Origin of the sequence: Microbacterium oryzae, assembly GCF_030406385.1 — a bacterium.
Lineage (GTDB): Bacteria > Actinomycetota > Actinomycetes > Actinomycetales > Microbacteriaceae > Microbacterium > Microbacterium oryzae_A.
The window spans coordinates 167,784-279,550 of the sequence record NZ_JAUEPM010000003.1; the positions used below are offsets into that span (position 1 = coordinate 167,784).

General features: G+C 71.0%; 114 protein-coding genes and 2 tRNA genes (2 of these 116 cut by a window edge). 36 read left to right on the top strand and 80 right to left on the bottom strand.

All coding sequences use genetic code 11. The features are described from left to right. The 3 genes from QWJ90_RS06805 to QWJ90_RS06815 all read right to left on the bottom strand — a co-directional run. Positions 1-58 carry the start of a DUF4393 domain-containing protein gene (locus QWJ90_RS06805; protein WP_290106939.1) on the bottom strand. The gene continues 827 nt to the left of window position 1, outside the view, so the window shows 58 of its 885 coding nt (coding positions 1-58); the start codon lies at positions 56-58; its stop codon lies off the left edge, out of view. Between the two features lie 50 nt (positions 59-108). After that, on the bottom strand, positions 109-315 hold the full coding sequence (locus QWJ90_RS06810) for a three-helix bundle dimerization domain-containing protein (RefSeq protein WP_290106940.1): 207 nt from the start codon (positions 313-315) through the stop codon (positions 109-111). A gap of 246 nt (positions 316-561) precedes the next feature. After that, positions 562-840, bottom strand: a complete 279-nt coding sequence (locus tag QWJ90_RS06815; RefSeq protein WP_290106941.1) for a hypothetical protein — start codon at positions 838-840, stop codon at positions 562-564. Between the two features lie 379 nt (positions 841-1,219). Between QWJ90_RS06815 and QWJ90_RS06820 the strand changes: the two genes are divergently transcribed. Then, positions 1,220-1,522, top strand: a complete 303-nt coding sequence (locus tag QWJ90_RS06820; protein WP_290106942.1) for a DUF7882 family protein — start codon at positions 1,220-1,222, stop codon at positions 1,520-1,522. Positions 1,523-1,593: 71 nt separating this feature from the next. On the opposite strand, the gene QWJ90_RS06825 is transcribed toward QWJ90_RS06820, so the two are convergent. The 3 genes from QWJ90_RS06825 to QWJ90_RS06835 form a co-directional block, all read right to left on the bottom strand. Beyond that, positions 1,594-2,010, bottom strand: a complete 417-nt coding sequence (locus tag QWJ90_RS06825; RefSeq protein WP_290106943.1) for a hypothetical protein — start codon at positions 2,008-2,010, stop codon at positions 1,594-1,596. Then, complete coding sequence (locus QWJ90_RS06830) at positions 2,007-2,288, bottom strand: hypothetical protein (RefSeq protein ID WP_290106944.1); 282 nt, start codon at positions 2,286-2,288, stop codon at positions 2,007-2,009. Before QWJ90_RS06830 ends, QWJ90_RS06825 begins: the two co-directional genes overlap by 4 nt. Positions 2,289-2,404: 116 nt before the next feature. Next, a complete protein-coding gene (locus QWJ90_RS06835) occupies positions 2,405-3,118 on the bottom strand; it encodes a hypothetical protein (protein WP_290106945.1) in 714 nt (237 codons plus the stop codon). Positions 3,119-3,490: 372 nt separating this feature from the next. Here QWJ90_RS06835 and QWJ90_RS06840 point away from each other — a divergent pair, with 372 nt between their 5' ends. Beyond that, complete coding sequence (locus tag QWJ90_RS06840; protein ID WP_290106946.1) at positions 3,491-3,976, top strand: ImmA/IrrE family metallo-endopeptidase; 486 nt, start codon at positions 3,491-3,493, stop codon at positions 3,974-3,976. Continuing rightward, positions 3,976-5,136 (top strand): tyrosine-type recombinase/integrase, encoded by a 1,161-nt coding sequence (locus QWJ90_RS06845; protein ID WP_290106947.1) that lies wholly within the window; start codon positions 3,976-3,978, stop codon positions 5,134-5,136. The genes QWJ90_RS06840 and QWJ90_RS06845 overlap by 1 nt, the downstream gene beginning before the upstream one ends. Positions 5,137-5,192: 56 nt before the next feature. Here the strand turns inward: QWJ90_RS06845 and QWJ90_RS06850 are convergent. The 7 genes from QWJ90_RS06850 to QWJ90_RS06880 all read right to left on the bottom strand — a co-directional run bounded on the left by QWJ90_RS06850 (position 5,193) and on the right by QWJ90_RS06880 (position 12,794). Next, positions 5,193-5,264 (bottom strand) — tRNA-Gln (locus QWJ90_RS06850). Between the two features lie 203 nt (positions 5,265-5,467). Beyond that, entirely contained in the window at positions 5,468-6,976 is a 1,509-nt protein-coding gene (gene gltX, locus QWJ90_RS06855; RefSeq protein WP_290106949.1) for a glutamate--tRNA ligase, read from the bottom strand. 22 nt (positions 6,977-6,998) lie between these two features. Further along, positions 6,999-8,240 carry an MFS transporter gene (locus QWJ90_RS06860; protein ID WP_290106950.1) on the bottom strand — a complete coding sequence of 414 codons (1,242 nt, stop codon included), beginning with the start codon at positions 8,238-8,240 and terminating at the stop codon, positions 6,999-7,001. A 7-nt stretch (positions 8,241-8,247) separates the two neighbouring features. Further along, on the bottom strand, positions 8,248-9,012 hold the full coding sequence (locus tag QWJ90_RS06865; RefSeq protein ID WP_290106951.1) for a fumarylacetoacetate hydrolase family protein: 765 nt from the start codon (positions 9,010-9,012) through the stop codon (positions 8,248-8,250). 37 nt (positions 9,013-9,049) lie between these two features. Next, on the bottom strand, positions 9,050-10,138 hold the full coding sequence (locus tag QWJ90_RS06870) for a branched-chain amino acid aminotransferase (protein ID WP_290106952.1): 1,089 nt from the start codon (positions 10,136-10,138) through the stop codon (positions 9,050-9,052). Positions 10,139-10,175: 37 nt separating this feature from the next. Continuing rightward, the gene (locus QWJ90_RS06875; protein WP_290106953.1) at positions 10,176-11,228 is read right to left on the bottom strand and encodes a 3-isopropylmalate dehydrogenase; all 1,053 of its coding nucleotides are present in this window, start codon (positions 11,226-11,228) and stop codon (positions 10,176-10,178) included. Positions 11,229-11,267: 39 nt separating this feature from the next. Beyond that, positions 11,268-12,794 (bottom strand): MFS transporter, encoded by a 1,527-nt coding sequence (locus QWJ90_RS06880; protein ID WP_290106954.1) that lies wholly within the window; start codon positions 12,792-12,794, stop codon positions 11,268-11,270. A gap of 101 nt (positions 12,795-12,895) precedes the next feature. Between QWJ90_RS06880 and QWJ90_RS06885 the strand changes: the two genes are divergently transcribed. Beyond that, positions 12,896-13,438: a TetR/AcrR family transcriptional regulator gene (locus QWJ90_RS06885; protein WP_290106955.1), complete on the top strand. Its 543-nt coding sequence runs from the start codon at positions 12,896-12,898 to the stop codon at positions 13,436-13,438. A gap of 306 nt (positions 13,439-13,744) precedes the next feature. Here the strand turns inward: QWJ90_RS06885 and serA are convergent, their stop codons facing one another. From serA to prfB, 4 genes are all read right to left on the bottom strand, one after another. Further along, positions 13,745-15,337, bottom strand: coding sequence for a phosphoglycerate dehydrogenase (gene serA, locus QWJ90_RS06890; RefSeq protein ID WP_290106956.1), 1,593 nt, complete (start codon positions 15,335-15,337; stop codon positions 13,745-13,747). Between the two features lie 146 nt (positions 15,338-15,483). Then, positions 15,484-15,828 carry a hypothetical protein gene (locus QWJ90_RS06895; RefSeq protein WP_290106957.1) on the bottom strand — a complete coding sequence of 115 codons (345 nt, stop codon included), beginning with the start codon at positions 15,826-15,828 and terminating at the stop codon, positions 15,484-15,486. After that, positions 15,825-16,340, bottom strand: coding sequence for a DNA polymerase III subunit gamma/tau (locus QWJ90_RS06900; protein ID WP_290106958.1), 516 nt, complete (start codon positions 16,338-16,340; stop codon positions 15,825-15,827). The genes QWJ90_RS06895 and QWJ90_RS06900 overlap by 4 nt, the downstream gene beginning before the upstream one ends. 27 nt (positions 16,341-16,367) lie before the next feature. Further along, positions 16,368-17,477, bottom strand: a complete 1,110-nt coding sequence (gene prfB, locus QWJ90_RS06905) for a peptide chain release factor 2 (protein ID WP_156241540.1) — start codon at positions 17,475-17,477, stop codon at positions 16,368-16,370. Between the two features lie 40 nt (positions 17,478-17,517). Here prfB and QWJ90_RS06910 point away from each other — a divergent pair, with 40 nt between their 5' ends. Continuing rightward, the gene (locus QWJ90_RS06910) at positions 17,518-18,807 is read left to right on the top strand and encodes an MFS transporter (RefSeq protein WP_436836695.1); all 1,290 of its coding nucleotides are present in this window, start codon (positions 17,518-17,520) and stop codon (positions 18,805-18,807) included. A gap of 15 nt (positions 18,808-18,822) precedes the next feature. Here QWJ90_RS06910 and QWJ90_RS06915 read toward each other — a convergent pair whose 3' ends face one another. The 11 genes from QWJ90_RS06915 to QWJ90_RS06965 all read right to left on the bottom strand — a co-directional run bounded on the left by QWJ90_RS06915 (position 18,823) and on the right by QWJ90_RS06965 (position 27,511). Then, complete coding sequence (locus QWJ90_RS06915; RefSeq protein ID WP_354670422.1) at positions 18,823-19,236, bottom strand: pilus assembly protein TadG-related protein; 414 nt, start codon at positions 19,234-19,236, stop codon at positions 18,823-18,825. Continuing rightward, a complete protein-coding gene (locus QWJ90_RS06920) occupies positions 19,233-19,703 on the bottom strand; it encodes a TadE family protein (RefSeq protein WP_290106960.1) in 471 nt (156 codons plus the stop codon). Before QWJ90_RS06920 ends, QWJ90_RS06915 begins: the two co-directional genes overlap by 4 nt. Beyond that, positions 19,678-20,061 (bottom strand): TadE/TadG family type IV pilus assembly protein, encoded by a 384-nt coding sequence (locus QWJ90_RS06925; RefSeq protein ID WP_290106961.1) that lies wholly within the window; start codon positions 20,059-20,061, stop codon positions 19,678-19,680. Before QWJ90_RS06925 ends, QWJ90_RS06920 begins: the two co-directional genes overlap by 26 nt. A gap of 1 nt (position 20,062) precedes the next feature. Further along, positions 20,063-20,278, bottom strand: a complete 216-nt coding sequence (locus tag QWJ90_RS06930; RefSeq protein WP_290106962.1) for a hypothetical protein — start codon at positions 20,276-20,278, stop codon at positions 20,063-20,065. A gap of 21 nt (positions 20,279-20,299) precedes the next feature. Further along, positions 20,300-21,244 (bottom strand): type II secretion system F family protein, encoded by a 945-nt coding sequence (locus QWJ90_RS06935; protein WP_290106963.1) that lies wholly within the window; start codon positions 21,242-21,244, stop codon positions 20,300-20,302. Continuing rightward, complete coding sequence (locus tag QWJ90_RS06940; protein WP_354670423.1) at positions 21,241-22,101, bottom strand: type II secretion system F family protein; 861 nt, start codon at positions 22,099-22,101, stop codon at positions 21,241-21,243. The genes QWJ90_RS06935 and QWJ90_RS06940 overlap by 4 nt, the downstream gene beginning before the upstream one ends. Further along, positions 22,092-23,237 (bottom strand): CpaF family protein, encoded by a 1,146-nt coding sequence (locus QWJ90_RS06945; RefSeq protein ID WP_436836690.1) that lies wholly within the window; start codon positions 23,235-23,237, stop codon positions 22,092-22,094. Before QWJ90_RS06945 ends, QWJ90_RS06940 begins: the two co-directional genes overlap by 10 nt. A 62-nt stretch (positions 23,238-23,299) precedes the next feature. Next, positions 23,300-24,544 (bottom strand): DUF6716 putative glycosyltransferase, encoded by a 1,245-nt coding sequence (locus tag QWJ90_RS06950; protein ID WP_290106964.1) that lies wholly within the window; start codon positions 24,542-24,544, stop codon positions 23,300-23,302. Continuing rightward, on the bottom strand, positions 24,541-25,413 hold the full coding sequence (locus tag QWJ90_RS06955) for an N-acetylneuraminate synthase family protein (RefSeq protein ID WP_290106965.1): 873 nt from the start codon (positions 25,411-25,413) through the stop codon (positions 24,541-24,543). Before QWJ90_RS06955 ends, QWJ90_RS06950 begins: the two co-directional genes overlap by 4 nt. Further along, a complete protein-coding gene (locus tag QWJ90_RS06960) occupies positions 25,410-26,603 on the bottom strand; it encodes an acylneuraminate cytidylyltransferase (protein ID WP_290106966.1) in 1,194 nt (397 codons plus the stop codon). Before QWJ90_RS06960 ends, QWJ90_RS06955 begins: the two co-directional genes overlap by 4 nt. Then, positions 26,600-27,511: a hypothetical protein gene (locus QWJ90_RS06965; protein ID WP_290106967.1), complete on the bottom strand. Its 912-nt coding sequence runs from the start codon at positions 27,509-27,511 to the stop codon at positions 26,600-26,602. The genes QWJ90_RS06960 and QWJ90_RS06965 overlap by 4 nt, the downstream gene beginning before the upstream one ends. A 207-nt stretch (positions 27,512-27,718) precedes the next feature. On the opposite strand from QWJ90_RS06965, the gene QWJ90_RS06970 reads away from it, so the two are divergent. Then, on the top strand, positions 27,719-28,711 hold the full coding sequence (locus QWJ90_RS06970; protein WP_290106968.1) for a hypothetical protein: 993 nt from the start codon (positions 27,719-27,721) through the stop codon (positions 28,709-28,711). Between the two features lie 63 nt (positions 28,712-28,774). On the opposite strand, the gene QWJ90_RS06975 is transcribed toward QWJ90_RS06970, so the two are convergent. Beyond that, complete coding sequence (locus tag QWJ90_RS06975; protein WP_290106969.1) at positions 28,775-30,439, bottom strand: catalase; 1,665 nt, start codon at positions 30,437-30,439, stop codon at positions 28,775-28,777. Positions 30,440-30,592: 153 nt separating this feature from the next. On the opposite strand from QWJ90_RS06975, the gene QWJ90_RS06980 reads away from it, so the two are divergent. The 3 genes from QWJ90_RS06980 to QWJ90_RS06990 all read left to right on the top strand — a co-directional run bounded on the left by QWJ90_RS06980 (position 30,593) and on the right by QWJ90_RS06990 (position 31,901). Continuing rightward, entirely contained in the window at positions 30,593-30,970 is a 378-nt protein-coding gene (locus QWJ90_RS06980; protein WP_290106970.1) for a PPOX class F420-dependent oxidoreductase, read from the top strand. Positions 30,971-31,014: 44 nt separating this feature from the next. Then, positions 31,015-31,096: transfer RNA gene (locus QWJ90_RS06985), tRNA-Leu, on the top strand. 46 nt (positions 31,097-31,142) lie between these two features. Continuing rightward, on the top strand, positions 31,143-31,901 hold the full coding sequence (locus QWJ90_RS06990) for a DedA family protein (RefSeq protein WP_290106971.1): 759 nt from the start codon (positions 31,143-31,145) through the stop codon (positions 31,899-31,901). Between the two features lie 118 nt (positions 31,902-32,019). Here QWJ90_RS06990 and QWJ90_RS06995 read toward each other — a convergent pair whose 3' ends face one another. Beyond that, the gene (locus QWJ90_RS06995; RefSeq protein WP_290106972.1) at positions 32,020-32,895 is read right to left on the bottom strand and encodes a Ku protein; all 876 of its coding nucleotides are present in this window, start codon (positions 32,893-32,895) and stop codon (positions 32,020-32,022) included. Positions 32,896-32,970: 75 nt separating this feature from the next. Between QWJ90_RS06995 and QWJ90_RS07000 the strand changes: the two genes are divergently transcribed. The 3 genes from QWJ90_RS07000 to QWJ90_RS07010 all read left to right on the top strand — a co-directional run bounded on the left by QWJ90_RS07000 (position 32,971) and on the right by QWJ90_RS07010 (position 37,875). Beyond that, the gene (locus QWJ90_RS07000) at positions 32,971-35,361 is read left to right on the top strand and encodes an ATP-dependent DNA ligase (protein ID WP_290106973.1); all 2,391 of its coding nucleotides are present in this window, start codon (positions 32,971-32,973) and stop codon (positions 35,359-35,361) included. A gap of 62 nt (positions 35,362-35,423) precedes the next feature. Continuing rightward, positions 35,424-36,770: an NADP-specific glutamate dehydrogenase gene (gene gdhA, locus QWJ90_RS07005; protein WP_290106974.1), complete on the top strand. Its 1,347-nt coding sequence runs from the start codon at positions 35,424-35,426 to the stop codon at positions 36,768-36,770. A gap of 79 nt (positions 36,771-36,849) precedes the next feature. Further along, a complete protein-coding gene (locus tag QWJ90_RS07010) occupies positions 36,850-37,875 on the top strand; it encodes an NAD(P)H-dependent flavin oxidoreductase (RefSeq protein WP_290107085.1) in 1,026 nt (341 codons plus the stop codon). A 2-nt stretch (positions 37,876-37,877) separates the two neighbouring features. Here the strand turns inward: QWJ90_RS07010 and QWJ90_RS07015 are convergent, their stop codons facing one another. Genes QWJ90_RS07015 through murI form a run of 4 tightly spaced genes read right to left on the bottom strand, consistent with a single transcriptional unit; the run spans position 37,878 to position 40,982 of the window. Next, positions 37,878-38,792, bottom strand: a complete 915-nt coding sequence (locus QWJ90_RS07015; protein WP_290106975.1) for a cation diffusion facilitator family transporter — start codon at positions 38,790-38,792, stop codon at positions 37,878-37,880. Positions 38,793-38,818: 26 nt separating this feature from the next. Continuing rightward, positions 38,819-39,415, bottom strand: a complete 597-nt coding sequence (rdgB, locus tag QWJ90_RS07020) for an RdgB/HAM1 family non-canonical purine NTP pyrophosphatase (RefSeq protein ID WP_290106976.1) — start codon at positions 39,413-39,415, stop codon at positions 38,819-38,821. Next, positions 39,415-40,149 carry a ribonuclease PH gene (rph, locus tag QWJ90_RS07025; protein WP_290106977.1) on the bottom strand — a complete coding sequence of 245 codons (735 nt, stop codon included), beginning with the start codon at positions 40,147-40,149 and terminating at the stop codon, positions 39,415-39,417. Before rph ends, rdgB begins: the two co-directional genes overlap by 1 nt. A gap of 14 nt (positions 40,150-40,163) precedes the next feature. Then, positions 40,164-40,982 carry a glutamate racemase gene (murI, locus tag QWJ90_RS07030; RefSeq protein ID WP_290106978.1) on the bottom strand — a complete coding sequence of 273 codons (819 nt, stop codon included), beginning with the start codon at positions 40,980-40,982 and terminating at the stop codon, positions 40,164-40,166. A gap of 58 nt (positions 40,983-41,040) precedes the next feature. Between murI and QWJ90_RS07035 the strand changes: the two genes are divergently transcribed. Continuing rightward, positions 41,041-42,372: a nicotinate phosphoribosyltransferase gene (locus QWJ90_RS07035; protein ID WP_290106980.1), complete on the top strand. Its 1,332-nt coding sequence runs from the start codon at positions 41,041-41,043 to the stop codon at positions 42,370-42,372. Between the two features lie 39 nt (positions 42,373-42,411). Here the strand turns inward: QWJ90_RS07035 and QWJ90_RS07040 are convergent, their stop codons facing one another. From QWJ90_RS07040 to QWJ90_RS07050, 3 genes are read right to left on the bottom strand one after another with little or no spacing between them, the layout of a single operon-like run. Beyond that, positions 42,412-42,678: a DUF3039 domain-containing protein gene (locus QWJ90_RS07040; RefSeq protein WP_156241562.1), complete on the bottom strand. Its 267-nt coding sequence runs from the start codon at positions 42,676-42,678 to the stop codon at positions 42,412-42,414. 47 nt (positions 42,679-42,725) lie between these two features. Beyond that, positions 42,726-44,276 (bottom strand): hypothetical protein, encoded by a 1,551-nt coding sequence (locus tag QWJ90_RS07045; RefSeq protein ID WP_290106981.1) that lies wholly within the window; start codon positions 44,274-44,276, stop codon positions 42,726-42,728. Then, positions 44,252-45,046 carry an ABC transporter ATP-binding protein gene (locus QWJ90_RS07050; protein ID WP_290106982.1) on the bottom strand — a complete coding sequence of 265 codons (795 nt, stop codon included), beginning with the start codon at positions 45,044-45,046 and terminating at the stop codon, positions 44,252-44,254. The genes QWJ90_RS07045 and QWJ90_RS07050 overlap by 25 nt, the downstream gene beginning before the upstream one ends. A 184-nt stretch (positions 45,047-45,230) precedes the next feature. Between QWJ90_RS07050 and QWJ90_RS07055 the strand changes: the two genes are divergently transcribed. From QWJ90_RS07055 to QWJ90_RS07065, 3 genes are all read left to right on the top strand, one after another. After that, positions 45,231-45,926 (top strand): phosphocholine cytidylyltransferase family protein, encoded by a 696-nt coding sequence (locus QWJ90_RS07055; protein ID WP_290106983.1) that lies wholly within the window; start codon positions 45,231-45,233, stop codon positions 45,924-45,926. A gap of 50 nt (positions 45,927-45,976) precedes the next feature. Beyond that, positions 45,977-46,915 (top strand): hypothetical protein, encoded by a 939-nt coding sequence (locus QWJ90_RS07060; RefSeq protein WP_290106984.1) that lies wholly within the window; start codon positions 45,977-45,979, stop codon positions 46,913-46,915. 109 nt (positions 46,916-47,024) lie between these two features. After that, the gene (locus tag QWJ90_RS07065; RefSeq protein ID WP_290106985.1) at positions 47,025-47,324 is read left to right on the top strand and encodes a hypothetical protein; all 300 of its coding nucleotides are present in this window, start codon (positions 47,025-47,027) and stop codon (positions 47,322-47,324) included. 6 nt (positions 47,325-47,330) lie between these two features. Here the strand turns inward: QWJ90_RS07065 and QWJ90_RS07070 are convergent, their stop codons facing one another. Beyond that, positions 47,331-47,639, bottom strand: a complete 309-nt coding sequence (locus tag QWJ90_RS07070; protein ID WP_156241568.1) for a helix-turn-helix domain-containing protein — start codon at positions 47,637-47,639, stop codon at positions 47,331-47,333. 95 nt (positions 47,640-47,734) lie between these two features. Between QWJ90_RS07070 and QWJ90_RS07075 the strand changes: the two genes are divergently transcribed. Continuing rightward, positions 47,735-47,950, top strand: a complete 216-nt coding sequence (locus tag QWJ90_RS07075) for an SCO4848 family membrane protein (protein ID WP_290106986.1) — start codon at positions 47,735-47,737, stop codon at positions 47,948-47,950. Positions 47,951-47,965: 15 nt separating this feature from the next. On the opposite strand, the gene QWJ90_RS07080 is transcribed toward QWJ90_RS07075, so the two are convergent. From QWJ90_RS07080 to QWJ90_RS07090, 3 genes are all read right to left on the bottom strand, one after another. Continuing rightward, on the bottom strand, positions 47,966-48,808 hold the full coding sequence (locus QWJ90_RS07080) for a class I SAM-dependent methyltransferase (protein WP_290106987.1): 843 nt from the start codon (positions 48,806-48,808) through the stop codon (positions 47,966-47,968). A 65-nt stretch (positions 48,809-48,873) separates the two neighbouring features. Continuing rightward, positions 48,874-49,128: a type B 50S ribosomal protein L31 gene (locus tag QWJ90_RS07085; protein ID WP_156241571.1), complete on the bottom strand. Its 255-nt coding sequence runs from the start codon at positions 49,126-49,128 to the stop codon at positions 48,874-48,876. A 72-nt stretch (positions 49,129-49,200) separates the two neighbouring features. Then, positions 49,201-49,998 (bottom strand): ABC transporter ATP-binding protein, encoded by a 798-nt coding sequence (locus tag QWJ90_RS07090; RefSeq protein ID WP_290106988.1) that lies wholly within the window; start codon positions 49,996-49,998, stop codon positions 49,201-49,203. A gap of 64 nt (positions 49,999-50,062) precedes the next feature. Between QWJ90_RS07090 and serB the strand changes: the two genes are divergently transcribed. Continuing rightward, positions 50,063-50,692 carry a phosphoserine phosphatase SerB gene (gene serB, locus QWJ90_RS07095; RefSeq protein ID WP_290106989.1) on the top strand — a complete coding sequence of 210 codons (630 nt, stop codon included), beginning with the start codon at positions 50,063-50,065 and terminating at the stop codon, positions 50,690-50,692. Between the two features lie 3 nt (positions 50,693-50,695). Here the strand turns inward: serB and fabG are convergent, their stop codons facing one another. Both fabG and QWJ90_RS07105 read right to left on the bottom strand, forming a co-directional pair. After that, positions 50,696-51,406, bottom strand: coding sequence for a 3-oxoacyl-ACP reductase FabG (gene fabG, locus QWJ90_RS07100; RefSeq protein WP_290106990.1), 711 nt, complete (start codon positions 51,404-51,406; stop codon positions 50,696-50,698). A 39-nt stretch (positions 51,407-51,445) separates the two neighbouring features. After that, positions 51,446-52,582 carry a carboxylate-amine ligase gene (locus QWJ90_RS07105; protein ID WP_290106991.1) on the bottom strand — a complete coding sequence of 379 codons (1,137 nt, stop codon included), beginning with the start codon at positions 52,580-52,582 and terminating at the stop codon, positions 51,446-51,448. 133 nt (positions 52,583-52,715) lie between these two features. Here QWJ90_RS07105 and QWJ90_RS07110 point away from each other — a divergent pair, with 133 nt between their 5' ends. Beyond that, positions 52,716-54,560 (top strand): N-acetylglutaminylglutamine amidotransferase, encoded by a 1,845-nt coding sequence (locus QWJ90_RS07110; protein WP_290106992.1) that lies wholly within the window; start codon positions 52,716-52,718, stop codon positions 54,558-54,560. Positions 54,561-54,568: 8 nt separating this feature from the next. Here the strand turns inward: QWJ90_RS07110 and QWJ90_RS07115 are convergent, their stop codons facing one another. Together QWJ90_RS07115 and QWJ90_RS07120 are read right to left on the bottom strand one after the other, a co-directional pair. Continuing rightward, positions 54,569-55,270: an aspartate/glutamate racemase family protein gene (locus QWJ90_RS07115; RefSeq protein WP_290106993.1), complete on the bottom strand. Its 702-nt coding sequence runs from the start codon at positions 55,268-55,270 to the stop codon at positions 54,569-54,571. A 10-nt stretch (positions 55,271-55,280) separates the two neighbouring features. Beyond that, positions 55,281-56,546, bottom strand: coding sequence for an MFS transporter (locus QWJ90_RS07120; RefSeq protein ID WP_290106994.1), 1,266 nt, complete (start codon positions 56,544-56,546; stop codon positions 55,281-55,283). Positions 56,547-56,643: 97 nt separating this feature from the next. On the opposite strand from QWJ90_RS07120, the gene QWJ90_RS07125 reads away from it, so the two are divergent. From QWJ90_RS07125 to QWJ90_RS07150, 6 genes are all read left to right on the top strand, one after another. After that, positions 56,644-57,330, top strand: a complete 687-nt coding sequence (locus QWJ90_RS07125; RefSeq protein WP_290106995.1) for a response regulator transcription factor — start codon at positions 56,644-56,646, stop codon at positions 57,328-57,330. Continuing rightward, a complete protein-coding gene (locus QWJ90_RS07130; protein ID WP_290106996.1) occupies positions 57,327-58,331 on the top strand; it encodes a sensor histidine kinase in 1,005 nt (334 codons plus the stop codon). Before QWJ90_RS07125 ends, QWJ90_RS07130 begins: the two co-directional genes overlap by 4 nt. 470 nt (positions 58,332-58,801) lie before the next feature. Continuing rightward, positions 58,802-60,112 carry a ferredoxin reductase family protein gene (locus QWJ90_RS07135; protein WP_290106997.1) on the top strand — a complete coding sequence of 437 codons (1,311 nt, stop codon included), beginning with the start codon at positions 58,802-58,804 and terminating at the stop codon, positions 60,110-60,112. A gap of 169 nt (positions 60,113-60,281) precedes the next feature. After that, complete coding sequence (locus QWJ90_RS07140; protein ID WP_290106998.1) at positions 60,282-60,659, top strand: DUF3099 domain-containing protein; 378 nt, start codon at positions 60,282-60,284, stop codon at positions 60,657-60,659. Next, the gene (locus QWJ90_RS07145) at positions 60,656-60,886 is read left to right on the top strand and encodes a hypothetical protein (protein WP_290106999.1); all 231 of its coding nucleotides are present in this window, start codon (positions 60,656-60,658) and stop codon (positions 60,884-60,886) included. Before QWJ90_RS07140 ends, QWJ90_RS07145 begins: the two co-directional genes overlap by 4 nt. After that, the gene (locus QWJ90_RS07150) at positions 60,883-61,713 is read left to right on the top strand and encodes an SURF1 family cytochrome oxidase biogenesis protein (RefSeq protein WP_436836691.1); all 831 of its coding nucleotides are present in this window, start codon (positions 60,883-60,885) and stop codon (positions 61,711-61,713) included. Before QWJ90_RS07145 ends, QWJ90_RS07150 begins: the two co-directional genes overlap by 4 nt. A 3-nt stretch (positions 61,714-61,716) precedes the next feature. Here QWJ90_RS07150 and QWJ90_RS07155 read toward each other — a convergent pair whose 3' ends face one another. From QWJ90_RS07155 to QWJ90_RS07175, 5 genes are all read right to left on the bottom strand, one after another. Beyond that, positions 61,717-62,253, bottom strand: a complete 537-nt coding sequence (locus tag QWJ90_RS07155) for a type 1 glutamine amidotransferase domain-containing protein (RefSeq protein WP_290107000.1) — start codon at positions 62,251-62,253, stop codon at positions 61,717-61,719. Positions 62,254-62,354: 101 nt separating this feature from the next. Beyond that, a complete protein-coding gene (locus tag QWJ90_RS07160; protein WP_156241580.1) occupies positions 62,355-63,953 on the bottom strand; it encodes an ABC-F family ATP-binding cassette domain-containing protein in 1,599 nt (532 codons plus the stop codon). Positions 63,954-64,089: 136 nt separating this feature from the next. Further along, positions 64,090-64,683, bottom strand: coding sequence for an energy-coupling factor transporter transmembrane component T family protein (locus tag QWJ90_RS07165; RefSeq protein WP_290107002.1), 594 nt, complete (start codon positions 64,681-64,683; stop codon positions 64,090-64,092). After that, positions 64,680-65,372 (bottom strand): energy-coupling factor ABC transporter ATP-binding protein, encoded by a 693-nt coding sequence (locus QWJ90_RS07170; RefSeq protein WP_436836692.1) that lies wholly within the window; start codon positions 65,370-65,372, stop codon positions 64,680-64,682. The genes QWJ90_RS07165 and QWJ90_RS07170 overlap by 4 nt, the downstream gene beginning before the upstream one ends. Before the next feature lies 1 nt (position 65,373). Then, positions 65,374-65,955 carry a biotin transporter BioY gene (locus QWJ90_RS07175; RefSeq protein ID WP_290107003.1) on the bottom strand — a complete coding sequence of 194 codons (582 nt, stop codon included), beginning with the start codon at positions 65,953-65,955 and terminating at the stop codon, positions 65,374-65,376. 56 nt (positions 65,956-66,011) lie between these two features. On the opposite strand from QWJ90_RS07175, the gene QWJ90_RS07180 reads away from it, so the two are divergent. Further along, positions 66,012-66,575: a TetR/AcrR family transcriptional regulator gene (locus tag QWJ90_RS07180; RefSeq protein ID WP_290107004.1), complete on the top strand. Its 564-nt coding sequence runs from the start codon at positions 66,012-66,014 to the stop codon at positions 66,573-66,575. A 9-nt stretch (positions 66,576-66,584) separates the two neighbouring features. Here the strand turns inward: QWJ90_RS07180 and QWJ90_RS07185 are convergent, their stop codons facing one another. The 7 genes from QWJ90_RS07185 to sufB are packed head-to-tail and all read right to left on the bottom strand — an operon-like array spanning position 66,585 to position 73,261. Then, positions 66,585-67,991 (bottom strand): MFS transporter, encoded by a 1,407-nt coding sequence (locus tag QWJ90_RS07185; RefSeq protein WP_290107005.1) that lies wholly within the window; start codon positions 67,989-67,991, stop codon positions 66,585-66,587. Then, entirely contained in the window at positions 67,988-69,136 is a 1,149-nt protein-coding gene (locus QWJ90_RS07190; protein WP_290107088.1) for a MalY/PatB family protein, read from the bottom strand. The genes QWJ90_RS07185 and QWJ90_RS07190 overlap by 4 nt, the downstream gene beginning before the upstream one ends. Positions 69,137-69,196: 60 nt before the next feature. After that, entirely contained in the window at positions 69,197-69,526 is a 330-nt protein-coding gene (locus QWJ90_RS07195; RefSeq protein ID WP_290107006.1) for a metal-sulfur cluster assembly factor, read from the bottom strand. Between the two features lie 9 nt (positions 69,527-69,535). Then, positions 69,536-70,306, bottom strand: coding sequence for a Fe-S cluster assembly ATPase SufC (gene sufC, locus QWJ90_RS07200; protein WP_290107007.1), 771 nt, complete (start codon positions 70,304-70,306; stop codon positions 69,536-69,538). 1 nt (position 70,307) lies between these two features. Then, complete coding sequence (locus QWJ90_RS07205) at positions 70,308-70,634, bottom strand: non-heme iron oxygenase ferredoxin subunit (RefSeq protein WP_290107008.1); 327 nt, start codon at positions 70,632-70,634, stop codon at positions 70,308-70,310. Continuing rightward, positions 70,631-71,842 carry a Fe-S cluster assembly protein SufD gene (sufD, locus tag QWJ90_RS07210; RefSeq protein ID WP_290107009.1) on the bottom strand — a complete coding sequence of 404 codons (1,212 nt, stop codon included), beginning with the start codon at positions 71,840-71,842 and terminating at the stop codon, positions 70,631-70,633. Before sufD ends, QWJ90_RS07205 begins: the two co-directional genes overlap by 4 nt. Further along, positions 71,843-73,261 carry a Fe-S cluster assembly protein SufB gene (sufB, locus tag QWJ90_RS07215; protein ID WP_156241589.1) on the bottom strand — a complete coding sequence of 473 codons (1,419 nt, stop codon included), beginning with the start codon at positions 73,259-73,261 and terminating at the stop codon, positions 71,843-71,845. It lies immediately after the preceding gene. A gap of 233 nt (positions 73,262-73,494) precedes the next feature. Between sufB and QWJ90_RS07220 the strand changes: the two genes are divergently transcribed. Further along, the gene (locus QWJ90_RS07220; RefSeq protein WP_290107010.1) at positions 73,495-74,436 is read left to right on the top strand and encodes a COX15/CtaA family protein; all 942 of its coding nucleotides are present in this window, start codon (positions 73,495-73,497) and stop codon (positions 74,434-74,436) included. Between the two features lie 15 nt (positions 74,437-74,451). Here the strand turns inward: QWJ90_RS07220 and QWJ90_RS07225 are convergent, their stop codons facing one another. Beyond that, positions 74,452-74,970 carry a YbhB/YbcL family Raf kinase inhibitor-like protein gene (locus QWJ90_RS07225; protein ID WP_290107011.1) on the bottom strand — a complete coding sequence of 173 codons (519 nt, stop codon included), beginning with the start codon at positions 74,968-74,970 and terminating at the stop codon, positions 74,452-74,454. Between the two features lie 353 nt (positions 74,971-75,323). Between QWJ90_RS07225 and QWJ90_RS07230 the strand changes: the two genes are divergently transcribed. Continuing rightward, positions 75,324-75,743, top strand: a complete 420-nt coding sequence (locus QWJ90_RS07230) for a hypothetical protein (protein ID WP_290107012.1) — start codon at positions 75,324-75,326, stop codon at positions 75,741-75,743. 21 nt (positions 75,744-75,764) lie between these two features. Here QWJ90_RS07230 and QWJ90_RS07235 read toward each other — a convergent pair whose 3' ends face one another. Both QWJ90_RS07235 and QWJ90_RS07240 read right to left on the bottom strand, forming a co-directional pair. Further along, on the bottom strand, positions 75,765-77,255 hold the full coding sequence (locus QWJ90_RS07235; RefSeq protein ID WP_290107013.1) for an MFS transporter: 1,491 nt from the start codon (positions 77,253-77,255) through the stop codon (positions 75,765-75,767). Positions 77,256-77,295: 40 nt separating this feature from the next. Then, positions 77,296-78,228 carry a heme o synthase gene (locus tag QWJ90_RS07240; protein ID WP_290107014.1) on the bottom strand — a complete coding sequence of 311 codons (933 nt, stop codon included), beginning with the start codon at positions 78,226-78,228 and terminating at the stop codon, positions 77,296-77,298. Between the two features lie 221 nt (positions 78,229-78,449). Here QWJ90_RS07240 and tkt point away from each other — a divergent pair, with 221 nt between their 5' ends. The 6 genes from tkt to pgl are packed head-to-tail and all read left to right on the top strand — an operon-like array spanning position 78,450 to position 86,517. Continuing rightward, entirely contained in the window at positions 78,450-80,546 is a 2,097-nt protein-coding gene (gene tkt, locus QWJ90_RS07245) for a transketolase (RefSeq protein WP_290107015.1), read from the top strand. Then, the gene (gene tal, locus QWJ90_RS07250; RefSeq protein WP_290107016.1) at positions 80,543-81,649 is read left to right on the top strand and encodes a transaldolase; all 1,107 of its coding nucleotides are present in this window, start codon (positions 80,543-80,545) and stop codon (positions 81,647-81,649) included. Before tkt ends, tal begins: the two co-directional genes overlap by 4 nt. Continuing rightward, positions 81,646-83,244: a glucose-6-phosphate isomerase gene (locus QWJ90_RS07255; protein ID WP_290107017.1), complete on the top strand. Its 1,599-nt coding sequence runs from the start codon at positions 81,646-81,648 to the stop codon at positions 83,242-83,244. Before tal ends, QWJ90_RS07255 begins: the two co-directional genes overlap by 4 nt. A 23-nt stretch (positions 83,245-83,267) precedes the next feature. Further along, positions 83,268-84,815, top strand: coding sequence for a glucose-6-phosphate dehydrogenase (gene zwf / locus QWJ90_RS07260; protein ID WP_290107018.1), 1,548 nt, complete (start codon positions 83,268-83,270; stop codon positions 84,813-84,815). Then, on the top strand, positions 84,812-85,750 hold the full coding sequence (locus tag QWJ90_RS07265) for a glucose-6-phosphate dehydrogenase assembly protein OpcA (protein WP_290107019.1): 939 nt from the start codon (positions 84,812-84,814) through the stop codon (positions 85,748-85,750). The genes zwf and QWJ90_RS07265 overlap by 4 nt, the downstream gene beginning before the upstream one ends. Further along, positions 85,750-86,517 (top strand): 6-phosphogluconolactonase, encoded by a 768-nt coding sequence (gene pgl, locus QWJ90_RS07270; protein ID WP_290107020.1) that lies wholly within the window; start codon positions 85,750-85,752, stop codon positions 86,515-86,517. The genes QWJ90_RS07265 and pgl overlap by 1 nt, the downstream gene beginning before the upstream one ends. Positions 86,518-86,578: 61 nt before the next feature. Here the strand turns inward: pgl and QWJ90_RS07275 are convergent, their stop codons facing one another. The 20 genes from QWJ90_RS07275 to QWJ90_RS07370 all read right to left on the bottom strand — a co-directional run bounded on the left by QWJ90_RS07275 (position 86,579) and on the right by QWJ90_RS07370 (position 109,331). After that, positions 86,579-86,932 (bottom strand): RNA polymerase-binding protein RbpA, encoded by a 354-nt coding sequence (locus QWJ90_RS07275; protein WP_156241600.1) that lies wholly within the window; start codon positions 86,930-86,932, stop codon positions 86,579-86,581. Beyond that, a complete protein-coding gene (gene secG / locus QWJ90_RS07280) occupies positions 86,932-87,180 on the bottom strand; it encodes a preprotein translocase subunit SecG (RefSeq protein ID WP_156241601.1) in 249 nt (82 codons plus the stop codon). Before secG ends, QWJ90_RS07275 begins: the two co-directional genes overlap by 1 nt. Positions 87,181-87,278: 98 nt before the next feature. Then, entirely contained in the window at positions 87,279-88,070 is a 792-nt protein-coding gene (tpiA, locus tag QWJ90_RS07285) for a triose-phosphate isomerase (protein ID WP_290107021.1), read from the bottom strand. After that, on the bottom strand, positions 88,061-89,275 hold the full coding sequence (locus tag QWJ90_RS07290) for a phosphoglycerate kinase (protein ID WP_290107022.1): 1,215 nt from the start codon (positions 89,273-89,275) through the stop codon (positions 88,061-88,063). Before QWJ90_RS07290 ends, tpiA begins: the two co-directional genes overlap by 10 nt. Positions 89,276-89,357: 82 nt before the next feature. After that, positions 89,358-90,362 (bottom strand): type I glyceraldehyde-3-phosphate dehydrogenase, encoded by a 1,005-nt coding sequence (gene gap / locus QWJ90_RS07295; protein ID WP_290107023.1) that lies wholly within the window; start codon positions 90,360-90,362, stop codon positions 89,358-89,360. A 99-nt stretch (positions 90,363-90,461) separates the two neighbouring features. Continuing rightward, complete coding sequence (locus QWJ90_RS07300) at positions 90,462-91,088, bottom strand: superoxide dismutase (RefSeq protein ID WP_156241605.1); 627 nt, start codon at positions 91,086-91,088, stop codon at positions 90,462-90,464. A gap of 144 nt (positions 91,089-91,232) precedes the next feature. Next, positions 91,233-92,207: a DNA-binding protein WhiA gene (whiA, locus tag QWJ90_RS07305; protein WP_156241606.1), complete on the bottom strand. Its 975-nt coding sequence runs from the start codon at positions 92,205-92,207 to the stop codon at positions 91,233-91,235. Positions 92,208-92,335: 128 nt separating this feature from the next. Further along, a complete protein-coding gene (gene rapZ / locus QWJ90_RS07310) occupies positions 92,336-93,205 on the bottom strand; it encodes an RNase adapter RapZ (RefSeq protein WP_156241607.1) in 870 nt (289 codons plus the stop codon). Between the two features lie 10 nt (positions 93,206-93,215). Then, the gene (gene uvrC / locus QWJ90_RS07315) at positions 93,216-95,168 is read right to left on the bottom strand and encodes an excinuclease ABC subunit UvrC (RefSeq protein ID WP_290107025.1); all 1,953 of its coding nucleotides are present in this window, start codon (positions 95,166-95,168) and stop codon (positions 93,216-93,218) included. Between the two features lies 1 nt (position 95,169). Beyond that, entirely contained in the window at positions 95,170-98,058 is a 2,889-nt protein-coding gene (gene uvrA, locus QWJ90_RS07320; protein WP_290107026.1) for an excinuclease ABC subunit UvrA, read from the bottom strand. 370 nt (positions 98,059-98,428) lie between these two features. After that, on the bottom strand, positions 98,429-100,516 hold the full coding sequence (gene uvrB, locus QWJ90_RS07325) for an excinuclease ABC subunit UvrB (protein WP_290107027.1): 2,088 nt from the start codon (positions 100,514-100,516) through the stop codon (positions 98,429-98,431). A gap of 9 nt (positions 100,517-100,525) precedes the next feature. Further along, entirely contained in the window at positions 100,526-102,139 is a 1,614-nt protein-coding gene (locus QWJ90_RS07330; protein WP_290107028.1) for an urea amidolyase family protein, read from the bottom strand. Next, positions 102,136-102,891 carry a LamB/YcsF family protein gene (locus QWJ90_RS07335; RefSeq protein WP_290107029.1) on the bottom strand — a complete coding sequence of 252 codons (756 nt, stop codon included), beginning with the start codon at positions 102,889-102,891 and terminating at the stop codon, positions 102,136-102,138. Before QWJ90_RS07335 ends, QWJ90_RS07330 begins: the two co-directional genes overlap by 4 nt. Then, positions 102,888-103,490, bottom strand: a complete 603-nt coding sequence (gene coaE, locus QWJ90_RS07340) for a dephospho-CoA kinase (RefSeq protein WP_290107030.1) — start codon at positions 103,488-103,490, stop codon at positions 102,888-102,890. The genes QWJ90_RS07335 and coaE overlap by 4 nt, the downstream gene beginning before the upstream one ends. Positions 103,491-103,499: 9 nt before the next feature. Continuing rightward, positions 103,500-104,096 (bottom strand): HutD/Ves family protein, encoded by a 597-nt coding sequence (locus tag QWJ90_RS07345; protein ID WP_290107031.1) that lies wholly within the window; start codon positions 104,094-104,096, stop codon positions 103,500-103,502. Positions 104,097-104,105: 9 nt separating this feature from the next. Further along, complete coding sequence (locus tag QWJ90_RS07350; RefSeq protein ID WP_290107033.1) at positions 104,106-104,447, bottom strand: P-II family nitrogen regulator; 342 nt, start codon at positions 104,445-104,447, stop codon at positions 104,106-104,108. A 22-nt stretch (positions 104,448-104,469) separates the two neighbouring features. Continuing rightward, positions 104,470-105,741, bottom strand: a complete 1,272-nt coding sequence (locus QWJ90_RS07355) for an ammonium transporter (protein WP_290107034.1) — start codon at positions 105,739-105,741, stop codon at positions 104,470-104,472. Positions 105,742-105,767: 26 nt separating this feature from the next. Further along, positions 105,768-107,000, bottom strand: coding sequence for an allantoate amidohydrolase (locus tag QWJ90_RS07360; protein ID WP_290107035.1), 1,233 nt, complete (start codon positions 106,998-107,000; stop codon positions 105,768-105,770). Position 107,001: 1 nt separating this feature from the next. Continuing rightward, a complete protein-coding gene (locus tag QWJ90_RS07365) occupies positions 107,002-108,177 on the bottom strand; it encodes an FAD-dependent oxidoreductase (RefSeq protein WP_290107036.1) in 1,176 nt (391 codons plus the stop codon). Next, on the bottom strand, positions 108,177-109,331 hold the full coding sequence (locus tag QWJ90_RS07370) for a tyramine oxidase subunit B (protein WP_290107037.1): 1,155 nt from the start codon (positions 109,329-109,331) through the stop codon (positions 108,177-108,179). The genes QWJ90_RS07365 and QWJ90_RS07370 overlap by 1 nt, the downstream gene beginning before the upstream one ends. Before the next feature lie 150 nt (positions 109,332-109,481). Here QWJ90_RS07370 and QWJ90_RS07375 point away from each other — a divergent pair, with 150 nt between their 5' ends. Both QWJ90_RS07375 and QWJ90_RS07380 read left to right on the top strand, forming a co-directional pair. Continuing rightward, complete coding sequence (locus tag QWJ90_RS07375) at positions 109,482-110,402, top strand: LysR family transcriptional regulator (RefSeq protein ID WP_290107038.1); 921 nt, start codon at positions 109,482-109,484, stop codon at positions 110,400-110,402. Between the two features lie 39 nt (positions 110,403-110,441). Continuing rightward, positions 110,442-111,767: the 5' portion of an FAD/NAD(P)-binding protein gene (locus QWJ90_RS07380; protein ID WP_290107039.1), read on the top strand. Its footprint extends 666 nt past the window's final position; 1,326 of the gene's 1,992 nt are visible here — the first part of the coding sequence; it begins with the start codon at positions 110,442-110,444; its stop codon lies beyond the right edge, outside the window.

A 111,767-nucleotide genomic window follows, 5' to 3' on the forward strand; every position in this document is an offset into this window, starting at 1 on the left:
CGGTCAAGGCGCTGACGCTGTCACGTCCGGGCATCGGTGCTAGCGGATCTTCCGTCACGGCGCTCAGCCTACTGGAGGCATGAGAAGGTGCACTTGCTTGCGTTACCGCTACACGGGGCGCTCGAGACGCGCGGGGGCTTCGCGTTCGACGAGGACGGGCACGAAGTCGCGTACTCGTGCGCGGGCGAAGCTGTCGCGCGCCTGCTGCACAGCGGCCGCGATGGTGTCGCCGGGGATGGCGGGGAACCGCTCACCGAGGCGTTCCCTGATCTCCGCGGCCGCGCGTTCCTGGTCGAGCGTCGTGTTTCCCGTCATGAGCTCATGGTGCGACCGGACAGCGGGCCCTGCAAGGGGATGCGCTGGTGGGAACTGAACGCCCCTTCCGGGAGCCTCGCTCGCTGAGGAGGGCTCACCACCGGGAGGGGCGACCAAAGCGACATCAGGCCCTGCATCCCCAGATCCTGCTGCGCTCACGTTCATCGTTGCCTCTATCGAGCGCCAGCGCTAGAGGATCAGTGCTGCGGCGAGCACTGAGAATCGTCGGACGCATTGCGAGGGTGGCTAGTAGTCCAGAAGCCCGTCGTATGGGTCTTCTTCGTCGCCCGTGTCACGAGGGTCGTACTCCACCGTCTCCAGCGAGACCGTCACCCGGGTGGTCGGCCCCACCAGGACGCTCACCGCGCGGTTCCCTACAACGGTGAACTCGACGAATCGACCACCCTCGTGCACAGCTGACTCGATGCGGTGCTTCAGGTCTTGGATGTCCTGGTTCTGCGCGAGCAGAAAGGTGGCGGCGTCGAAGGTGATATCCGACTGGACCATCGTCTGCAGTGCGCTCATTCACCCACCGTACGGTGCGATCTCGCGCGGCTCGTGGGGTTGCGTTCGGCCCCGAGCAGTGCGTGGCACGTCGCCCGCGCAGACAGGCGCCTCTCCCGGGGAGTCGACACCCAAAAGAGACGCCTGCAGGTGAAGCACTCGCCGCGAACAGGTTGGCCTCTCGGTTGTCCTCCGGTGAGCGCTTCCCCACCACCTTGGCATCAGCGGTGGAACCGATATCCAGGGCTTGCCGCTGCAGCGGAGATCTTGTTGAATACGCGCCTTGTGTTCGCGGCCGGATAAGCCAGATACCCCTTCGAGAAGCTCGCCGGAAGGGGGTTGCCAGGGAAGCTGTCGGCGTGTTTAATGCACCGCTCGCGCGCAGGAGTACCGTTCACGTATGGGCGTTCTCTACTACGACACCACCCTCGGCGCTCTGAGGGTCGACGACCGCACATTGCAGCACCTCAAGACGGTGATCATCACCAAACTGCGCCGCGGGGAGAAGTTCGCCCTGTCCTGGGACGCCCAAGAAGACGGCGGACGGCCGACCACAATCTGGATCGACCCAGCCATCCAGCTCCGCTTCGAGTTCGACAGTCCCGAGCCGGCCGAACTCAATCAGCAGTGGCTTCGCCGCATGACAGACAGCGTCACGCTCCACGGAGGCATCCACCTCGTAAGCGAGCACCCGACGGAGTAGTTCAACGACGAAACCGCCCCCTCTTGGCCGAAGCCGAGAGGGGGCGGTTTTGTGCCATCGAACTCTGATCGTCATGCCGCGAGAAGCTCGCGGACGTCATGCAACTCATCCATGTATGCGGCGACGCTGTCAACAGTCTCGGCGGCCGCGTCCTTCATAACGTGCGCACCCCAGAATCCGCCGATCGCGAAGACGACCCCGGCAACCAGCGCAGCGACAAGCGCAGGCCACACCCAAGCGAACTCCATTTGTTGAGCGTCGGTTAGCGCTCGGTAAGCGGGGGCCCACGAAACCATGCTGAAAATCGCAGAGACGCCGACGCCCACGAACGCCCATGCAGCTGCCGAGAACTCACGTCGTTGCTTCTTCAGCCGCTCAACCCGCGCGCGGAGGCGCACCCAGTCAGACTGTCGCATAACGAAGGTCTCCTCCTGCTTGACCTGAACAGTGAATGTCTGCTCGAACGAGAGTGATCTGCCCGCGCTCACCGCTCTGCCCTCGGTTCGGATTTCTCCACGAGTCCGGCTGCGATGGCGTTGAACAGGTGCATGTACCCGCAGTTCTTGCACATCACCAGATATGCCGGGTAGATGCCCTGCTGCCCGCCAACAATGAGGTCACCGCCCGAAAACTCCCGCAACTCCGCTATACCGTTCTGGACGCTCCACGTGCGCGCGTTGCAGATCGGACACACCCGGTCCGCAACCCACTTCTCCTCGAGCCAGGCAAGCGCCTTCTGTTGCATCTCCGGGGACATGTCAGCCACCGCGCCAGCCTAGCCCGCAGCTTCGGGCCACCAAGTGTCCTGACCGAAACACCGCCCCTCCCCGACCGAAGTCACGGGAGGGGCGGTGTTGTGCTGTCTGTGCGGATAGGTGAGGGTCAGACGATGCCGTGTTCCCAGTTGTCGACGCGCTGGGCGTTGTCGCCTGCCTGGGAGTTGTTGCGCCGCATGCCAAGCGCGACGCCGGTAGCGGTGAGCGGGGCAGCGGGCGCGTGTGAGACCTTCTCCGTCCCGTTGACGAGGAGCCGCACCGTCCCGCCGTCTGCTTCCATCCGGAGCGTGTACGGCAGAGCGGGTGCCGTCTCGACGAAGGATGCGAGGACCGCGCCCCCGGCGAGGTCGAAGATCTCCCACGCCCCCGTTGTCGGGTTGTAGCGCCCGAGGTACCCGCTGAGCTCGCCGTTGTACCGCACCACGACGACCGGGTGATAGGTGCCGGCCGCTCCGATCGCGGTGACGTCCATCTCGGCGTAATGGTCCGCCCACGCGGGCTGGGTGGGCGGCTGCACCAGGTGGAGCGCCACCGATGAGGTGTTCAGCCCGAGCTGGTTGCTTGCGATCACGAACGAGTTCGTCACCGGCGCGCCCGTCCGATAGGTCCACCCGGTCGGGAGCGTCGTCCCGTCTGCCATGTCGAAGGACTGGGTGTACAGCACGCCCGGCTCCGGGGCCGGGTCCGTCGGCTCATACACCGCCGTGCTCGTTCCCGCTTCGATCAGGGGCGCGTCGGTCAGGTGCACCTCCCACACCTCGGACAGCGACGGGTCCAGGATGCTGTACGGCTGGACGCGGATGAGCCCTTCCCGCCGCAAAGACTCCGCGTCGATGTCGGCCCCGCCGAAGCCTGCACCGCCGGTGCCGTCGTACAGGGTGTGACGGTTCCACCGGAGCCCATCCGTGGTGGTGAACAGGTAGAGCGGTCTTCGTCGGCGTCGGGTTCATCACCGAAGAGGAAGCCGACCACCTGGGCCGCGCGCACAGCCTCGACGAGTACACCGACCTTGAACTCGCGCGTGAGATCGTCCGCCGTATCGAGCAGGGCGAGGCGACGACGGCCCTTACCGGCGACTTGCCGACAGATGTCGGTGACCCCGGGCAGGATGACGACGACGCGCACACGGGGAACCAGGGCGACTACGCGCGCGCCGCACGCAAGCGCTCGAAGGACCGCGGAGAGGGAGACATTGACCACGCGTAACAACGTCCGTGCCCGGCTGCTCGACTACGCCGACGCCCTCGGAGTTCGCGTCATCTACGCCGACCTCACCGCGCTCGACCGTGACGGCGAGTACGACCACAGGACCCGCACCATCCGGCTGCAGCACGGCATGGCGCCGCGGCTCTGGGCGTCCGTGATGGCGCACGAGCTCGCGCACGCCGTGTTCGAGGACGTGCCCAGCAAGTTCGGGCCCGTGAACGCGAAGCAGGAACGCCGCGCAGACGAGTGGGCGGCGCTCCGCCTCATCTCGTTCTGCGCCTACAAGGAAGCCGAGCTGCACTACGGCGGCAACACCCGCGGCATCGCGGTCGCGCTCGGCGTCATCGAAGACATCGTCCTCGCGTTCCAGCGGATCCTGCTCCGCCTCGGCGACACCGTCTACGTGAAGCCCCGCATGGGAGCCGGCCAGTGGGACGTCAGGATCGACCTCGAGGAAGCGGGCGTCGCCTGATGGCCCGTGCAGCGAAGGGCGAAGGGTCGGCGTTCAAGACCGCAGAGGGCCTCTACCGCGGGTACGTGACCGTCAACGGCAAGCGGAAGTACTTCTCCGCCAAGACGAAAGCGGAGGCGGCGCAGAAGAAGCGGCAGCTGCTTCAGCAGCGGGATACGACCGGCATCGCCACAGGGAAGGGCTACTCCGTCGGGGAATGGGTGCAGCACTGGCTTGACATCAGCAAGAGCAGCCACAAGCCGAAGACGCACTCGGGCTACCAGTACACGCTCGACCACTACATGTCCGAGCCGTTCAAAGCGACACCCCTCGCGAAGCTCAACGTCGAGCGGATCGAGGAGGAGTACAAGCGCCTCACGGACGCAGGGCTCTCCGGCTCCACGCGCGCGCAGGTGCACTCGGTGCTGCACAGCGCGCTCAAGGTCGCGCAGCAGCGCGGGCACGTGGGCATCAACCTCGCGGCTCTCGTCGTCGACAAGCCGAAAGCCGCGAAAGCGAAGGTGCGCCCGCTCTCCGAAGCGGACGTGTTCGCGATCGAGAAGGTGATCGCCGGCACCCGGCTCGAAGCGCGCTGGCACCTCGCGCTCGCGCTCGGACTCCGGCCGTCCGAAGCGCTCGGACTCGAGTGGCAGGACGTCGACTTCGGTCGGAGCACCGTTCACGTGCATCAGCAGCTGCAAGCCGTGGACAAGGAGATGATCCTCGTCCCGACCGCGAAGACCGACGCCGGTAATCGGGTCATCCCTCTCCCCGACTACGTGGCCGCGTCCCTGCTCGAGCGTCGCCGAGCCCAGATGGTCGAGATGCTCGCGGAGAAGTGGGAGCCCTGGTCACCGGACGCCGAGCCGCACGCATGGGTGTTCACTTCGGCGCGGCGTCCAGGAAGGCCCGTCACAGACGACGGCGACTCATCACAGTGGCGGAAGATCCTCCAGTCCGCGGGAGTGCCGCACACGCGCCGCTACACATCCCGCCACACCGCCGCATCAGTCCTCATCGCGCACGGCGTCGACCCGGCTTCAGTGGCGGCGATCCTCGGCCACAACGACCCAGGCTTCACGATGCGCACCTACGTGCACGGCATCGACGAAAGGGTGCAGTCCGCGGTGGCGATTCTCAATAGGGTGCAGAACAAGGTGCAGCAGCCTCAAGAGGTCTGACGGACAGTTCCCTAGAAACGCGAAAAACCCCCGGCTATGCCGGGGGTTTTAGCTTGCTGGGGTACCTGGACTCGAACCAAGAACAACTGAACCAGAATCAGCCGTGTTGCCAATTACACCATACCCCAAGAGGCTTTCGGCCTAAGCCGTGCCGAGGGACAACATTACCCGAACCGCGACGGACGGCCAAACCGGCCGAGGACGCCTGGCGTGTCGCTTCAAGACCGCACCGACGCTCCTGCCCTGTACCTTCGCTCCGAGACCGCGTGCGCTGCACGCGGTCTCGGAGCGAGGGCGCAGTCCGGGCGCGAGGGCGCCGTCCGCGCGCGCGTCAGCCGAGCTTTTCGACCAGCGCAGAGAGCCGGCGCAGCGACTCGGGCTTGCCGAGCAGCTCCATCGACTCGAACAGCGGCGGCGAGACGCGGCGGCCGGTGATGGCCACGCGCGGCGGGCCGTAGGCGACGCGGGGCTTGAGGCCCAGCTCGTCCACCAGCTTCGCGCTGAGCGCGCCCTGGATGGCCGCGGCTGCGAACGCGTCATCGGGCACGTCTTCGAGGGCCGCGATGCACGCCGTGAGCACCTCCGCCGCATTGGCGGGGAGACCGGAGAGTGCGTCCTCCGCGTACTCGATCTCGTTCGAGAACAGGAAGCCGAGGAGGCCCGCGGCGTCGCCGAGGAGCGGGAGGCGCTCCTGGATGAGCGGCGCGGCCTCCGTGAGCAGCGCGCGCTGGCCATCCGTCGGCATCTCGTCGACGAGGCCGGCCTCGGCGAGGTACGGCACGATCCGCTCGGCGAAGTCCTCGGGGGCGAGCATGCGGATGTGGTCGCCGTTGATCGACTCGGCCTTCTTCTGGTCGAAGCGGGCCGGGTTCGGGTTGACCGCCTCGATGTCGAAGGCGGCGACGAACTCCTCGAGCGAGAACACGTCGCGGTCGGGGCCGATCGACCAGCCGAGCAGCGCGAGGTAGTTGAGCAGCCCCTCGGGGATCATGCCCTTCTCGCGCTGCAGGAAGAGGTCGGCCCGGGGGTCGCGCTTCGACAGCTTCTTCGTCCCGTCGCCGAGCACCAGCGGCATGTGACCGAAGCGCGGGATGAACGTCGTGACGCCGGCGTCGATGAGCGCACGGTAGAGCGAGAGCTGGCGTGCGGTCGACGGCATGAGGTCCTCACCGCGGAGCACGTGCGTGATCCCCATCAGGGCGTCGTCGACGGGGTTCACGAACGTGTACAGCGGAATGCCGTTGGGCCGCACGATGACGAAGTCCGGGAAGGATCCGGCGGGGAACGTCACCTCGCCGCGGATGAGATCGACGTAGGTGAGGTCCTCGTCCGGAACCCGCAGACGGAGCGCGGGCTGTCGGCCCTCCGCGCGGAAGGCGGCCTTCTGCTCGTCGGTGAGGTCGCGGTCGTAGTTGTCGTAGCCGAGCTGCTTGGCGCGCCCGGCGGCCTCGTTGCGGGCGTCGATCTCCTCCGCGGTCGAGAAGCTCTCGTACACGAGCCCCGCCGCCAGCAGCTTGTCGAGCACCTCGCGGTAGATGTCGTGGCGCAGCGACTGGCGGTAGGGAGCGTGCGGGCCGCCGACCTCGACGCCCTCGTCCCAGTCGATGCGCAGCCAGCGCAGCGCGTCGAGGAGCTGCCGGTAGCTCTCCTCGCTGTCGCGGGCGGCGTCGGTGTCCTCGATGCGGAAGACGAGCTTGCCGCCGTTGTGGCGGGCGTAGGCCCAGTTGAACAGGGCCGTGCGGACGAGGCCGACGTGAGGCAGGCCGGTGGGCGACGGGCAGAAGCGCACGCGCACGTCAGCGCCGGTGGCGGTCGTGGTGCGGGGATCGGGAGCAGACATCCCGTCCATTCTAGGTGGCGCGTCAGCGGCGGCCGAGGGGCGACAGCAGCGTCGTGAGCGCGACGAGGGCGAGGCCGGTCAGCGCGAGGACGCCATAGCCCCACTGCCCGAGCACGAGCCCCGCCAGCACCGCGCCGACCGCGGCCGCCGCGGTCATCAGGGTGTCGCTCATCCCCTGCCGTCGCGGTCGTCGCGCGAGCGGCGTGCTCTCCGTCAGCAGGGCGGCGCCCGAGACGGTCGACGCGCTCCAGCCCAGGCCGAGGAGGAAGAGCGCCGCGACCACGGCCATCCGCTCGCCCGGCCAGGTGCTCGCGATCAGCAGTGAGATCGCGAGCACCGCCTGGCCGAGGAGCACCAAGCGCACCCGGCCCCAGCGATCGGCCAGCCATCCGAACACCGGCGACAGCCCGTACATGCCCAGCACGTGCAGCGCGATGGTGATGCCGACGAGCAGGGTCACCGCCTCGGTCGCACCGCCGTGCCCGCCATCCCCCGCGTGCGCGAGGTGCTGCAGGTGGACGGGGGTCATCGCCATCACCGACGCCATGACGACGTGCGACGCCGCGACCGCGAGCATGGCGTATCGAGCGGCGATGGGTCGATCGACGTCGGCGTCGGGCAGAGCGACACGGGCGTCGTCGCGCGCGAGGCGCTGTGCGAGGAGCAGCGGATCCGGCCGCAGGGCGACGAGGTACAGCGCGAGCGCCGCCGTCTGCGCCACGATCGAGAAGAGGTAGGCACCGGTGAGAGGCGGCATGCCGACCGTCCGGCCCAGCACCTCGCCCGGAGTCAGCAGCAGCGGCCCGAGGACGCCGCCGACCGTGGTCGCCCAGACAACGACACCGAGGTCGCGGCCGCGGTGCGCGCTGTCGGCGAGGTCGGTCGCCGCGAACCGCGACTGCAGGTTGCCGGCGTTCCCCGCCCCGATGAGGATGACCCCGACCAGCAGCAGCGGGAACACCCGCATCGCCGCCGCGGCGACGACGATCGCGATGCCCACGAGGGCGAAGAGGTTGCCGAGGGTCAGCGCGGTGCGGCGTCCGCGCACGGCCGCGAGACGAGCGAGGGGGATGGCGCAGAGCGCGGCCCCGAGGGTGACGGACGCGGTCGCGAATCCGGACAGGGCCTCCTGGCCGGAGATGTCCGCGGCCAGCAGCGCCCCGAGCGACACCGTCGCGCCGAATGCCACGCCGCCCAGCACCTGACCGAGCGCGAGCACGCGCACGGTCCGATGCTGGACCTGCGCGCGCTCGAGCGCGGTCACGGTCACCTCAGGCGTCGCGCGCGGTGTTGCGGAGGATGCCGAGGCCGGGGATCTCGACCTCGATGGCGTCGCCGGCCACGAAGGGACCGACGCCCGCGGGCGTCCCGGTGAGGATGACGTCACCCGGCAGCAGCGTGAACGCCTCCGACACGTGCGCGATGATGGTCGGCACGTCGAAGATCATGTCGCTGAGCGGCGCCTCCTGCTTCACATCGCCGTTGAGCCGCGTGATGAGCGTGCCGTTGGCGAGATCGAAGTCGGTCTCGATCGCCGGCCCGAGCGGGCAGAACGTGTCGAAGCCCTTCGCCCGCGACCACTGGCCATCCGTGCGCTGCAGGTCACGCGCGGTGACGTCGTTGGCGATCGTGTAGCCGAAGACGACGCTCAGCGCGTCTTCGACGGCGACGTTCTTCGCGATGCGGCCGATCACGATGGCCAGCTCGCCCTCGAACTGGGTGTCGTCGCTGAGCGCCGGGCGCACGATGGCGTCACCGGGGCCGATCACCGACGTGTTCGGCTTGAGGAAGAGCAGCGGCTCGGCGGGCACGTCGTTCCCGAGCTCGGCCGCGTGGTCGCGGTAGTTTCGACCTACCGCGACGACCTTCGACCGCGGGATGACCGGGGCGAGCAGCGTCACCTCCGAGACGGGGACACGCGCTCCCGTCGTCTCGAATCCGGCGAAGAGCGGATCGCCCGCGAGGACGACCAGCTCGGACCCGTCGAGGATGCCGTACGTGATGGCTTGGTTGTGGCTGAACCGGGCGATCTTCACGCGGCCAGCCTATCCGTCGACGGGCCCGAGCTCGCGATCAGGCGTCGAGCCGGCGCAGCCAGCCCTTCGTGTCCTCACGGCGCCCGTACTGGATGTCCGTGAGCTCCTCGCGCAGCGACAGGGCCAGCTCGCCGAGCGGCTGGGCGTCTTCGAAGCCCTCGCCCTTCAGCGTGCCGATCGGCGTCACCACGGCGGCTGTTCCGCACGCGAACACCTCGACGATGTCACCGGAGGCCACACCCTCGCGCCACTCGGTCAGCGAGAGGCCGCGCCGCTCGACCGCGTGTCCGCGATCAGCGGCGAGCTCGAGCAGCGAGTTGCGGGTGATGCCGTCGAGGATGCTCTCGGAGGCCGGCGTCACGAGCGTGCCGTCCTTCTTCACGAAGACGATGTTCATCCCGCCGAGCTCCTCGACGTTGCCGTCGGAGTCGAGGAAGACGACCTGGTCGCAACCCTTCTCGTACGCCTCCGACTGGGGCAGCAGACTCGACGCGTAGTTCCCGCCGGTCTTCGCTGCCCCGGTGCCGCCCTTCGCCGCACGCGCGTAGCTCTCGCTCAGCCAGATCGACACCGGCTTCACGCCGCCCGTGAAGTACGAGCCGGCGGGGCTCGCGATGAGGTAGTACGCGTACTTCTGCGCCGGGCGCACGCCGAGGAAGGCCTCCTTGGCGAACATGAACGGGCGAAGGTACAGCGTCTGCCCCTCCTTCTCGGGCACCCACGCGCCGTCGACGGCGATGAGCTCCTCGAGCGACTGCAGGAAGTGATCCACCGGCAGCTCGGGCATCGCGAGACGCCGCGCGCTGCGCTGCAGGCGCTTGCCGTTCTCCTCGGGACGGAACGTGTAGATCCCGCCGTCGGCGTGGCGGTATGCCTTCAGCCCCTCGAAGACCTCCTGCGCGTAGTGCAGCACGGCCGCGGCCGGCGACAGACTGATCGGGCCGTAGGGCTGCACGCGCGGGCGGTGCCATCCGCCCTTCTGAGACCAGCAGATGTCGACCATGTGATCGGTGAAGATCGTGCCGAACCCTGGATCCTCGAGCAGCTCGGCTCGCTGGGCGGGCGAGACGGCGGCGAGGTTCTTGGTGACGGCGAAGTCGAGGGGCGGAAGCGGGGCGTCGGTCATGGGTGTTTCCTGTCTGCGCCGGAGGCGTCGGTCGGGTTCAGGCCTGCAGTCGGGCGGTGATCGCATCGCCGATCTCGGCGGTGGTGCGACTCGACCCGGTGCGGGAGGCGATGTCGTCCTCGATCGCGCGCGACACGCGAGCGGCCTCGTCCTGCAACCCGAGGTGGTCGAGCAGGAGGGCGACGGATCCGATCGCCGCGGTGGGGTCGGCCTGCTGGGTGCCCGCGATGTCGGGAGCTGAGCCGTGGACGGGCTCGAACATCGAGGGGAAGTCGCCGTCGGGGTTGATGTTGCCCGAGGCTGCGAGTCCGATGCCACCGGTGACGGCGCCGGCCAGGTCTGTGAGGATGTCGCCGAAGAGGTTGTCGGTGACGATGACGTCGAAGCGACCCGGGTTCGTGACCAGGAAGATCGTCGCGGCGTCGACGTGCAGATAGTCTACGGCCACCTCCGGATGCTCCTGCGCGACCGCGTCGACGATGCGCTGCCACAGCGAGCCGGCGTTCACGAGCACGTTGGTCTTGTGCACGAGGGTCAGCTTGCCGCGGCGGCGCTCGGCCAGGTCGAATGCGTACCGGACGACGCGCTCGACGCCGTACGCGGTGTTCACGCTGACCTCGTTCGCGATCTCCTGCGGCGTGCCCCGACGGATGGCGCCGCCGTTGCCGACGTACGGACCCTCGGTGCCCTCGCGGACGACGACGAAGTCGACGTCTCCGGGCTCGGCGAGCGGACCGGACTGGCCCGGGTACAGGCGGGACGGGCGCAGGTTCACGTAGTGATCGAGAGCGAAACGCAGCTTCAGCAGCAGACCGCGCTCGATGTTGGCGTCCTTGAGACGCGGGTCTCCGGGCTTGCCGCCGACGGCGCCGAGGAGGATCGCGTCGTGCTCGGCGATGGCCGCGAGGTCGTCGTCGGTGAGCGTGTCACCGGTTCCGAGGAAGCGACCGGCGCCGAGGGAGAAGCGCGTCTTGTCGAAGGTCACATCGCTGCCTGCGGTGACGGCGTCGAGCACCTTCTCGGCCTCGGCGACGACCTCGGGCCCGATGCCATCACCCGGGATGACGGCCAGTTTCACGACGCGCGACATTGCTCTCCTTCGGATCTCGATTCGCGCCGAGACCCGACGTCAGTGCGTCGCGCTCTCCCGGCGTCCTCCCAGGGTAATCGCCGCGACGACCATCGCGATCACGACGAGGCCCGCGCCGATGAGGGAGGTGGCGGTCACTCCCCCGTCGAACGCCGCGGCGGCCGCGTCGCGGAGCGCCTGCCCGGTCGGACCGCCCAACGCGTCCGCCGCGTTCATCGCGCCCGCGAGCGTCTCCTCCGCATGCCCGGCGAGCTCCGCGGGCACGCCTTCCGGGACGACGAGGTGCGTGCGGTACCACCAGGTGAGGATCCCGCCGAGGACAGACGTGCCGAGCACGGCGCCGAGCTCGTACGCGGTCTCGGAGACCGCGCTCGCAGCACCCGCCTTCGCCACGGGGGCGTTCGCGAGGATGAGCTCTCCCGAGACGGTCTCCGCCGCGCCGACGCCGGCGCCGAGCAGGGCGAAGCCGAGGACGAGCATCCCGACGTCGTGTGCGCCGACCAGCGCGACGATGAGGTAGGCCGCCACCGAGAGCACGAGAGCACACGGGATGACGACGGATGCCCGCACGCGGCGCGCGATGGGGGTCACGATGAACCCGCCCGCGATGGAGGTGAGCGCCCCCGGCAGCAGTGCCAGTCCCGCGACCATCGGGCTCAGTCCCACGATCATCTGCAGGTGCTGCGAGACGAAGTACAGGAAGCCCACGATCGCGATGACACTGAGGAGATTCACCCCGAGCGACCCGCTGAACGCCGCGCGACGGAAGAGCGACATGTCGAGCATGGGATGGGCCATCCTCAGCTGACGACGCACGAACAGCCATCCGAAGATCGCGCCGACGACCACCGGCAGCCCGCCGGCGACGCCGTGGACGGCCACCTCCTTGATCCCGTAGGCGACGGGGCCGAGCGCGAGCATCGACAGGATGATGCTCCAGCCGTCGATCGCGCCGGGGTGCGGGTCGCGGCTCTCGGTCACGAAGACCGGCGCCAGCGCGAGCATGAGGACGAGCATCGGGACGGCGAGGAGGAAGACGCTCTGCCACGGGAAGTGCTCCATCAGGAACCCGCCGACGATGGGGCCGAGCGCGCCGCCGGCCGAGAACATCCCTGCCCAGACCGCGACCGCGATGCGCCGCTGGTTGCGCTCGGGGAAGATCGAGCGCAGCAGCGACATCGTCGACGGCATCAGCGTGGCGCCGAACAGGCCCATGGCCGCGCGTGCGGCGATGAGCCAGCCCGCGGTGGGCGCGAAGACCGCGAGCACCGAGACCACGGTGAACCCGATCGCGCCGGTGAGGAGCAGGCGGCGCCGTCCGAACCGGTCGCCGAAGGAGCCCATCGTCACGAGGAGCCCCGCGAGCACGAGCGAGTAGGCGTCGATGATCCAGAGCTGCTCCGCGCTCGTGGGCTCGAGGTCCTGCGCGATGGCGGGCAGCGCGAAGTTCAGGATGGTGTTGTCGATCGACACGAGGAGCACCGGGAGCATGAGCACCGCCAGCGCCGCCCAGGCGCGCCATCCTGCTCGCTGCGTCGATGAGGTCTCGATCGTCCCCGTGGTCATCTCGTCCGTCCTGCCATCCGATTTCTATACCGTCCAGATGGTACAGTAATGGCCATGGCTGGGCATACACCGGGCGGACGCGCCGAAGCGGGAGCGGCGACGTGAGCCGGCCCCCGCGGGCACGGGAGAAGGTGCTGGACGCCTTCGAGGACGTGCTCATCGAGGACGGCGCGCGGGCGGCGACGCTGGAGAACGTGGCCCGCCGTGCGGGCGTCTCCAAGGGCGGTCTGCTCTACCACTTCCGCACGCGGGACGCGCTGGATGTGGGACTGGTGGAGCGCATGCAGCAGCTCGCCGCGGCCGATCTCGAGACCATGGCCGCCGCGCCCGAGGGTCCCGTGCACTACTTCCTCGCGACGTCGGGGCACGTCGGCAGCCCGTTCGATCGGGCGATCCTCGCCGTCAGCCGACTCGCCCACGGCGGCAACACACCCGCCCGTTCCGCGCTGACGGAGCTGCGCACGATGTGGGCCGAGGCCATCCGCCCGCACGTCCGCGACGACGCGGCCCTCGACCTCGTGCTGCTCGTCAGCGACGGGCTCTACATCAACACGGCGTCGCTGAACGATGTGCCGGGGCCGGTGCCGACGGGCGCGGCCCTCGAGTCGCTGATCCAGCTCGTGGAGGGCGCGACGCGCACCTGACGCACGGACCCGCGCCGGGATCTCGCGGGCTCGGCGGTGCGGAACTCGTGGAATAGGGGCTCATAACGCCAGAACGGCACCACGGGTTTTCCCCGCGCTGCGTTCGGTGGTGTCGAACTCGCGGAATCCGGGCTCATAACGCGAGAACGGCACCACGGAACTCACGGACGCCAGATTCGGTGGTGCGGAACTGCGGCCATCCGAGCCCTTGCCGCGAGAACGGCACCACCGAAGCGAACGGCAGCGCCGAACCACCCCGAGCATGATGAAGCCCCCGCCGAGGCGGGGGCTTCATCGGATCGAGGCTCAGGCCTCGAGGATCTCGATCTGCCGGATGACGGACGCCTCGATGGCGGCGCCGACCTCGGCGAGCAGCTCCTCTGGCACGCGGGAGTCGACCGTGAGCACCGACAGCGCCTGGCCTCCGGCCTCGCGGCGCGCGATCTGCATGCCGGCGATGTTGATGCCGGCCTCGCCGAACTTCTGGCCGTAGACGGCGACGATGCCCGGGCGGTCGGTGTACAGCATGACGATGTGGTGCTGGTCGATCGGCACCTCGATCTCGTGCCCGTTGATGCCGACGATCTTCTGGATCATGCGTGTGCCGGCGAGCGTGCCGGCCACGGTGAGCACAGTGCCGTCGGAGAGGGCGCCGCGGAGCGTCGTGAGGTTGCGGTACTCCGGGCTGTCCTTCTCGACGATGAGGCGCGTCTCGATGCCGCGCTGCTCGGCGAACAGCGGCGCGTTCACGTAGGAGACGTTCTCGCTGACGACGTTCGACAGGATGCCCTTCAGCGCCGCGAGGCGGTAGACGCTCACGTCGTAGTCGGCGAGCTCGCCGCGCACCTCGATGTCGAGGCTCGTGACCGCGGAGGTCGCCAGGCCGCTGAAGACCTGACCGAGCTTCTCGACGAGCGCGATGCCGGGGCGCACGAACGGGTCGATGACGCCGCCGGCGACGTTCACCGCGTCGGGGACGAGATCGCCCTCGAGGGCGAGCTTCACGGAGCGGGCCACGGACACGCCGGCCTTCTCCTGCGCCTCCGCGGTCGAGGCGCCGAGGTGCGGCGTGACGACCACGTTCGGCAGCGCGGTGAGCTTGGTGTCGGCGGGCGGCTCGCTCGTGAACACGTCGAGGCCGGCGCCGGCGATCTCCCCCGCGACGAGCGCGTCGTGGAGCGCGTCCTCGTCGATGAGCCCGCCGCGGGCGACGTTGATGACGTACGACGTCGGCTTCATCGCCTTGAGCTGCTCGGCGCCGATCATGCCGGTCGTCTCCGGCGTCTTCGGCATGTGGATGGTCAGGAAGTCGGCCTGCGCGACGAGCTCGTCGAGGCTGAGGAGCTCCACGCCCAGCTGCTGCGCGCGGGCGCTCGTGACGTACGGGTCGAACGCGACCACGCGCATCCCGAAGCCCTGCATGCGGGCGGCCACCAGCGCGCCGATGCGGCCGAGCCCGACAACCCCGAGGGTCTTCTCGAAGAGCTCGACGCCCGTGTACTTGCTGCGCTTCCACTCGCCGGCACCGAGCGAGGCGCGCGCGGCGGGGATGTGACGGGCGAGGCTGAGGATGTGACCGCAGGTCAGCTCCGCGGCCGAGATGATGTTCGACGTCGGGGCGTTGACGACCATGACGCCGGCCGTCGTGGCGGCCTTGATGTCGACGTTGTCGAGGCCGACTCCGGCGCGGGCCACGACCTTCAGGTTCGGCGCGTGGCCGAGGGCCTCCTCGTCGACCTTGGTGGCCGATCGGATGAGGATGGCGTGGGCCGCCGAGAGCGCGTCGAAGAGCGCCGGGCGGTCGGTGCCGTCCACGTGACGCACATCGAAGTCGGGGCCGAGCGCCTCGATCGTTGCGGGAGAGAGTTCTTCGGCGATGAGCACGACGGGCTTCGGCACGGATGGATCCTTCGATGCGTTTGTGCGCGGGCGCGCGGGAGCGGGAAGACGCGCCACACGCCGTGGGGGCGCGACGGCGACCACTCTAGCGGAGCGGCGGAGGACTGCCGTGCCGCGGCGTCATGCGACGACTCCGACGCTCGACCTCAGAAGAGGTTGGAGGGGTTGGCCGTGAAGGCCTGCATGTCGAGCCAGAAGACAGCCGTCAGGGCGAGCCCTGCCAGCAGCGACACCGCCAGCCAGAGCGCGCCGCGCGTGCGGCCGAGCGCGAAGGCGACCGCGAAGGCGGCGATCGGCACCAGCACCGCGAGGATCAGCACGACCCACGCGATCGCCGACAGCGAGATGTCCTGCGCGGACGTGGCCTGCACGAGCGTGACGAGGTAGGCGATGGCGCTCCACACGGCGTAGGCGTAGAGCAGCGCGAAGAGACCCGCGATGACGGCGACGACCCACCCGGGGGTCCGCCGCTTCTGCACGCTCGAGGTCACTGCCCCACCACCCCCACCATCACGAACGGCCACGGCACGAGCAGCACGATCCCCGCGGCGAGCCACGCGAACCGCTGCCATTGCGCGACCCGGCGCGTGCCGAGCCAGGTCACGACGAACCACAGCAGCGGCGCGGCGATCGCCAGCACCATGCTGCCCTGGAACATGAAGTCCGCGACGGCGTCCGTGCTCTGCTCGATGCGCTCCCGCAGGCGTGTCGCGCCGAGATACCAGCCGACCGTCCACAGCAGCAGGATGCCGCCCATCACGCCGAGCGTGACGAGAGCGACGCTGCCGAGCGGGGGCGCAGCGGTGTCCGCACCGACGCCATCCGCCTCGTCGTCTGCCGAGCGCACGCGCTCGTGCCCGCGACCCACCGCTCGCCAGCCCTTCGGCAGGGTCGCACCGTCGCCATCCGTCGGCTCGTCGGGCGTCGTGGCGTCGCCGCTCGGGTCGAGCGTCGGGTCGTCGTCACCGTCCCAGCTGAGGGCGTCGTCTTCGCGGGAGGCCATACCGCCAGGGTACAAGCTCGACCCGGCTCAGTCCTCGATCTTGCGCTTGCGCCAGCGGATGCCGGCGTTGATGAGGCCGTCGATGTCGCCGTCGAAGACGGAGGCGGGGTTGCCGACCTCGAAGCCGGTGCGCAGGTCCTTCACGAGCTGCTGGCCGTAGAGGAAATACGAGCGGATCTGGTCGCCCCAGCTCGCGGTGATGTTGCCCGCGAGCTCCTTCTTCTTCGCCGCCTCCTCCTCGCGCTGCAGCAGGAGCAGGCGGGTCTGAAGCACCCGCATGGCCGCGGCGCGGTTCTGGATCTGCGACTTCTCGTTCTGCATCGACACGACGATGCCGGTCGGCAGGTGCGTGAGGCGCACGGCGGAGTCGGTCGTGTTGACGGACTGCCCACCGGGGCCGGACGAGCGGAAGACGTCGACCCGGATGTCGTTCTCCGGGATCTCGACCTCCTGCGCCTCCTCCATGAGCGGGATGACCTCGACGGCCGCGAAGCTCGTCTGGCGCTTGTCGGCCGAGCCGAACGGGCTGATGCGCGCGAGGCGGTGCGTGCCGGCCTCGACGGAGAGCACGCCGTAGGCGTACGGCGCGTCGATCTCGAACGTCGCGGACTTGATGCCGGCACCCTCCGCGTAGGAGGTGTCCATGACCTTCACGGGGTACTTGTTGCGCTCGGCCCAGCGCAGGTACATGCGCATGAGCATCTCGGCGAAGTCGGTCGCGTCGTCGCCGCCGGCGCCCGAGCGGATGGTGACGACGGCGGAGCGCTCGTCGTACTCGCCGTCCAGCAGCGTCTTCACCTCGAGGTCGCCGATGACGCGCTCGAGATCGGTGATCTCCTTGCGCGCCTCCGCGACGGAGTCCTCATCGCCCATCTCGTTGGCGAGCTCGACGAGCACCTCGAGGTCGTCGAGGCGACGCTCGACCGCCTGGATGCGGGCGAGCTCCGACTGGCGGTGGCTCAGAGCGCTGGTGACGCGCTGCGCGTTGGCGGTGTCATCCCACAGGCCGGGCTCGGAGGCCTCCTGCTCGAGACGCGCGATGTCGGCGCGGACACCGTCGACGTCGACCACCTCTCGGATGTTCGCGAACGTGGTGCGCAGCGCCTGGATCTCGGCGGAAGGATCGAACTCAAGCATGACGCTTCAGCCTAGCCTGCTCGGGATACCGTGGGAGCCGATGTCCTCCTCGCAGACCGCCTCGTTCGACCCGATCCGCCGCTACGGATTCATGGTCTACGGGCCGACGGCGCTGTACTCGCTGGGTCAGGGCGCGATCCTCCCGCTCCTTCCCGCCCTCGCGACGGACCTCGGCGCGAGCCTGCCGGCGGCCGCCCTCATCTCGGCTGCGATCGTCATCGGCCAGCTGGCCGGCAACATCCCGGCCGGATGGCTGGTGTCGCGTCTCGGGGAACGGCGGACGATGATCATCGCGGCTCTCGCCTCGCTGATCGGCATCGCGGGGATGCTCGTGGCGACGAACATCGCCGTCCTCGGCCTGTCGGTGCTGCTGGAGGGCTTCTTCGCGGCGTCATTCGCGGTGGCGCGGCACACGTTCATGACCACACGCGTGCCGTACACGCACCGAGCGCGCGCGCTGGCGCTCGTCGGCGGCTCCTTCCGCCTCGGCGGCTTCACCGGCCCCTTCGTCGCGGCGGGCCTGCTCGTGCTCTTCGGCGACGAGCGGGCGTCGGTGTGGTTCTTCGCCGCGTGCCTCATCGGCGTGGCGACCCTGGTCGCCTTCGGGCCGGACCCCGAGGAGAAGGCCCGCATCGCCGACCGGATGGCCGCGCGTCGCGTCGCCGAGGAGGCGGCGGACCCCGTCGCGGAGGAGGACACCGGCGAACCCGTGTCGGCGCCGGTGACCGAGCGCATCGGCGTCTTCCGGACGATGCACCGCCACCGCGCGGTGCTCGCGCGCCTCGGAGCGACGGCCGCGTCGCTCGCGGCCGTGCGCTCCGCCCGGCAGGCGGTGCTGCCGCTGTGGGGTGTCTCGATCGGGCTGGATTCGCAGACCATCGCGCTCATCGTCGGCATCGCCGGCGCCGCGGAGTTCTCGCTCTTCTATGCGAGCGGGCAGATCATGGACCGGCACGGCCGGCTCTGGGCGGTCATCCCCGCCCTTCTCCTCATGAGCGCCGGCTTCGGCGGGCTGGCGTTCACCCACGACGTCGACCACACCGCGCTGTGGTTCGGCGCCCTCGCGGTCGTCATCGGCGTGGGCAACGGCCTGTCGTCGGGGATCCTCATGACCCTCGGCTCCGACGTCGCGCCCGAGAAGCACCCTGCCCCGTTCCTCGGCGCCTGGCGGACGCTGACCGACGGCGGCGCGGCGCTCACGCCGCTGATCGTCTCCGGCGTCACCGCCGCCGCCTCCCTGCCCGTGGCGTGCGGGCTCGTCGGGGTGATCGCGCTCGTCGGAGCCGGCGCATTCCTCCGGTATGTGCCGCGCTACGCGCCCCGGCGCTGACGCGGGCGGGGTGCGTCACTGCAACGTGGTACGGCTGGTGGCGCTCGCCTGCAGCGCGACGCCGGATGGCACGAATGCGCTGACGAGGGGCGCTCGCCAGGTGAGCGACACCGTGACCCGCGCCGAGACGCCATCGGGCGTCCCCGCCGCGACGAGGATCGGATCGCCCGGCATGGCGGCCACGACCGCTGCCGCCTGAGCACGCACCGACGCGTCGTCCAGCCGGGCAGTCGCCTCCTCCCCCTCGACGACGAGCGTGAAGCCGTCCGCCCCGGCCAGCGCGGCGGCGTCGGCTATCGCGTCCAGGCGCTTCTGCGCGAGGTGGAGGGACGTGGCGCTGGCGGACACGACGATGAGCGCGATGGCCAGCACCGCGTAGGCGATCATGAGCGGCAGCACACTCCCCCGCTCATCCCGCAGGAGCATCATGGCGCGCCCCAGAAGCGCGACACCTTCTGCACCGACGCGGCCTCCACGGGCACGCTCGTGAGACGGTCGAGGCCCAGCACCGGCGGGACGAGCGGGAGCCGCACGGTCGCCCCGACGGTCACGATCACCGATGCCCCGGCCCGCGGGCACTCACCGGCGGGCGCACAGGCGAGGGAGACCTCGAGCGCGTCGCCGTCCAAGCCGTACTCGGCCGCGACCGCGTCGATCACCCGTGGCAGCGCCTCGGCGGCCTGCCGATCGGCGCCCGTTCGCGCGACGGCGTGAGCCGCGTGCCGAGCCGCCGCCTCGACACCGAGGGCGCCCTCCTGCACGGCGCTCAGCGCGACGACGAGGTAGGCCAGCGGGACCAGCAGCACGAGACCGGCGACGAGGAACTCGAGGGCCGCCGACCCGTTCTCATCGCGCAGGAGGCGGTGCCCTTCACTCCAGGCCTTCGACCGGCGCACGGGCGCTCACCTCCAGCGTGCCGGGAAGGCCGACGAACCCGATGACCGGAGTCGCCGAGCGCACCGTGACCACGAGCGCGTCGCCCTCGAGCGAGACGACGACATCGCGCGCGTAGTCGGGTCCGACGGATCGCTCGATGAGCGTGCGCGTGCGCTCCGCGCCGCCGGCCGGCCCGACGTCGGCGAGGGCAGCGTGGTACGCGCCCTCGACCGCAGCATCGTGCAGGACGTTGCGGACGTAGACCGCGAGGCCCAGCTGCACGACGGCGAGTGCGAGCGCGGTGAGGAGCGCTGCGACGAGAACGAACTCGGCCGTGCCGGAGCCGCGCTCGTCGTCGCGCAGGTCCGGCGTCGGCATGTCAGATCCCGTTGACGCTGCTGATCGCGCGCTCGAACAGCCCCGTCAGAGCGGGGCCGGCGAGTGCCCAGATCAGCACGACCAGGCCGGCGGACATCAACGTGATCAATACCCATCCCGGCACGTCGCCACGTTCGTCATCGGCGACGTCCCGGATGACGTCGCCCCAGGCCGTGCGGGTCCGGATGAGGAGGTCGTGCAGTGCCGTGGTGCTCATGGCGGTTCCTTTCTGGGTCGCTCAGCCGAAGCCGAGTCGGAGCATGACGATGCCGGGGAAGACGGCGAACAGGACGCTGAGGGGCAACAGGCCGAAGACGAGCGGAAGGAGCATCAATATCTCCTTGCGCCCCGCCTGCTCGATGAGTCCGCGCTTGGCCTCCTCGCGCGCGTCGGCCGCCTGCGCCTGCAGGGTCTGGGCAAGCGGGGACCCGCGCTCGATGGCGGCGACGACGTGCTCGACCGCGCGTCCGAGCGCAGGCACCGGGAGACGCCGGGCCATGGCCAGCAGCGCGTCCGGCAGTGTGGAGCCCGTCCGCACGTCGAGGACGACGGTGCGCAGCTCGGCGGTGAGCTCCCCGGACCCGAGCGCGGCGACTCGGCCGACGCTGTCGAAGATCCCCTCTCCGGCCGCGAGGCACAGCGCGAGGAATTCGAGGACGGTCGGCAGCTCCTCCGCGACCCGCGCCATCCGCGCTCGCGCTCGTGCGGTGAGGAGGAGATCGGCCCCGATGGCTCCCGCGGCGGCGCACACCAGCGGGAGCGCGAACGAGGGGACCGACAGCGACCCGCCGAGCGCGACGACGATGACGGCGAGACCGCCGACGACGAGGCCGACGAGGGTCGCGGCCAGCTGCTGCCCGCGGAAGGCTCCGACGTCGACCGGGCGCCCGGCCTGTGCGAGGCGGCGGGCGATGCCCTCGTGACCGCCGAGCACCGCGGCGAGCCGCCGCTGAGTCGCCGCCCAGAGCGCACGGAACCCGCCCGCGATCGCGGCGCCGGGATCGGCCACTCCCGTCCAGGCGGTCGTGCCGGCGGGATCGGTGATGTCGCGGAGATAAGGCGCGATGCGGCGCGCGAGACTCGGCGCGCTCCAGCGCGGCGTGAGCATGACGAGGGCCCACACGCCCGTTCCGAGGGCGCCGCCCAGCAGCAGGGCGAGAGCGCCGTCTGTCGCCCAGATCACGCGAACCACCTCCGCGGCTCCGGCAGGCGACCGATCCGCAGCATCACGCGAAAGGCGATGAGTGACACGGCGGCTCCGGCGAGGAGGAGCGCGTTTCCCTCCGGACTCGCATACGCCGCCGCCCCCTCCGGGCGCATGGCGAGGAGCGCGACGATCACCCACGGGGCGCCCGCGCCGAGGACGGCGGCACCGCGCGTCCAGGACTGGCGGGACTCGACCTCGGAGCGGAGCGCGGCGTCGGCGCGCACGGAGGCCGAGAGCGCGCGCAGCACCGGGGTCAGCTCGGTTCCGCCGACTTGGCGCGCCATGCGCAGGGTCTCCACGATCCGGTCGGCCATCGGGTCGGCGAGCGCGGTCTTCAGGCGGTCGGCGCTGGAGTCGAAGTGCCCCGAGGCCGCCATGTCCCGCTCGAATGCGGCGAAGGCCTCCCGGAGGGGTGCCGGCGCCGACCAGGCGAGGGACGAGATGGCGTCGGGCAGTGACATCCCCGCCCGGACGGAGGCGATGAGGAGATCGCAGACATCCGGCCAGAGTGTCCTGCGGCTCCGCACGAGACGCACCGCACGCGAGCGCAGCCACAGCAGAGGCGCGGCGGCGCCGGTGCCGGCGGCCAGCAGCGCGAGGACGACCACCGACGTGGCGAGCCACGCCACCGCGGCCCCGGCGAGCGCCGCCGCGGTGCAGAGCGCACCGAGGACCCGCGAGGGGATGTGCGCGAGTCCCGCCGATTCCAGCAGCGCGGACAGCGCGGTCGGCCGCGTGCGGACGACGCGCTTCCGCGCGGGCCAGAGCCACGGCGCCAGCGCGAGCAGCACCCCTGCGGCGAGCGCGGCGCCGAGGAGGAGGGTCACCGCCATCGCTCCCCCGTCCGGAAGAGCGTGCGCGTCTCCGGCACGCCGTCGTCCACGCGCCCGGTCGGCGCGATGATCTCCTGCACACGGCGGCGTCCGTCCTCCGCGCGTTGGCAGTGCACGACGAGATCCACACTCGCGGCGATCGCGGGAACGACGAACTCGCGTCCGATGTTCCTGCCCGCCAGCAGCGGCAGCGCGGCGAGCTTGCCGAGCGCGTCGAAGGCGGAGTTCGCGTGGATCGTGGCCGCTCCCGGAATGCCGGTGTTCAGCGCGAGGAGGAGGTCCAGCGCCTCGGCGTCGCGCACCTCGCCGACGACGATGCGGTCGGGCCGCATCCGCAGCGCCTCCTTCACCAGCCGGCGCAGCGTGATCTCACCCGTGCCCTCGAGGCTCGGCTGGCGCCCCTGCAGCGCGACCAGGTCGGGCGCATCCACGCCGAGCTCGAACGTCTCCTCGACCGTCACGATCCGGTGCGAGGGCGGACAGGCCGCGATGAGCGCGCCGAGGAGCGTGGTCTTGCCCGCATGCGTGGCACCGGACACCAGCAGGCTGCGCCCGTGCCGCATGGCGTCGCGGAGCAGAGCCGAGGCCTCGGGCGCCAGCGAGCCGATCTCCTCGAGCTGCTCCAGGCTCCGCACATGGGGCAGGAACTTGCGGATGTTGACAGCCCAGTGGCGCCGCGCGATGCCGCCCAGGACCACGTGCAGGCGCGAGCCGTCGGGGAGCGCGGCGTCGACGAACGGCTGTGACAGGTCGATGCGCCGGCCCGTGGCATGGAGCATCCGCTCCACCAGGTCTCGCACGGCGGAATCGGTCAGCGCGAGGGGGAGGCGCTCGGCGACCCCGTCGCGCGCGACGAAGATCTTGTCCGGCGCGTTGATCCAGAGCTCCTCCACCGACGGGTCGTCAAGATGCTCCTGCAGCGGGCCGTACCCCGTGACCGCCGCGAGCACCTCTCGCACGGCCGCCTGCTCGTCGTCGACCGGGGCCAGTCCGCGCGCCAGCGCGAAGTCGTTGTGCCGACGCACCTCGGCCTGCGCGATCCGGCGGACCGCCTCGGGCACACGCGCCGGGTCCGTCTGGTCGGCTCGCAGCCGATCCCGGACTCGCTCGGCGACGACGCTCATGACGGGGGTCACCCGGTCATCCTCACGCAACGGGCGAAACGGCCGCGGAAGTTATCCACAGCCGCCGCCGGCGGCTACGCGGGGCGGGCCCGGAGCATCCGCTGCGCCATCCGGACCAGCCCGCGCAGCGGCACGCCGACCACTCCGGCGAGCGTGCCCGACAGCGAGCGGTCGAGCGGCCCGAGCACCTGCTTCCGCTCCCACGCGTCGCGGAGGGCCCCTCCCCGCCGGTCCCACGGCGCGCGCGACGGCAGCACGCCGGCCCGCCGCAGCGCCACGAGCTCGGCGAGCACCTTCCGCCAGTCGTCGTCGCCTGCCGAGTGCAGGTAGTTGTCGACCCGCCACCGCGGGTCCGCGTGCCGGAACCGCCGCGCGATCACGTCGTCCTCGTCGCCGAGGAGGCCGCTGCCGGCGAAGACCAGGTTGATCATCTCGGCCGACACCCCGAAGGTGTCGAGCGCCAGCACGGGGATCTCCCGCGCGACGGCCTCGATCGCCGCCGTCGAGCTCACCGTCAGCAGCCCCTCGGCCTCATCGAGCGCGTCGGCCATCGGCGCGGTGGAGAGCACGAGGTTCGGCGGCAGCGGCCCGAGCGCCGCGAGCAGCTCGGGGTACGCGTCGGTCTCGTCGTGCGTCTGCCTCTCCCCTGCCACTGCGCGCAGCTTCACGACCACGCGGCGCTCGGGATGGGCCGCGGCGGCCCGCACGAGGAGGCGCGCGACGCGCTCGCGATCGGCACGCTCTCGCGGTACGACGGCCTGGGCGGCGAAGACGAGGTCGGTGCCCCCGGGTCGGCCCGGCTCCACCCGCTCCTGCAGGAACGGCAGCGTCGCCAGGGCGAAGCGCTGCGTCACCCCGTCGCCGTGCTCCGCGGCGAGCGCGGCGAACTCCCGCCGCTCCCGGTGCGAGTGCAGCACGAGCAGGTCGCACTGCGCGCGGTAGACGAGCGCCTTGCGGGTGGCGGGGATGGCGATGCCGGGCAGTCCCGAGACGATCACCGGCCGCGGGTGAAGCTCCGCCGCGGCCCGTGCGAGCACGCGCACGACCGGGCCGCGCGCGGCGAGGAGGACGGCGTCGGGCGGATCGGCTCGCAGGTGCGCGAGCAGGCCCGCGAGGTTCGTCCGCGTCACAGCCTCCTCGGGCACACCGCTGCCGCGGAGCGCCGCTCGCTGCTGAGCGGGGCTCGCCACCAGCGGCGTCTCCAGCACGGCGAGCTCTGGCCGCCATCCGTCGGCCGCGCCGAGGGTCGCCGCCGCCCACTTCACATACGAATCGGAGTCCGCGACGGCGACGAGGCGCGGGCGAAGCGCCTGCGTCACGCCGTGATGCGGCGCAGCTTCGCCATCGGCGCGAGCTCGCCCTCGTACACGCGCTTCACGCCGTCGCCGAGCGCCGCCTCGATGACGCGGATGTCGCGCACGAGGTGCTGCAGCCCCGCGGGCTCAAGGGAGGCGGCGTGGTCGGAGCCCCACATCGTGCGGTCGAGCGTGATGTGCCGCTCGACGGCCACCGCTCCGAGGGCGACGGCGGCCAGCGACACCTGCAGGCCCCGCTCGTGCCCCGAGTAGCCGACGGGCACGCCGGGGTACCGGTCGCGAAGCGCCGGGATCATGCGGAGGTTCGCCTCCTCCGGCTCCATCGGGTACGTCGAGGTCGCATGCAGGAGGAGCAGGCGGTCGGTGCCGAGCACCTCGATGGCGGCGTCGATCTGCTCGGTCGTCGACATGCCGGTGGAGAGGATGACCGTCTTGCCCGTGTCGCGGAGCGCGCGGAGCAGCCCGTGGTCGGTGAGGCACGCGGAGGCGACCTTCTGGGCGGCGACGCCGAGGTCCTCGAGGAACGCCACGCTCGGCTCATCCCACGGGGAGGCGAACCACTGCAGTCCGCGCAGCACGGCGTGGTCGGAGACCTCGATGTACTGGTCGCGGTCGAACTCCACCCGTCGGCGGTAGTCGAGGTACGTCATGGTGCCCCACGGCGTCTCCCGCGGGATGTCGCGCATGTGCTCGGGCGTGGCGAGCTCGGGTGTGCGCTTCTGGAACTTCACGGCCTGGGCGCCCGCGTCGGCGGCGACGTCGATGAGCCGCTTGGCGAGCTCGACGTCGCCGTTGTGGTTCAGGCCGATCTCGGCGATGACGTAGGCCGGCCGGCCTCCGCCGATCACCCGGTCTCCGATGCTGACGGTCATGTGGGCTCCTTCTCGGGGGTTCGGGGGGATGGCCGGAGCGCGCGTGCGCGCAGCACGCGGTCGGCGAGATTGCGGACGGCCCCGGCGCCGCCCGGACGGTCCACCACGACCCGGGCCGCGGCGAGGACGAGGGGGTGCGCGTCGCGGACGGCCACCGGCCATCCGACGATCTCCAGGCAGCCGAGATCGTTGACGTCGTTGCCGAGGTACGCGACCCGCGAGAGCGGGATGCCGGCGGCTTCGGTCCACTCCCGGAGCGCGGCGGCCTTGCGGCGGCGCCCCTGGATCACATCGACGCGCAGCTTGCGGGCGCGGGCGGCGACGACGGGGTTCGTCTCGGTCGACAGGATGAGCACCGGGATGCCCGCGTCCCGCAGCAGGGACACGCCCATGCCGTCGGACCGGCTCACGGTCACGGCCTCCGCGCCGGACTGCGACACGATGACGCTGTCATCGGTGTGCACCCCGTCGAAATCGGTCACCACCGCGTCGACGTCGATCGGCACCGCGAGGTCGACGAGCGGCGCGAGGGCGCGCGCGGCTTCCAGCTCGGCCTCGGTGTCGATCTCGATCGCGGTGCGCTCGGGCACGGCGGCCACCTCGGTGCGGCCGAAGAAGCGGTGCCCGGCCGAGCGGAAGCCCGCGGCGTCGAGCACGTAGAAGGCGCCGGTCTCCCGGTAGTGCGGTGCGCGGTCCTGCCGGCGGGGACGGTGCGCGGCGTCGTGGGCGACCGCGACGGCCGCACCGCCGCCGTCCGTCGCCCAGAGGAACTCGTACGTCTCGACCGCGGAGAAGACGACGTCGCTCTCACCCCCGCGCACCCGGTCGATCGCGGCCTCGAGCGGCGCGACGGGGATGAAGGGCGACGTCGCCTGCAGGAACACGACCACGCCGACCTCGACGCCATCCGCAGCGAGCACGTCGAGAGCGTGCAGGAGGGCGCTCTCCGACGACGCGGTGTCGCCGGCGATCTCGGCGGGGCGGCGGATGGCCTCCGCTCCCCACTCGCGCGCCACGCCGGCGATCTCGTCGTCATCTGTGCTCACCACGACGCGATCGATGGACGGGCACCGCCGGGCGGCGTCGATCGCGCGCGCGACGAGGGGCACCCCGCCCACGCGCCGCAGGTTCTTGCGAAGGACGCCCTTCGACCCTCCCCGCGCCGGAACGATCGCGACGACCTCGCTCACGTGAGGCTCCCCACCGCGCGCTGCCGCGGCGGCGTCGTGCGCAGGCGCGCCCCGGTGCCCGCGAGAACCAGCGGCAGCGTCGTCTGCGTGCTCGACGGCAGCGTGAAGATGTCTCGCAGGCCCCGCACTCCGGCGAGCACGAGCTCGACGGGGAGGTGCGTCTGCCGGACCTCCACCATGCCGACCTCGGAGACCGCGCGCAGCTGCTCGGGGGTCTCCCGGCGATGCGGCAGGTACACGACGGGCCCGTCCACCGCGGTCGCCCGCACCCACCGCAGGTAGTCCAGCGTCGACATCCGCCCGTCGACGGGGCGGGCGCTCCCGAGGACGACGCGCGGCCCGAGGGGCGCACCGGCCCGCGCGGTCGACCGGGTCCATCCGAAGTCGTGACGCCCCACCTCGACGCCCCAGTCGTCCAGCGTCGCGGTGCGGGCGCCGAGATCAAAGGCCGTGAAGAACGACACCCGCCCCTGAAGAGCGCGTCGCAGCACGATCTCGAGGGCCGCCGGCGCGGTCGCCCGCGTGAGCCCGCGCTCCTCGACGTGCGGCCGAGCATAGGGGCGGCGGCCGAGCACCGTGTCGGCGAACGGCAGCACGTGGGCCCCGTCGTCGAGGAAGGTGATGCGAGACGGGCGCAGGACCGCGGCTGCCAGGCGGAACTGGCCGGAGAAGCCGTCGCCCACCAGCCAGTGCCGGTGCTGCGCGAGCAGGCGCCACGGGATGCCGAGGTACGGCTCCATGGCACCGAGCGGGGCGCCCCGCCGGCGCAGCTCCGTCGCGGTCTCGGGGATCTGATCGGTGAGCCGGCATGCGACGGGAACGGTCGTCCGGTGAGCGGCGGCCCATTCCGCCGCGCCCACGAGCTGCAGCGGGGACTCCACCCATGCGAGGACGTCGTCGCGAGCCATCTCATCTCCTGTCGCTCGTGTGTCCACGCTCGGCGCGATGGATGAACGCGCGTCGGTCCGCAGGCGGCGGGCGCGCGTCCGGCGGGTGAACGATGCGTGCGGCCGGATGCGCTACCCCGAGGACGGCGAATGCGCAATGCCCTGTCTGCTGACGGGATCGGGATGCGTTACTGGGGCCACGTAAGCGAGCTCGAAAGGAACACAGCAATGAGGACTCCACCGAACTCTCCGGGCGCCGGCCGCGACGGCGGCGACCCGAACGCGAACCAGCCAGACCGCGTCGTCGACGAGCAGGGCCGCACCTGGGTGCGCGAGGGCGGCACGCCCTCCACCCCCGCGTCCCGCGAGCCAGACGGCACCCACGGCTCCTACATCGGGCACGACGGAGACGCCGGCTATGGCAGCGATGAGCCGACGCAGGCCTACGATGTGCGCTCAGCGCACGACGAGGGCAGCCGCGACGATCAGGGCGACCGCTCCGGTCGGCGCGACCGCGACCGCAGCGGGACCGCCGCGGTCGCCGCGGGCGGCGGGGCCGCCGCGCAGGGGTCGAGCGACTCCGACCGCGACTCGAGCCGAGGCGCTGACGCGGCAGCGGGCGGAGGCGCCGCGGGGGTCGCGACGACGGGCAAGCCGGCGCGCGAGGAGGTCGTCCGGCGCGAGAAGGAGGAGTTCGGCGGCATGAAGTTCGGCTCCGCCTTCTTCGGATGGCTGTGCGCGATGGGGATGACCGTCCTCCTCACCGCGCTGGTCGCCGGAGCCGGCGCAGCGCTCGGTCTCGGCGCGGACGTCGACCCGGCGCAGGCGGCTGACGAGGCGACGCAGAACGCCGACACCATCGGAATCGCCGGCGCGATCGCCGTGGCCGTCATCCTGCTCATCTCGTACTACGCGGGTGGCTACGTCGCGGGTCGCATGGCTCGGTTCAGCGGCGTGAAGCAGGGCATCGCGGTCTGGCTGTGGGCGATCATCGTGGCGGTCATCATCGCGATCATCACGGCCATCGCCGGTGCCCAGTGGAACATCCTCGCCAACGTGAACACCTTCCCCCGCCTGCCGTTCAGCGAGGGGGAGCTGACCACCGCCGGGATCATCACCGCGGTGGTCGCGCTGCTCGTCAGCCTGGTCGGCGCGATCCTCGGCGGCATCGTCGGCATGCGCTATCACCGCAAGGTCGACCGCGTCGGCTTCGGCGCCTGACGCCATCACGACGGAATCGGGCCCCTCGCTTCGCGCGAGGGGCCCGATTCCGTGCGCGGCAGGTCAGCGCTCGACGACCACGTGCTCGTTCGGCACGACGTGGGTCATCGTGAGCCCCGTGACATCGCGCGGGCCGTTGGCGCCGAGGTTCGCCAGGCGCTGCAGCTCCTCCTCCGCGAGCGTCTGGCTCTGCAGCGGCTCGAGGTGCTTGACGTCCTCGACCGAGATGCCGAGGCCCTCGCCCACGCGGAGGCCGAGCTCGTCGTCGACCATGAGGAAGTGCCACACCATGCGCTCCTGCACGGCGCGCGCGGCCTGCCCGATGAGCGTGACGAAGTTGAGGACGAGGTCGTCCTTCTCCCACTGCTCGAGCAGCTGGTAGCGCTGCCCCGCCTGCGTGTAGTCGTTCGTGCGCGGGATGCGCTTGCGCGTCACACGACCCCTGATCTCCGGCCCCTGCTCGTCGTGCGTCGGGTACTGCGCTTCGCGGAGCCCGCCGGTGATCGAGGGCTCGTAGTTCACGTGCGGGTTCTGACCCTCTCCGAGATCCACCCCGTACGACATCTGACCGCCGCGCTGATTGGTCGCCACGCGGGCGTTGCGGGGCGCGTTCACCGGCAGCTGCAGATAGTTCGGACCCACGCGGTAGCGCTGGGTGTCGGAGTACGAGAACGTCCGCCCGACGAGCATCTTGTCGTCGGAGAAGTCCAGGCCGTCCACGAGCACGCCGGTGCCGAACGAGATCTGCTCGTTCTCGTCGTGGTGGTCGGAGACGTTGCTCGTGAGCGTCATCGTGCCGACGAGCTTCGGCTCGAACTCGTTCTCCGGCCACACCTTCGTGTCGTCGAGCGGGTCGAAGTCCAGCTCGGGGTGCTCGTCGTCGCTCATGAGCTGCACGTACAGGTCCCACTGCGGGTGGTCGCCGCGCTCGATCGCCTCGTAGAGGTCCTTCGAGGCGTGCCCGAGGTCATCCGCCTGGATGTTGGCGGCATCGGCGGCGGTGAGGCTCGCGACTCCCGCCCGCGGGATCCAGTGGTACTTCACGAGCTGGGTCTCGCCGTCGGCGTTCACCCACTTGTAGGTGTTGACGCCGAACCCCTGCATCGTCCGGTAGTTCGCGGGGATGCCGCGCGGGCTGAACAGGTTGACCAGCATGTGCATGGCCTCGGGCGTCTGCGACATGAAGTCGAAGATGCGCGCAGGCTCCTGCCGGAACGTCACGGGATCGGGCTTCAGCGAGTGGATGACGTCGGGGAACTTGATCGCGTCGCGGATGAAGAACACCGCGAGGTTGTTGCCCACGAGGTCCCAGTTGCCGTCCTCGGTGTAGAACTTCACCGCGAAGCCGCGGGGATCGCGCGCCGCCTCCGACGAGTCGCGCCCGCCGATGACGGTCGAGAAGCGGATGGCCACATCGGTCTTCTTGCCGGCCTCGGAGAAGAGCTTCGCGCGGGTGTACTTCTCGATGGGCTCGTCGCCCCAGCGGCCGGTCGCCTCGAAGTGGCCGAAGGCGACGGCGCCGCGCGCGTGCACGACCCGCTCGGGGATGCGCTCCCGGTCGAAGTGGCTGATCTTCTCGAGGAACTGGTAGTTCTCGAGGGTGGCGGGGCCCCGGGCTCCGACGGTGCGCTGGTTCTGGTTGTCGTAGACGGGATGGCCCTGGCGATTGGTGAGGACCGGACGGTTCTCTTCGCTCGGCTCCGGGCCCTGGGATGCGACATCGGTCATGGAAAACCCTCTCGTGGCGTGGTCGGGGTACGCCCACACGCTAGGGGTCACGCGGGGCCCCGTCGAGGGTCTCGGGGAAACTGGCCACGAGGTCGACTCCCGGCTATCCTCCTCATCTGCCGCTTCCTCAGCCGGCTCTGCCACGCTGGGCGGGTGATCAACGACGCCGGTCTCGCGTTCCTCTCCGAGCGCCACCTCGCGACCCTCTCCACCCTCGGCCGCGACGGCCGCGTCCACGCCGTGCCGGTGGGCATGACCTACCGCGACGGCGTCGTGCGCGTCATCGGCTCCGGCGGCACGCAGAAGTTCGTCAATGCCGCGCGTGCGGGGCGGGCGACGGTGAGCACGGTCGACGGCGCGCGGTGGCTGAGCTTCGAGGGAGCTGCCCGGGTGCGCGACGACCCCGACGCCGTCGCCCTCGCCGTGGCGATGTACGCCGAGCGATACCGGCAGCCGCGCGAGAACCCGCGCCGCGTGGTGCTCGAGATCGCCGTGGACCGGGTGCTGGGCTCCCCCGCTCTCCGAAGCTGACCCCGCTTTCGACCGGGATCCCGGGCCGTAGACTGAGACGACCCGCGGGAGTGGTGAAACTGGCAGACACGCAGGATTTAGGTTCCTGTGCCTCCGGGCGTGGGGGTTCGATTCCCCCCTTCCGCACAGGACGCGATCCCCGTCGCGACCGTTTCCTGACTACCGGAGCATCGTGCACCACATCGCTCTCATCCCCTGGCTCGATCCGCAGGCGGTCATCGAGGCCGCCGGCCCCTGGGCGCTGCTCGTCGTGTGCTTCATCGTCTTCGCGGAGACCGGCCTGCTCGTCGGGTTCCTCCTTCCCGGCGATACGCTGCTGCTGATCGCCGGCCTGCTCACGCACACCGTGAACGTGTTCGGGCTGAACATCTGGGCCGTCAGCGGCCTCATCGCCCTGGCCGCCTTCCTCGGCGGCGAGGTCGGATACCTCATCGGGCACAAGGGCGGCCCCGCCGTGTTCGAACGGCGCGAGTCCGGGCTGTTCAGCCGACGCAACGTGGAGCGCACGAACGCCTTCTTCGAGCGGTTCGGCGGTCTCACCGTGGTGCTCGCGCGCTTCGTGCCGATCGTGCGCACCTTCGCGCCCATCGCCGCCGGCGTCGGTCATATGCCCTGGAAGCGATACTCGCTTTACAACCTCATCGGCGCCGTGCTGTGGGGCTTCGGTCTGACGATGTTCGGATACCTCATCGCGTACATCCCGGGCGTCCGCGACATCGTGACGGAATACATCGACTACATCCTGCTCGCCGCGGTCGCGGGCACCGCGCTCATCGTGCTCTGGCACTACCTGCAGGAGCGCCGCCACGCGCACGACGACCACCAGGCCGGCGAAGACCGCGGCGAGCGCGAGCAGACGAACCTCGTGCTCGATCGCGACGTGTTCGACCGCGCGCCCGACTTCGACGGAGATGGCAAGCCCGGCTTCTGACTGCCGGATGGCCGGGCGCGCGCGTTCGGGAGGAGAAGTGCGGCGGGGAGGAGCGATCTAGGTTCGCCACCCTCCCCGATGTGCGTCTCCTCCCGAACGGCGCGCACGGGCCCGCCGCTCAGGACGCCTTCTTCGAGCGCTTCTTCGGCTTCGTCTCCTTCTCCTCCGCGTCCGCGTCATCCGCGGCGTCATCGGACTTCTTCCCGCTGCGGGCCGCCCGCGAGCGCTCCACGCTCGCACGCAGGGCCTCCATGAGGTCGATGACCTCGCCGCCCTTCTCCTCGTCGGCGCCGAAGGTGACCTCGGTGTCGACCGCGTCGCCCTTCTCGAGCTTCGCCTGGATGAGCGTGCGCAGCTCCTGCTGGTACTCGTCGACGAACGCCTCGGGATCGAAGTCCGACGAGTAGCTCTCCACGAGGCTCGCCGAGAGCTCGAGCTCCTTGTCGCTGATCTTCACCGGGTCTTCGAGCGACGGGAAGTCCGCTGCCCGCACCTCGTCGGCCCACAGCAGCGTCTGCAGCATGAGGACGCCCTTCCGCACCCGCAGCGCCGCCAGCCGGGTCTTCTGCCGCAGCGAGAACCGCACGATGGCGGTGCGGTCCGAACGCTCGAGCGTCTCGCGCAGCAGCGCGTACGACTTCGGCGAGGCGGAGTCGGGCTCGAGGAAGTACGCGCGGTCGAACGTGATCGGGTCGACCTGATCGGTCGGCACGAACTCCACGACCTCGATCTCTCGGCTGCGCTCCGATGGCAGGGACTTCAGGTCGTCGTCGGTGAGGACGACCGTCCGGTCGCCGTCGTCGTACGCCCGGTCGATGTCGCGGTAGGCGACGACCTCGCCGCACACCTCGCAGCGGCGCTGGTAGCGGATGCGCCCGCCGTCGGCGGCATGCACCTGGTGCAGCGAGACGTCGTGGTCCTCCGTCGCGGCGTACACCTTCACCGGCACGTTGACGAGGCCGAAGGTGAGCGCGCCCTTCCAGATCGATCTCATGCGCCCAGTGAACCGCTCCCGGACCCGGTCGGCCAGGGCTTGACGCGCGCGCCCGCGTCGCGCTTAGCCTGGGGCATGCCCGCCGCCCAGCAGACCGTCGAGGTGGCGGGGCGACGCCTGCGGGTGTCGAACCTCGAGCGGGTGATGTACCCGGAGACCGGCACGACGAAGGCCGACGTCATCGCGTACTACACCCGCATCGCGCCGCTGCTTCTGCCGCACGTGGTGGGGCGCCCGGTGACGCGCAAGCGCTGGGTGGAGGGGGTGGGCACGGCGGACGCGCCGGAGGAGTCGTTCTTCGCCAAGGCCCTGGAACCCGGCGCCCCGTCCTGGGTGCCGCGCCGGGCCATCCCCCACAGCACGGGCCCGAAGGACTACCCGCTCGTCGAGGAGGTCGCCTCGCTCGTGTACCTCGCGCAGGTCGCGAGCCTCGAGCTGCACGTGCCGCAGTGGCGCTTCACGGCGGCGGGCGAGCCGGGGCCCGCCGATCGCCTCGTGCTCGACCTCGATCCCGGCCCCGGCACGGGCCTGCCGCAATGCGCGGAGGTCGCGCGGCTCATCCGCCCGATCCTGGCGGGGATGGGCCTCGAGGCGCACCCCGTGACGAGCGGCAGCAAGGGCGTCCACCTCTACGCCGCCCTCCCCCAGCCGATGCCGTCCGACAGCGCCTCCGCGCTCGCGCACGAGCTCGCCCGCGCGCTCGAAGCTGACCACCCCGACCTCGTCGTGAGCGCGATGCGGAAGGACCTCCGCGCGGGACGCGTGTTCGTCGACTGGAGCCAGAACAACGGCCGGAAGACGACGGTCGCGCCGTATTCGCTGCGCGGGCGCTCCCGCCCCTGGGTCGCCGCCCCTCGCACCTGGGCCGAGCTCGACGACCCGGAGCTGCGCCACCTCGAGCTCGAGGAGGTGCTGGCGAGGGCCGAGTCGCTCGGCGATCCCCTGGCCGAGGTCGACGCTCCTCCCGCCGAGCACGGCCCGCTGCGGTCGTACATCGCCAAGCGCACCGCGGGCCGCACCCCCGAGCCGGTGCCGGAGACCCCCCATGCCGACGCGCAGACGGGTGACCTGCCGCGCTTCGTCGTGCACGAGCACCACGCGTCCCGCCTCCACTGGGACCTGCGCCTCGAGCGAGACGGCGTGCTCGCCAGCTGGGCGGTGCCGAAGGGCATCCCGGAGACCCCGGACCGCAACCATCTCGCGGTGCGGACGGAGGACCATCCGCTCGCGTACTTCGACTTCCACGGGACGATCCCGAAGGGCGAGTACGGCGCCGGCACCATGACCATCTGGGACACCGGCACCTACGAGACCGAGAAGTGGCGCGATCGAGAGGTGATCGTCACGCTCCGCGGACGGGAGGACGGCCCGCTTCACGAGGTGCGGATCGCCCTCATCCGCACGCAGGGCGAGGGCGAGAAGGCGTCGTGGCTCCTGCACCGCACGAAGCGGCAGCCGGGCGAGCCGGCGGAGCAGGATGAGGTCCAGCCGTCCGCGCCGCCGCAGCGCCCCGCGCCCATGCTCGCCGTCCACGGCACGCCGGGCCTCGCGCGCACGCTGTCCGACCCGCCGTGGGCCGAGTTCAAATGGGATGGCGTGCGCGCCCTCGCCGAGTGGCGCTCGGGCGCCCTGCGCCTGTTCGCGCGCTCCGGCACCGAGATCACGCATCGCTACCCGGAGCTGTCCGGGCCCGCCCGCACCCACGTCGACGGCTGGGACGCGCTGCTCGACGGCGAGATCGTCGCGCTCGACGAGCAGGGCAGGCCGAGCTTCTCCCTCCTGCAGAACCGGATGCACCTCGAGCGCGCTGACGACATCGCCCGCGAGCGAGCCCGCGTTCCGGCGCTGCTGTACCTGTTCGACATCCTGCGCCTCGACGGCCGCGACCTCACCGGCCTGCCGCTCGAGGAGCGTCGCGCCATCCTGGAGCGCGTCACGGCGACGGCCGGCCCCGCCGTGATCGTGCCGCCCGTGCTCGACGACGTCGACCTCGCGCTCGACGTCGCGCAGGAGCACGGCCTCGAGGGCGTCGTGGCGAAGCGGCGCTCCTCGCCCTACCGCGCCGGCACCCGCAGCGAGGACTGGCTGAAGCTCAAGCTCACCCGCATGCAGGAGGCCGTCATCGGCGGCTTCCGGCGCGGTCGCGGCGCCCGTTCGGACTCGTTCGCCTCGCTGCTGCTCGGCATCCCCGAGGCGGATGGCCTGAGGTACGTCGGAAGGGTCGGCAGCGGCTTCTCCGAGCGGGAGCTGCACCGGATCCGCGAGGTGCTCGCACCTCTGCGCGCGGACGAGTCGCCGTTCCTCGATGTGCCCCGCGAGGACGCCGCCGACGCGACCTGGGTGTCGCCCGCCCTGGTCGGCGAGGTGGAGTTCGCCGAGTGGACGCGCAGTGGAAACCTGCGGCAGGCACGCTGGCGCGGCCTGCGGCCCGACAAGAGGCCGGAGGACGTCCGGCTGGAAGCGTGACACGGGCACGCGCCGCGGGGCGATACTCTTGGCGCTTGTGTGCCAGCGAGAGGAGCTACACGATGGCAGCACTTCATGACGCCCTGAATCCCGTATTCGACGAGGTCATCCAGCGCAACCCCGGCGAAGCCGAGTTCCACCAGGCAGTGCGCGAGGTTCTCGAGAGCCTCGGCCCTGTGCTCGCCAAACGTCCCGAGTACGTCGACGCGGAGATCATCCGTCGGCTGTGCGAGCCGGAGCGGCAGATCATCTTCCGCGTGCCGTGGACGGACGACGCGGGCCGCGTGCAGCTGAACCGCGGCTTCCGAGTCGAGTTCAACTCCGCTCTCGGACCGTACAAGGGCGGCCTGCGCTTCCACCCGTCGGTCTACCTGGGCATCGTGAAGTTCCTCGGATTCGAGCAGATCTTCAAGAACGCGCTCACCGGCATGCCCATCGGCGGCGGCAAGGGCGGGTCGGACTTCGACCCCAAGGGCCGTTCCGACGCCGAGGTCATGCGCTTCTGCCAGTCGTTCATGACCGAGCTGCACCGTCACATCGGCGAGCACACCGACGTGCCCGCGGGCGACATCGGCGTGGGAGGCCGCGAGATCGGCTACCTGTTCGGCCAGTACCGCCGCATCACCAACCGCCACGAGTCGGGCGTGCTCACCGGCAAGGGCCTCACCTGGGGCGGCTCGCAGGTGCGCACGGAGTCCACCGGCTACGGCACGGTGTTCTTCGTGAAGGAGGCGCTGGCCGCGCGCGGCCAGGACCTCGAGGGCAAGCGGGTCGTCATCTCGGGCTCGGGCAACGTCGCGATCTACGCGACGGAGAAGGCGCAGGCGCTCGGCGCCCACGTCGTCGCGTGCTCCGACTCCAGCGGCTACATCGTCGACGAAGCCGGCATCGACCTCGATCTCCTCAAGGAGATCAAGAACGGGCACCGCGGCCGCGTGTCGGACTACGCGGACCGGCGCGGCAGCGCGCTCTTCGTGCCCGGCGGCTCCATCTGGGACGTCCCCAGCGACATCGCCCTCCCCTGCGCCACGCAGAACGAGCTCGACGCCGACGCGGCGGCGGAGCTCGTCAGCCACGGCACGCTCATCGTCGCCGAGGGCGCGAACATGCCGACCACGCCGGACGCCGCGCGCGTGCTGCGCGAGGGCGGCGTGATCTTCGCCCCGGGCAAGGCCGTGAACGCCGGCGGCGTCGCGACCAGTGCCCTCGAGATGCAGCAGAACGCCTCGCGCGACTCCTGGTCGTTCGAGCACACCGAGCAGCGTCTCTCCGAGATCATGAGCGCGATCCACCAGCGGTGCCTCGATACCGCCGACGAGTACGGCACCCCCGGCGACTACGTCGCGGGCGCCAACATCGCCGGCTTCACGCAGGTCGCCGATGCCATGCTGGCGCAGGGCGTCATCTGAGCGATCCGGGCACCGGACGGGCAGCGGTAGCGCTGGCCGACCGGTGCCCGTGGTCGGCACCGAAGGAGCACGCGTGAGTCTGGAGAGCCTGCTCGGCATCGCCCATCCCATCGTCCTCGCCCCGTTCGGCGGCGTGTCGTCGGTGGCGCTCACCGCGGCCGTCAGCGACGCGGGCGGGCTCGGCTCGTACGGGCTGTACGGCTACGCGCCGGACCGCATCCGCGACACGGTGGCGGCGCTGCGCGCGGCGACCGCGCGACCGATCGCGGTGAACCTGTGGCTGCCACGGGGCGACGAGGTGCGCCCGGGCGAGGTCGGCCTCGCCGATGCGATCGCGCCCATCCGCTCGTTCTTCGACGAGCTCGGCGTCCCGGTCCCCGAGCTGCCCGAGGCGTTTCTTCCCGATTTCGAGGACCAGCTCGACGCCGTCGTCGCGGCGCGACCCGACGCGCTGAGCGTCGTCTTCGGCGTGCCGGCGGGCGACCATCTCGAGCGACTGCACGCGGCCGGCATCCGGGTCCTCGGCACCGCCACGACGGTCGACGAGGCCCGCGCGCTGGCGGCCGGCGGCGTCGACGCGGTCGTCGCAACGGGAGCCGAGGCGGGCGGGCACCGGGTCTCCTGGCTGCGGCCCGCCGAGGAGTCGCTGATCGGCGGGCTCGCGCTCATCCCTCAGGTCGTCGACGCGGTCGGCGTGCCGGTGATCGCCGCGGGCGGCATCGCCGACCGGCGGGGCGTCGCCGCCGCTCGCGCGCTGGGCGCATCGGGGGTGCAGGTGGGCACGGCGTTCCTCCGCACGACGCTGTCGGCGGCCCCGCCCTCGCACCGCGCGGCGATCGCCACGGCCGACGCGACGGTGCTCACGCGCGCGATGAGCGGCCGCCTCGCCCGCGGCATCCCCAACCGCGCGGTCCGCGCGATCGAGGCGGCCGATGCCATCGCGCCCTTCCCCGCGCAGAACTGGCTCACCGGCCGGTTCCGCGCGGCGGCCGCCGTGCAGGACCGCGGCGACCTGCTGTCGCTGTGGGCCGGGCAGGCCGCGCGACTCACCCGGCACGACGACGTCGACGCCGTCTTCGCGGAGCTCCTCGCCGGCTGGCGCTGACGTCAGGCGTGCCGGCCGTCGTCGCGGTCGGCGTGCCCGGCCTCCTCGATCTGGAAGGTCGAGTGCGCGACGTCGAAGTGGTCTGCGAGGCACTCCTGCAGGTCACGGAGCACGGCGGCGCTGCGTCCCTCCGCCACGACATCGGGCGAGACCACCACGTGCGCGGTGAAGACGGGCGCCCCGCGCGTGAGCTGCCACACGTGCACGTCGTGGACGTCGGCGACGCCGGAGGCCGCCAGCAGATGCGAGCGGATGGCCGCGACGCTCGTCCCCGCGGGTGCGGACTCCGACAGCACCCCGATGACCTCCCGCAGGAGGACGACCGCGCGCGGCACGATGAGCACGGCGATGGCGAGCGAGGCGATCGCGTCCGCCGGCGCCCAGCCCGTCACGAGGATGACGAGGGCCGCCGCGATCACGAGCACCGACCCCACGAGGTCGCCGAGCACCTCCAGGTAGGCGCCGCGCACGTTCAGACTGTGTCGCTGGGCGGCGCTGAGCAGCCAGAGCGAGATCGCGTTCGCGACGAGGCCGACGAGCGCTACCACGACCATCCAGCCGCCCTCGACCTCGTAGGCGTCGGGTCGCAGCAGGCGACGGACGCCCTCGACGGCCACCGAGACGCTGAGCACGATGAGGATGACGGCGTTCACGAGGGCGCCGAGGACCTCGGCACGACGGTAGCCGTACGTCCGCCGGTCGTCGGCCGGGCGCGCGGCGACCGCGCTCGCGATGAGGGCGACCACGAGCGCCACCGCGTCGGTCAGCATGTGCACGGCATCGGCGAGCAGCGCGAGCGACCCCGAGACGAGGGCGCCGACGAGCTGAACGAGGAAGACCGCGGCCGTCAGCGACAGCGAGATCGCCAGCAGGCGCCTGCTGTCGGCGCCGCGGATGCCCGGGGCGTGATCGTGCATGCCTCCAGGCTAGGCGTGCGAGCGCCTCAGAGGGCGGCGAGCAGCGGCCCGAGCTGGGTGAACGCGCGCGCTCGGTGGGAGGCGGCGTTCTTCTCCTCCGCCGTCCACTCGGCGACGGTCCGCTCCTCCTCGCCCTGGCCATCCGGGACGAACACGGGGTCGTAGCCGAAGCCGCCCGCGCCGCGTGGCTCGAGCGCGATGCGCCCGGGCCAGACGCCCTCGACGACGTGCTCGGCGCCCTCGGGGGTCACGAGCGCGATCACCGACGTGTAGTGACCGCCGCGATGGGGATCGGCGATGTCGGAGATCTGGTCGAGGAGCAGCGCGAGGTTGGCCGCGTCGTCCTTCGCATGGCCCGCCCAGTACGCGGAGAACACGCCGGGCGAGCCGCCGAGCACGTCGACGCAGACGCCGGAGTCGTCGGCCATCGCGGGCAGACCCGTGTGGGCGGCCGCGGCTCGCGCCTTGATCAGGGCGTTCTCGGCGAAGGTGGTGCCGTCTTCAACCGGCTCGGGCCCGTCGTACGAGACGACCTCGAAGTCGGGGCGCGTGCGGGCGACGATCCCCTGGAACTCCGCGACCTTGTGGGCGTTGTGCGTGGCGAGGACGATGCGCTGCACCATCACGCCTCCTGACCGAGGGCCGCGAGCTGATGGTCGCGCAGGGCGGCGCAGCCGTTCACACCCAGTTCGAGCAGCGCGTCGAGCTCGCGCTTGTCGAACGGCGCGCGCTCGGCGGTGCCCTGCACCTCGACGAAGAGTCCGCGGCCGGTGACGACCACGTTCATGTCGGTCTCCGCGCGGGAGTCCTCCACGTAGGGCAGGTCGAGCATGGGCACGCCGTCGATGATGCCGACGGAGACCGCGGCGACGGAGTCGATGAGCACGCGGGACTTCTGCCCGACGAACTTGCGCTGCCGGCCCCATTCGATGGCGTCGGCGAGTGCCACGTAGGCGCCGGTGATCGCGGCGGTGCGGGTGCCGCCGTCGGCCTGCAGCACGTCGCAGTCGATGACGATCGTGTTCTCGCCGAGGGCCTTCGTGTCGACGACGGCGCGCAGGGCGCGGCCGATGAGGCGCGAGATCTCGTGCGTGCGCCCGCCGATCTTGCCCTTCACGCTCTCACGCTGGTTGCGGTCGTTGGTCGCGCGCGGGAGCATCGCGTACTCGGCCGTGACCCAGCCCTTGCCCTGACCGGTCAGCCAGCGCGGCACGCCGTTCGTGAACGACGCCGTGCAGAGCACCTTGGTGCCGCCGAAGCTGATGAGGGCGGAGCCCTCGGCCTGGCTGCTCCAGCCGCGCTCGATCGTGATGGGGCGGAGCTGGTCGGGGGTGCGGCCGTCGGCGCGCTGCGTCATGGTGTCTTCTTCTCTCATCGGGGGAGGTCGATCGCGCCGGTGCGGACGAGGCGCACGTCGCGCACCTCGCGGCCCAGCAGGCGGTTGGCGAGGGTGGTGAAGGTCGCGGTGTCGGCACCGGTGGCCTCGTACGTGTGCGCAGGCTCGGCGCCCCGGTCGGCGAGGAGGCCGTTCGAGAGGAGCTGGCGGTAGACGTCCTTCGCGGTCTCGGAGTCGCTGGAGACGAGCGAGACGCCCTCGCCCATCAGGTAGCTGATCGCGCCCTTGAGGAAGGGGTAGTGCGTGCAGCCGAGCACGAGCGTGTCGACGTCGGCGGCCTGCAGCGGAGCGAGGTACTCCTCCGCCACCGCGAGGAGCTCCGGGGAATCGGTGACGCCAGCTTCGACGAACTCCACGAAGCGCGGGCACGCCGCCGTGAACACCTCGATGCCGGGGTTCACCCCGAGCATGTCCTGATAGACACCGGAGCCGATCGTCCCCTCCGTGCCGATCACGCCGATGCGGCCGTTGCGGGTCGCAGCGATCGCGGTGCGGACCGCGGGGCCGATGACCTCGACGACCGGCACGTCGTAGCGCTCCCGGGCATCGCGCAGCATGGCGGCAGAGGCCGTGTTGCAGGCGATGACGAGCATCTTCACGCCCTGCTCGACGAGGGTGTCGAGCACCTCGAGCGAGTAGCGGCGGACATCGGCGATCGGCTTCGGTCCGTACGGCGAGTGCAGCGTGTCGCCGACGTAGACGAGCGACTCACGAGGCAGCTGGTCGCTGATCGCCCGCGCCACGGTGAGCCCGCCGACGCCCGAGTCGAAGATCCCGATCGGCGCGTTGTTCACGATGTCCCAGCGTACCGGTCGGGCGGAGGGGCGCGCCCGCGCCGGTAGGCTGACCGCCATGAGCGCCTCCACGGCCCTGATGACGGACCGCTACGAACTGACCATGCTCGACGCCGCGCTGCGCGACGGCACCGCCGATCGCCGCTGCGTGTTCGAGCTGTTCGCCCGCCGCCTCTCGGGAGGTCGCCGCTTCGGCGTCGTCGCCGGCACCGGACGCCTCCTCGCGCTGCTGCGGGACTTCCGTTTCGGCGACGACGAGCTGCGCTTCCTGCGCGACGAGAAGGTCGTCAGTCCCGAGACCATCCGTCACCTCGAGACCTACCGCTTCCGCGGCACGATCACCGGCTACCGCGAGGGCGAGCTGTACTTCCCCGGCTCCCCCATCCTCACCATCGAGGGCTCCTTCGCCGACGCCGTCATCCTCGAGACGCTCGCGCTCAGTGTCATGAATCACGACGCTGCGGTCGCCACGGCCGCCGCGCGCATGAGCATCGCCGCGGGCGACCGGCCTCTCGCCGAGATGGGCTCGCGCCGCGCGGCCGAGCACTCCGCCGTCGCGGCCGCCCGCGCGGCGTACATCGCGGGGTTCCATGCGACCAGCAACCTCGAGGCCGGCCGGATCTGGGGCCTGCCGACGATGGGCACAGCCGCCCACGCCTGGACCCTTCTGCACGACAGCGAGGAAGACGCCTTCCGCTCGCAGGTCGCCGCGCTCGGACCGGGCACCGCCCTGCTCGTGGACACCTACGACACCCGCCGCGGCGTCGAGCTCGCCGTGCAGGTCGCCGGCACCGGCCTCGGTGGCGTGCGCATCGACTCCGGCGATCTGCCCATCGTGGCGGGCGAGGTGCGTGCGCAGCTGGACGAGCTGGGGGCGACCGAGACGCGCATCACCGTCACGAGCGACCTCGACGAGTACGCCATCGCGGCCCTTGCCGCCTCTCCCGTCGACGCGTACGGCGTCGGCACGTCGGTCGTCACCGGCTCGGGCTACCCGACGGCGGGCATGGTCTACAAGCTCGTCGCGCGTCAGGGCGCGGATGGCGGATGGGTGTCGGTCGCGAAGAAGGCGGAGGGCAAGGGCTCGCAGGGCGGCCGCAAGCGGGCCTTCCGCCGCCTGGAGAACGGCGTCGCGGTGGACGAGTACGTGGAGATCGCCGACGGCTTCGAGGAGCTGCCCGCCGCCGACGACGTCGCGGACGGCCGCGCCCTGCAGGTCACGCTCGTCGACCACGGCGAGACCGACGTCTCCTGCGAAGGCCCCGCGGGCGTGCAGGCCGCGCGAGCGCATCACCTCGCCGTGCGCGAGGAGCTGCCCGTCCGCGCGCTCGCCCTCAGCAAGTCCGATCCGGCCATCCCCACCGTCTACGCCGACGCGGGCGACCGCTGACACGGAGGAAGCCGCCGGCGTCTGCGCCGGCGGCTTCTCTCAGTGCTGCATGGACTCGTAGATCTCCTTGCAGGTGGGACAGACGGGGAACTTCTCCGGGTCGCGGCCCGGCGTCCACTTCTTCCCGCACAGCGCGCGGACCGGCTTCCCGGTCATCGCGGATTCGAGGATCTTGTCCTTCTTGACGTAGTGCGAGAAGCGCTCGTGGTCTCCGGGTTCGATCGTCTCCTCGCGGAGGAGCTCTTCGAGCTCGCGGTCGAGAAGTGCCGTGCCGCCCTGATCGGGACTGTCAAGGGGAGTGCTCATGACGTGCAGTCTAGCCGCGACCGACCGGCCGCGGACGGGGGGCGACGTCAGCTCGCGGCGGCGAACTCCATGATCCGGGTGCCGCGCGCGTCGAACACCCTGGCGCCGATGCGGATGCCCGCCAGCAGCACGACCACGCCGGTCGCGAGGCCGACGAGCACCGCGGGCATCGCGCTCGTCTGCGCGGAGATCGCCCGCCACGCCAGCCACGCAGTGGGCGCCGACAGGACGACCGTGCCGACGAGCACGAGGGCCTGCGACCACGTTCCCGTCGCCACCGTGCGCTGCGGCTGCTGGAAGGGGCCGTCGCCCGGTCGCGCGACCGCATAGGGCGCGACGACGGAGGCGATGCTGGAGAGACCGTAGCCGGACAGCAGCAGCGCCAGCGCGAGCGCCAGCACGGGCCACAGCGCGTCAGGGCGACCGCTCGCGAGGAGGCAGATCGTCGTGGCCACGGCGATCACGGGCACGGCGACGACGGTGACCGGAGCAAGACGGCCGGCACGGTCTGCGACGCCCCGCACACCGGTGGCGATGTGCAGCCACACCGCCGAGGCATCGTAGGCGAGGTCGTTGTGCGGCAGCCATCCGTAGAAGAGTGCCATGAGCGGAACCGGCACGAGCGCGGCGATCTCCGCCGGCACGCCCGCGACAAGCAGCGGCACCACCGGCAGGACCCCGCCGACCGGGACGACGAGGAGGTTCGCGAGGTAGCGACTGTCGCGCAGTCCGTAGACTAGGCTGCGGGCGGCGACGGCGCCCACCGCGTTCCGAGGCAGCAGCGCGAACCAGCCGAGACCGGCGCCGCCGCGCGCGGCGACGGGGTGCTCGACGGTGGTGAGCAGTCGTCGCACGACCGCGAACCACGCGGCCGCGCACGCGGCGAGCATCACGACCCCGACGGCGACGGCGACGCCGGTCCCGTCGCCGCGCTCAGCGGCGGCGGCGAGGCCCGTGCCCGGCGCGAACGGCGAGAGGACGAGCTGATCGGCCACGCGCTCGAGCGCGCCACCCGGTGAGGCGGCGGGCGCCGCGAGGACGACCACCGGCGCGGCCGCGACGAGCAGGGCGGCGATGGCCGCTCCCCCGACGCCGGGGACGCCCGCTTCCCCGCCGAGCACCGAGCGGAGTCCCATCGCGACGCGGGCGAGCAGCACGCAGATCAGCGCGTGCAGGAGGGCTCCCAACACCACGGCGGCGGTCGGCGCCCCCATCCCTGCCCAGATGACGGCGGCCACGATCTCGTAGGCGAGGAGCACCCAGGTCGGCACGCTCACCGCCGCCGCCAGCAGGAGCACCCCCGCGAGCGGCGCGGGCGGCGCGTCGAGCTGCCGGAAGCGACGCGGGTCAAGCGGGTCCGCGGCCGCGGCGAGCAGCGGCGCGAGCGCGAATGCGACGGTGAGCGCCGAGCCGGCCAGCACCAGCACGGCGGCCGCGGTCGTGTCGGGGAGCGCCGCGAGCGCGAGCCCGCGCACGGCGACGATCACGACGACGACGGCGAGGATGGTCGCGGCGGCGATGCGCGCCGGCCTGCGGTCGGGCGCGCGGAGCGCTCCGAGGAGCAGCGCCGCCCTCAGCCGGAGAACGTGTGCAGCCACTCGAGCCCCTCCACCTCGCCCAGACCGCCGGCGAGCTCGACGAAGCGCTGCTCCAGCGTGAGGTCGCCCTTCACGTCGTCGACCGTGCCCTCCTCGAGCACCTGGCCGGCGACGAGCACTGCCACGCGCGCGCAGGTCTTCTCGATGAGGTCCATACCGTGACTCGAGAGCAGCACCGTGCCGCCGCGGGCGACGTAGGCGTCGAGGATCTCCAGGACCTTGGCGGCCGAGGCCGGGTCGACGGCTTCGAAGGGCTCGTCGAGCACGAGCAGCTGCGGCGAGTGGAGCATGGCGGCCGCGAGCATGACCTTCTTCGTCATGCCGGCGGAGTAGTCGGACACCACGCGGCCGAGCGCGTCGTCGAGGTCCAGCGCATTCGCGAGGTCGGCGGTGCGGTCGGCGACGACGTCGGCCTTCATGCCGCGCAGCATGCCCGTGTAGTGGAGGATCTGACGGCCGGTGAGCCGGTCGAAGGTGCGCAGGCGATCCGGGAGCACGCCCATCCGCCGCTTCGCCTCGCGCGGGTCGGCGCGCAGGTCGACGCCGCACACGCGGATCTCGCCCCGATCGGGCCGCAGGAGCCCGGAGATCATCGAAAGCGTCGTCGTCTTCCCAGCCCCATTGGGGCCGAGCAGGCCGTAGTACATGCCGGCGGGGACCTCGAGGTCGATGCCGGCGACGGCATGCGTGCCTCCATAGGACTTCGAGACGCCCTGAAGCGCCAGCGCGGGAACGCCCGGCTCGGTATCGCGGTTCTCGGCCTCGGTCACCGCCCCAACGTATCAAGCCGCCGTGATCGGCCTGGCCCGGTCACGATCCGGTCACGTCCTCCTGGCAATGTCCATCCGATGAGCGGGCATTCTCGCCCATCGAGGGCTCCGTCGCTACCCTGGAGAGACCATCTCATCGTGAATGTCCGGTGAACCGGCCAGGAACCGACCAGAGGAGCCCCGCATGCCCATTCAGACCGTCATCCTCGCTGCCGGCATGGGATCGCGCCTTGGCCGCGTGCTGCCGAAATCACTCACCGTGCTCAGCGACGGCCGCTCGATCATGCAGCAGCAGCACGAGAACATCCGCGCGGCGTTCGGCGGCGACGCGCGCATCACGACCGTCGTCGGCTACCGCGCCGAGGACATCGTCGAGCGCTTCCCCGACGCGAACTACGTCTACAACGAGCGCTACGACCAGACGAACACCTCGAAGAGCCTGCTGCGTGCCCTCACGGCGACGGGCCGCGGCGGCGTGCTCTGGATGAACGGCGACGTCGTGTTCGACCCCCGCATCCTCGACCGCGCGATGGGGCACATCCAGAGCGACCAGTCGTTCGTCACCGTCAACACCGCCAAGGTCAGCGACGAGGAGGTGAAGTACACCGTCACGGCGGAGGGCTTCATCGACGAGCTGTCCAAGACCGTGGTGGGCGGCATCGGAGAGGCTGTCGGGATCAACTACATCTCGCAGGCCGACAAGCGCGCCTTCATGCGCCAGCTCTCGCGCGTCGACGACCAGGACTACTTCGAGCGGGGCCTCGAACTCGCCGTCGCCGAGGACGGCCTGCGGCTGCTGCCGATGGACGTCTCCGACCTGTACGCGGTCGAGGTGGACTTCGCCGAGGACCTCGAGCGCGCGAACGCCGCACTCCTCTGAGCCCCGACCCTCCGAGCCGCACCCCCGGCCGGGGCGGTACCATCGGCGGGATGGCCGACAGGGTTCACCGCATCCACTCGCTTCCGGACGACGCGCCCTGGAGCGGCGGGCTTCCGCCCGTCGGCTCCGTCGAGCATCCCGTCGCCATCCGCGCGCTCGATCGCGTGCTCGGCGTGCAGCGGCCCCTGGTGCTCGCACACCTGCGCTCCATTCGCCTCCGCCACCCCGACGCGACTCCCGCCGAGGTGGTGCGGATGCTGGAGCGGCGCTACCTGGTCGGCGTGACATCGGGCGGCGCGGCTGTCGGCGCCGCAGCCGTCGTGCCCGGCGTCGGCACCGGCATCACGCTCGCCCTGTCGGGAGCGGAGACAGTCGGATTCGTCGAGGCGACGGCGCTGTTCGCGCAATCCCTCGCCGAGGTGCACGGCTTCGCGGTCGACGACCCGAACCGCGCGCGCGCTCTCGTGCTCACCCTCATGATGGGCGAGGAGGGCGTGAACCTCGTCCGCAATCTCGCCGCGCAGGTCGTCGGCAAGGGCCCTTCTCTCTCCGCGCACTGGGGCGACCTCATCACGAAGACCCTCCCACGCGCCGCGCTCGCTCCCATCGTCGACCGTCTGAAGGCCGCCTTCATCCACCAGTTCGCCGTGCGCGGTGGCGCGAGCCTCGTCGGCAAGGCGCTCCCCTTCGGCGCAGGAGCGGTCGTCGGCGGCGTGGGGAACCACGTGCTGGGCAGACGCGTGGTCGTGGCCTCCCGCCGCGCCTTCGGTCCCGCTCCCGTTCAGCTGCCCGAGTGGCTCGACCCCGATCCGGACGCGAGACGGATCGAGAGCGCGGCGATCCACGGCATCGGAGCGGCCGCCCGCGGCATGGGACGGCGCGTCGCGTCCCTGCCCCGAGCCCTCCCGCTCCCCAGGCGGAAGGGCGCGGACGCCGCGGAGCACGAGCAGGACCGAGACCTGCCCGGGGCCGAGCCCGCGCAGGGCTGACCCGCACACCTCGTGCACAGGCTGGCGTTCCCGTCCGTCCTTCCCCAGGAGGCCGTCTTCCGGCGGCCCGCGGGTCATCCGCGTCGGTGCCCGCTCCTACCGTCGGGGCATGCTCACGCTTCTGCCCACCGCCCGCCCTCCGCTCGCCTACCGCGTCCCCTGGCGGGTGAATCGAACGGATATCGCCCACCCGCGCGTCGCGAACCGCTCGTTCGAGCCCGCTGCCGGCGTGCGGGTGTTCGTGCACGACGACGGCTCACCGCCCGGCGGCGAGCACTGGGGGCTCGTGATGCCCGGCGACGTGCACGAGCTGTGCCTCTGCGACCGCGACCTCGGCTCCGCGATCGTCAGCGTCGCCTGGTTTCGCCTCGGCGATGATGAGGAGTACCTGTGGCGCTTCTGCATCTGAGCCTCGTCAGCCCCAGGACCGGGGCTGCCGCCGGAACTCCTCACGCCGCGTGTAGCCGTAGGGGCGCCGCCCGCTCGGCAGATCGTCGGCGTCGATGCCGGCGATCAGCTCTCCCGGGTCCACTTCGAGAGCCACCGCGATCTGCACGAGCGTCACCAGAGTCGGGTTGCCACCGCCCTTCTCGATGCGCTGCAGGTGCGTCAGGTCGAGGTCCGCGCACTCCGCCAGCTTCTTCGCGCTGAGGGTGGCTGCATGTCGCAGCTCGGCGATCTTCTGCCCCACCTTCAGCGCAGCGGCGGAGTGAGGGTCTGGCATCTTCCCAGCATCCCGACGACCGCAGGAAAAGGTTAAGGACCTATGCGGTAGCTTATATGCCACCGCACCGAGGGCCCTCTGCGTAGACTCGTCCGGTGACCGTCCTCCTCTCCGTGCTCCTGCTCGTCAACGCCGTCTTCAACGTCGTCGTCTGGCCCCGGTTCTGGAAGCGCATCACCGCGGATCCGCGTGCGCGCGACGCCGAGGGGCGCAAGACCGCCTTCTACACGGTGCACGCGACCCTCATCGGACTCGCGCTCCTCCTCGCGCTGGCCTCTGCCGTCGCCGGGGTGTGGGGTCTCCTCGACTGACGTCCCGGCGCAGTCTCAACCGGCTCTCTGCGCGACGACGGTGAAGGTGCACGGCACGATCCGCCGCTCCTCGGCCGGCCACGCCCATCCGCCGTCGACCGGCACCATCCGCTCGCTGAAGCGCCATGGAAGCAGCGTGCCCTCGTCGAGACGCAGGATCCGCAGGCCGGCGCCGATGAGCGCGTTCACGATCTCCGACAGCGGATGCGGCCACTCGTACGTGCGGGTGTGCGCGACGGTGCCGTCTCCGGCGTACGTGGACGCGTCATCCCAGCTCACCGCGGTGCCGTCGGACAGGTACGGGTAGCGCAGCTGCAGCCCCGACGCGTCCTCGTCGAGCGCGTAGAGCATCGGATGGCCATCGCGGATGTAGAAGAGGCCGCCGTCGCGCAGCAGCGCGGCGACCTGGCTCGCCCATCGGTCGAGGTCGGCCAGCCAGCAGATGGCGCCGATGCTCGTGTAGACCAGGTCGAAGTCGCCCACGACCGCCGCCCGCGCCTCGAGCGCGTCGCTCTCCACCCACGTCGCCTCGACCCCGGCGCGCCGGGCAAGCCGCGCTGCCGCGACAAGCGCCGCGGGTGAGAAGTCGACCCCCGTCACGCGTGCTCCCGCCCGCGCGAGGGAGACCGTGTCGGTGCCGATATGGCATTGCAGATGACAGACGTCGAGCCCCGCGACGGATGACGCGAACGGTTCGAGTGCCGCCAGGTCGTGGCGCACGACGTCGGACAAGTGCGCCGGGTCGTCGTACGCGTCGAGCCCGTACGCCTCCTCGTGGAGCGGGACGCGGTCCTCCCAGTTCGCGAGGTTCGCGTCTCGCGCCTCCGACCATCCGATGGCGACGTCGCCTGAAGTCATGGGCACAGCCTATGCAACGACGGAAGGCCCCGCCGAAGCGGGGCCTTCCGTGTCGAGCTCGACGATTACTTGGAGCCGCCGAAGCCCTTGAAGCGCTGGTTGAACTTCTCGACGCGACCGGCCGAGTCCATGATGCGCTGCTTGCCCGTGTAGAACGGGTGCGACGCCGACGAGATCTCCACGTCGATGACCGGGTACTCGACGCCGTCGAGCTCGATCGTCTTGTTGCTCGTGGCGGTGGAGCGGGTGAGGAAGGTCTCGCCCGAGCCGAGGTCGCGGAAGACGATCGGCTGGTACGTCGGGTGGATGTCAGTCTTCATGGTTGTCCTTGCGGGATCGAGTCGATCGGATGAGAAAGTCTGCGGGCGCAGAAGCACCAAAGCCCAAGCTTATCAGACGCCGGAGGCCGCCACGGCGCGGGCGGCGTAGCGGCCACCCTCCTCCGTCAGCGTGATCGGGAGTCCGAACGTCTCGGTGAGGTTCTCGGCCGTCAGGGCCTCGGCGAGCGGGCCGGCGGCGACGGGCTTGCCGTCGCGCAGCAGCAGCACGTGAGTGAAGCCCACGGGGATCTCCTCCACGTGGTGCGTCACCATCACCATGGCGGGGGTCTCCGGCGCGGTCGCGTAGCCGCTCAGCAGCTCGAGCAGCACCTCGCGCGCGCCGAGGTCGAGGCTGGCGGTCGGCTCGTCGAGGAGCAGCAGCTCGGGGTCGGTCATGATGGCGCGAGCGATCTGCACGCGCTTCTGCTCGCCGTCGCTCAGCGTCCCGAACTCGCGCTCGGCGAGGTGCTCGAGACGCCACTCCTCCAGCACGCGGCGAGCGCGACGCTCGTCGATCCCCTCGTACTCCTCGTTCCACCGGCCGGTCACCGAGTACGCGGCGGTGAGCACGGTGTTCAGCACCGTCTCGTCGGCGGGGATGCGCTTGGCCATCGCGCTCGAGGCGAAGCCGATGCGCGGGCGCAGCTCGAACACGTCGGTGCGACCGAGCCGCTCATCGAGCACGTCGACGGTGCCGGTGGTCGGGTACAGGTACGCGTCGGCCATCTGCAGCAGGGTGGTCTTGCCCGCGCCGTTCGGGCCGAGCACGACCCACCGCTCGTCGTCGTTGACGGTCCAGCTGAGGCCGTCGACGATGTTGCGGCCATTGCGGCGCACCACGACGCCGTCGAACGAGAGCACGGGGAGCATGGTTCCAGCCTACCGATCCCGTCGGGTCGGGCCGGCCGGGGCGCGCCCGCTACCCTCGTTCATCGTGACTCGCTTTCTCGTCGTGCTCGACGCCGATTCCACCCTCATCCGCAACGAGGTCATCGAACTGATCGCCGACGAGGCGGGGCGAGGTCCCGAGGTGGCCGCGGCCACGGAGGCCGCCATGCGGGGCGAGGTCGACTTCGCCGAGAGCCTGCGCTCGCGCGTGAAGGCTCTCGCGGGGGTGCCCGTCGCCGGGTTCGCCCGCGTTCTCGCCCGCATCGAGCCGACGCCGGGCGTTCGCGAACTGGTCGCCGCCGTGCACGAGCGGGGCGGGATGGTCGGAGTGGTCTCCGGCGGATTCCACGAGATCCTCGACACGGTCGCCCCCGATCTCGGCGTCGACCTGTGGCGCGCGAACCGGCTGCGCGCACAGGAGGGGATCCTCACCGGCGAGGTGGACGGACCGATCGTCGACGCCGCCGCGAAGGCCGAGTCGCTGCGGGAGTGGGCCGATGCGCACGGCGTCCCCTTGCACCGGACCATCGCGATCGGGGATGGCGCGAACGACCTGAAGATGATCGCGGCCGCGGGTCTCGGCATCGCCTTCAACGCCAAGCCCGCCGTGCGTCAGGCCGCTCCCCTGGCGATCGGCCCGGTCGACCTGCGCGAGGTCATCCGCCTGCTGCCGTAGCGGTCAGTGCCCCATCCCGAGGCCGCCGTCGACGGGGATGACGGCACCGGAGATATATGCGGCATCCTCCGAAGCGAGCCACGCGGCCACGCCGGCGACCTCGTCCGACTTGCCGTACCGGCCGGCGGGGATCGCCTTCCGGTACTCGGCCTGGGTCGCCTCCGGAAGCTCGGCCGTCATGTCGGTCTCGATGAAGCCGGGCGCGACGACGTTCGAGGTGATGCCGCGTGCGCCGAGCTCGCGGGTGAGCGAGCGGGCGAAGCCGACGAGCGCGCTCTTGGACGACGCGTAGTTCACCTGGCCGGCGGAGCCGTACAGGCCGACGACGCTGGAGATGAGGATGACGCGCCCGAAGCGGGCGCGGATCATTCCCTTCAGCGCGCGCTTCACGACGCGGAACGAGCCGCCGAGGTTGGTGTTCACCACGGCGTCGAAGTCGTCCTCGCTCATGCGGAGCATGAGGGTGTCCTTCGTGATGCCGGCGTTCGCGACGAGGATCTCGACGTTGCCGAGCTTCTCCTCGACCTCGGTGAACGCGGCGTCCAGCGACGCGGAGTCGGTGACGTCCGCGCGGACCGTGAGCGCACCCTCCGGTCCCTCGCCGCTGCGAGCGGTGACGGCGACGCGGTAGCCGTCGTAGACGAAGCGCTCGGCGATGGCGCGGCCGATGCCGCGGTTGCCGCCGGTGACGAGGACGACGCGATCAGTGCTCACAGCAGGACTCCGTTTCTGGGCGGGACGAACCGCACCAGCTTATGCGGGCCGCGTGTCGAGACGCGCGCCCAGAGGTCGCCACGTCGCGTGGGTCCGCTCGATCGCCCGCGCGACGACCTCGGCCATCCGGCCCGTCTGCGCGAGGAAGCCCCGCAGCACGTCTGCGCCCGTGCCCTCACCGAAGATCCGCTCCACACCCGTCACGACCGCGTCCACGTCGCCGGTTCGCGCGAGCGACGCGCGCACGTGTGCGATGAGGGCGTCGACGACGGCCCGTGCGGGCTCCGGACGGCCGGACACCGGATGGACGAGCTGCCCTCGCACCCCGCACATCGCCGCCTGCCAGGTCGCGAGCCGCACCAGCGCGGCCGGCGCCGCGATCGGCGGGACGCCGGCGCGCCACTCCGCCGCCGCCGTGTCGACGAGGGCCCTCGTCAGCGCGGCCAGCGATGCGGTGTCCTCCGCGCGCAGGCAGGTGTCGGCGACCCGGATCTCGACGGTCGGATGGCTGCGAGAGAGGCGCGCGTCGAAGTAGAGCATCCCGCTGTCGAGGATGACCTCGGACGCGACCAGCTGCTCCTCGAGGGCGTCATACGCCTCGACCGAGCCGAAGATCTCGTTCCCGCCCGCGCACTGCCACTCGCCCCAGGCGATGCTCCGGTGGCTGGCGTGCCCGGTGTCCGCTCCTTCGGCGAAGGGCGAGTTCGCGGCCAGCGCGATCAGCACGGGCAGCCAGGCGCGGATGCGGTCGAGCACCGCGACGCCCTCGTCGCGGGATGAGATCGACACGTGCGTGTGCATGCCGCACGCGAGGCTCCGGCGTGCGGTCACGCCGTAGCGCTGCATCATCGTCGCGTACCGCGCCTTCTCGGTGGCGTGCGGCGCGACCGGCATCGGCGACATCGCCAGCGCGACCGCTCGCGCTCCCGCGCCCGCGGCGAGCGCATCCGCGTACGAGCGCCCGGCTCGGACCTGGTCGGCGAGTGCGTCCAGCCGAGCGTGCGGTGACGTCACCACCTCGATCATCTCCTGCTGCATCTCGGCTTCGAGCCCGATGCCGGGCGGGCCCGCGGCGCTGTTCGCGTGCGCGGCGAGGACGAGTGCCGCGACGGGGAGCGGCACTCCCGTGCCGGCATCGACCAGGAGCAGCTCCTCCTCGACTCCGAAGGTTCGCATGGCTCAGTATCAGCACGCGTGCGGAAGGCACCAGCACCCGGTTGCTTCCGGGGGCGAGGCCGCGTAGAACCCCGAAGGCACCGATTGACGGAGCATGTCAAGGGGGACGCGGATCGTCCTGGACCGTGGCGAGATGGGCTCATGGACCCTGACCCTCTCGGCTGCGCCGTTCGACGAGAACGCGTCGTGTGAGATCGTGTGCGGCATAGCCGGCGAGATCAGGTTCGACAGCGCAGCTGCGGACCAGGCGGCGGTCCGCGCGATGACGGAGAGCATGGGCTCCCGCGGTCCCGACGGCGAGGGGATCTGGAGCGGCGGCTGGGCCGTGCTCGGGCATCGGCGGCTGAGCGTCATCGACCTGACCGACGCGGGCGCACAGCCGATGGCCGACGACGACCGTGGCCTCGCTCTCGTCTTCAACGGCTGCATCTACAACCATGAGCAGCTGCGCCCCGAACTCGCGTCGATTCACCGCTTCACCTCTTCCAGCGACACGGAGGTCGTGCTCGCCGCCTACGAACGGTGGGGGCTCGACTTCGTCGACCACCTCGTGGGCATGTTCGCGATCGTGATCGTCGATGCCCGCCGCCGCCGCGTCGTGCTCGCCCGCGACCGCCTCGGCATCAAGCCGCTGTACCTGGCCCCCGCGCCGGGGCGCCTGCGATTCGCGTCGACGCTGCCGGCGCTCCTCTCCGGAGGTGATGTCGACACGTCCCTCGACCCCGTGGCACTGCACCATTTCCTGAGCTGGCATTCCATCGTCCCCGCGCCGCGGACCATCCTCAGCGGGGTGGTCAAGCTGCCACCGGCGACCCTGCGCGTCATCGACCATGCCGGCACCGTCGTCGACCGCACCTACTGGCAGCCCGCGTATGCGCGTGTCGGCGAGCGCGCCGGCTGGAGTGACGAGGACTGGCAGGAGGCGCTGCACGAATCCCTGTCCACGGCCGTCCGACGGCGTCTCGTCTCGGACGTGCCGGTCGGCGTCCTCCTCTCGGGGGGCCTCGACTCGAGCCTGCTGGTCGCCCTGCTGGCCGAGACCGGCCACGAACGGATTCCGACCTTCAGCATCGGGTTCGAGACCGGAGCCGGCGGCGAAGGCGACGAGTTCGTCTACTCGGATGCGGTCGCCCGCCGCTTCGGCACCGATCACCACCGCCTTCGCGTGAAGGACCGGGATCTCGCCGCGGTGCTGCCGCGGGCGGTGGACGCGATGACGGAGCCCATGGGGACGCAGGACGTGCCCGCCTTCTATCTCCTCTCGGAGGCCGTGGCCGAGCACGTGAAAGTGGTGCAGAGCGGGCAGGGCGCCGACGAGGTCTTCGCCGGCTACGCCTACCACCGCAACGCCATTGCGACCCCCGAGGGCATCGTCGACGGCTTCGCCTCGTCGTTCTCCGACCGAAACCACGCCGAGATGGCGCAGGTTCTCGAGCCCGGATGGCTGCGCGAGCGTGACGTGAGCCGGGAGCTGCTCGAGCACAGGCTCCTGGCCCCGGGGGCGGAGACTCCCCTCGATGCGGTGCTTCGGCTCGACGTCCACACCCTCATGCCGGACGATCCCGTGAAGCGGGTGGACAGCATGACCATGGCGTTCGGGCTCGAGGCGCGCGTGCCCTTCCTCGACCAGGACCTCGTCGCCCTCGCTGCCTCGTGCCCCCCGGAGCTGAAGTCACGCGAGGGCGGAAAGGGGGTGCTGAAGCATCTCGGGAGGCGCATGCTGCCCACCGAGGTCATCGACCGCCCGAAAGGCTACTTCCCCGTGCCCGTGCTGCACCACCTGGACGGGCGGGTGCTCGACCTCGTGACGACGACGCTGACGTCACCGGAGAGCCGCCGGCGCGGCCTCTTCCGCCGGGACTACGTCGACATGCTCCTGCGGGAGCCGAACGCGCGATTCACCCCGGTGAACGGCAACATGCTGTGGCAGCTCGCGGTGCTCGAACTCTGGCTGCAGCGCCACGGGATCTCCTCCTGACGCGACGGTCAGCGCGACGCCTCCTCGAGCGCGGCGTCGACCGCGGCCTGCGCGTGCAGTGCTGTGGAGGCGAAGACGGGCACAGGGCTGTCCTCCTCTGCGATGAGCAGCTCGATCTCCGTGCACCCGAGGATGACGCCCTCGGCCCCCTCCGCCGCGAGCGCCGCGATGATCCGGCGGTACTCCTCGCGGGAGGCCTCGCGCACTTCGCCGCGCACGAGCTCCTCGTAGATGACGCGGTCCACGACGTCCTGCCCCGCGGCGTCCGGAACCATCGTCTCGACGCCGTGGCGGGCCATCCGGTCGCGGTAGAAGTCCTCCCCCATCGTGAACCGCGTCCCGAGGAGGGCGACGCGGGTCAAGCCAGCGCTGCGGATGGCCAGAGCCGTCACGTCGACGAGGTGGAGCAGCGGCACGTCGACCGCCTCCTCGATTTGCTCGGCCACCTTGTGCATGGTGTTCGTGCAGAGGACGAGGACCTCCGCCCCCGCGCGCACGAGGGCCTGTGCCTCATCCGCGAGAAGCCGGCCCGCGCCATCCCAGTCGCCTTCGACCTGCATCCGCTCGACGGCCGCGAAGTCGACCGAGACCATGACGCAGTCGGCGGAGTGGAGCCCGCCGAGGCGATCGCGCACGCCCTCGTTGATCAGTCGGTAGTAGAGTGCCGAGCTCTCCCAGCTCATCCCGCCGAGCAGGCCGATCCGCTTCATGCGGCACAGGTTACGCGTCCACGAGCCGATTCAGTCGTTCGGACAGGAGCAGGCCGAGGGCGACCAGCAGCAGGAGGAACAGCGGGAGGATCCACATGCCGGTCCACGTCGAGATCGCGCCGAACAGCGGCGGCGCGAGCGTGGAGCCGGTGTAGGCCGCCGCCATCTGGATGCCGATGATGGCCTGCGAGTTGCGGCGGCCGAAGTTGACAGGCGTCGAATGGATGATCGCGGGATAGATCGGCGCGGACCCGAGGCCCGCGATCACGAGCCCGGCGAGGGCGATCGCGTCCGTCTGCGCCGGGAGGGCCAGCATCACCGCTCCGACGCCGACGATGGCGAAGCCGCCGCGGATGAGCAGGCGGTCTCCGATCCGGTCCGCGACGAGACCGGCCAGGAACCGTCCGGCGGTGATGCCGAGCAGATAGAGCGACGCGAAGGCGGCCGCCGTGGCGGGGGCGACGCCGCGATCCGCGACGAGGTAGGTCGACGCCCAGAGGATCGAGGTGCTCTCCAGGGCGCAGTAGGCGAAGAACGCGGTGAGGATGAGGAGGACGCCCGGGATCCGAAGCGCGTGCCGGAGCGGGACGTGGCCGCCGCCTCGCTCCGGGGGCTCGTCTTCCGCCCCGGCACCGCGCTCGGCAGGCGAGCGGTGGGAGGCGACCGGGTGCACACGACCCCACAGGGGCAGGGTGGCGAGCAGCGCGAGCGTGAGCACGATCTGGATCAGGCCGACGGTCCAGTAGGCGCTCGACCACTCCTGGCCCGCGGCGAGCGCGTGGCTCATGATGAACGGGCTGATGGACGCACCGAGACCCCAGAAGCTGTGCAGCCAGTTCATGTGCCGGGCGGCATAGTGCAGCGCGACGTAGTTGTTGAGCGCCGCATCGACGGCGCCCGCGCCGAGCCCGTACGGAATGGCCCACAGACACAGCATCCAGAAGGAGCCGGACAGCGAGAATCCGACGAGCGCGGAAGCGGTGAGCCCCACGCTCACCGCGGTGACGAGTCCCGTCCCGAACCGGCGCGTGGCACGTTCGGAGGCGAGGCTCGAGAGGATGGTGCCGCTCGCGATGATCATCGTGATGATGCCGGCGAAGGCGACCGGCACGCCGAGGTCGCGCTGCATGGCCGGCCATCCGGCGCCGATGAGGGAATCCGGCAGTCCGAGGCTGATGAAGGCGATGTAGATGATCGCGAGGAGGAGCGAGTACACGGCGCGGCGGACGGCCTTTCGAGGCAGAAGGATGTCTATCGCGACGGACGCTCGTCGCATTCGTCGAGCCTAGGGCGACGACAGCCCGCGCAGAGGGCGCGACTGTCGATAGCTGGGTCATAGTGAACGTGAAGGAGATTGCGGTCGCATGGTCTCCATGCCCGCCGACGATCCACTTGCATCGAGGTCTCGTCCTCATCTGCTCTACATCGAGGACGAGGTCGAGGTCGGCGAGATCGTCGTCGAGGTGCTCTCGGACGCCTACGTGGTCGATCATGCGGTGACGGGTGAGGCCGGTCTGGAGCGTGCGCTGTCGCTCCGCTACGACGTGATGGTCGTCGACCGGCGGCTGCCGGGTCTGTCCGGGGCGGAAGTGATCGCGGCTGTCCGCACCGCGCGCCTGACCACGCCGATCCTGATGCTCACCGCACTGGGAGCCGTGGCGGATCGGGTCAGCGGGCTGGACGCGGGGGCAGACGACTATCTGGTCAAGCCGTTCGATTTCACCGAGCTGCTGGCGCGGCTGCGCGCGCTGCGGCGCGGGTCGCGGGCGGTGGGCAGCCGGCGCGAGATCGGCGACTGGCTGTTCACCCCGCGGACGCAGGCTCTGTACGCGCCGGACGGTCGCCGGGTCACGTTGACGGCGACGGAGACGGCGGTGTTGGAGCTGCTGACCTCCAGCCCCGAGCACGTGTTCTCACGGAAGGAGATCCTGCTCAATGTCGTCCCGGACGGGTCGGCCGGTACCGTCGACACCTATGTGCATCACATCCGCCGCAAGGCCTCGCCGGAGATGATCGAGACGGTGCGAGCGCGCGGGTACCGTGCGGGAGAGCCGGGATGACGCGCCACGATCGACCGATCGTCCCGGCGGATCGGCGGCGGGTCCAGCGCTCGGCTCTCGGCGTCGGCCTGTGGGTCGGCGTGACGTCCGCCGCGATCGTCATCGCGATCTCCGTGATCACCGTCACGGTCTCGTCACTCAGTTCTCGACCCGGCCCAGGCCGCGGCGGCGGAGGTGGAGGCGGGGGGAACCGGGTCCTGGATCTGGAAGACGTCGTCGTGCCCGTGGTCGTTCTCGGAGTCCTCGGTGTCCTGGCTCTCAGCGTGACCGCCTGGTGGGTGGCGCGGCGGGCAGCGCTCCCCCTCGCGGAAGCCCTGCAGGCGCAACGTGCATTCGTGGCGGATGCGAGCCACGAGCTGCGCACTCCTCTCACGACCCTGACGAGCCGGATCCAGGTCGCGCAGCATCGGGCGGAACGAGGTGGTGACGTCGTCGGCGCGCTCAAGTCGCTACGGCGGGATGCGGCCGTGATGGACACGGTCCTGACCGACATGCTGCTCGCTGCCGAGGCGGCGGGGACCGGCGCTGCGATCACGGCCGCGTCGGCCCGGCTCGACGCAGCGGCGCGAGAGGCGGTCACCACGATCGAGCCGCGGGCGACAGAGGCGAACGTGCGTCTTCACCTCGACGTGCCGGGGCAGATCGTCGTCGGCGCCGAGCACGCCGCCGTCTCTCGCGCGCTCACCGCCCTCTTGGACAATGCCGTCCGCCATTCACCGTCCGGAGGTGCAGTCCGGATCACCGCGCGGCAACTCGGTCGGCAGGTGGAGATCCGTGTCGCGGACGAGGGCGGCGGGATCTCCGGCGTCGACCCGAACCGGGTCTTCGACCGCTTCACGCGCGCGAGCACGTCCGGCCCGCAGCGCGGCTTCGGGCTCGGGCTCGCTCTGGTGCGGGACGTCGTCGCTCGCTACTCCGGGTCGGTCACGGTCGAACGCACCTCCTCCCAGGGCACGACGTTCCTGCTCCGGCTTCCCGGACATGGACGCACGCCGAGGTAGCGCGCCTGTCGATCTCCCCTGCACGGGCTGACTGTTGCATGAGAGCGGACAACTCTTGCCGCCGTCTTGGCCTTCCGCTGAGAGCGTGCCGGCATGATGACAGCCGCAGTTCCCCCGATCGATGCCGACGTGTTGTCCGAGCGAGGCCGCGCCCGCCACCGATCTTCGCGACAGCGCGTGAGCCGCGTCACGATCGCACGCTCCCTCACGGGGACGCTCGCGATCGGGGCGGTGGTCGCCGCTGTGAGCATCGGCGTCACGGCGCCCACCGTCTCTCCTGTCGACCCGGCGGTCCTCGCTCAGGCACCGACGGGCACAAGCGGAGCGGGCGGCACCGTGCCGGGGGCGACCGGCGCGGATCCGGGCGGTGCAGATGGTCCCCGCGTCGATGACGGCGTCGGCGCGGAGCCAGCGCCCGGTAGCCGCGGCGAGTCGCGCCGCGGCGACGGAGGACGCCGGGGGAACGGACGATGACGCCCTGGCGCCGCACGCGCACGGTAGAAGCGCTCTTCACTGTCGCCGTCATCGCCGGCCTCATCCTCGCTGTCGGGACCGCGGTGATCGGCGTACCACTGCCGCTCGCGGTCATCCCGACCGTGGCGCACGTCGGCGGCATGGTCGCCGGCTATGCGGCAGCGGTGACACTGATCCTCGTCTCACGTGCGCCCTTGCTCGACCGGGCGATCGGGACGGACCGGCTGACCCGATGGCATGCGATCACCGGCGCCAGCACGATGATCGCGACGGTGGTGCACGCGGTCGCTGCGACCGTCGCCTTCGCGGAGTTGACGGGCACCGGTGCCGCAGCGATCGGCGGCGTCCTCGCACTGCCGGGATTGGGAGTCGCGACGATCGGCACGGCGCTGATCCTCGGCGCCGGAGTCTGCTCAGCGCGGGCGGTACGTCGCCGATTGCGCTACGAGACCTGGCATGCGCTGCACCTGCTGATGTACGTCGGCATCGCGCTCGCGTTCGTGCACGCGCTCGCCGGACCCGACCTGGCCGGCCGCCCTCTCCACCAGGTGCTGTGGACGCTGCTGTACACAGTCGCGTTCGGGCTGCTCCTGCGGTACCGGCTCCTCGAACCCCTCGTCACGATGTGGCGGCAGCGGATGCGGGTCGCGCAGGTCATCGAGGAGGGCCCGGGAGTGACGACGATCCTCGTCGCCGGCCGCAACGTGGACGAGCTGCGGGCGGAACCGGGTCAGTTCTTCCGCTGGCGGTTCCTCACCCGGGACACCTGGCTGTCCACGCACCCGTTCTCCCTCTCGGCGCCTCCCACCGCGAGCTCCCTCCGGTTGACGGTGAAGGATGCGGGCGATGGGACCCGTCTGCTGCGCGGCATCCCCGTCGGCACCAGGGTGCTCGCCGAGGGACCCTACGGCGGCATGACCGCCACGCGCCGCTCGGGCCACGGAGTGCTCCTCATCGCAGGAGGTGTCGGCATCACTCCGATGCGGACGCTGTTCGAGACGCTTCCGCCCGACGCGGGGCCCGTGACCCTGCTCTATCGCGCCTCGACCCTCGACGACCTCGTGTTCCGACAGGAGCTGGAGTTGATCGCGCACCAGCGCGGCGCCGATCTCCGCTACATCATCGGTCGTTCCAGCCACCCCGCCACCGACCTCGGCGCCGCGCGGCTGCATCAGCTCGTGCCGGACCTCACCCATCGAGACGTGTACCTGTGCGCGTCGGAACGGCTGGCGTCCTCCATCCGTGCAGCACTCGAGGACGCCGGAGTCCCCCGACGACGAGTCCACGAAGAGCGCTTCTCGTTCTGATCGGTCCTGCGGATGAACTCTGGCGCCGTCCGACGACCGCTCCGGTGACGGCCGCACATCGACGCCGACCGCGACCGCACTGTGAGGACGCCGTCATGAACCGGTGCGATGCACAGACGATACTCGCTCGCACCCCGCGCGCCGGCGCGAGACGTAGGCTGGGACCACCGTGAAGATCCGCAAGCCGCAGCCGCAGGCGGCGACCTCTCTCGATCGCGCTCCCCGCGACGACGAGTCGCACCGCATGCGCACGTACCTCCTGACGATGGGCGTGCGCACGCTCTGCCTCGTCCTCATGGTGGTGGTCGTGCCGTACGGCTGGTACACCTTCCTCTTCGCCATCGGCGCGGTCGTGCTGCCGTACATCGCGGTCGTCGTGGCGAACGCCGCGCAGTCGACGCAGGTGGCCCACGCGCAGGTCCCTGAGCTGCCCGCCCTGCCCGCCGCGCCGACGCACCCTCAGCCGACGACGCCCGGAGTCATCCGCATCTCCGAGTCGCCGACGACGGATGGCCCGGAGCACGATGAGAGGGACGACCGCGCGTGATCGGCTTCGGTCAGGATCTCGACGAACCGGTGTGCTCGCGCGCCGGGTGCCGTGAGCGGGCGAGCTGGAGCATCGTGTGGCGCAATCCGCGCATCCACACCGCTGAGCGGCGCAAGGTCTGGCTGGCATGCGACGAGCACGTGGCCTACCTGCGAGACTTCCTCGCCAGCCGCGATTTCCCGCTCGAGGTCGTCGGGGGCGTCGCGACGGGGGGTGAGCGCGCGTGATCCGCTCCCGCCTCGGCCGCTGGTCGGTCTACGTCCTGGTCGCAGTGCTGTTCGCGATCGCCTGCGCGTACCTGTCGCACTGGCAGTTCGCCCGCAACGAGCAGCGCGCGGCGGCCAATGCTCTCATCGAGGAGAACTACGACGCCCCTCCCCTGCCCGTGGGCGAGGTGCTCCCCGACGGCGCCGCGTTCGACCCGGAAGACGAGTGGCAGCCGGTGATCCTCACGGGCTCGTACCTCCCCGACGCGCAGCTCCTCGTGCGCAACCGCGCCGAGGGCGGCACGAGCGCGTTCGAGGTGCTGGCGCCGTTCGCTCTCGACGACGGCCGCGTCTTCGTCGTCGACCGCGGATGGCTGCCGCCAGGTGAGGGGGACGCTCCGGACTCCGTCCCCGCGGCTCCCGAGGGCGAGACGACGGTCGTCGTGCGCCTGAAGCCGGGCGAGCCCCTGCCCTCCTCGGGACGCGGCGCTCCCGAGGGGCAGCTCCCGACCATCCACCTGCCGTCGGTGGCCGCACAGACCGGCGACGAGACGATCGTCGACGTCTACGGCCTGATGGTCTCGGAAGACCCGGCTGCCACGGCGGCGCCGAACCCGCTGACAGCGCCGGAGATCGACCCGGGGCCGCACCTGTCATACGCGATTCAGTGGATCCTCTTCGCGATCATGGGCTTCGTCTTCATCGGCTACATGATCCGCACCGAGGTCAACGCGCGCCGCGAGGACGAGGCCGACGAGGACGACGACCTCGAGCAGCCCGCTCCCCCTCGTCGGCGTCGACGCGATCGCGACGCCGACGAGGAGGACGCCCTCATCGACGGGCGCTGAGCGCTACTCCCCCAGCGCCTCGAGGAGCGCGCCGTTGAAGGCGTCGAGATCTCCCGGATTGCGCGAGGTGATGAGGTTGCCGTCGACGACGACCTCCTCGTCGACCCACTCGGCGCCGGCGTTGCGCAGATCGTGCTCGAGCGAGGCGTACGACGTCAGCCGACGCCCCGAGGCGACCCCCGCCTGCACGAGGATCCACGGCGCGTGGCAGATCGCGGCGACCGGGCGGCCGGAGGCGACGTACTCCTTCACGAACGCGACCGCGTCCTCGTCGAGACGCAGGCTGTCGGCGTTGAGCGTGCCGCCGGGCAGCACGAGCGCATCGTAGTCCGCGGGGTTCGCGTCGGCGACGGAGAGGTCGACGTCGAAGACGTCGCCGTGCTCCCAGTCGCCCTGCATCGCCTGCAGCGTCGGGGACTCGGGCGAGACGATGACGGTCGTCGCGCCGGCGCCGTCGAGAGCCTCCCGCGGACTGGTGAGCTCGACCTGCTCGACCCCCTTCGTGAGGAGGAACGCGACCTTCTTGCCGGATGCGGCCATGGTGAGTCCTTTCGTCGGATGGATGTGGTTCCATCCGACATCGGATCACCGGCCGCACGCAACGCCTCGCCTCGCGGCGGGGCGTTCGCTACACTCCGGACCTAGGCGAGCGTGATGAGGTCGAGGTAGCTCTTGTTCCAGATGTCCTCGACGCCGTCGGGCAGCAGCAGCACGCGCTCGGGGTTGAGCGCCTCGACGGCCCCCTCGTCGTGCGACACCAGGACGACGGCGCCCTCGTAGTGCGAGAGCGCCCCGAGGATCTCATCGCGCGAGGCGGGGTCGAGGTTGTTCGTGGGCTCGTCGAGAAGCAGCACGTTCGCCGACGACACCACGAGCGTGGCCAGCGACAGGCGCGTCTTCTCCCCGCCCGAGAGCACGCCAGCGGGCTTCAGCACGTCGTCGCCCGTGAACAGGAACGAGCCCAGCACCTTCCGCGCCTCGGTCTCGTTGAGGTTCGGCGCCGCGGACACCATGTTCTCGAGCACCGACCGCTTCACGTCGAGGTTCTCGTGCTCCTGCGCGTAGTAGCCGATCTTCAGCCCGTGGCCCGGCTCGATCTGCCCGGTGTCGCTCTTGTCGACTCCCGCGAGGATGCGCAGCAGCGTCGTCTTGCCCGCGCCGTTCAGCCCGAGCACGACCACCTTCGAGCCGCGGTCGATGGCGAGGTCGACGCCCGCGAAGATCTCCAGCGCACCGTACGACTTCGACAGGCTCGAGGCCATGAGCGGGGTCTTGCCGCAGGGCGCGGGCTTCGGAAAGCGCAGCTTCGCCACGCGGTCCTCCTGGCGCACGTCGTCGAGTCCCGCGAGCAGCTTCTCCGCACGCGCCACCATCTGGTGGGCTGCCGCGGCCTTCGACGCCTTCGCGCCGAAGCGCGCCGCCTGCTGCTGCAGCACCGACGCCTTCTTCTCGGCGTTCGAGCGCTCCTTCTTGCGACGCTCCTCGTCGGCCACGCGCTGGCGCTGGTAGTGCTTCCAGCCCATGTTGTAGATGTCGATGACCTGACGGTTCGCGTCGAGGTAGAACACGCGGTTCACCGTCTCGCCGACGAGCTCCACGTCGTGGCTGATGACGATGAGCCCGCCCTTGTACGTCTTGAGGAACTCCCGCAGCCAGGTCACGCTGTCGGCGTCGAGGTGGTTCGTCGGCTCGTCGAGGATCATTGTCTCGGCGTCGGAGAAGAGGATGCGGGCGAGCTCGATGCGACGGCGCTGACCGCCCGACAGCGTCTTCAGCTGCTGGTCGAGGATGCGGTCGGGCAGCGAGAGGTTGTGCGCGATCGACGCGGCCTCCGCCTCGGCGGAGTAGCCGCCGAGCGCCTCGAACCGCTCCATGAGCCGCGCGTACCGCTTCATGGCCTTATCGGCCACGGCCGGGTCGTCCGAGGCCATGCTCTCGGACGATTCGCGGATGCCCGCGGCGAGGTCGCCGAGGTCGCGCGCGTTGAGGATGCGCGTGCGCGCGGTCTCCTCCGGGTCGCCTGAGCGCGGGTCCTGTGGCAGGTAGCCGATCTGCCCGGACTTCGCCACCGTGCCGTCCGCGGGGATGAGGTCTCCCGCGAGCACCTTCGTCAGCGTGGTCTTGCCGGCGCCGTTGCGGCCGACGAGGCCGACCTTGTCGCCCGGGCCGACGCGGAAGTCCACCCCTGACATGAGGAGTCGGGCTCCGACGCGGATCTCGAGGTCGTGCACGGCGAGCACAGCGGCACCAGTCTCTCTAGAGGGGATGGAACGGCCGAACGGCCAGCCTCCCAGTATAGGCCGGGCGTTGTTCCCGCTCCTGGGAGCGGATGGCCGGGGCCGGGCCTCCTGAGCTGTCGCGTCGCGAGGCGGACGATCAGGCGATGCCGCGCGCGCTCAAGGCGTCGGCGACGTCGTCGGCATGACGCAGCGACATCACGAGCATCGGCACCACGGCGCGAACCCCCAGGCGCACGCCCCGGGCGCGCTGCGCCTCGCGCACGCGACGGCCGAAGTCGGCGATGACCGGCACGAGCGCGATCGTGAGCGACAGGGTGAACGCCACGCGCCACGGGTCAGCGCCGAAACGCGCGAGCGGGCGCAGCGCGCGCTCGACGACGTCGAGCATCTCCTCGCTGCGGGTGGTGAGGGTGAGCACGCCCGCGAGCAGCACCACGGAGACCACGCGCACGGTGTTGACGAGAGCGGGCTCCGTGCCGAGGAAGAGCAGCTGGGTGCCCGCCATGAAGACGACGAGCCAGCGCAGCGCCCAGAGCTGCCGCGCCCACTCGCGCGGCCCGAAGCCGCCCAGCGCGAACAGCACCAGCACCCCGAGGAGCGTGCCGGTCGCGGTGACCGGCGTGTGGGGCCAGAGCGAGATCGCCAGGGCGAGCACGGCCATCCCGACGATCTTCGCCTCTGCGGGCAGGCGGTGGAGCGGACTCCTCCCCGGTCGGTAGAGGGAGATCATCGTGCGGCGAACTCCGCGCGGTAGTGCGCGATGACCGCACCCGGCTCGCCGACCTCGAGCAGCCGGCCGCCCTCGAATCGCAGCGCGACGTCGCAGCGGCCGGCGAGCTCGAGGTCGTGCGTGGCGATGACCGCCTGCGCGTCGATGCCGTCGATGAGGAGGTCGGCCATCCGCCGCGCGTTGCCGAGATCGAGGAGCGTCGTCGGCTCGTCGGCGACGATGAGCCGCGGCTCGCGGATGAGCACGGCGACGAGCGCGAGCAGCTGCTTCTGCCCGCCGGAGAGGCTGTACGCGGGCTGGTCCGCGTGGTCGGCGAGCCCGTGGCGGGCGAGCTCCGTTCGCACGCGTTCCGCGATCTGCCCGCGGGAGAGGCCGCGGCCCTTGAGCGACAGCGCGAGGTCCTCTGCGGGGGTGGGCATGAGGATCTGCGCGTCGGGGTTCGTGAAGACGAAGCCCACCCGCTCGCGCACCTGGCGCGCCTGCCGCGCCACGTCCATTCCGTGCACGCTGACGGTGCCCGCGCTCGGGGCGACCAGTCCGTTGAGAAGTCGCGCGAACGTCGACTTGCCCGAGCCGTTCGCGCCGATGACGGCGATGCGGCGCGCGTCCAGACGCACGCTGACGTCGCGGAGGATCGGCGTCTCTCCCGCCATCACTCCCACCCCGGCGAGCTCGATGACTTCCGGCACGTCAGTCGCGAGCCGCGAGCGCCCGGCGCGGGGCGAAGGCGACCGGGTAGGCGCGGTGGATCACGACGGTGAGCACGGTGGCCACGACGACCTTGAGGAAGTCGCCAACGAGGAAGACCGTGCTGGACAGCAGCGTCTCGGCCAGCGGCAGCCCCATGACGAGGGACTGCACGGGCACGCCGAACGCGTAGACGACGAGGATTCCGCCGATCGAGTTCGCGACGGCGACCCGCCACCAGGCGAACCGGCGCCCGCTGTGCGCGATGAGGCCCACCACCGCGGCTCCCGCCACCCAGCCGATGAGGTAGCCCGCGGTCGGTCCGACGAAGACGCCGAGCCCGCCCTTGCCGCCGGAGAGGATCGGCAGGCCGATGGCGGCGAGCACCAGCACGACCAGCACGGCCGCGGCGCCGTTCCGCCATCCGAGCACGGCGCCGGCGAGCATGACGCCGAGCGTCTGGGCGGTGATGGGGACGCCGACGGGTCCGGGGATGGGCCCCATGATGCTGAGCGCGATGAGGAGCGCGGCGAACACCGCGATCCGCGCGATGTCGCGTCCGTCGAAGCGGTCGGTGTCGGTCATGGCGCCTCCGGTCCTGAACATCGTTCACTTGAACGCCGTTCAGTATAGTCAGAGGCATGGCGGAGTCGACGACGGGGCGAGAGCGCATCGTCGCAGCCGCGCTGCGCATCCTCGACGCGCACGGGCTCGCCGATCTCACCATGCGGCGTCTGGCAGCCGAACTCGACGTGCGCGCAAGCGCCCTGTACTGGCACTTCGAGAGCAAGCAGGTGCTCCTCGCGGCGGTCGCCGACCGGATCGTGCGCGGCGCGGCCGTCTCGGAGGACGCCGAGCCCGCCGACGTCGCACTCGCCCTGCGGGATGCCCTCCTCGCCCACCGCGACGGCGCGGAGGTGGTGCTGAGCACGCAGGCCCTCGCGCTCGGCGAGGACATGCCGCGTCGGCGGCTCGCCGCGGCCCTCGCCCGCGCGCTGCCGCAGGACGAGGCCGACGGCGGCGCCGCCATCCTCGTCCCCTTCGTGCTCGGCCATGCCTCCCTCGCGCAGCAGCGGCTTCAGGCCGCCCAGCTGGGCCTCGTCGAGCCGGTCGACGAGCGCGACGACTTCCGCCACGGCGTCGAGACCATCCTCGCCGGGCTCGGCGTCCCCGTCACCGGGCGGCGTCAGCCCTCGCGCGGCTGACCGGAGGAGTCAGACCTCGCGTGCGTGCCCGAGTCGAGCGCCGGGCACGAAGGCCAGCAGGGCGAGAGCCAGTCCGACACCGAACACGACCGTGAAGTCGGCGCCGGTGCCCGCGAGCGCGGTGAACGCGAGACCCATCACCGCCATCGTCGCCGACGCGCCCATCGAGTCGCTGATCTGCAGCGCCGAGGAGTTGAACCCCTGGTTGTGCGGGGACGAGTAGGCGAGGGTCAGCACCGTGAGCCGCGGATAGACGAGGCCCATCCCGAGCCCCGCGAACCCCCAGAACGCGACGGGAACCCATGCGGGTAGGCCCAGAGCCGCCGTGAGGGTGCAGGCCGCGAGCGCCACCGCCAGCAGGCCCGCTCCGAGGAACGCGATGCGCCGGTTGCCGAGTCGGTCGCCCGCACGCCCCGACACCTCCGCTGACGCCGCCCAGGTCAGCGCCGCGACCGTGAGGCCCGCACCGGCCGTCGTGGGCGAGAAGTCGAAGCGATCGATGAGGAGGTACGGCACGTAGATCTCCGCCCCGAACAGCGCGCCGGCGATGAGCCCGCGCAGCACGACGACGCTCGGCAGGCCCCGCCCGAGCCGCATCGTGCGGGCGGGCAGGAGCGGCAGGATGGCCGCGGCGATGACGACGAGCGACCCCGCGGCGGCGAGCCAGCCGAGCACGCCCTCGACCTCGCCGGAGAGGCTGAGCGCGAGGGCCCCGGCGGCGACGACCGCCGACAGCGCGAGCCGACGTGCCACGCCGCCCACCTGCGGCTCGTGCGAGGGGGCGCCGATGCCCTTCAGGCTCGGCGCGATCATCCCGAAGGCGAGCACGGTGAACGTGGCGATGCCGGCGAACACCCACCGCCAGTGCAGGTACTCGGTCACGGCGCCGGCGAGCAGCGGCCCGATGAGCGAGGGCACGATCCACGCGGCCGAGAACGCCGCCATCACCCGGCCCTGCACGTGGGCGGGGAAGACCCGCGCGACGACGACGTAGAGTGCGACCACCTGGCCGCCCGACCCGAGCCCCATGATCAGGCGCCCCGCGACGAGCATCGTCATGTCCACCGCGAGCGCGTCGATGACGAGCCCCGCCACGAAGAACACCGCCGCGACGTACAGCGGCGCGACCGGTCCGGTGCGATCGGACCAGGCGCCAGCGGCGACCATCCCGATGACCGCCGTGGCGAACGTGCCGGAGAAGGCGACGGCATACAGCGCCTCCCCGTCGAGGTCCGCCGCGACGATCGGCATGACCGTGGTGACCGACAGCGACTGCAGGGCGGCGAGGAAGATCAGCGCCACCGCGCCCAGCGTGGTGAAGAGGTACGGGTGACGCCAGATGCTCGGGCCGCCCGCGGGCGCGGGCGGAAGCGGCACGGCCGCCGTCGTGGCCGCGCGCGGGTCGACCCCGCTCACGTCGTGACGAGCGCGCCGATGCGCCTCACGGCCTGCTCGAGGATCTCCGGACCCGTGCCGTAGTTCACGCGCGCGAAGCCGCGGCCCTCCTCGCCGAACGCCGGCCCCGGGTTCAGCGCGACCTTCGCCTCCCTGAGGATGGTCCGCGACGGGTCGTCGCCCCAGCCGAGCTCACGCAGGTCGACCCAGGCGAGGAAGCCCGCCTGGCCGGGTCGGTAGCGCGCGCCGGGCACGTGCTCGGCGAGCAGGTCGACGAGGAGGCGACGGTTCGCGTCCAGACGCGCGAGCAGCGCGTCGAGCCAGCCATCGCCATCCCGAAACGCGGCGACGCCGGCCATGATGCCGAAGAGGCCGGTCCGCCACTCCACCTCCATCGGGATGCGCGAGACGATCGCCTGCGCGGTGTCCGATGCCGTGACGAAGTGCGCGCACTTCAGCCCGGCGAGGTTGAAGGCCTTGCTCGCGCTCATGATCGCGATGCCGACCTCCGCCGCGGTGTCGCTCGCGGCGAGGAACGGCGTGAACTCGGCGCCGGGCAGGGTCAGCGGCGCGTGGATCTCGTCGCTGATGACCCAGCCGCCGTGCCGCGCGGCGATCTCGGCGAGGGCGGCGAGGCTCTCCCGGGAATGAACGGTCCCGGTGGGGTTGTGGGGGTTGCAGAGCAGGATGGCCCGGGCGCCGGCCGCGAAGGCCGCGTCGATGCCGGCGAGGTCGAGCTCCCATCCGGACTCGCCCTGCGCGAGCGGAACGCGCACGGCACGCGTGCCGGACTCGTCGTGCACGTCGAAGAACGGCGGGTACACCGGCGGCGTGACGATGACGCCCTCCCCCGGCTGCGCGACCGCGCGGATGGCCTCGGCCACGCCCATCATGACGTCGCAGGTCGTGCGCACGCGGGCCGGATCGACCCGCCACCCGAACCGACGCTCGGCGAAGGCGACGAAGGCGTCGGGATAGCCCGTCTTCGGCGGCACGTAGCCGGTGTCGCCGCGCTCGACGGCGCCCATCAGCGTCTCGGCGATGGCGGGGGCGAGGGCGAAGTCGGTCTCCGCGACGAACAACGGCAGCACGTCCTCGGGGTACGTGGCCCACTTCGTGCTCGTCCGGGTTCTCAGCTGCTCCAGCGGCAGGGCTTCCAGGGGCATCGTCACCCTTCGAGCCTAGACGCGGAACGGCCCGGAGCCGAAGCTCCGGGCCGCTCGTCGTCAGATCGCGAAACCGAGGGCGCGCATCATGTCGCGGCCGTCGTCGGTGATCCGCTCCGGACCCCACGGCGGCATCCACACCCAGTTGATGCGGAAGCGCTCCACGACGCCGTCCAGCGCCTGAGCTGTCTGCTCCTCGAGCACGTCCGTCAGCGGGCAGCCCGCGCTCGTGAGCGTCATGTGGATGACGAGGGCGTCGTTCTCGTCATCCCACGCGAGGTCGTAGATGAGGCCGAGGTCGACCACGTTCACGCCGAGCTCGGGGTCCATGACCTCCTTGAGCGCCTCGATGACCTCGTCGTACTTCTCGGGAGTGAGAGTCGCAGCCATGCGGCGAGCCTACGCCTCGATCGTCTCGCCGGGAGCGAAGTAGCGGTCGTAGCCCTCGTTCTCCAGGCGCTCGGCGAGCTCCGGGCCGCCCTCCTCGACGACCTGGCCCTTGACCATGACGTGCACGTAGTCCGGCTTGATGTAGCGGAGGATGCGCGTGTAGTGCGTGATGAGCAGCACGCCGAGCCCGGTGTTCTCCTTGGCGCGGTTGACGCCCTCCGACACGATCTTCAGCGCGTCGACGTCGAGGCCGGAGTCGGTCTCGTCGAGGATGGCCAGCTGCGGCTTCAGGAGCTCGAGCTGCAGGATCTCGTGGCGCTTCTTCTCGCCGCCGGAGAAGCCCTCGTTGACGTTGCGCTGAGCGAACTTGTCGTCCATGCGCAGGTTCTTCATGCCCTCCTTGACCTGCTTCGTCCAGGTCCGGATGGCGGGGGCCTCGCCGTCGATGGCGGTCTTGGCGGTGCGCAGGAAGTTCGTGACCGTGACGCCGGGGATCTCGACCGGGTACTGCATGGCGAGGAACAGGCCGGCGCGGGCGCGCTCGTCGACGGACATCGCGAGGACGTCCTCGCCGTCGAGCGTGATCGTGCCGGAGGTGACGGTGTACTTCGGGTGGCCGGCGATCGTCGACGCGAGCGTCGACTTGCCCGAGCCGTTGGGGCCCATGATCGCGTGGGTCTCGCCGGTCTTCACGGTGAGGGTGACGCCGTTGAGGATCGGCGTCGTACCCTCATCGGTCTCGACCGTCACGTGGAGGTCGCGGATCTCGAGGACTGCCATTTCAGATTTCCTTCTTCACATTCGGGTCGATGAGCACGTCGTCGCCGTCGATCTGGACGGCGTAGACCGGGACGGGCTCGTAAGCGGGGAGGTTCAGCGGCTTGCCGGTGCGCAGCGAGAACGCCGAGCCGTGGGCCCAGCACTCGAGCGTGTCGCCCTCGACGAAGCCCTCCGACAGCGAGATGTCGCCGTGCGTGCAGACGTCGCCGATCGCGTGGACCTCGTCGTTGCCGTCGCGCACGACGGCGATCGGCACGCCGTCCACGACGACGCGCAGGGCGGTGTCCTGCTCGAGCTCGCTGAACGCGCAGACGCGGGAGGCGGTCACGCCGCGGCTCCGTCGGCGAGCTCCTGCTCGATCAGCGCGACGAGCTCCTCCTGGAGGCCGGGCACGTCGATCTTCTGCGCGATCTCGTTGAGGAACCCCAGCACGACCAGCCGACGCGCCTCGGCCTCGCCGATGCCGCGCGCCTGCAGGTAGAACAGCTGCTCGTCGTCGAAGCGGCCGGTCGCCGACGCGTGGCCGGCGCCCTTGATGTCGCCCGTCTGGATCTCGAGGTTCGGGATCGAGTCCGCGCGCGCGCCGTTCGTGAGGAGGAGGTTGCGGTTCGCCTCGTACGAGTCGGTGCCGGTGGCGTCGGCGCCGATGAGCACGTCGCCGATCCACACCGAGCGCGCGGTGATCCCCTGCAGCGCACCCTTGTACAGGACGTCGCCCACGGTCTCCGGGCCCTTGTGGAAGAGGTACACCTGGCTCTCGAGGTGCTGGCCGTCGTCGGCGAAGGCGAGTCCGTAGACCTCGCCGTTCGCGCCGGCGCCGGCGAGCTCGACGTTGGGGTTCACCCGCACGACGCCGCCGCCGAAGCTCACCACGACGTGACGGAGCGTCGCATCGCGGTCGACGCGCGCCTGGTGCGCTGACGCGTGCACGGCGGTGTCGTCCCACTGCTGGACCGACACGACGGTCAGCTGGGCGCCGTCGCGCACGAGGATCTCGACGTTCTGCGCGTACTGGGCAGCGCCGGTGTGCCGCAGCACGACCGTCGCCTTCGCGTGCTCGAGCGCCTCGATGACGATGTGCGCGTCGGCCCGGCGCTCGGCGCCCTGGCCCTCGACGTTCACGAGGATCGGGTCGACGACCTCCTCCTCGCGCGGGACGCGGATGTGGAGCGCCTCAGGTGCACCCTGCCACGCGACCGCGGACGGCAGGTCCTCGGGGACGAAGAACTCGCCGCGGGGTGCTGCGCCGATCGCCAGCGGCGCGGCGACGTACTGCTCCCCCGCCGCGACCGTCACGGTGACGCCGTCGTGCGCCTCGGCGACCGCGAACAGCGGCGCGACGCGGTCGATGGGCGTGTGCTTCCAGTTGACCTCGCGGCCGCTGGGGGTGCCGAACTCCGCCGGGTCGTACGAGCGCAGGCGCTCCGACCGGGTCTGCACCGGCACCACGGCGTCGTCGCGGAGCGCGGCCGCCGGGTCCACGTGAGCGTGCGAATCCTGCGCCGTCGTCTCCGGCGCCTTGGTCGAGGTCGTCATCTAGCCGACCGATCCTTCCATGCCCATCTCGATGAGCTTGTTGAGCTCCAGCGCGTACTCCATCGGCAGCTCGCGCGCGATGGGCTCGATGAACCCGCGCACGATCATGGCCATCGCCTCGTCCTCCGGCATGCCGCGGCTCATGAGGTAGAAGAGCTGCTCCTCGCTGACCTTCGACACCGTCGCCTCGTGGCCCAGCTGGACGTCGTCCACGCGGATGTCGATGGCGGGGTACGTGTCGCTGCGGGAGATCGTGTCGACCAGCAGCGCGTCGCAGCGGACCGTGTTCGCCGAGTGGTGCGCGTTGGCGTCGACGCGGACCTCGCCGCGGTAGCCGGCGCGCCCGCCACCGCGTGCGATCGACTTCGAGACGATCGACGACTGCGTGTAGGGCGCCATGTGGATCATCTTCGCGCCGGCGTCCTGGTGCTGCCCCGGACCGGCGAAGGCGACCGACAGCGTCTCGCCCTTGGCGTGCTCGCCCATGAGGTAGATCGACGGGTACTTCATCGTCACCTTGGAGCCGATGTTGCCGTCGACCCACTCCATCGTCGCGCCCTCGTGCGCGATCGCGCGCTTGGTGACGAGGTTGTAGACGTTGTTCGACCAGTTCTGGATGGTCGTGTAGCGAACGCGGGCGTTCTTCTTCACGATGATCTCGACGACCGCCGAGTGCAGCGAGTCGCTCTTGTAGATCGGCGCCGTGCAGCCCTCGATGTAGTGGACGTACGAGTCCTCATCGGCGATGATCAGCGTGCGCTCGAACTGACCCATGTTCTCGGTGTTGATCCGGAAGTAGGCCTGCAGCGGGATTTCGACGTGGACGCCCTTGGGCACGTACACGAACGATCCGCCCGACCACACCGCGGTGTTCAGCGCCGCGAACTTGTTGTCGCCGGCGGGGATGACCGTCCCGAAGTACTCCTCGAAGAACTCGGGGTGCTCGCGCAGCGCGGTGTCCGTGTCCATGAAGATGACGCCCTGCGCCTCGAGGTCCTCGCGGATCTGGTGGTACACGACCTCGGACTCGTACTGCGCGGCGACGCCGGCGACGAGACGCTGGCGCTCGGCCTCGGGGATGCCCAGGCGCTCGTACGTGTTCTTGATGTCCTCGGGAAGCTCTTCCCAGGTCTGCGCCTGCTTCTCCGTGGAGCGGACGAAGTACTTGATGTTGTCGAAGTCGATGTCGCTGAGGTCGGCGCCCCACGTCGGCATCGGCTTGCGGCCGAAGAGCTGCAGGCCCTTCAGGCGGTTCTTGAGCATCCACTCGGGTTCGCTCTTGAGGGCCGAGATGTCGCGGACGACGGCCTCGCTGAGGCCGCGCCGGGCGCTTGCGCCAGCGGCGTCGGCATCGTGCCATCCGAACTCGTACACCCCCAGACTCTCGAGCTCTGGGCGGTCGATCAGCACATCAGACATGACGCTTCACACTCTCCTCGGGGGCCTCGCGGCGGTGTCATCCGCTCCGGTCGCTCGGAGCGGAGCGGCCGTCTGTGAGACCCGGCTTCTGACGCGATCACTCGCGCCTACACTGTTAGTGGATGCGCTGAGCGCTCGCGCCCGCATCCTCAGTCACCCCGATTCTACAGGTTCCACCCCGTTCGGCGCCCTCTGCGGCGGACGCTCAGGCGAACCGCAGGAGGCGCCGCTTCATGTCCGCCGACACCCGCTCCACCGCCACGGCGAGCCCCCGGGCGCGCGGCGGCGGATGGCTTCCCACCACCGTCGACCGTCGCGTGCGCGTCTTCGCCTGGCTGTCGTTCCTCGCCGAGACGATCATCATCGGCACTGGCGGCGCCGTGCGCCTCACCGGGTCGGGTCTCGGCTGCGACCAGTGGCCCCTCTGCACACCCGGGTCGCTCGTGCCGACCCCGGAGCTCGGCGTGCACGGTCTCATCGAGTTCGGCAACCGCACCATGACGAGCGTCGTCGGGATCCTCGCCCTGGCCGTCCTCGTGCTCGTGTGGCGGATGCGCTCATCGCGCCGCGACCTGTTCGTGCTCGCGCTCGTCGTGCTCGGCGGAATCGTCGCGCAGGCGATCGTGGGCGGCATCACGGTCTGGACCGGTCTCAACCCGTTCGTCGTCGGCTTCCACTACGTCGCGTCGCTGACGCTGGTGTGTGCGACGGCGGCGTTCCTCGTCCGCGCCTACTCCACTCCCGGTCCGCGCGAGCTGGCGGTGCCGCGCTGGTACCTGGTCCTCACGCACATCACGACGCTCGTCCTGGCGCTCACGATCGTCTTCGGCGTGCTCACCACCGGCTCCGGTCCGCACTCGGGTGATGACGGCGTCGTCCGCCAGGGCTTCGACGCGACGATCCTCGCCCACGTGCACTCCTGGCCCGGCTACGCGCTGCTCGCGCTCGTCGTCGTGCTGCTGGCGTCGTCGTGGGCGCTGCGCCTGCCGACGCGCCGCTGGATGGTCGCCCTGCTCGCGGCCATCGTCGTGCAGATCGTCGTCGGCATCCTGCAGGCGCGCAACGGCCTGCCCGCGCCGCTCGTCGGCATCCACATGGTGCTCGCCGCGCTGTCGGCGGCTGCCTTCACAGTGGTCGTGCTGCGCATGAAGCGTCCCAGCGCCGACGCGCGCTGACCCTCGCGGCGACGCTCAGTCGCTGGTCGCCGTCGCGACGAGGATGCCGCGCGCCAGCGAGTGGAAGTGCCGCTGGAAGCCGAGGATCGACGGCGTCACGTCGGGCGTGATGTCGAGGTGCTCGACGTCCAGCGCGTCGACGACGAAGAAGTAACGGTGCACGCCGGTTCCCGGAGGCGGCCCTGCGCCGATGTAGCCGGGCACGCCGGTCTCGTTGCGCAGCGTGATCCCGGGGGTGCTGCCGGCCTCGCCCGTCGCGAACGACGTCACGTCCGCCGGCACGTCATAGACGGCCCAGTGCCAGAATCCGGCGGCGGTGGGTGCGTCCGGGTCGAAGCACGAGACCGCGAACGACCGCGTTCCCTCGGGCGCACCCGACCAGCTCAGCTGCGGCGAGGTGTCAGAGCCGCCGAACGACTCGTCCCAGTGGACGCGCGGCAGCGGCTCGCCGTCCGCGATGTCGTTGCTCATGACGGTGAGCGGGGCGAACGAGCGCAGCGTGGCGAGCTCGGCGTACGGATCGTATGAGAACACAGGCGGCTCCTTCCGGTGGACCTCGCCGCCAGCCTAACGAGCGTGGCTGCCGCCCAGGGCCGCGGCGCGGACGACAGCCCGTCGGCAGGCAGCGTCCGCGCTCGGGAACCGCGTCCGTGCTCGCACACCGCGTCTGTGCTCCGCGACCGCGCGCGCTGCATGCTGTCTCGGAGGAGCGGCGCTTCGCGCGTGAGCGGACGCGCTGTCTCGGAGCGAAGGAGCGCCGTCGGCGCGCAGGCACCATCGTGACGGGCCAGCCCTCACAGGAGGCGCATAGGCCGCGCATCGGCTCCACACGCGCGGAGGAGTCAGTGTGGGACACGGCGCCGAGATGCGGCGCACAGAGGAGGATCATGACTCACCGCAGCCGTCTCACCCGCAGCATCGCCTACTGGACCCTCGTGGTGGCCTCGGCCGCCGCCGTGGCCGCCGGGATCGCGCTCGCGCTGCCGCGCCTCGGCACCATGGAAGAGGCGCTGCTCGCGGGCACGGCCACGGGCGTGGAGGTCTACGTCGGGCAGGCGTGGATCACGCTGGCCGCCGGCCTCGTCGGAGCCGGTGTCATCGGCCTGCTCGCCGCTCTGGGGCTCGCCGCGACCGCGGCGATGCTCACCGCGCGGACCGCGACCGCCGATGCAGCACCCGCGAGCGCCGTCACGCCCGGCGTGGAGAACGCGCAGGAGACCGCCGTCCCGAACCGGGTCGCCGAGCCCGGCTTCGACGCTTCAGACGCTTCGGACGCTCAGCACGAGGCTTCCGCCATCGCCCGCTGAGCGACGGCGCGGGCGCTCGGGTCAGGCCTCCTCGGCCCCCGAGCGCTCGCGGCGTCGACGGGACCCGAGATCGACAAGCGCGACGGCGAACGCGATGGCGACGAACAGCGCCACCGTCGTCAGTCCGATCGCGTACGCGTCGTGGTAGACGGCGAGCGCCGGCTTGTCGCCCTCCTCCCGGAAGATCGTCGCGTAGAACAGCGACAGCCCCACCGCGGTTCCGATCGCCGTCCCGACGCGCTGGCCGAGCTGGCCGATCGAGCCGGCCACCCCGCCCTGCACGGGCGGGATCTCGGCGAGCGTGAGCGTCTGATTCGGCGAGATCACCATCCCGCCGCCGAAGCCGCCGACCACCATGACGCCCGCCATGATCCATGGCGTGGCCTCGACCGAAGCCAGCAGTGCCGTGGCCGCGAGGGCGATCACGGTGGCCAGCACGAGCACCAGGCCCACCACGACCACGGGCCGGCCGTAGCGGCCGACGAGCTGGCCGCCGTACCACGACGAGATCGCGCTCGCGAGCGCGAAGCCGATCGTGACCATCCCGGCATGCAGCGCCGACACACCGAGCCCCGTCTGCAGGAACAGCGTCGTGAGGAGGAACAGCGCCGGGATGCCGGTGAAGTACGCCGCCATCAGCACGGTGCCGTTGCGGAACGACGACAGCCGGAACAGCCGCAGGTCGATGAGCGGCGCGCCGCCCCGGCGCTCGTAGCGTCGCTCCCAGACGAGGAAGCACGCGGCGAAGAGCACGAACACCACGAGCGTCCACCAGCGCTCCGGCGCGTCGTCCGGAGAGCCCGTCGTGAGCAGGAACGGCAGCATGAGCGCGATCACCGCGACGCCGAACAGCAGCACGCCGACCGGATCGAGCGACACCGGCTCCGAGCTCGGACGCCGCACCTCGGGAAGGACCCAGATCACGAGCCCCATCGCGATCGCGAACAGCGGGACGTTCATCCAGAAGGTCCACCGCCATCCGTCGCTCTCGCCGCCGACGGCGATGAGGAGGCCCCCGATGGTCGGGCCGAAGGCCGTGGCGAGACCGATCATGGCGCCGAAGAGGCCGAAGGCGGTGCCGCGCTCCTTGCCGGTGAACAGGTGCTGGATGGTGCCCATCACCTGCGGCATCTGGATGCCCGCCGCCACCCCCTGCAGCAGCCGCGCGGCGAGGAGCATCTCGATGCTGCCGGCCAGCGCGCAGCCGATGCTCGAGATCGTGAAGAGCGCCAGGCCGACGATGAGGAGCGTCTTGCGCGACCGCTGATCGCCCAGTCGCCCCAAGGGCACCAGCACGAGTCCGAACGCGAGGATGTAGCCCGACACGACGAGCTGGAGCTCGGTGGACCCCGCGCCGAAGGCGGCCTCGATGGATGGCAGCGCGACGTTGACCTTGGAGATGTCGAGGATCGTCAGTCCCGACACGCTCACGCAGACCCAGAACGCCTGCCAGCGGCGGCGGTCGGAGATCGGGATGGACCGGGTCGGCGGAGGCTCAGGCGAGTTCGACATCACCGTGAACGCTACTCCGCCCCGCTGGCGGTGGGCCGCGTCAGAACGGAAGCAGCGGGTCGATCGCGACCGCGACGAAGACCAGCGTCAGGTACGTGATGGACGCGTGGAAGACGCGCATCGGGCGCGGGCGCTCGTCGCCGCCCTGCTCGAGGACCGTGCGACGGTAGAGCCGGTGCGACTCGTAGATGAACCAGCCGCCGAACACGAGCGCGGAGACCGAGTACACGAGTCCCATGCCCGCGACGGGGATGAGCAGCAGCGAGCAGGCGACGGTGGCCCATGCGTACAGGATGATCTGCAGACCCACCTGCGACCCCGAGCGGGTGGCGCCGAGCATCGGCACGTCGGTGTTCTCGTAGTCGCTCGCGTACTTGATCGACAGCGGCCAGTAGTGCGGCGGCGTCCAGAGGAAGACGAGGGCGAAGAGGATGAACGGCGCCCAGTCGAGCCCGTTCGTCACGGCGGCCCATCCGATGAGCACGGGGAAGCACCCGGCGATCCCGCCCCACACGATGTTCTGCTCGGTGCGGCGCTTGAGGATCATCGTGTAGATGACGACGTAGAAGAAGATCGCGAACGCCGACAGGAAGGCCGTGAGCGGGTTCGTCGTCAGCAGGAACCACCCGGTGGAGATGACCGCGAGTGCCCAGGCGAACACCAGGGCGTTCCGCGGCGAGATCTCGCCGGTCACGATCGGGCGGTTCTCGGTGCGCGCCATGTGTGCGTCGATGTCGCGATCGATGTACATGTTGAACGTCGCCGCCGAGCCCGCGCTCAGCGAGCCGCCGATGACCGTGGCCAGCACGAGCCAGAGGTCCGGCATCCCCTGGGCGGCGAGGAACATCACCGGCACCGTGGAGACGAGCAGGAGCTCCAGCACCCGCGGCTTGGTCAGCGCGACGTAGGCGCGGATCTTCCGGCCGAGTCGCTGACGGGAGGTCCGTTCGGTATCGACGACCGTCGTGGACATGAGCTCACGTCTCCCCTCGGATGGCACAGACGCTCCCGATTCTAGGCCATCCCCGCCCCGGAAAGTGCCTGTGACGGCAGGTCGTCACACTCCGCCGCGGCGGCTCATCACGCGGCTATGCTGGGGCCAGAACGCGCGTCCCAGCGCCGTCTGCCACTCGTCGAGACGAGCTCGGCTGGCCGGGAGCCGGGCGCGGAAACCCCACCACGAAAGGCGGTCCGGTGTCGGAACTGCGTTGGGATGAGATCGATCGGCGCGCTGTTGACACGGCTCGCGTGCTGGCCGCGGATGCCGTGGAGAAGGTCGGCAACGGCCACCCCGGAACGGCGATGAGCCTCGCGCCCGCCGCCTACCTGCTGTACCAGCGGGTGATGCGCCATGACCCGGCCGACACGCACTGGGCGGGCCGTGACCGGTTCATCCTCTCTGCCGGGCACTCGTCGCTCACGCAGTATGTGCAGCTCTACCTCGGCGGGTTCGGTCTCGAGCTCGAGGACCTCAAGTCGCTGCGCACGTGGGGTTCGCTCACGCCGGGCCACCCGGAGTACGGACACACCAAGGGCGTGGAGATCACGACCGGTCCGCTGGGTCAGGGTCTGGCGTCGTCGGTGGGCTTCGCCTACGCCGCCCGCTACGAGCGCGGCCTGTTCGACCCGGAGACGCCCGCGGGCCAGAGCCCGTTCGATCACCACATCTACGTGATCGCCGGCGACGGCGACATGCAGGAGGGCGTCACCAGCGAGGCGGGGTCGCTCGCCGGCCACCAGCAGCTGGGCAACCTCATCGCGATCTACGACTCCAACCAGATCTCCATCGAGGACGACACGAACGTGTCGTTCACCGAAGACGTCGCCGCGCGCTACGAGGCGTACGGCTGGCAGGTGCAGGTCGTGGACTGGAAGAAGACCGGCACCTACGTCGAGGACGTCGAGGAGCTGTTCGAGGCGATCGAGGCCGCGAAGGCCGAGACGACCAAGCCCTCGCTCATCGTGCTGCGCACGATCATCGGCTACCCCTCGCCGGGCAAGCAGAACAGCGGCAAGATCCACGGCGCCAAGCTCGGCGCGGAGGAGCTGGCCGCGACGAAGGGCGCGCTCGGGTTCGACCCGGAGCAGCACTTCGCCGTCGCGGACGAGGTCATCGCCCACACCCGTGAGCTGGGCGAGCGCGGCGCCGCCGCCCACGCCGAGTGGCAGGAGAAGTTCGACGCGTGGGCCGCGGCGAACCCCGAGCGCAAGGCACTCTGGGATCGCCTGCAGTCGGGCGAGCTGCCCGAGGGCATCGAGTCCGCTCTCCCGGTGTTCGAGGCCGGCAAGGAGGTCTCCACCCGCGCCGCGTCCGGACAGGTCATCAACGCCCTCGCCGCCGAGCTCCCCGAGCTCTGGGGCGGGTCCGCCGACCTCGCCGAGTCGAACCTCACCACGATCAAGGACGCGGCGTCGTTCATCCCCGAGGAGTGGTCCACCCACGAGTGGTCGGGCAACCCCTACGGACGCGTGCTGCACTTCGGCATCCGCGAGCACGCGATGGGCGCGATCCTCAACGGCATCGTCCTGCACGGCCCCACGCGCGCCTTCGGCGGCACGTTCCTCATCTTCAGCGACTACATGCGCCCCGCGGTGCGTCTGGCCGCGCTGATGAACGTGCCCAGCGTGTTCGTGTGGACCCACGACTCCGTCGCGCTCGGCGAGGACGGCCCCACGCACCAGCCGATCGAGCAGCTGGCGGCGCTCCGCCTCATCCCGAACCTCGCCGTCGTGCGCCCCGCCGACGCCAACGAGACGTCAGCGGCGTGGCTGGAGATCCTCCGCCGTCAGGAGGGCCCGGCCGGCATCGCCCTCACCCGTCAGAACATCCCGGTGTTCGAGCGCGGCGACGGCGCGGCCTCCGGTGACGTCTTCGCCTCCGCGGCGAACACCGCCAAGGGCGCGTACGTCCTCGCAGAGGCGCCGAACGGCACCCCCGACGTCATCCTCATCGCCACCGGCTCGGAGGTGCAGCTGGCCGTCGAGGCACGCCAGCGCCTCGCCGCCGACGGCATCAACGCCCGCGTCGTGTCCGCTCCCTCGCTGGAGTGGTTCGCGGAGCAGAGCGCCGAGTACCGCGAGAGCGTGCTGCCCGCCGACATCACCGCCCGCGTCTCGGTCGAGGCCGGCGCCACGGGCCTGTGGCAGGGCATCGTGGGCGACCGCGGCCGCACGGTCGGAATCGACCACTTCGGCGCATCCGCCGACTACCAGACGCTGTTCGAGAAGTTCGGCATCACGACGGACGCCGTCGTCGACGCCGCACGCGAGACCCTCAAGGAGAACGCATGACCTCCCCCACCGCAGACCTGTCCGGAGCCGGTGTCAGCATCTGGCTCGACGACCTCTCGCGTTCGCGCATCACCTCCGGGAACCTGCGCGAGCTCATCGAGAACCGCAACGTCGTCGGCGTCACGACCAACCCGACGATCTTCCAGGGCGCGATCTCGGCGCACGTGGGCTACGAGGAGTCGCTGGCCGCGCAGGCCGCCGACGGCGCGTCGGTCGACGACGCGATCTTCGCGCTGACCACCACGGACGTCCGCGATGCATGCGAGATCTTCCGCCCCATCTACGACGCGACATCCGGCGTCGATGGTCGCGTGTCGATCGAGGTGTCGCCCGTCGTCGCGCACGACACCGAGGGCACGGTCGAGCAGGCCAAGCAGCTGCACGCCGCCGTCGACCGTGAGAACGTCCTCATCAAGATCCCCGCGACGAAGGCGGGCCTGCCCGCGATCACGGAGACCATCGCCGCCGGCATCTCCGTCAACGTCACGCTGATCTTCAGCCTCGAGCGCTACGCCGAGGTCATCGAGGCGTACCTCGCCGGCCTCGAGAAGGCCCGCGAGGCCGGCCACGACCTCTCCCGCATCCACTCGGTGGCGTCGTTCTTCGTCTCCCGCGTGGACTCGGAGGTCGACGAGCGCCTCGCGGCGATCGGCACCGACGAGGCCCTCGCCCTGAAGTCGAAGGCGGGGCTCGCGAACGCGCGGCTCGCCTACGAGCTCTTCGAGCAGAAGTTCGACGAGAAGCGCGCGACCGACCTCATCGCCGCGGGCGCCAACGTGCAGCGTCCGCTGTGGGCGTCCACCGGCGTCAAGGACCCGGAGCTCCCCGACACCCTCTACGTCACCGAGCTCGTCGCCGCCGGCACCGTCAACACCATGCCCGAGAAGACGCTCGAGGCGACGTTCGACCACGGCGTCATCACGGGCGACACGATCACCGGCGGGTACGCCGACGCGCACCGCCTGTTCGACGAGCTCGCCGCGGTCGGCGTGGACTTCGCCGACGTCACCGAGTCCCTTGAGAACGAGGGCGTGTCGAAGTTCATCGCATCCTGGGAGGACCTGCAGGAGACGGTGCGCGCCGCCCTGGAGTCCAAGCAGTGACATTCGCCATCCGCGTGTCCGGCGCGGCGAGGGCGGCGGCCGAGGCGGCCGTTCCGGCCCTTGTCGCCGACCTCGTCGCGTCGGGCATCACCGCCGAGGACCCCGCCCTGTGGGGCTCCTCGGCGGAGGCCGAGGCGTCTCGGCGCCTCGGCTGGGTCGAGGCGGTCGCCGACGCGCGCCCGCTCGTCCCCGAGATCGTCGCGCTGCGCGATGACCTCCGAGCCCGTGGCGTCGACCGCGTGGTCCTGGCCGGGATGGGCGGCTCGTCGCTCGCTCCCGAGGTGATCACGCGCACCGCCGGAGTCGACCTCGAGATCCTCGATTCGACGGCGCCCGCCGACGTGCTGGCCGCCCTCGACGGCGGCCTCGAGCGGACCGTGCTCGTGGTGTCGTCCAAGTCCGGCTCGACCGTCGAGACCGACGCCCAGCGCCGCGTCTTCGAAGCGGCCTTCCGCGACCTCGGCATCGATCCGGCCGAGCGCATCGTCGTCGTCACCGACCCCGGCTCGCCCCTGGATGCGGAGGCGCGCGCCTCCGGGTACCGCGTCTTCGAGGCCGACCCCGAAGTCGGCGGGCGCTACTCCGCTCTCACCGCGTTCGGCCTCGTGCCATCCGGCCTCGCGGGCGCCGACATCGACCGTCTCCTCGACGAGGCCGAGTCGGTGATGCTCGAGGTCGCGATCGACTCGCCCTCGAACCCCGCGCTCGTGCTCGGCGCGGCGATCGCCGCGACGTCGCCGCGCCGCGACAAGCTCGGACTCATCGCCGACGGCACCCCCATCCAGGGCCTGCCCGACTGGATCGAACAGCTGGTCGCGGAGTCCACAGGGAAGGACGGCACAGGCATCCTCCCGGTGGTGCTCCTGCCGGTCTCCCCCGAGGTCGACAGCGTCCCCGCCGACCTGCAGATCGTGCGCATCGTGGATGACGTCGACGACGCGCCGCACCACGGTCACGGCGAGGTGCTCATCAGCGGCTCGCTCGGCGAGCAGTTCCTCGTGTGGGAGTACGCCGTCGCGGTCGCATCGCGTCTCATCGGCGTCAACCCCTTCGACCAGCCCGACGTCGAGGCGGCCAAGGAGGCCGCGCGCGGACTTCTCACCGATCGCCCCGCAGCTGCCGCGCCCGCGTTCGTCGAGGACGGCGTCGAGGTGCGCGTGACCGACCCGACGCTGGCGGCCTCCGGCACGATCGCCGGCGTGCTCGACGCGCTCTGGGCGAGGGTTCCCGCCGACGGCTACGTGTCGATCCAGGCATACGTGGCGCGCAGCGAGGTGCCGCAGCTCGACGGCCTGCGCGAGATGGCGGCAGCCGACTCCGGCCATCCGACCACCTTCGGCTGGGGGCCGAGGTTCCTGCACTCGACGGGTCAGTATCACAAGGGCGGACCGGCCAACGGTGTGTTCGTGCAGATCACCGAGCGCACGCCGGTCGACCTCGAGATCCCTGGTCTGGCCTTCACGTTCGCGCAGCTCATCGAGGCTCAGGCCGACGGCGACGCGCGCGTGCTTGCCGCTCGCGGCCGCCCGGTCGTCACCCTCACTCTCACCGATCCCCAGACCGAGGTCCTCTCGCTGTTCGAAGCAGCGCTGTAGGGCCAGGAGGAGTCTTCCCTTTCATGACCGTTGACATCTCGCGGGGCGGCAATCCGCTCCGCGATCCCGATGACCGCCGCCTCAATCGCATCGCCGGTCCGAGCGCGCTCGTGATCTTCGGCGTGACGGGCGACCTGTCGCGCAAGAAGCTCATGCCCGCGGTGTACGACCTCGCCAACCGCGGCCTCCTGCCGCCCGGATTCGCGCTCGTGGGCTTCGCCCGCCGCGATTGGGAGGACGAGGACTTCGCGCAGGTGGTGCAGGACGCCGTCAAGAAGTACGCGCGCACGGAGTACCGCGAGGAGACCTGGCAGCAGCTCGCCCAGGGCATCCGGTTCGTCCAGGGGCAGTTCGACGACCCGGCCGCATTCCGCAAGCTCCGCGAGACCGTCGACACGCTCGACGTCGAGCGCGGCACGATGGGGAACCACGCGTTCTACCTGTCGATCCCGCCGAAGTCGTTCCCCGTCGTCGCGCAGCAGCTGCTGGAGTCGGGGCTCGTCGACGAGAAGCCGGACGACTCCCGCTGGCGTCGCGTCGTCATCGAGAAGCCGTTCGGGCACGACCTCGAATCGGCGCGTGCACTCAACGACGCGCTCGAAGCGGCCTTCCCCGCCGACTCGATCTTCCGCATCGACCACTACCTCGGCAAGGAGACGGTCCAGAACATCCTGGCCCTGCGCTTCGCCAACGAACTGTACGAGCCGATCTGGAACCGCAACTACGTCGACCACGTCCAGATCACAATGGCCGAGGACATCGGAGTGAGCGGTCGCGCTGGGTACTACGACGGCGTCGGCGCCGCGCGCGACGTCATCCAGAACCACCTGCTGCAGCTGCTCGCCCTCACGGCGATGGAGGAGCCCATCAGCCTCTCCGCCGAGCACCTTCGCGCGGAGAAGGAGAAGGTGCTCGCCGCCGTCACCCTCCCTGCCGATCTGTCCACCGCGACCGCCCGCGGGCAGTACGCCGGCGGATGGCAGGGCGGCAAGAAGGTGACCGGCTTCCTCGAAGAGGATGGCATGAGCCCGCAGTCGCGCACGGAGACGTACGCGGCCATCAAGCTCGACATCAACACCCGCCGCTGGGCCGGTGTGCCCTTCTACGTGCGGACGGGCAAGCGCCTCGGCCGTCGCGTCACCGAGATCGCCGTGGTGTTCAAACGCGCCCCCGAGCACCTGTTCTCGCGCGGCCAGACGAGCGAGCTCGGCCAGAACGCGCTCGTCATCCGCGTCCAGCCCGACGAGGGCGTGACCCTGCGGTTCGGCTCGAAGGTCCCCGGTGCCGGCACCAACGTGCGCGACGTCACGATGGACTTCGGATACGGCCACGCGTTCACGGAGGCCAGCCCCGAGGCGTACGAGCGACTCATCCTGGACGTCCTCCTCGGCGATCCGCCGCTGTTCCCTCGGCACGAGGAGGTCGAGCTGTCCTGGCGGATCCTCGACCCCGTCGAGAGGTACTGGGCGTCGCTCGACGAACCGCTCGAGCAGTACGACTCCGGATCGTGGGGCCCGGCGTCCGCCGACGCCCTGCTCTCCCGTGACGGCCGCGTTTGGAGGCGCCCGTGATCATCGATCTTCCCGACACAAGCGTCAGCGACATCGCCAAGCGCCTCGTCTCGGTGCGCGAGGAGGGCGGCGCCGTCGCCCTCGGCCGCGTGCTGACGCTCATCATCAAGTCGAAGCGCAAGCTCGACGAAGCCGTGATCGACGCCGCGAACGACGCGTCGCGCGAGCACCCGATGCGCGTCATCGTGCTCGTCACGGACTCCCGCGGCGAGGCGAAGCTCGACGCCGAGATCCGCGTGGGCGGCGACGCCGGCGCGAGCGAGGTCGTCGTGCTCCGCGCCTACGGCCCGGCTGCCAGCAACGAGGAGACGCTCATCACGGGCCTCCTCCTGCCCGACGCGCCCGTCGTCGTGTGGTGGCCGGATGAGCCGCCGGCACGGCCCGGCAAGGATGCGCTCGGCCGCATCGCGCAGCGCCGGATCACGGACACCTCGACGGCGCCCTACGCACCGGACCGGCTGCGCCAGCTCGACCTCGTGTACACGCCCGGCGACACCGACCTGGCCTGGACGCGTCTCACGCGCTGGCGCGAGCAGCTGGCCGCCGTGCTCGATCAGCCGCCCTTCGAGCCCGTCACGGCGGTCGAGGTGCGCGGTGCGTCGACCTCGCCGTCGACCGCGCTCCTGGCCGCTTGGCTGGGCATGGCCCTGGACGTGCCCGTCGAGTGGTCCTACGAATCGCCCGAGGCGTGGAACCACGGCATCCACTCGGTGACGCTGCGACGCGCTTCCGGCGACATCGTCCTGGAGCGCCACAGCGCCACTCACGCGACCCTCACCCAGCCCGGACAGCCCGATCACGTGCTGCTCCTCCCCCGCCGCTCGCTGCGCGAGTGCATCGCCGAGGAGCTGCGCCGTCTGGACCCCGACCTGCTCTACGGCCGTGTCCTGACGGAGGGCTGGGAGCGCCTCGGACCCGCGTCCGAGGAGTTCTGATGGCCGACCCTCGCGTCGTCGTCCAGGCGGACAAGGCGTCCCTCGGGGAGCACGTGGCGAGCCGCTTCGTGGGTCTGCTCGCGCAGCTCACGCAGCAGGCGCGCCCCGTGCACGTCTCGCTGACCGGCGGGTCGATGGGCGTCGCCGTCCTCGAGGCCACCGCCGCGCACGCCTGGCGGGACAACATCGACTGGTCGCTCGTGCACTTCTGGTGGAGCGACGAGCGCTTCGTGCCCCGCGCGGACCCGGAGCGCAACGCCGGACAGGCGCGGAGCGCGCTGCTGTCGCAGATCGCGATCCCGGCGGAGAACGTTCACGAGCCCGCCGCGACGGATGACGGCGTGAGCCTGGATGAGGCGGCGGCGGCGTACGCGGCCGACCTCGCCGCGTTCGCGGTGTCGCCGGAGCATGCCGCTCCCGCGTTCGACGTCTGCTTCCTCGGCGTGGGTCCGGATGCCCACATCGCCTCGCTCTTCCCCGACCGGGAGGAGGTGAGCGTCGTCGACGCGACCGTGCTGCCGGTGCGGAACTCGCCGAAGCCGCCTCCGGAGCGCATCACCTTCACGCGCCCCGTGATCAACGCGTCCGCGCGCGTCTGGATGGTGCTCGCGGGCGCCGACAAGGCATCCGCGCTGGGACTCGTCATGGCGGGCGCGAGCTACGCCTCCGTGCCCGCAGCCGGCGCCCACGGCTCGGAGGAGACGGTGGTTTTCACCGACGAGGCGGCCGCCGCCGAGGTGCCGGACGATCTCATCGATCCAGACTGATCGCACGATCGCGCACATGCGGAAGGCCCCCGATCGGATGATCGGGGGCCTTCCGCATGGGCTACTGGCCGCGCTTCTCGCGCAGCTTCTGCAGCGCGTCGCCGAGCAGCTCCTCTGCCTCCTCGTCGCTGCGACGCTCCTTCACGTAGGCGAGGTGCGTCTTGTAGGGCTCGTTGCGGGAGGCCTCTGGCGGGTTCTCCCGGTCGCGCCCTGCGGGCAGGCCGGAGTGCGGATGGTCGATGGTGTCCGGGATCTCCTCCTCGGGGATGCCGGCGGCGTAGTAGCGCACAGCCTCGTTGCCGAGCGCATCCCAGTAGGACACCGCGACGCGGTCGGCCTGGTGGCCGTGGTCCTGCTCCCCCATCGGGCCGGATCCCACGCGCGTGCCGCGGATCGCGTTTCCGCCGGTGGCCATCAGATCACCTGGAACTTCGTGATGAGCCCGAGGCCCACGATCGCGAGGAACCAGACCAGCGCGAGGATGATCGTCAGGTAGTTCAGGTTGCGCTCCGCGAGGCCCGAGGATCCCACGGCCTGGGACATCCCGCCGCCGAACATGTCGGAGAGCCCGCCGCCGCGCCCCTTGTGGAGCAGGATGAGCAGCGTCAGGAGGAGACTGGTGATCCCCAGGACCACCTGGAGGATGAACTCGAGAACGTCCACGAAGAGCCTTTCATGAGTGCGCGCGTGCGCCGCGCACGGAGTTCAGTATACGGCGAGGGCCGGTGCGGCCCGAGCAGAGGCGCTCGGACCGCAGCGGCTCACACGCCGACGTGCTTCTCGAACCGGATGATCGCCGCGAACTCGTCGACCTTGATGCTCGCGCCGCCGACGAGCGCGCCGTCGACGTCGGGCTCGCGCATGTAGGAGGCGATGTTCGCGGACTTCACCGAGCCGCCGTACAGGACGCGGGTGCGCGCGGCCGCCTCGGCGCCGAGCTTCGCGCCGATGACCTCGCGCAGCTTGGCGCACACCTCCTGCGCCTGGTCGGGGGTCGCGGCCTGGCCGGACCCGATCGCCCAGACGGGCTCGTACGCGACGACGATGTCGGCGTCGGCGGGGACATCCGCCAGCGCCTTCTCCAGCTGAGCGACGGGAACCGCGCTCGCGCCGTGCTTCTCGAGGTCGTCGCTGGTCTCGCCCACGCAGATCACCGGCACGAGTCCGTGCTTGAGCGCGGCCTGCACCTTCGCCGCCACGACGTCATCGCCCTCGGCGTGGTACTCACGACGCTCGGAGTGGCCGATGATGACCTGCGACACCGCGAGCTTCTTCAGGAACGCCCCGGAGATCTCACCCGTGTACGCGCCCTCATCGTGCGTCGACAGGTCCTGCGCACCGAGGGTGAACGCGATCTTGTCGGCGTCGAGCAGGGTCTGCACGCTGCGGAGGTCGGTGAAGGGCGGGAACACCGCGACCTCGACGCTGCCGTCCTCGTGCCCCGCGTCTTTGAGCGCCCAGTGCAGCTTCTGCACGAGAGCGACCGCCTGCAGGTGGTCGAGGTTCATCTTCCAGTTGCCCGCGATCAGCGGGGTCCGCTTCGTCATGCCCATCCGAGCACCTCCAGTCCGGGAAGCTTCTTGCCCTCGAGGAATTCGAGGCTGGCGCCGCCGCCGGTCGAGATGTGACCGAAAGCGGAATCGTCGAAGCCGAGCTGGCGCACAGCAGCGGCGGAGTCCCCGCCACCCACGACGCTGAGGCCGTCGACTTCGGTGAGGGCCTGCGCGACCGCCTTCGTGCCGGCCGCGAACGGCTCGAGCTCGAAGACACCCATGGGCCCGTTCCAGAACACCGTCTTCGACCCGCGCACGGCCTCCGCGAAGGCGGCGGCCGTGTCGGGGCCGATGTCGAGGCCGAGGCCGGAGGTGCCGAACGGCGACTCCTCGATGGCATCGGCCGCCGTCACGACGTGCTCGGCGTCCGCACCGAACTTCGACGCCACGACGACGTCGGTCGGCAGGACGAGATCGACGCCGCGCTCCGCAGCGGCGCGGATGTACCCGGCCGCGGTCTCGACCTGGTCGCTCTCGAGCAGGCTGGACGCCACCTTGTGCCCCTGAGCCGCGAGGAAGGTGAAGAGCATGCCGCCGCCGATGAGGATGCGATCCACGCGCGGCAGGAGGTGGTCGATGACGCCGAGCTTGTCGGACACCTTCGATCCGCCGAGCACGACCGTGTAGGGGCGCACCGGGCTCTCGGTGAGCGTGTCGAGGACCTCGAGCTCCTTGGCGATGAGGTGGCCGGCCGCGCTCGGCAGCTGCTGGGCGAGGTCGTAGACGCTCGCCTGCTTGCGGTGCACGACACCGAAGCCGTCCGAGACCATCACGTCGGCGAGCTCGGCGAGCTGCGCCGCGAAGGCGCCCCGCTCCGCGTCGTCCTTCGCGGTCTCGCCGGCGTTGAACCGCAGGTTCTCGAGGACGGCGATCTGGCCATCCTCGAGGCTCGCCGCGGTCTCGCGAGCGGAGTCGCCCACCGTGTCCGTGGCGAACGCGACAGGGCGGCCGAGCAGCTCGGCGAGACGGTCGGCGACCGGCTTCAGGCTGTACTGGGAGTCGGGCTCGCCCTTGGGGCGGCCCAGGTGCGAGATCGCCACGACGCGCGCGCCTGCATCGAGCAGGGCGGTGAGCGTGGGCAGCGACGCGCGGAGTCGGCCGTCATCGGTGATGACGCCGTCCGAGAGGGGCACGTTGAAGTCGCATCGGATGATGACGCGCTTCCCGGCGAGATCGCCGAGCGTTTCGAGTGTTCGCAGTGACATCGTTTCTCAATCTACAGGCGGAGAGCCCGCCGGCACGGTGGACACCGCAAGCCGACGGGCTCTCCGGGAGCTTCCTGCTGGGTCAGAACTTCGAGGCGACCAGCTCGGTGAGGTCGACGAGGCGGTTGGAGTAACCCCACTCGTTGTCGTACCACGCCGACAGCTTGACCTGGTTGCCGAGGACGCGCAGCAGGCCCGCGTCGAAGATCGACGAGTGCGGGTCGTGCGTGATGTCGCTCGAGACGATCTCGTCCTCGGTGTACTTGAGGATGCCCTTGAGCGGCCCCTCTGCGGCCTCCTTGTAGGCGGCCTTGATCTCATCGAGCGTGAGCTCGCGCTCGGTCTCGACGGTCAGGTCGGTGATCGAACCGGTGGGAACCGGCACGCGCAGCGCGAAGCCGTCGAGCTTGCCCTTCAGCTCCGGCAGCACGAGGCCGATGGCCTTCGCCGCGCCGGTCGAGGTCGGCACGATGTTGAGCGCCGCCGCGCGAGCGCGACGGAGGTCGGAGTGCGGGCCGTCCTGGAGGTTCTGGTCGGCGGTGTACGCGTGCACGGTCGTCATGAGACCGCGGACGATGCCGAACTTGTCGTTGAACACCTTCGCCAGCGGCGCGAGGCAGTTCGTGGTGCACGACGCGTTGGAGATGATGTGGTGGTTGTCGTGGTCGTACTCGTGCTCGTTGACGCCGAGCACGAACGTCGCGTCCTCGCCCTTGGCGGGAGCCGAGATGAGGACCTTCTTCGCGCCGCCCTCGATGTGCTTGCGCGCGAGGTCGGCGTTGGTGAAGCGGCCGGTGGACTCGATGACGATGTCCACGCCGAGCTCGCCCCACGGCAGGGCGGCGGGGTCGCGCTCCGCGAGCGCCGCAATGCGACGGCCGCCGACGGTGATCGACTCCTCGTCGTAGGTGACCTCCTCGTTCAGCACGCCCAGGATCGAGTCGTACTTGAGCAGGTGCGCGAGGGTCTTGTTGTCGGTGAGGTCGTTGACGGCGACGATCTCGAGGTCAGCCCCCTGCGCGAGAGCCGCGCGGAGGTAGTTGCGGCCGATACGACCGAAGCCGTTGATTCCGATCCGAACAGACACTGGGTCTTCTCCTGAATTTCGTAGGTGCGCCCGCACAGGCGCGGTGGAGGGGAAGGCCGTCCGGGCGGGCTCGCACCCCGCGTCGGACGGCCGTGTCACTCAGGACGCTACCAGGAGACCCGTGGTCTTCTCGCGCGCGGTGGCGAGACGCTGCTGGACGTTGTCCCAGTTGACGATGTTCCAGAACGCCTTGACGTAGTCAGCCTTGACGTTCTGGTAGTCGAGGTAGAAGGCGTGCTCCCACATGTCGAGGAGCAGCACCGGCACGGTTCCGGCGACGAGCTGCTGCTGCTGGTCGAAGAACTGCTGGATGATGAGCTGCTGGCCGATCGAGTCCCAGAAGAGACCCGCCCAGCCGGAGCCCTGGATGCCGAGCGCCGCGGCGTTGAACTGGCCCTGGAAGCCCTCGAAGCCGCCGAAGTGCTCCTCGATCGCCGCGGCGATCTCGCCCTCCGGACGCTCCTGGCCCTCCGGGGTGAGGTTCGTCCAGAAGATCGAGTGGTTGGTGTGGCCGCCGAGGTTGAACGCCAGGTCCTTCTCGAGCTTGTTCACATTCGCGAAGTTGCCCGTCGCGCGGGCCTCCGCGAGCTGCTCGAGGGCGGTGTTCGCACCGGCGACGTAGGTCGCGTGGTGCTTGGAGTGGTGCAGCTCCATGATCCGGCCGCTGATGTGCGGCTCGAGCGCCGCGTAGTCGTAGGTGAGCTCCGGAAGCGTGTACTTCGCCATGCGTCGATTCTTCCCATCTCTCGGCGCCGTCGCGCGGCGCTGACCGGTGCCTCCGCCGCTGCCGCGAACGGAGGGTTCCCTCTCATCCTAGTGACGGATGGCCCGGTCGGGTCCTGCGGATGGCCGGAGCCGACGGGTGGGACGTCACTCCGCTCCGACGGGGACGGCCGCCTGCGTGCCGGGGATGCCATCTTGCTCGGCGCGCTTGTCGGCCATCGCCAGCAGGCGGCGGATGCGGCCCGCGACGGCGTCCTTCGTGAGGGGCGGCTCGGCGTGGTGCCCGAGCTCGTCGAGGCTCGCGTCGCGGTGCGCGAGGCGAAGCGCCCCGGCCTCGCGGAGATGCTCCGGCACGTCCTCGCCGAGGATCTCCAGGGCGCGCTCGACGCGCGCGCAGGCGGCGACGGCTGCCTGCGCCGAGCGGCGGAGGTTCGCGTCGTCGAAGTTCACGAGGCGGTTCACGCCGGCGCGCACCTCGCGGCGCTGGCGCATCTGGTCCCATTCGGCGGCGACGTTCACGGCGCCGATCGCCTGCAGCATGCCGCGGATGCCCTCGGCCTCGCGGATGACCACGCGCGGCACGCCGCGCACCTCACGGGCCTTCGCGGAGATGCCGATGCGGCCGGCGGCGCCGACGATGGCCATCCCCGCCTCACCCGTCGGGCAGGCGACCTCGAGCGACGCCGAGCGACCAGGCTCGGAGAGGCTCCCCGCGCCGAGGAAGGCTCCGCGCCAGATGGCGGCGAGATCCTCGCGAGTGCCGGTGGTGAGACGGTTCGGCAGCCCGCGGACGGGGCGGCGACGCTGGTCGAGCAGCCCGGTCTGGCGCGCGAGCGTCTCGCCGCCGTCCACGACGCGCACGGCGAAGTGCTCGCCGTCGCGGGAGCCGGAGCCCTGGATGTGGGCGATCTCGGGGCGCACGCCGTAGATCTCGGCGATGTCCCGCGCGACGCGGCGCGCGAGGTTGGGCGAGTCGACCTCGGCCTCGACCGCAACGCGTCCGGCGATGGAGTGCAGGCCGCCCGAGAACCGCAGCAGCGCCGTCGTCTCAGCGATCCGAACCGAAGGACGCGGGTCCCTGACGGTGATCAGCTCTGCCTTGACATCGGCGGTCAGTGACACGGATTTCCCCACTCTCGAAGACGGCGATGCGCTCATTTTGGCGCAAGGGTCAAGCTTATCCGCCATACCCCTGGGACCACCGGGTGGGAACTCCCAGCCGGTGGCGTTATGACCTCGCCGTGGTGGAGCTACTCCCGCCCGAGATCGCGATGGCGCACGCGCACGGCGACGCCGGGGACGTCCTTCAGCCGCTCCGCCAGGGCCAGCGCCATGGCGACCGAGCGGTGCTTGCCGCCCGTGCATCCGACGGCCACGGTGGAGTGGTTCTTGTTCTCGCGCTGGTAGCCCTCGAGCACCGGCCGAAGCGCCTCGGCGTACGCGTCGAGGAACTCCCGTGCGCCCTCCCGCTCCATCACGTAGTCGCTCACCGGGCCATCCTGCCCGTTGAGGTCGCGCAGGTCATCGTTCCAGAACGGGTTCGGGAGGAACCGCATATCGGCGACGAGGTCGGCGTCGGGCGGGAGCCCGTACTTGAACCCGAAGCTCATCACCGTCACGCGGTGTCGCGGGGCGCCCTCCTCGCGCACGAGGTCGGTGACATGCGTCGCGAGCTGGTGGATGTTGTACGTCGAGGTGTCGATGATGATGTCGGCGTTCGTCCGCACGGGCGCGAGGATCTCCCGCTCACGGCGAATGCCGTCGAGGAGGGTGCCGTCGCCCTGCAGCGGGTGCGGCCGGCGGACGGCCTCGAAGCGGCGGACCAGCACGTCATCCGACGCGTCGAGGAAGATCACCCGGAGGTTGTTGCGCTCGCGCAGCGCCTGCGTCGTGGCCGGGAAGTCCGCGAAGAGGTCGCGCCCCCGCACATCGACCACGGCCGCGACGCGGGGCAGCTCGTCCCCCAGTCGGGCCGAGAGGTCGAGGAGCGGCCGCATCATCTGCGGCGGCAGGTTGTCGACGACGTACCAGTCGAGGTCCTCGAGCGCGTTGGCCACCGTCGAGCGACCAGCGCCGCTCATGCCGGTCACGATCAGAACCTCGCCCGCTGCCTCGTTCATCGGGGCCAGCCTACCGACCATCTGCGACCGGCGCGTCGACCGCGGGCTCGCGGGCGTCATCCCGATGCAGGTGCTCGTAGATCGTCGCGGCGAGCTTGGGGCCGATCCCCGGCAGCTCCTCGATCTGCTCGACAGTGCCCGCCCGCAGTGCGGTCACCGACCCGAAATGCCGCAGCAGGGCCCGGATGCGCGCTTCGCCGAGCCCGGGGATCTCGCTGAGGACGGACTGGATGTCACGGCGGCGCCGCTTGCGCTGATGCGTGATCGCGAACCGGTGCGCCTCGTCGCGCAGGCGCTGCACGAGGTACAGCGCCTCGGACGTGCGCGGCAGGATGACCGGGTAGTCCTCGCCGGGGAGCCACAGCTCCTCCAGCCGCTTCGCGATGCCGCACAGGGCGATCTCCTCGTGCCCGGACTCGCGCAGGGCGCGCGCCGCGGCGGCCACCTGCGGCTGCCCGCCGTCGACGACGAGCAGCTGGGGCGGGTACGCGAAGCGCCGCCGCTTGCTCGGCGCTGTCACGACGTCGTCCGCGTCGCTGGTGGCGAGCTCGGCGGCGTCAGGGGCCGCCTCCTCCGGTCGATCGAGGTGCGCCAGCCGACGGGTGAGCACCTGGTGCATCGAGTCGGTGTCGTCGGTCGTCTCCGCGATGGAGAACGAGCGGTACTGATCCTTGCGCGGCAGGCCGTCCTCGAACACGACCATGGAGCCCACGACGTTGGTGCCCTGCAGGTGCGAGATGTCGTAGCACTCGATCCGCAGCGGCGCCTCGTCCATGCCGAGCGCCTCCTGCAGGTCCGCGAGCGCCTGGGATCGCGCGGCGTAATCGCTCGTGCGCCGGGTCTTGTGCCGCAGGAGCGCCTGCGTGGCGTTCAGCGTGGCGTTGCGCATGAGCTCTGCGCGCTGCCCGCGCTGCGCGACGGCGACCTCGACGCGCTTCCCGCGCCGGCTCGCGAGCCACTGCTCGATCTCCTCGGCGTCGGGCGGCAGCGTCGGCACGAGCACCCGCCGCGGGACGTCGGCGGGCGCGGCGTCGCCGTAGACGCGCTGCAGGATCTGATCCACGAGCTCGGGGCCCGAGATGTCGAGCTCCTTGTCGATCGTGGTGGAGTGCACTCCGCGCACGCGGCCGCCGCGGATGACGAAGTGGTGCACCGCGGCGGAGAGCTCATCCTCGGCGATGCCGAAGAGGTCGGCATCCGCGTCGTCGGGAAGGACCATCGCGCTCTTGTTGAGGACGGCGTCGATCGAGGCGAGCTTGTCGCGGTAGATCGCGGCCTGCTCGTAGTCCATCGCGGCCGCGGCTGCCTTCATCCGCGCGGTGAGCTCGCGTGTGAAGCGCTCGTCGCCGCCGTTCATGAACGCCACGAAGTCGTCGACCATGGCGCGGTGCTCGGCGATCGTGACACGGTGCGAGCAGGGCCCGCCGCACTTGCCGATCTGCCCGGGGAAGCAGGGCCGCCCCGTCTGCATGGCGCGCTTGTACGACGCGTCGCTGCAGGTGCGGATGGGGAACACCTTGATCATGAGGTCGATCGTGTCGCGCACCGCCCAGATCTTCGGGTACGGCCCGAAGTACTTCGCGCCGGGGATCCGGTGGTTGCGCGTGACCATCACCCGCGGCGCCTCGTCCCCGAGGGTGACAGCGAGGAAGGGATACGACTTGTCGTCGCGGTACTTGACGTTGAACGGCGGATCGAACTCCTTGATCCACTGGTACTCGAGCTGCAGCGAGTCGACGTCGGTCGGCACGACCGTCCACTCCACGGAGGCCGCCGTCGTGACCATCCGTCGGGTGCGCTCATGCAGCGTGTGCAGGGGCGCGAAGTAGTTCGAGAGCCGCTGACGCAGGTTCTTCGCCTTGCCGACGTAGAGCACGCGCCCGTTCGCGTCCCGGAAGCGGTACACACCCGGGTTCGTCGGGATCTCCCCCGGCTTCGGCTTGTAGGGCAGCTGATCGGCCACGTCAGCCCGCCTTGCGCTGCCGTTCGGCCATCCCGAGCACCTCGGCGAGGAACGCACCGGTGTGGCTGGCCTCGTTCTTCGCCACCTGCTCCGGCGTGCCCGTGGCGACGATCGTGCCGCCGCCGGAGCCGCCCTCGGGGCCCAGGTCGACGATCCAGTCGGCGGACTTGATGACGTCGAGGTTGTGCTCGATGACGAGCACGCTGTTGCCCTTGTCGACGAGTCCGTTCAGCACCTGGAGGAGCTTCCGGACGTCCTCGAAGTGCAGACCCGTGGTCGGCTCGTCGAGCACGTAGATCGAACGGCCGTTGCTGCGCCGCTGGAGCTCGGTCGCGAGCTTCACGCGCTGCGCCTCGCCGCCCGACAGCGTGGTGGCGGCCTGCCCCAGACGCACGTAGCCGAGGCCGACGTCGACGAGCGTCTTCATGTAGCGGTGGATGGCCTGGATCGGCTCGAAGAACTGCTCGGCCTCGGCGATGGACATCTCGAGGACCTCGGCGATGTTCTTGCCCTTGTAGTGCACCTGGAGCGTGTCCCGGTTGTAGCGCTTGCCGTGGCACACCTCGCAGTCGACGTACACGTCGGGGAGGAAGTTCATCTCGATCTTCAGCGTGCCGTCACCGGAGCACGCCTCGCAGCGGCCGCCCTTGACGTTAAAGCTGAAGCGGCCCGCCTTGTAGCCGCGCACCTTCGCCTCGGGGGTGTCGGCGAAGAGGTTGCGGATGCGGTCGAAGACGCCCGTGTAGGTGGCGGGGTTCGACCGCGGCGTGCGGCCGATGGGCGCCTGATCGACGTGCACGACCTTGTCGAGGTGCTCGAGTCCCGTGACGCGCGTGTGCTTGCCGGGGACGGTGCGGGCGCCGTTCAGACGCTGAGCGAGAACCTCGTAGAGGATGTCGTTCACGAGCGTGGACTTGCCCGAGCCGCTCACGCCGGTGACCGCGGTCAGCACTCCGAGGGGGAAGTCGGCGGTGACGTTGCGGAGGTTGTTGGCGCGTGCCCCGACGACCGTCAGCATGCGCTTGCGGTCGATCTTCCGGCGCTTCTTCGGCGTCTCGATCGCGCGGCGCCCCGAGAGGTAGTCGCCCGTGAGCGAGCGCTCGTCCTGCACGAGGGCCGTGAAGGGGCCGGAGTGGATGACCTCGCCGCCTTCGATGCCCGCGCGGGGTCCGATGTCGACGACCCAGTCCGACGCCTCGATCGTCTCCTCGTCATGCTCGACGACGACGAGGGTGTTGCCGAGGTCGCGCAACGTCACGAGCGTGTCGATGAGGCGGCGGTTGTCGCGCTGGTGGAGCCCGATCGACGGCTCGTCGAGCACGTACAGCACGCCCGTGAGGCCGGTGCCGATCTGCGTGGCGAGGCGGATGCGCTGCGCCTCGCCGCCCGAGAGCGAGCCGGCGGCGCGGCTGAGCGTCAGGTAGTTCAGGCCGACCTGGATGAGGAACTCCAGGCGCACGCGGATCTCGCGGAGGATCTGCGCGGCGATCTGCTTCTCGCGGTCGGTGAGCACCACCTCGTTCATCATCGCCAGGGTGTCCTCGAGGCTGAGATCGGCGGCCTCGGCGATCGAGCGCCCGTCCACCTTCACCGCGAGCACCTCGGGCTTCAGACGCGCGCCGTTGCAGACGGGGCACGGCACCTCGCGGAGGTACTCCGCCCAGCGCGACCGCGTGGTGTCGGTCTCCGCCTGCGCGTACTGGCGTTCGATGTAGGGCACGACGCCCTCGAATCCGCTCGCGTACCGCACCTCGCGGCCCCAGCGGTTCTTGAACCGCACGTTGACCTGGTAGTCCTGGCCGAGGAGAACGGCGTCCTTCACGTCCTGCGCCAGAGCGCGCCAGGGGGTGTCGAGCGAGAAGTTCATCTCGTCGGACAGCCCCTCGAGCAGGCGCTCGTAGTACTGGAAGAGGCCCTTGCCCTGTGTCGTCCACGGGACGATGACGCCCTCGCGGATGGACAGCTCCTCATCGCCTAGCATGAGCTCGACGTCGACCGACATGCGGGTGCCGAGGCCGGAGCACGCGGGGCAGGCGCCGAAGGGCGCGTTGAAGGAGAAGGTGCGCGGCTCGATCTCGGTCAGCTGCAGTGCGTGGCCGTTCGGGCACGCGAGCCGCTCCGAGAAGGACTGCCAGGCGTCGTCCCCCTCCTCGTCGACGAAGTTCACCTGCAGCACGCCGCCGGCGAGGCCGAGCGCGGTCTCCACCGAGTCCGTCACGCGGCCGAGGATGTCGCCCCGGGCGACGAGGCGGTCGACGACGACGGCGATGTCGTGCTTGTAGGACTTCTTGAGAACCGGCGGCTCCGCGAGCTGGACGAGCTCGCCATCCACGACTGCGCGGGCGTAGCCCTTGGCGGCGAGCTCCTTGAAGAGGTCGACGAACTCGCCCTTCTTCTGCGTCACCACCGGCGCGACGACCTGGTAGCGCGTGCCCTCCTCGAGGGTCATCAGCTGGTCGGCGATCTGCTGCACCGTCTGGCGCTGGATGCGCTCACCGCACTGCGGGCAGTGCGGCACGCCGATGCGCGCCCAGAGGAGGCGGAGGTAGTCGTAGATCTCGGTGATCGTGCCGACTGTCGAGCGCGGGTTGCGGTTCGTCGACTTCTGGTCGATGGAGACGGCGGGGCTCAGCCCCTCGATGAGGTCGACGTCGGGGCGGTCGACCTGCCCGAGGAACTGGCGGGCGTAGGCGCTCAGCGACTCGACGTAGCGGCGCTGCCCCTCGGCGAAGATGGTGTCGAATGCGAGGCTCGACTTGCCGGAGCCCGAGAGGCCCGTGAACACGACGAGGGAGTCGCGCGGGATGTCGAGGTCGACGTTCTTGAGATTGTGCACGCGGGCACCGCGGACACTGATCTTTCCGGGCGAGGCGACGGGGATGATGGGCACCTCACAATCCTAAGGACCGCCACGGACACGCGGACCTTTGTTCGACGCTTCCCTCAGCCGACTCGAAGACGCGGCGCCCGGGCTCTCGTCGCCGTGTCTCACTCCCGGCGGCATACGCGCCGGGGAAACCGCGCCGAGTGAGACACGGACCGCCCCGCCGGCCGCCCGTGTCTCACTTCCGGCGGCATACGCGCCGGGGAAACCGCGCCGAGTGAGACACGGACCGCCCCGCCGGGACGGCCCTGGTTCGCCGTGCGTCCAGTGCGGCCACCCGCGCATCGACCACGTCGAGCGCGACGGCGAGCTGCGCTGCCCGGAGGAGTGAGCGTCTCCCGGTCCGTGCCGAGCGTGGCCGGCACGGACCGTTCGTTCAGGCGTGACCGGCCTTCTCCATCTGCCGCAGCGCGCGCTTGAGGTCCTGCACCTCGTCGCGAAGGCGTCCGGCGAGCTCGAACTTGAGCTCCTCCGCCGCCGCCAGCATCTGCTGCGTGAGGTCCGCGATGGTCTCCTCCAGCTGGTTGGCACCCTCGGCCGCGATGCCCTCGCGCTTGCGCACGGGAGTGGGAGCCTTGCCCTTGCCCTTGCCCGACTTCGTGCGCCCCGCGTCGCGCTTGGACAGCAGGTCGGCCGTGTCGGCCTCCTCGCGCGTGATCGCGTCGGTGATGTCGGCGATCTTCTTGCGCAGCGGCTGCGGGTCGATGCCGTTCTCGAGGTTGTACGCGATCTGGATCTCGCGGCGACGCTCGGTCTCGTCGATCGCCTTGCGCATCGAGTCGGTCATCGTGTCGGCGTACATGTGCACCTGACCCGAGACGTTGCGCGCTGCGCGGCCGATCGTCTGGATGAGCGAGGTGCCCGAGCGCAGGAACCCCTCCTTGTCGGCGTCGAGGATGGCCACCAGCGACACCTCGGGAAGGTCGAGTCCCTCGCGGAGCAGGTTGATGCCGACGAGCACGTCGTACACGCCCTGCCGCAGCTCGGTGAGCAGCTCGACGCGACGCAGGGTGTCGACGTCGGAGTGCAGATAGCGCACCCGCACGCCGTGCTCGCCGAGGAAGTCGGTCAGCTCCTCCGACATCTTCTTCGTGAGCGTCGTGACGAGCACGCGCTCGTCGCGCTCGACGCGCAGGCGGATCTCCTCGAGCAGGTCGTCGATCTGTCCCTTGGAGGGCTTGACGACGATCTCGGGGTCGACGAGCCCCGTGGGACGGATGATCTGCTCCACGACGCCGTCGGCGATGCCCATCTCGTACTTGCCCGGCGTCGCCGACAGGTAGACGGTCTGACCGATCCGCTCCTTGAACTCGTCCCAGCGCAGCGGGCGGTTGTCCATGGCGCTCGGCAGGCGGAAGCCGTGCTCCACCAGCGTGCGCTTGCGCGACGCATCGCCCTCGTACATCGCGCCGATCTGCGGGACGGTCACGTGCGACTCGTCGATGACGAGCAGGAAGTCGTCGGGGAAGAAGTCGAGCAGCGTGTGCGGCGGCTGCCCGGGCGCGCGCTGGTCGAGGTGCCGCGAGTAGTTCTCGATGCCGGAGCAGAAGCCCAGCTGCTCGAGCATCTCGAGGTCGAACGTCGTGCGCATCTTCAGCCGCTGCGCCTCGAGCAGCTTCCCCTGCTTCTCGAACTCCTGCAGCCGCTCCGCCAGCTCCACCTCGATCGTCTTGATGGCGCGCTGGATGGTGTCGGTGCCGGCCGCGTAGTGGGTGGCGGGGAAGATGGCGACCGCGTCCATCCGCTCGATCACGTCGCCGGTGAGGGGGTGCAGCTTGTAGAGCGCCTCGATCTCGTCGCCGAACAGCTCGATGCGGATGGCGAACTCCTCGTAGACGGGGATGATCTCGATCGTGTCGCCGCGGACGCGGAAGTTGCCGCGCGAGAAGTCGACGTCGTTGCGGTTGTACTGCATCGCGACGAACTGCCGGATGATCGCGTCGCGGTCGTACCGCTCCCCCACCTGCAGCGCGATGAGCGCGCGCAGATACTCCTCGGGCGATCCCAGACCGTAGATGCAGGAGACCGTGCTGACGACGACCGCGTCGCGACGACTGAGCAGCGTGTTGGTCGTCGAGTGCCGCAGCCGCTCGACCTCGGCGTTGATGGACGAGTCCTTCTCGATGAAGGTGTCCGTCTGCGGCACGTACGCCTCGGGCTGGTAGTAGTCGTAGTACGAGACGAAGTACTCGACGGCGTTGTTCGGCATGAGGTCGCGGAACTCGTTCGCCAGCTGCGCGGCGAGCGTCTTGTTGTGCGCGAGCACGAGCGTCGGCCGCTGCACCTGCTCGATGAGCCACGCGGTCGTCGCGGACTTGCCGGTGCCCGTGGCGCCCAGCAGCACGACGTCGGTCTCACCCGCGTTGATGCGCGCGGCGAGCTCGGCGATCGCCTTCGGCTGGTCACCGCTCGGCAGGTACTCGCTCACCACCTCGAAGGGCCGGACGCTGCGTGTGGTCTGCATGCTTCCAGCCTAGAAGGGGCCTCCGACATCGAGGGCGGTCGGGCGGAAGCGGACGCGCGCTCCGGGCGGCGTCTGCGCGGCGAGATCGAGGTCGGCCGTCACCACGCACGCGATCACGGGGTATCCGCCCGTGACGGGACGGTCGCGCAGCAGGACGACCGGATGGCCGTGCGGCGGCACCTGCACGGCTCCCGCCACCGTCCCCTCGCTGGGCAGCTCCCCGGTCATCACGCGCTCGAGACCGCGCGCTCCCTCCAGCCGCACGCCGACGCGGTCCGATCGCTGCGTCACCGTCCACTCGTCCTCGAGGAAGCGGCGCCGGCCATCCCCCGCGAACCAGTCGGCGCGCGGCCCGAGGACGACCCGCAGCACGACCGTCTCCCCCGCCGCGGGCAGGCGCGGCGGCGACGCGGGGGATGGCACCGCCACGGCCTCGCGGACGGCCGCCGGCCCCCGCAGCGGCACGATGTCGCCCGCCCGCAGGGGCCGCGCGCCCCGCTCCCGTGACCCGAGACCGGCGAGCGTGTCGGTCGCGAGGCTGCCGAGCTCGGGGGTGAGGGCGATCCCGCCGCGGACCGCGATCACGGTGCGCAGCCCGCGCCGGGCCCAGTCGGCGACGAGCTCGTCGCCGTCGCCGGCCGCGACCGGAGTCTCCAGAGGCACCGCCTCGTTCGCGCCATCCGGGTGCACCAGGGTGGCGCCGACGTCGGCGCCCGCCAGCGCGATCACACCCGCGCCGCGGAAGCGCAGCGTCGCGCCGCCCGCCAGCAGCTCGAGCGCGGCCGCGTCGGGCGGGTTCCCCACCGCGTGCTGCGCGGCGCGATGGGCGCGCCGGTCCGCGGCGCCCGACTCGGCGACCCCGAGGTCGGCGCGGCCGGGGCGGCCGAGGTCCTGCACGAGCAGCTGCAGCCCCGGGTCGACGACCTCGATCGCAGGCGCCGTGCTCCGGTCCCCCGGCATGTCCACGCGGCGGGTCGCCGGCGCCGGCCGCGAGGGGGTGCGCGCCGGCTGCGACGCGCCGGCGACCGTGAACCTCACCAAGGCACCCGGCGCGAGGAGCGCGGGCGGGTCACGGTCTACGTTCCAGAGCTCCGCGTCGGTCCGGCCGACGAGCTGCCAGCCGCCGGGGCTCTCGCGCGGATAGACGCCCGAGTACGGGCCGGCGAGCGCGACGGCCCCGCGCGGCACCCGGACGCGCGGTGCGGACCGGCGCGGCACGTCGAACAGCGGGTCGTCGCAGACGAGGTAGCCGAAGCCCGGCGCGAATCCGGTGAACGCGACCCGCCAGTGCGCGCCGGTGTGCCGCCTCACGAGCTCCGCCGCGCTCACGCCGAGGTGCGCAGCCACCTCCCCGAGGTCTTCGCCGTCGTAGTGCACGGGGATCTCCACCTCGCGCCCCACGACCGGCGCCGACGCGACGAGCGGCAGCGAGCGGATAGCCGTGGCCACGTCCGCACGGCGCCGCAGGTCGCACCTCACGAGGACCGTGCGCGCCGCCGGCACGAGCTCCTCGACACCCGGCAGCTCCGCTGCGGCGAGCGCCGCGTGCAGCCGCTCGGCTTCGTCCAGGTCGGCGAGCTCGACGAGCAGCGCGCGGTCCCCGGCCGGCAGCACCCTCCTCATGGCGCGAACGGCGCGATCGGGATGCCCTCCGCCTCGAGCACCCGCCGGACGGCGGCGGCCATCGCCACCGCGCCGGGGCTGTCGCCGTGCACGCAGATCGAGTCCGCCCGCACACGCAGCACCGTCCCATCGGCCGCCGTCACCGCCCCGTCTCGAACGAGCCGGGCCATCCGCTGCGCCACCTCGTCGGCGTCGTGCAGCACGGCATCCGGCTCGCCGCGCGGCACCAGGGCACCCGAGGGGAGGTAGGCGCGGTCGGCGAACGCTTCGGTCGCCGTGCCGAGCCCCGCGCGGGCGGCCTCGTCGAGCAGCACGCTGCCCGCGAGTCCGAGGACGGGCAGCGTCGGGTCCACCGCGCGGATGGCCGCCACGATGGTCCGCGCGCGGGTCGCGTCGACGACTGCGTCGTTGTAGAGCGCGCCGTGCGGCTTGACGTATCGGACCCTCGTCCGCGCGGCTCCGGCCATTCGCGACAGGTCGGCGAGCTGCACCTCGAGATCGGCCTGCAGCGCGGCGGCGCTGACATCGAGCGAACGGCGGCCGAACCCCTCCCGGTCGCGATAGCCGGGGTGCGCGCCGACCGCGACGCCGCGGCACGCGGCCGCGGTGAGCGTCGCGCGGATGCCGCGCGGCGTTCCGGCGTGCGCTCCGCACGAGACGTTCGCGCTCGTGACGACGTCGAGCATCGCCTCGTCGTCGCTCACGACACGGCCCGGTGCGTTCTCGCCCAGGTCGGAGTTGAGATCGATCACGGCCCGGCGGTGAGCGACCGCCACAGCTCATCGGCCTGCGCGCGCGTGTCGTCGAGCGTGCCGGAGGTGTCGATGACGACGTCGGCGAGCGCGAGGCGCTCGTCGTCGCCCGCCTGGTTCGCGATGCGCGCGGCCGCGTCGGTCTCCGTCATCCCGCGCTGCTCGACGAGCCGGCTGCGGCGGATGTCCGCGGACGCGTGGGCGACGACGACGCGATCCCACTCTCCCGCGCCGCGCGCCTCGGCGAGAAGCGGCACGTCGTACACGACGACCGTGCGCGGGTCGGCTTCAAGCGCGGCGCGGAAGCGGCGCTGCGACTCCTCCTTCACTGCCGGATGCACGATGGCGTTGAGCCGGGCGAGACGCTCGCGGTCGCCGAAGACGACGCCTCCCAGGGCCGCGCGGTCGAGTGCGCCGTCGGCGGTCAGGACTTCCGGCCCGAACTCCTCGGCGATCGCGGCGAGCACGGGCTGACCGGGCGCCTGCAGCTCGCGGACGAGCGCATCCGCATCGACGACGACGGCGCCGTGCTCGGCGAGCCGACGTGCGATGGTCGACTTGCCCGAGGCGATCCCCCCGGTGAGTGCGACGAGTGGCATGCGGTCAGTCTAGAAGGGCGAGCGGATGGCGGCGGCTCGGCTCTCCTGCGTCGGTCCGCCGGTTCGGCCGGTCACGCGGATGGCCGCGAGAACCGTCTCGGATGAGAGCGGTCTGCACGAGGCGGTGCCCCCGCCGTCGGCGGGGAGGATCACCGCCGGTGCGGAGACGGGACCGGAGCCATGCGCCGCCGATCCGGACAGCACGGCGACCGCCGATGCACCATCGAGCGGGGGCGTCGGTCCGACGACGGTCTCGACCCGCGCCGCCGAGCGCCACACCATCACGTTGAAGACGCGAACGGCCCGCCCCTCCGCTTCCGCGACGACCCGGTTCTCGCCGCGGAACGAGATGGCGGTGTGCCGGGGCACACGGTGCACCTCGCCCTCGATATCGAGAACGAGACCCTCGTCGCTCAGCGGGATGAGCACGCGATCGAGCCCCGGAAGCGCCGAGAACGGCGCCCGCCCCGCGATCTCCGCCACGCTCAGACGCCAGGCGGGGCGAGACACCAGCACGCGGGTGAGGCCGAGGCCGTTCGACCAGGCCTCCGGCGCCACGTCGCACAGCCGGACGATCGCGGGCCCCTCCCGGTGCTGGCGTCCCATCCCGCGGCCCTACTCGACGGCCGTCGGCCCGGTCTCGCCCGTGCGCACGCGGATGACCTGCAGCACGTCGGTGACCCAGATCTTGCCGTCGCCGATCGCACCCGTACGCGCCGCCTCCTGGATCGCGGTCAGCGCGGCGTCGAGCTTCTCGTCGGTCACGACGATCTCGAGGCTGATCTTCGGCAGGAAGTCGACCTTCACGCGCTGCGAGCGATAGACCTCGACCTTGCCGGTCTGCGTGCCGTGCCCCTTGGCGTCGTAGACGGTCATGCCGGCCACGCCGACCTCCGCGAGCGCGGACTTGACCGGTCCCAGTGCGCTGGTCTGCAGCACTGCGGTGATGAGCTTCATGTCGGTTTCCTCTCTGTCGCGCTCAGGAGCGGACGTCGTCCAGGTGGTAGGCGGTCTCGGCGTGGAGGGTCGTGTCGAGCCCCGCCGCCTCTGCGCCGTCATCGACGCGCAGGCCCATCGTGATCTTCAGCACCCACGCGATGAGCGCGGTCACGATCAAGGTGTACGCGAAGACCGAGACGGTCGCCACGAACTGCGTCCCCAGCAGGCTCCAGCTGCCGCCGAAGAGGATGCCCCGCGCGCCGGCCGGCGATGAGGGATCGGCGAGGAAGCCGATCGCGAGCGTTCCGAAGATGCCGGGGAGCAGATGGATGGCCACGGCGTCGAGTGCATCGTCATATCCCAGCCGCTCCTTCAGCCCGAGAGCGAGGAAGGCCACGACCCCGGCGAGGGCTCCGATGATGAGCGAACCCACCGGCGAGACCGAGTTGGCCGCCGGCGTGATGCCGACGAGACCTCCGAGCATGCCCGAGATCGCTCCGAGGGAGGTCGCCGCCTTGCGCACGATGCGCTCGATGACGAGCCAGCCGAGCACACCCGCGCATGCGGCGACCAGCGTGTTCGTGAGGGCCACTCCCGCGCTGTCGTTGATCCCGCCCGACGAGCCTCCATTGAAGCCGTACCATCCGACGAGCAGCAGCCCGCCGCCCACGATCGCGATGGGGAGGCTGCCGGGACGCCCCACGTGGGGGAAGCCGCGACGACGCCCGAGGAACAGCGCGAGCACGAGCGCCGCGACGCCTGCGTTCATGTGCACGGCGGTGCCACCGGCGAAGTCGATCGCGTGCATGCCGTTGGCGATCCAGCCGCCCTTGGTCGAGCCGTCGGCCGCGTCGAACGCGAACACCCAGTGCGCGACGGGGAAGTAGACGAGCAGCGCCCAGAGCCCGCTGAAGACGAGCCACGCCGAGAACTTCATGCGCCCCTCCACGGCGCCGCCGATGATGCCCACCGTGAGGCCTGCGAAGATCAGCTGGAACACCGCGATGAGGATCGCAGGCACCGCGCCCTCCGGCGTCTCCGCCCCGAGCAGCGATTGGATGCCGAGCAGACCGACGGGGTCGCCGATCAGGCCGGCGCCGCCGACGGAGTCGCCCAGGGTGAGCCCGTATCCGACGAGCACCCAGAGCACTGCGGTGACGGCGAAGCCGCCGAACACGATCATCATGGTGTTCAGGATGTTCTTCGTGCGGGAGAGGCCGCCGTAGTACAGCGCGAGTCCCGGCAGCATGAGGGTGACGGCGACCGTGGCCGTGAGCATCCACGCGGTGTTCACCTGCGAGTTGATGTCCATCTCGATCTCCTTCCTTTCGAACTGGATCAGCGGGTGAGCAGACGCTCGAGCACCGCGGTGAGTGCGTCGACGCCGGCCGCCACATCGGCGGCCCCGGCCGTCTCGGCGGGGGTGTGGGAAGCTCCGGTGGGGTTGCGCACGAAGAGCATCGCGGTGGGGACGACTGCGGCGAGCACGCCCGCGTCGTGCCCCGCTCCCGTGTCGAGCACGGGAGCGGCGGGCAGCGCGCTTCGCATGAGGTCGCGCAGGTCGTCGTCGAAGGCGACCGTGGGCGAGAACGACTGCTCGGTCACGACGACCGTGCACCCTTCCGCGGATGCCGCCCGCTCCGCGTCGGCCGTCACCTCGGCGACGACGCGGCGCACCGCCTCCTCTGACCGATGCCGCACGTCGATCCAGAGGTCCGCCGAGGAGGCGATGACGTTCGTGCCGCCCGGCGTCACCTTCATGCGTCCGACGGTGCCGCGCGCATCGTCGACCGCCAGCGTGCGCTCCCTGACGCTCCGGATGGCCTCGGCGGCGACCACGACGGGGTCCTGACGGTCGACCATCCGGGTGGCCCCGGCGTGGTCGCCGCGTCCCTCGATGCGCACATGCCAGCGCCCATGCGCGATGATCGCCCCCGCGAGCGCGACGGGGTGGCCGAGATCGACGAGACCGCGCCCCTGCTCGACGTGCAGCTCGACGAAGGCCGAGATCGCGCCGAGCCGGTCCGCGTCGGCCCCGATCGCCGCGGGATCGAAGCCGGCCTCCGCGGCGACCTGCGCATAGCTCCTGCCGGACTCGTCGGACAGCCCTCGCACCCGCTCGGGGTCGACCGCACCGGCGAGGAGCCTCGACCCGAGGCATGCGACGCCGAAGCGGGAGCCCTCCTCCTCGGGGAACACCGCCACCGCGAGCGGACGCCGGAGCGTCACGCCGCAGTTGCGCAGGCGATCCACCGCGGCGAGCGCGCTGACGACGCCGAGGGGGCCGTCGAAGCCGCCCCCGCCGGGCACCGAGTCGAGGTGCGAGCCCGTGATGATGGCGTCGCGGCGATCGCCGTGATCGCGACCGGGGACGTCCCACCACGCCCACATGATGCCGTTGCCGTCCGTCTCGACGTCCAGACGGCGTGCCACGGCCTGCTGCATGAACCATTCCCGGAGCGTCATCTCGGCGGGCGAGAAGACCAGACGCGTGTAGCCGCCCCGCGCCGCGTCGACTCCGATGTGCGCGATCTCCGCCAGCAGCGCGTTCGCGTCTCCGTGTGCGCTCACGTCACACCCCCGCGAATCGCTGGCCGGCAGCGCGGAACCGTTCGCCCGTCCCGCCGCTGCCCGAAACGAGGTCGAGCACGAGTTCGCCCAGGAGCGGCGCGAACTTCGCGCCCTGCCCGGAGCAGGGCGAGAGGACGGTGATGCCCTCGGCTCGATCGATGATCATGTCCTCGCGCGGGACGTTGGTGAACAGGCACGTCGTCTCGGCGTAGGGCTCCGGGACGAGGCCGGGCGCGAATCGGCCGACGAAGTCCGTCACCCGCGCGCGGTTGCCGGGATCGATCCGGTCATCCTGGGCACGAGCGGAGGGGATCACGCGACCGCCGTTGTACTCGGCGACCTTCTGGCCGCCGTATCCCGCGTCGCGCCCTCCCGGCAGCCCGTACGTCTGGATGTCCTCCCCCTTGTAGATGAACGTCGGCCAGCTCGTGGCGGCTCCACGCGGCGTCTCGCCGTGGTCGGACGGGTCTCGGTACGGGAAGTGGAACGCGTTCTCCTGCCGGACCTGGAAGTCCGGAAGCGCTCGCAGGAAACCCTCCGGCAGGTCCAGTCCGCCGAGGAGAGCGGGCAGCCAGCCGCCCGCCGCGACGATCACCTGGTCGGCGTGCACGGTCTCGCCGGTCGCCGAGGCGATCGCGTACCCGGTGGGTGCCTCCCGCACCGACACGACCTCCCACCCGGTGCGCACCTCGGCCCCCGATGCGCGCGCGAGATCGAGCATCGCCGCCACCGAGCGCTCGGCGTCGATGACGCCGGCACCCGGGTGCCACAGCACATCCCCGTCGAAGGCGAGGCCGGGCCACCGCTCCTCCGCAGCGGAGCGCGCGAGCACCTCGTGCTCGACGCCCGCGCCGTCGAGCACGCGAGCGAGCCGGTGCGGATCGCGGACGGCGCCGAAGTCGAGCGATCCGCTCGGGATCACGAGGGTCGCACCGAGCGCGGCCTCGAGCTCGTCCCAGCCCGGCCGGGCGCGCACGACGAGCTCGGTGTAGAACGGGTCGGGGTACGCGTAGCGGAAGATGCGCGCGGAACCGTGGGAGCTCCCCCCGGCCGACGCCGGCAGATCCCGCTCCAGCACGAGCACCTCGGCGCCCGACTGAGCCAGCCGCCAGGCGGTGGCCGCGCCGCTCAGACCGGCCCCGATGACGACGTGCTTCGCTGCGGTCTGCGCCGTCATCAGGCGAGGTCCGGCGCGTTCCAGAGGTTCAGCTTGGTGCCGATCCCCATCTCGACGGCGTTCTCGTAGACGGTCTTCGCCCACGCGACGTCCTCCACGCCCATCCCGCCGACGCTGAACAGGACGGGCTGCTCGTCGAACTCACGGCCGACCGCGGTGCCGTCGAACACATCGCCGATGTTCACGACCCGCGATTCGTCGAGCTTTCCGAGGCCGATGAGGTCCTGCCAGTACAGGCCGATCATGCCGAATGCCGTCTCGTGGGACGGGGCGGGGTACTCCTCCGCCCAGGCCTCGTAGATCTTCTTGGCGTCCGCGATGAGGCGGGCCTTGCCCGAGAGGGTGTACTCCTCGTCCATCTTGAGGTTGGCCGGCAGACTCAGGAACGCGCCGGGCTTGATCCAGTCCCCGTCGATGTACGGGTAGTTCTCCGATCCGACGAGCCCGGTGACCGCCTCGGAGACGATGTCGCTGTCGCGCACGGCGGCCTCGACGGTGTCGGCGATCTCGATCGTCGTGAACTGCGGGTAGTGCTCCTTCACGTACGCGGCGAACGACTCCGACGTCGAGCGGCGGCGCCCGTTGATCTTGATGGTGTCGAGGGAGGGGCGCGCCGTCGTCATCGCGTGCAGTGCGCTCTTGTTCATGGCGCCGGGACCGATGATGCCGAGCGTCTTCGCGTCCACCGGAGCGAGCTTCTTGGCCGCTGCGCCGGGGACGGCCGCCGTGCGGTACGCGCTCTCCAGGTTGCCGGACATGATCGCGAAGGGGGCGCCGGTCTCCTTGTCGTTGAGCACGATGAGGTGGATCGAGCGGGGCAGCCCCTTCTCCCGGTTGTCGATGTTCGACCCATACCACTTGACGCCGGCCGCGTCGAAGCGCCCGCCGAGATACGCCGGCATCGCCATGAAGCGGCGGTCGGCCGCATCGAGCGGCATGCCGGGGAACGGCGAGGACTGCGGGAAGCTGATCTGCGCGCCGTGCGAGTTCCACGTGCTCCCGGCCATCCGGTAGTCGCCCTTGGCGACGAGCACGAGCACCTCCTCCATCACCTCCATGCAGCGCGCCATGTCCTTCATGCCGGCGGCGATGACCTCGGGCTCGCTGAGGTAGAGCATGTCGATACGGGTGTCGGATGGGAGTGCTGCGCTCACGGGTATTCCTTCGGAAGTCGGGTGGTGCTTCCCCTCAGCGAAACTCATTTCGGGAATTCAGGTCAAATACCTTTTCGGGCAGAATTCATAGCGCGATGCTCGCAATATTCCCGAAACACATCGGTAATATCGCCGCCCTATCGTCGCTCCATGGAGATCCGTCAATTGCGCTATTTCCTCGCCGTGGCGGAGGAGCTGCACTTCGGTCGGGCAGCCCAGCGCCTCCATATGTCGCAGCCGCCGCTCAGCGTGCAGGTGGGGCGCCTGGAGGAGGAGATCGGCACGCCGCTCTTCGAGCGGAGCACCAGGCGCGTCAGCCTCACCCCCGCCGGAATCCACCTGCGCATGCGCGCGAAGGAGATCCTCGCCGACGTCGATGCGGCGGCTCGGGAGATGCGCGAATACGCCGACGGGCTCGTCGGTCGCCTTTCCGCGGGGTTCGTGAGCTCCGCGAATTACACCGTCCTGCCCGGCGTCGTGCAGCTCTTCCGCGCTCGCCGCGAGAATGTCGAGCTCGCGCTCGCACCGCTCACCTCGGGTGAGCAGCTCGAGAGACTGCGCGCGGGCACCCTCGATGTCGGCATCGTGCGCGACGAGCTGCCCCCGGGCGACGCTCACGCCCCGGCGCTCGTGACCGAGGTGGTCTACGAGGAGCGGCTCGTCGTCTGCGTGCCCGTGGCTCATCCGCTCGCGACGCGCGCGGAGCTCGCGCCCGCCGACATCGTCGAGGCGCCCATGATCGCCTATCCGCGGTCGCTCATGCCCGGGTTCGTCGACCGCGTCTCGGCCGCACTGGCCGAGGCCGGTCGCGCGCCGATGGTCGCCGAGGAGGTCGTGCATCAGGAGACCGCCCTCAGCTTCGTCGCCGCGGGCGTGGGGCTGAGCGTCCTGCCGGAATCGGTGCGCCAGCTCGTGCCGCCGTCGATCGCGGTCGTGCCCATCGCGGGATCGCCGACCACGAGGCTCCTCGCCGCGCACCCGGCGGGCGGGGACGACCATCCCGCCCGCTCCACCTTCGTCGACTGCCTGCGGGAGGCCGCGGGAGCTCTCGCCGCGGCGAGAGCGGTCTGATTGCGGCGGTTCGCTCCCGCGAGCGGGAGAATGGAGGGGATGCCCTCCTCTCCTCGACCCGCCATCGCGATCGTCGGCGCGGGCCCGCGCGGCGTCTCGCTCCTCGAGCGGCTCGGCGCGAACCTCCCCGCCGACGCCCAGCTCGACGTCCATCTCGTCGACGACACCCAGGTCGGCGCGGGGCGGATCTGGCGCACCGACCAGCCGCGCGAGCTGTGCATGAACACCCTCGCCGATGCCGTCACGCTCTTCACCGACGACGCCGCCAGCATCGCCGGTCCCGTGCGCCCCGGGCCCACTCTGTACGAGTGGTGCCAGCTCGCACGCGACGCCGCGCTGCACGACGCGGCCGAGATCGTCGCCCGCATCCCCGCCGCGCACGTCGCCGCCTTCCGCCGTGTGTCCGTGCGCGCGGGCCTCGTCGACGACTACCGCGGCGAGCTGCGCGACCAGCGCCCGGAGTCGCACCCGTCGCGCTCGCTCTACGGCGAGTACATCGCGTGGTGCCTCGCGCACGCCCGCACCGCGCTGCCATCCGGTGTCGTCGTGCACGAGCACGTCGGCCGCGTGCGCTCGACACGACGCGTGGCCGAGCGGGAGGTCCTCGACCTCGGCGACACCGAGATCGTCGCCGATGCGGTGGTCGCCGCGACCGGGTGGCTCGCGCGCGCCGTCACCGCGGAGGAGCGACGCATCCTCGGCGCCGTCGGCGGGCATCCGGATCTCGTGTGGGTGCGGCCGGACTCCCCTGCCGACCAGACGCTCGACGCGGTGCCCGACCGCGCCACGGTCATCGTCCGCGGTCTCGGCATGGGCTTCTTCGACGCGATGGCCCTGCTGACCGTCGAGCGCGGCGGCGCCTTCGTGGCGGATCCCGCTGCGCCCGCCGGGCTGCGCTACGTTCCCTCGGGGCGGGAGCCGGTGCTGCACGTGACATCGCGCCGCGGCGTGCCGTTCCGGGCGAAGACGCAGTACGGATCGCTGCCCCCGCGCGCCCCCATGCACCACCTCCGCGGCGTCGACTGGACGGTCGTGCCCCGCCCCATCGACTTCGACGCCCGCGTGTGGCCGCTCATCCTCCGCGACGCCTTCGCCGACTACCACGTCACCCTCGCGCGCGTGAAGCCGGGGTCGGTCGAGCTCGACGCCGCGCTCGCGGCCATCCGCTCCGCCCCGTTGGCTGCGGACGGCGCCGCCACGCGCGCCCGCATCGACGCGCTCGCCGACGCCGTCGTGCCGTTCGTCGCCGATCCGGCGGACCGGCTCGACCTCGCCGGGGCGATCTTCCCCGGAGAAGGCGAGACATGGCCATCCCCCGCCGCATTCGATGCCTGGGTCGCCCGCTTCGTCGCCGACGACCTCGCC

Excerpts from the sequence above, each read along its gene's own strand:
- sufC (WP_290107007.1), bottom strand. The coding sequence starts at position 70,306 with ATGGCAGTCCTCGAGATCCGCGACCTCCACGTGACGGTCGAGACCGAT.
- QWJ90_RS07365 (WP_290107036.1), bottom strand. The coding sequence starts at position 108,177 with ATGACGGCGCAGACCGCAGCGAAGCACGTCGTCATCGGGGCCGGTCTG.
- QWJ90_RS07040 (WP_156241562.1), bottom strand. The coding sequence starts at position 42,678 with ATGAGCACTCCCCTTGACAGTCCCGATCAGGGCGGCACGGCACTTCTC.
- zwf (WP_290107018.1), top strand. The coding sequence starts at position 83,268 with ATGACCGTTGACATCTCGCGGGGCGGCAATCCGCTCCGCGATCCCGAT.
- prfB (WP_156241540.1), bottom strand. The coding sequence starts at position 17,477 with ATGCTTGAGTTCGATCCTTCCGCCGAGATCCAGGCGCTGCGCACCACG.
- QWJ90_RS07235 (WP_290107013.1), bottom strand. The coding sequence starts at position 77,255 with ATGTCGAACTCGCCTGAGCCTCCGCCGACCCGGTCCATCCCGATCTCC.
- QWJ90_RS06995 (WP_290106972.1), bottom strand. The coding sequence starts at position 32,895 with ATGAGATCGATCTGGAAGGGCGCGCTCACCTTCGGCCTCGTCAACGTG.
- sufD (WP_290107009.1), bottom strand. The coding sequence starts at position 71,842 with ATGACGACCTCGACCAAGGCGCCGGAGACGACGGCGCAGGATTCGCAC.
- QWJ90_RS07135 (WP_290106997.1), top strand. The coding sequence starts at position 58,802 with ATGACGCCCTGGCGCCGCACGCGCACGGTAGAAGCGCTCTTCACTGTC.
- QWJ90_RS07105 (WP_290106991.1), bottom strand. The coding sequence starts at position 52,582 with ATGCGAACCTTCGGAGTCGAGGAGGAGCTGCTCCTGGTCGATGCCGGC.
- QWJ90_RS07110 (WP_290106992.1), top strand. The coding sequence starts at position 52,716 with ATGGGCTCATGGACCCTGACCCTCTCGGCTGCGCCGTTCGACGAGAAC.
- rapZ (WP_156241607.1), bottom strand. The coding sequence starts at position 93,205 with ATGAACGAGGCAGCGGGCGAGGTTCTGATCGTGACCGGCATGAGCGGC.
- QWJ90_RS06815 (WP_290106941.1), bottom strand. The coding sequence starts at position 840 with ATGAGCGCACTGCAGACGATGGTCCAGTCGGATATCACCTTCGACGCC.
- QWJ90_RS07090 (WP_290106988.1), bottom strand. The coding sequence starts at position 49,998 with ATGCTCCCCGTGCTCTCGTTCGACGGCGTCGTGGTGCGCCGCAATGGC.
- gdhA (WP_290106974.1), top strand. The coding sequence starts at position 35,424 with ATGGCAGCACTTCATGACGCCCTGAATCCCGTATTCGACGAGGTCATC.
- QWJ90_RS07065 (WP_290106985.1), top strand. The coding sequence starts at position 47,025 with ATGCTCACGCTTCTGCCCACCGCCCGCCCTCCGCTCGCCTACCGCGTC.
- QWJ90_RS06845 (WP_290106947.1), top strand. The coding sequence starts at position 3,976 with ATGGCCCGTGCAGCGAAGGGCGAAGGGTCGGCGTTCAAGACCGCAGAG.
- QWJ90_RS06930 (WP_290106962.1), bottom strand. The coding sequence starts at position 20,278 with ATGAGCACCACGGCACTGCACGACCTCCTCATCCGGACCCGCACGGCC.
- QWJ90_RS06975 (WP_290106969.1), bottom strand. The coding sequence starts at position 30,439 with ATGACCGATGTCGCATCCCAGGGCCCGGAGCCGAGCGAAGAGAACCGT.
- rph (WP_290106977.1), bottom strand. The coding sequence starts at position 40,149 with ATGACGCAGCGCGCCGACGGCCGCACCCCCGACCAGCTCCGCCCCATC.
- QWJ90_RS07080 (WP_290106987.1), bottom strand. The coding sequence starts at position 48,808 with ATGACTTCAGGCGACGTCGCCATCGGATGGTCGGAGGCGCGAGACGCG.
- rdgB (WP_290106976.1), bottom strand. The coding sequence starts at position 39,415 with ATGGTGCAGCGCATCGTCCTCGCCACGCACAACGCCCACAAGGTCGCG.
- QWJ90_RS07035 (WP_290106980.1), top strand. The coding sequence starts at position 41,041 with ATGAGCGCCTCCACGGCCCTGATGACGGACCGCTACGAACTGACCATG.
- QWJ90_RS06875 (WP_290106953.1), bottom strand. The coding sequence starts at position 11,228 with ATGTCGCGCGTCGTGAAACTGGCCGTCATCCCGGGTGATGGCATCGGG.
- QWJ90_RS07290 (WP_290107022.1), bottom strand. The coding sequence starts at position 89,275 with ATGTCACTGCGAACACTCGAAACGCTCGGCGATCTCGCCGGGAAGCGC.
- QWJ90_RS06915 (WP_354670422.1), bottom strand. The coding sequence starts at position 19,236 with ATGATGCTCCTGCGGGATGAGCGGGGGAGTGTGCTGCCGCTCATGATC.
- pgl (WP_290107020.1), top strand. The coding sequence starts at position 85,750 with ATGGCCGACCCTCGCGTCGTCGTCCAGGCGGACAAGGCGTCCCTCGGG.
- QWJ90_RS06925 (WP_290106961.1), bottom strand. The coding sequence starts at position 20,061 with ATGCCGACGCCGGACCTGCGCGACGACGAGCGCGGCTCCGGCACGGCC.
- QWJ90_RS07350 (WP_290107033.1), bottom strand. The coding sequence starts at position 104,447 with ATGAAGCTCATCACCGCAGTGCTGCAGACCAGCGCACTGGGACCGGTC.
- QWJ90_RS07175 (WP_290107003.1), bottom strand. The coding sequence starts at position 65,955 with ATGACCGACACCGACCGCTTCGACGGACGCGACATCGCGCGGATCGCG.
- coaE (WP_290107030.1), bottom strand. The coding sequence starts at position 103,490 with ATGCCACTCGTCGCACTCACCGGGGGGATCGCCTCGGGCAAGTCGACC.
- QWJ90_RS07180 (WP_290107004.1), top strand. The coding sequence starts at position 66,012 with ATGGCGGAGTCGACGACGGGGCGAGAGCGCATCGTCGCAGCCGCGCTG.
- QWJ90_RS07015 (WP_290106975.1), bottom strand. The coding sequence starts at position 38,792 with ATGCACGATCACGCCCCGGGCATCCGCGGCGCCGACAGCAGGCGCCTG.
- QWJ90_RS07220 (WP_290107010.1), top strand. The coding sequence starts at position 73,495 with ATGTCCGCCGACACCCGCTCCACCGCCACGGCGAGCCCCCGGGCGCGC.
- QWJ90_RS06870 (WP_290106952.1), bottom strand. The coding sequence starts at position 10,138 with ATGACCGACGCCCCGCTTCCGCCCCTCGACTTCGCCGTCACCAAGAAC.
- QWJ90_RS07085 (WP_156241571.1), bottom strand. The coding sequence starts at position 49,128 with ATGAAGACTGACATCCACCCGACGTACCAGCCGATCGTCTTCCGCGAC.
- QWJ90_RS07240 (WP_290107014.1), bottom strand. The coding sequence starts at position 78,228 with ATGTCCACGACGGTCGTCGATACCGAACGGACCTCCCGTCAGCGACTC.
- QWJ90_RS07165 (WP_290107002.1), bottom strand. The coding sequence starts at position 64,683 with ATGATCTCCCTCTACCGACCGGGGAGGAGTCCGCTCCACCGCCTGCCC.
- QWJ90_RS06910 (WP_436836695.1), top strand. The coding sequence starts at position 17,518 with ATGTCCTCCTCGCAGACCGCCTCGTTCGACCCGATCCGCCGCTACGGA.
- QWJ90_RS07000 (WP_290106973.1), top strand. The coding sequence starts at position 32,971 with ATGCCCGCCGCCCAGCAGACCGTCGAGGTGGCGGGGCGACGCCTGCGG.
- QWJ90_RS07330 (WP_290107028.1), bottom strand. The coding sequence starts at position 102,139 with ATGAGGAGGGTGCTGCCGGCCGGGGACCGCGCGCTGCTCGTCGAGCTC.
- QWJ90_RS07190 (WP_290107088.1), bottom strand. The coding sequence starts at position 69,136 with ATGCCCCTGGAAGCCCTGCCGCTGGAGCAGCTGAGAACCCGGACGAGC.
- QWJ90_RS07155 (WP_290107000.1), bottom strand. The coding sequence starts at position 62,253 with ATGGCCGCATCCGGCAAGAAGGTCGCGTTCCTCCTCACGAAGGGGGTC.
- QWJ90_RS07120 (WP_290106994.1), bottom strand. The coding sequence starts at position 56,546 with ATGCGACGAGCGTCCGTCGCGATAGACATCCTTCTGCCTCGAAAGGCC.
- QWJ90_RS06810 (WP_290106940.1), bottom strand. The coding sequence starts at position 315 with ATGACGGGAAACACGACGCTCGACCAGGAACGCGCGGCCGCGGAGATC.
- uvrB (WP_290107027.1), bottom strand. The coding sequence starts at position 100,516 with ATGCAGACCACACGCAGCGTCCGGCCCTTCGAGGTGGTGAGCGAGTAC.
- QWJ90_RS07060 (WP_290106984.1), top strand. The coding sequence starts at position 45,977 with ATGGCCGACAGGGTTCACCGCATCCACTCGCTTCCGGACGACGCGCCC.
- QWJ90_RS06820 (WP_290106942.1), top strand. The coding sequence starts at position 1,220 with ATGGGCGTTCTCTACTACGACACCACCCTCGGCGCTCTGAGGGTCGAC.
- QWJ90_RS07300 (WP_156241605.1), bottom strand. The coding sequence starts at position 91,088 with ATGGCGAAGTACACGCTTCCGGAGCTCACCTACGACTACGCGGCGCTC.
- tal (WP_290107016.1), top strand. The coding sequence starts at position 80,543 with ATGACCTCCCCCACCGCAGACCTGTCCGGAGCCGGTGTCAGCATCTGG.
- QWJ90_RS06880 (WP_290106954.1), bottom strand. The coding sequence starts at position 12,794 with ATGACCACGGGGACGATCGAGACCTCATCGACGCAGCGAGCAGGATGG.
- QWJ90_RS06970 (WP_290106968.1), top strand. The coding sequence starts at position 27,719 with ATGAGGACTCCACCGAACTCTCCGGGCGCCGGCCGCGACGGCGGCGAC.
- QWJ90_RS07375 (WP_290107038.1), top strand. The coding sequence starts at position 109,482 with ATGGAGATCCGTCAATTGCGCTATTTCCTCGCCGTGGCGGAGGAGCTG.
- QWJ90_RS07115 (WP_290106993.1), bottom strand. The coding sequence starts at position 55,270 with ATGAAGCGGATCGGCCTGCTCGGCGGGATGAGCTGGGAGAGCTCGGCA.
- QWJ90_RS07230 (WP_290107012.1), top strand. The coding sequence starts at position 75,324 with ATGACTCACCGCAGCCGTCTCACCCGCAGCATCGCCTACTGGACCCTC.
- QWJ90_RS06955 (WP_290106965.1), bottom strand. The coding sequence starts at position 25,413 with ATGACCGTCAGCATCGGAGACCGGGTGATCGGCGGAGGCCGGCCGGCC.
- QWJ90_RS06965 (WP_290106967.1), bottom strand. The coding sequence starts at position 27,511 with ATGGCTCGCGACGACGTCCTCGCATGGGTGGAGTCCCCGCTGCAGCTC.
- QWJ90_RS07345 (WP_290107031.1), bottom strand. The coding sequence starts at position 104,096 with ATGGGACGCCAGCACCGGGAGGGGCCCGCGATCGTCCGGCTGTGCGAC.
- QWJ90_RS06940 (WP_354670423.1), bottom strand. The coding sequence starts at position 22,101 with ATGGCGGTGACCCTCCTCCTCGGCGCCGCGCTCGCCGCAGGGGTGCTG.
- QWJ90_RS06900 (WP_290106958.1), bottom strand. The coding sequence starts at position 16,340 with ATGGCCTCCCGCGAAGACGACGCCCTCAGCTGGGACGGTGACGACGAC.
- QWJ90_RS07055 (WP_290106983.1), top strand. The coding sequence starts at position 45,231 with ATGCCCATTCAGACCGTCATCCTCGCTGCCGGCATGGGATCGCGCCTT.
- tpiA (WP_290107021.1), bottom strand. The coding sequence starts at position 88,070 with ATGGGCATGACGAAGCGGACCCCGCTGATCGCGGGCAACTGGAAGATG.
- QWJ90_RS07070 (WP_156241568.1), bottom strand. The coding sequence starts at position 47,639 with ATGCCAGACCCTCACTCCGCCGCTGCGCTGAAGGTGGGGCAGAAGATC.
- gltX (WP_290106949.1), bottom strand. The coding sequence starts at position 6,976 with ATGTCTGCTCCCGATCCCCGCACCACGACCGCCACCGGCGCTGACGTG.
- sufB (WP_156241589.1), bottom strand. The coding sequence starts at position 73,261 with ATGTCTGATGTGCTGATCGACCGCCCAGAGCTCGAGAGTCTGGGGGTG.
- QWJ90_RS07195 (WP_290107006.1), bottom strand. The coding sequence starts at position 69,526 with ATGGCTGCGACTCTCACTCCCGAGAAGTACGACGAGGTCATCGAGGCG.
- QWJ90_RS07355 (WP_290107034.1), bottom strand. The coding sequence starts at position 105,741 with ATGGACATCAACTCGCAGGTGAACACCGCGTGGATGCTCACGGCCACG.
- QWJ90_RS07275 (WP_156241600.1), bottom strand. The coding sequence starts at position 86,932 with ATGGCCACCGGCGGAAACGCGATCCGCGGCACGCGCGTGGGATCCGGC.
- QWJ90_RS07125 (WP_290106995.1), top strand. The coding sequence starts at position 56,644 with ATGCCCGCCGACGATCCACTTGCATCGAGGTCTCGTCCTCATCTGCTC.
- QWJ90_RS07130 (WP_290106996.1), top strand. The coding sequence starts at position 57,327 with ATGACGCGCCACGATCGACCGATCGTCCCGGCGGATCGGCGGCGGGTC.